Origin of the sequence: Wolbachia endosymbiont of Rhagoletis cingulata, from assembly GCF_048537655.1 — a bacterium.
Classification (GTDB): Bacteria; Pseudomonadota; Alphaproteobacteria; order Rickettsiales; family Anaplasmataceae; genus Wolbachia; species Wolbachia pipientis.
The window spans coordinates 1-115,343 of record NZ_CP175927.1 but is presented as its reverse complement, the minus strand read 5'-3'; the positions used below and the strand labels follow the sequence as shown (position 1 = coordinate 115,343).

Sequence of the window (115,343 nt, the reverse complement as noted above, 5' to 3'; positions counted from 1 at the left end):
CGGAGTATGCCATATAATGGGATTGGTGTCCGATGGTGGTGTTCATTCGCATCAAAAGCATATTTCAACTTTAGCAAATAAAATATCACAGCATGGAATAAAAGTGGTGATACATGCATTTTTAGATGGCAGAGACACATTGCCAAATTCAGGAAAAAAATGCATTCAAGAATTTACAAAGAGTATAAAGGGAAATGACACAAGAATTGCTACTGTTTCTGGGCGTTACTATGCTATGGACCGTGACAACAGGTGGAAGAGAACAATCGAAGCTTATGAGGCTATCGCATTTGCAAAGGCACCTTGTCATGATAATGCAGTATCGTTGATTGAGAATAACTATCAAAATAACATAACTGATGAGTTTATCAGGCCCGCAGTAATAGGTGATTATCAAGGTATAAAACCAGAAGATGGAGTGCTGTTGGCTAACTTTCGTGCTGATCGAATGATACAATTAGCAAGTATTTTGCTTGGCAAAACAGATTACGCTAAGGTAGCAAAATTCTCTTCAATTTTAAGTATGATGAAGTATAAAGAAGATCTCAAAATTCCTTATATTTTTCCTCCTACTTCTTTCGCTGATACTCTAGGACAAACAATAGAAGACAATAAATTACGACAATTACGTATCGCCGAAACCGAGAAATACGCTCATGTGACTTTCTTTTTCAATTGTGGAAAAGAAGAACCTTTCTCTGGTGAAGAAAGAATACTCATTCCCTCACCAAAAGTTCAAACTTACGATTTGCAGCCCGAAATGTCAGCCTTCGAGCTCACAGAAAAGCTTGTAGAAAAAATTCACTCCCAAGAATTCGCACTGATAGTTGTAAATTACGCTAATCCTGATATGGTAGGGCATACAGGTAATATAAAAGCAGCCGAGAAAGCTGTGCTAGCTGTAGATGATTGTCTTGCGAAAGTGCTGAATGCTGTTAAAAAGTCAAGCAACACCGCATTAATTGTTACTGCAGACCATGGTAACGTGGAATGTATGTTCGATGAAGAAAATAATACACCTCATACAGCACACACTCTAAATAAAGTGCCATTTATTGTGTCTTGCGATAATCTAAAACTAAGAGACGGAAGGTTATCTGACATTGCCCCTACTATTTTACAGCTACTTGGAATTAAAAAACCAAACGAAATGACAGGCAGTTCGTTGATTTCTTGCATTACCCTCTGTCATTCCAGCTAGGCAGCGTTATGCACCGGAATGACATCAAATAGATGTGTTTTAACTTAATCCAACTTTTAAATTTTTCGCTGTTAGTACTAATGATTCATTAAAGAAGCTGTCAATATCACCAATACTATCTATATTTTTTGTACTGATAGATTGGTCAATTCTTTTGACCAAATTAGATAAAACTTTATTAGGGCCAATTTCAACAAATTTGTTAATGCCACGGCTTGACATATACAAAACCATTTCTCTCCATTTCACTCTGCTTACAACTTGCTTGGCGAGTAAAGTTTTTATAACTTTGGGATCACTCTCCTCTTTAGCTGTAACATTTGATATCAAAGGAACTATAGGACGGGTTATTTTAATACCCTTCAAAAACTCCAAAACTTTTTCATCAGCAGGTTTCATAAGAGATGAATGAAAAGGCCCACTAACCTGTAATTTAATTAGTTTCCTCACACTCGAGTTTTTGAATAAATCGGGTAACATTTCAAGAGCTTCTCTAGTGCCACTTATAACCACTTGTCCGCCACCGTTATCGTTTGCAATTTCACAAATTCCGTCAATTTGAACTGATTTCAATATATCTTCCACTTCATTTATCTCTGCTCCAAGCAACGCAACCATTCCGCCTTTACATTTCAGTGAAGCTTCATGCATTGCTTCGCTGCGAACTTTCAGCAGCTTGATTGCAGACTCAAGCGTTAACGCTCCTGCAGCACACAGCGCTGTATATTCGCCAACTGAATGCCCACAAACATATTTAACATTGTGATCAGTGAAAAGAGATTTGCCAAACACATGCTCCATAACACGTAGCATTGCAATTGATACTGCCATTATAGCTGGCTGAGCGTTTTCTGTAATGGTTAATTCTTCAATAGGACCGTTGAAGATTAAATGAGACAGCTTTCCATCCAATATGCTATCTACTTCATTAAATACTTGTCTTGCAACAGAAAACTCACTATATAAGCTCTTTCCCATTCCTACAAACTGAGAGCCCTGACCGGGGAAAGCAAAAATCATGATAGTTATTATTTATTCCTTATTAAATATACTACTTTATTTATTTTTTGTCAATATTTTAGAATAATGATTGACTTAGTGAATTAAGTTCACTAGAATATTAGCTGACTAAAAGTTTATAAACAACAATGAATTATCATAAAATTATTATAGTTATGACAGACGGTCAAGAGTTTGAAACTCGTTCCACTTATGGAAAGGAGGGAGATAGGGTAAAACTTGATAGAGATCCTCTTACTCACCCTGCATGGACTGGAAGTTTGACAAGCGGGTTAGCAAGTAAAACTAGCAAATTAGCTAAGTTTAACGATAAATATGGAAGCATTTTCTAATTCTCCTCCTCTTTAAGTTTTAGAGAGTTTACTGAAGCATGCATAAATACAAAAATATAGGCTATGTTGCTTCTCCATCACCAAAATCGCAGGAAGTATCTAAACTATTAAAGAAACTTAATTTTATCAATATAACAGAAGAAAATAAGTCCGAAATCGATCTATTGATAGTTGTTGGCGGTGATGGCTTTATGCTACGCACTTTGCACAATTACGTCATAGAAAATAAAAACATGCATGTGTATGGGATAAACACTGGCAATGTTGGGTTTTTGATGAATAAATGCTTTAGCTGCAGTGAAGATTTAATTGATCATATAGAGCATGCAACTTCAACTCAGTTAACTTTGCTAAAAATGGAAGCAACAGACACAAGTGGCAAGAGATATCATTACATAGCAGTAAACGAAGTATACGTTTTTAGAAAAGCGAACCAAATAGTAGAGATGAATATTACTATTAATGATAAGCTAAAAGTAGAAAAATTTAGAGGGGACGGAGTAATATTATCTACCCCCACAGGCAGCACTGCATACAACTTCTCTGCCGGTGGCCCAATCTTGCCGCTAAATTCAAATTTACTTGCACTCACTTCTATCAATAGCTATTACCCAAGGCATTGGAATGGAGCGTTAATATCAAACGATACAATCGTACAAATTGACATTAACGACACAAAAAACCGTCCAGCACTTGTAGTATCAGATTACAAGGAGTTTCATAATATATCACAGATAAAAATACAAAAAGACCACGAAAACACAATAACTTTGCTTTTTGACAAAGATTACCCTCTGAATGAAAGAATCTTTGATAGACAATTTCTATACTAATAATTATCCGTAAATTGGTATTTACTATATCTTAATAACTATAGCGTAATCAATGCAGCATAGTAATTAATTTTGGAGTGAATATGCCTGGACCAGTAAATGAAGAACAAACAGTAACATTAATTTCTTCCACATCAATAAGTGAAGATGGCGAGATAACACCAGGAATTTTACCAATACCAGCACTTAGGGCAAGTACTCCGAAAAAAAATGATGAAAATACAGCTTTAGAAGCTTTGTTAGAGGAAGAATTTAAAGAGAAAAAAAACAGCAATGCTAATTCAAGAGATCCGTTAACTCTTGAGACTCAAGTATCACCTCCTTCCCTAGAAGAAACAAAAGGTGAAGAAACTCATGTTGACGTGCCACAAAATTCAACTCTAAGCAGATCCCCTTCTCAAGAGACAGTATTTGATGATCCTGATGATCTTGATAAAACATTAACACGGTTAAGCAGAGAATCAAGTAACAAACTTAGCAATGTACCTTCAACTTCTCCACCATCATATAAGACAGATGACTCTGAAGAGTCTTTGTCACTAAATTCTGATGTAGGTGGCACAACAAATAAAAAAACAAACAGATTCTTGCCAAGAGCAAAGTATTCCATGCAGCAGAAGGGCTTTATAATTTTTACTGCAAGTGCTATTATACTCAGTATATCTGCAGCTTTATTATATTTACAAGATAAAGCAAAATTTATTGCATTTTTTACAAACAGCCCAAAATATATCACTATACCAGTTATCGCACTTGCTGCATTGCTTGCAATTGGTCCAATATTTTTTGCAACAAGGCAATTTATAGATACTGAAGAACATTCCATTCAAAAAAAAGATGCGGATAAAATTTTAGCTGAGGTGTTGGAGCACCAGCCAAAAGATAAAGCTATAAAATCTGTAAGACTGGAATATAGCAATGGCACTCATTCAAATTTTGTACTTAATGCTTGGGAAGCTAAACAAGGCTTCACTAACATTGACGAAAAAGTAATTACTAGAACTAATAAAATAAAATCAGTAATTAACGACAGACCAATATTTACTGCATTATTTACTGGTGTAGTTGCTGCAAATATAGCGTTTCCTCTAGGGCTACTTGCAACACATGGTGTTAATGGTGTACAAAAATTTTACCAAAACCCTTTGACTAATAACATAGGATTATCATTACTTATAGGTTCTGGTATACTTGCATTATCAATTATATGTCTTGGCGTGCATTATTATAGAAAAACAAATTGCACTAACCTTATATATTCTGAAGAAGAGATTGATCCTAAAGATGTTAATGGGAAATTCATTGAGGAAATAAAACGAGAAAGAACAAATGTTCTTGGGGAAAATCACAGTAAAGACGCTAAACGCAGCAGCTTAACGCTTGAGCAAGTTGTGGTTCAATCTCATAATTGTAAGGATATTGTTTATAGTGTCGGTTAATAAAATGCATGATATAGCTAGTGCAGCCCTACGTCATACCGCTGCAGACCGTCATACCGCGATTCATTCGCGGTATCTCTAGATCCCGCTAACACGTAGCGGGATGACGATTGTCAGGGTAGCACCTCCCTCCCCTGTCATCCAAGTAGCTGACTGACCTTACCCAGAAAAAGTGGAGAGAAAGTTTGGAATGTTTTTCACAAAGAGAATGATGAATCAAAATGCTCAGGAATGCAATAGTTAATAGTGACGTTGTTTGTTATAAAAAATTTCTATATATTCAAATATAGCAGTTTTGATATGCTGTTTAGAGTGCCGAGAGGTGTCTATTGGTAACTCCCTTTTTAGAGAACTGAAGAAGCTTTCCACAACAGAATTGTCGTAACAACAACCTTTATAACTCATCTATGTTTTTTATGGATAAGAGATATTGATAACCTTGCGAAGTATATTGTGAACCTTGATCACTATGTAATAGTAGATTTTTGGCAGGTTTACGCTTGTTAACGGCCATTAATAAAGAGTCCATAACCAATTGTTTATTTATTGAACTGCTCATTAACTACCATGCGTGAATATAGATCGATTATTGTTGCCAAATATAGCCATCCTTCTTTGGTTTTTATATAAGTAATCCCATACTTTATTTGGTTGATCGACAATAAAGTTTTGGTCTAATATATTGGGAGCTACTGTCCGTTTGTTGTTTCTTAATTTTAAATTTTCTTCTCAATATAGCCTGAATACCATTTTTCTGCATAATACTTTGCACTGTTTTTAAGTTGCAACTTTTACCCAAAGCCTTCAATTCAGCATGAATTTTAGGAGCTCCATATCTACATTTAGAAACTTGATATATTTTTTGAATAGCTGCGAGTAGCTCTTTATTTGCTGATTCTCTACTGCTTATTTTTCTTGTGGTCCACTTATAGTAGCCACTAGCAGAAAATCCTACATAATTCCTGTACTTTATAGCAGTTACTATGCTCTTTTATAAAAAAATATTTTACTCTTTTTGACTGGCCAGGGCTTTTTTTTAAATGTCTCTTTCCCTTGTTACTCTTGCTTTGTAAATCAAACCTCTCTTTGTCGTAAGGAGCCATGTTACCTCTACCTGGAAATGCATCTGCTGCCGACTTTTTTTCGTTGTGTTTCTTTATCCATTTTCCTAATAAACCACCCTTTATTCCTAAATCCTTTGCTATTTTTGTAATTGTTTGACCTGCCTTTCTTTGTTCATTTGCCAGTTTAACAGCTTCCAATTTGAATTCTGCCGTATATTCTCTTGCCATTTCTAATCCTCCAAAATTTTATTTTACCCGAAAAAACTCCTTTCTTTCTCTCCACTTTTTCTGGGTAAGGTCACTTGGCAACAGTTGCTCTACTTTCTCCTTCATCCAATGCTTCCATTGCTTCCATTGCTTTTTTCCTTAAGTCGTAACTATACGCTGCTGGCATACAAACCCCTCTACCATAAATCCATTCTTACCTTATTGGGATTATTATGAGAAGAGCTATAACTCTATGGGAGGGAAGCAAAATCTGGGATTCGGCCTTAATGGCATTAGCGTTGCATCAGCTTCACCCTCCCTGTGAGGTATTTTAGCTCTAATGCCTCACATCATAAAGATACAAGTGTCAAGCTACTTGGATGACAGGGGAGGGAGGCACTGGGATGACAGGAGAAGGTAGTGGGATGACACCCTGACAACCGTCATCCCGCTGCTTGTTAGCGGGATCTAGAGATACCGCGAATGAATCGCGGCATGACGTAGGACTGCTTTCATTCCAGTGCTTGACACTGGAATCCAGCCTTTCTGCAATCTCATCGAAAACGTTGTAACCACTTTCTATGCTAGTTTGCTTGTGAGCAACCTGGATTCCAGTGTCAAGCACTGGAATGACACCGTTATAAAGGAACCAGTGTCAGCTACTTGAATGACACAGTCTTTGCTTAAACCCGTAACGTTCGTACATTTTGCTAAAAGTTCAAATATCAACATCATGCACATTAAGTGCATTGCTATTAATAAAATCACGGCGTGGTTCAACTATATCACCCATTAATATTGAAAATATGGAATCAGCTTCTTCACAATCTTTTATTTCAACCTTTAATAAAGTTCTAGCCTCAGGATTTAACGTAGTATCCCATAGCTGATCAGCATTCATTTCACCAAGACCTTTAAATCTCTGCAGAGTTAAACCTTTTTTACCATAGTCCATTATTATTTTTGCAAGCGTACTTGGAGAAGTGATTCTTATTTCAGTTTCTTGTGACTTTAAAAATGAATCACCATTAAATAAATTACTTATACCATCAAGCAAACTTAATATGTTTTGCATATCTTTGCCTTCAAGCATACTAAGTGCAAATATATATTTGTCTGCCAATCCTTGAAACAATTTAGAGATATGAATTTCTTTTTCTTCATCTTTTATTTCCACTTCCCAAGTGTATTCGCTGTACATTAACTTCAAATACTTTAATATCTCATCAGCCGATGATAGAGCATTCTTTTTACTTAAAATTAGCAATGACTCTAAGAGATTTTGTGGTATTTCTCTATCATAATTTTTGCTAATATTAGAAGTGCTAACGCATTTATTCAAAATAAGGCGCAAGTTGTTAAATTCTGTAGCTGTACCACTTAGTGTTAATCTTTTAACTGCTGAGTTTATTATATACTCTTCAAAAGTTTCGTCATCTTTAATATAAGTGTCTTTGGCATTCTTTGTAACTTTATAGAGGGGTGGCTGTGCTATGTATAAGTAACCTTTTTCAATAACTTCACGCATATGTCTAAAAAAGAAAGTTAGAATCAAAGTTCTTATATGTGAACCATCAACATCTGCATCTGTCATGATGATAATTTTATGATATCTAGCTTTTTCAATATCGAAGTGTTCACTCCCTATTCCAGCACCAATTGCAGTAATTAAAGAGCCTATTTCTGCAGATGAAAAAATACGATCTAAACTTACACGTTCTACGTTTAGAATTTTTCCTCTTAAGGCAAGCACTGCTTGTGTTTTACGATTACGCCCCTGCTTTGCAGTACCACCTGCTGAATTACCCTCTACTATAAATAATTCCGATAACTCAGGAGCTTTTTCCTGACAATCAGCAAGCTTTCCTGGCAGAGTTGCAATATCAATATTGTTTTTGCTTTTAACTAGCTCGCGCGCTTTTCTTGCAGCTTCTCTTCCTTTTGCTGACCTGATTGCTCTTTCTACTATGCTTGCTGCCAATTTGGGATCAGTTTCAAGGATTGTGCTCAATTTATCAGAAACTATACTTTCTACAACTGCACGTGCTTCAGAACTAACTAGTTTATCTTTTGTTTGTGAAGAAAACTTAGGATCAGGCATCTTAAGAGATAAAACACAAGTTAAACCTTCTCTAACGTCCTCTCCAGTTAAATTTACTTTTGCTTTCTTTAAAAACCCTTCATTAGTTGCATAGGTATTGATACATCTAGTTAGTGCAGATCTAAATCCTGCCAAATGCGTACCACCATCTCGTTGCCGTATATTATTAGTGAAACACAACATATTCTCATAGTAGGAATCATTCCATTCCATCGATATTTCCAAGCTGATGCCAAGATCTTCTGCATCTCCTTTCATACTGGCAATTTTAGTTACATGTGTCTTATTCTTATCTAAATACTGCACAAAATTTGCTGTACCAAAATTGTCTTTAGATTGATTGCTATGATTGAAATGAGATTCTGTATATGGTTCATTGCGCAGATCACGTAAAGTAATGTCGATATTTGAATTTAAAAATGCTAATTCTCTTATACGACTTTCAAGCGTTGAGTAACTGAAATTAATGCCATTAAAAGTCTCTGTTGATGGCATGAACGTGACTTTAGTTCCTCTTTTGTTTGTATTTTCGTTGACTACCTTTAAAGGTTCAATAGACTCACCATCTTCAAAACGCATAAAGTGTTCTTTCTTATTGCGCCAAATAATTAATTCCAACCAGCTTGATAATGCATTCACAACTGAGATTCCAACACCATGTAATCCCCCAGAAACTTTATAGGTATTGCTGTCAAATTTACCACCAGCATGGAGTTGAGTCATTATTACCTCTGCTGCTGATATTCCTTCTTCTTCATGAATGTCAGTTGGAATGCCACGACCATTGTCGGTTACTGATACTGAACCATCTTTATTTATGCTAACTTCAATTTTATCACAATACCCAGCTAAAGATTCATCTATTGCGTTATCAACAACCTCATATACCATGTGGTGCAAGCCAGATCCATCGTCAGTGTCACCAATGTACATACCTGGACGTTTCCTTACAGCATCAAGACCCCTTAAGATTTTTATTGCATCGGCATTATAACTATTTTCCATGGTATTGCTTCGTTTATGAATGTTAATTAATATTACATTCATATATGCTGATTAGCAACATTTTTAAACTGATAACCCATATTAAAAGCACAACTTTACGAATGTTTATTTTTGAAGACAGCAAATAGTGTCATTCCAATGTGTCTTCCATAACTGTACGAACATTCATTTTTGAAGGTAAATTGCACAACAGATGATGTCATTCCAGTGCTTGACACTGGAATGGCTTTGTTGCATCGCTAGCTATGATGGATTAAAGATAAAAAAGATGGAGAATATCAGTAGCTTATTATTCTGGTATTTATAACAAGAACGGTCAGTGAATACCTAAATTTGAGTAAAAGAAATTTCACTACCACTCACTAATCCGGCTAAAATTCAAGAATTTCAATGCTTTAGCTATTTTCAATAGAATTAAATTTATTAATGTAAATAATAAATTACTATTCTTAAATTTGATCAGATTGATTGCAAAAAAACAAGATTTTCAATAGGTTACTTATAATCCTAACTATAGTTAGCCTTTCATAAGTAGCGATGCAACAAAGCCCACTGGAATCCAGAAATTTTGCTTATAACTGAGCTGATGAGCTAAAGGTAGTTGTCTTACGCTAAAACAAACGTTTTTAATTAAGTTGCATAGAAGCTGGATCCCAGTGTCTGGGCACTGGGATGACACCCCACTGGTGGGAATTGCTCCCAAACTACAACGTTCGTACAGTTGTGTGTGTCTTCCCATGGAGATTGCTCTCAAATCATAATGCTCATGCAGTTGCATGCTCGACTAATTAACAGAAAAATCTATAATTCAGTTTACGTATTTTCTTATCTCAGCCAAAATCTTATCAGATTGACTTTCGTCTGAATTTAAATCAGCTGCAAAGTGTGTAACATATTTTCCTCCAGGGCCAATAAGGTACATTATTGAAGAATGGTTGATTTCTTCTTCTCCACCAACTTTGCTAGCATATACTTTATACTTTGCAATTACTTCGTCTATTTTTTCTCTTTCACCAGTTAACATTTGTATTCTGTGGTCAAATTGCTGCTGAAATTCTTTAAGTCTTTCCGTGCTATCGCGCTCAGGTTCGACTGTGATGAAGAATGTTTGTAGCTTGTTGTTAGTTTTCTCATCTAACTTTGCAAGTGTTTCTGAAATTATTCCAAGGTTCATAGGGCAAATTCTTTTGCATGAGGAAAACCCAAAGAAAATCATCATGTATTTATCTTTAAAATCACTACTGCGCAAGATCTGTCCGTCCTGATTAATTAAAGAAAAATCTCCGCCTATCTTAACTTCTGCGTTGTGAATCGCTGCTGGGGCAAATATGCCTTTTTTAGTGAAATAACAATAACCTAAAAAAACAACTGCTAATGCTGCTAGCACATTAGATAATAATCTTATAAACCTTACCATTAGAATGCTCTCAGTAAAATTGAATTGTATCTTTATTGGTTAACCTATTCAATATATTTATTCCAAAGTGTATTGTTAATTTTGTCTAACAGTTTCTTATGTTCATCAATTTCTTCACTATTTGGTAAATGTTCTCTGGGAGTTAGATTACGTACTTTATGCTGAACGAATGTGGAGTTACTGTCCTGATTGCATTCATTATCAAACAGAAAGGTTTGTAACCCTCCTGTAAGTTCAACATATACCTTTGCAAGCAATTGAGCATCAACTAGTGCTCCGTGCAATTCTCTATTCTCTAGCGATATATCAAAACGCTTACATAATGCATTCAAAGAAGCAGGTGATCCTGCGAATTTTTTCCTCGCAAGAGGTAATGTATCTAGCACTCTGTCTGAGGAAATTAACCTAGCATTCAGCTTGCTTAACTCCATGTTAAGGAACTTAACATCGAATTCAGCGTTGTGAATTACCAAAATATCATTAGATATAAAGTCAAGAAATTCAAGTGCAACATCTGAAAATAATGGTTTATCTTCTAAAAATTCTTCACTAATACCGTGAATCTTAAACGAGTGATAAGGTATATCTCTTTCTGGGTTAAGGTACCGATGGAATACTTTACCTGTTGGAATGCGGTTAATTAATTCCACACACCCTATTTCAATAATTCGATGACCAGATTCAGTGTCAAGACCTGTCGTTTCAGTGTCAAGTACTATTTCGCGTAGCTTGCTTTCCATTTCAAATAAAACTCATCTTACTTATCATTTGTCTTATCGTTACTTGTCTTTTTATAGTGAATAGAAACAAGCAACCAGCTTGGGTCTGATGAATTAACATTTTTTTTGAATTGCCATACATCCTCAACTTTATTAATAGTGGATGTACTACCTGATATTATATCTCCTTCATTGTTCTTAACGAAGTTAATTTGCTCTGAAAGGAAATATACTGCAATAAACACTGCGTTTTTTACTAGCTTTATTTCTAAAATCTTTTGTGAAACGATAGAAACAATTATAGACTCGTGCACCTCTTTACGATGTTTAATCTTCTCTGCAAAATTATCATATAAGTCTTTATCGAGAAGTGGTTTTAACTGAGACAAATTTCCTTGATTGAAACATTTTATTATTAATTCAAAAGCTATGCTTGAACCTTCTATAAAGTGGGAAATAGAAAAATCTTTGTTTTTTTTTAATATTTGTTTATAAGTAACTTTTATTGAATTTTCATCATTGCTATCAATGTAACCCTCAATGTTTTCTACTACATCTTCTCTACTTCGGCTTACATCCAATACATTAGTTAGCTTTTTTAGGTTGAGGTTGGCTGACCTTCCTAAAGAATTATACAAACGTGAAAAAATGAACGCCGCTAATAAAGCATATATTACAAGCTCTATCATAGTAACTCAACTCCTTGGCATATAAAGTATCCGAACATTATTAATTATTAATGAAAATATGTTTTTCATATCAACTTATAATCAGGTTTGCTATTCGTTTGTAAATGAATATATTATATAAGAAAGTATTAAATATCTCAACTTAATTAAAGGAGACGTAAGAAATGCCACAACAAAAAATGAGAATTCACGGTCAATATGTTAAAGATCTATCATTTGAGAATCCGAATTCGCCATTCCTTTCTTCTAGTAAAGCTCCAGATATTAATGTAATGGTTAATATCAATTCAGCAAAATTAGAAGGGACGAAAAACAAAGAAGAAGTGAATGAAGAAAAATCTTTTCATGAAATTACTTTGCATATAGAAGTCAAAGCAACGGTAAAAGATGAAGGCATAAAAGATGGTGTAGCTTTCATTTGTGAGACGAAATATTGTGGCATTTTTTCAATAGAAAATTTAAAAGAGTTGAGTGAGGAAGAGGTAAGACAAGCTTTGTTTATTGGCGGACCTACTTTTCTTTTCCCTTTTGCAAGAGAAATAATTGCAAGAGTTACAAGTAGTGGTGGATTTCCCCCACTGATGCTAGATCCTATAGATTTTGAAACTATGTATGAGCAGCAAGGTCAACAACAAAAAAGTAACGGTAGTAATTCCAATTTTAACTAATATAGTGTGATAGGATGAGCAATTCTTTAAATGCAAAAACGACTTTAAACATTGACGGGAAGTCATACAACTATTTTAGCCTAAGTAGTGCTAGTGAATTTTTAGGAATAGATGTGACTAAATTGCCTTGCTCACTTAAGGTTCTGCTTGAAAGTTTATTGCGCAATGAAGATGGAGTAAACGTAAAGCTAGATGACATAAGAGTACTAGCAGACTGCGTTAATAAACACACTAATCACGAAATTAGCTATAAACCAGCAAGGGTGTTGATGCAAGATTTTACAGGGGTTCCTGCTGTTGTTGATCTAGCTTCAATGCGGGACTATGTTAAGAAAAATGGAGGAAACCCAAGCAATATAAATCCGTCTGTACCGGTTGATCTTGTGATTGACCATTCTGTTCAAGTAGATAGTTATGGAAGTGTTTCCGCATTCAGTAAGAATGTTGAGTTAGAAGTAAAAAGAAATTTGGAGAGATATCAATTTTTAAAGTGGGGAGAATCGTCCTTCACAAATTTTAGAGTAGTGCCGCCTGGCACAGGGATTTGCCACCAAGTGAACCTTGAATATTTAGCGCAAGTTGTGTGTAATAATGATGGAGTCATATATCCTGATACTTTAGTTGGTACTGACAGCCATACTACAATGGTTAACGGGTTATCAGTTCTTGGTTGGGGTGTTGGAGGCATAGAAGCTGAGTCTGTGATGCTTGGTCAACCAATTAGTATGGTGATTCCAGAAGTAGTTGGATTTAAATTAATTGGCAGACTGCCGGAAGGAGTAACTGCGACTGATTTAGTGCTGACGGTTACCAATATCCTAAGAACAAAAGGCGTTGTTGGTAAGTTTGTAGAATTTTATGGTGATGGTTTAGATTATTTATCTTTGGCAGATAGAGCCACTATAGCAAACATGGCCCCAGAGTATGGTGCAACTTGTGGGTTTTTTCCAATTGATCAGAAAACACTCGATTATTTACATTTAACAGGGCGACCAGAAAAGCTGATTAAGTTAGTTGAGGCTTATGCGAAAGAGCAAGGATTGTGGCGTGGCAATAATGAGTTAGCATTTTTTGACGCACTAGAACTTGATTTATCGAGCGTGAAGCCAGTAATGGCTGGTCCTAAAAGACCACAAGATAAGGTTTTTCTTTCACAAGTGGCAGAGTCTTTTTCTAAATCATTTTCAGTTAATGAGTCAAAGGAAAGCGATAAACTCCAAGATGGAAGTGTAGTTATTGCAGCAATAACAAGCTGCACTAATACTTCAAATCCAAGTGTGATGATTGCTGCAGGTCTTGTAGCTCGTAATGCAATTAAACTTGGATTAAAATCAAAGCCTTGGGTTAAAACTTCTCTTGCTCCAGGGTCACAAGTTGTAACAGAATATTTAGAAAAGTCTGGATTGCAGGTAGATCTAAATGCTTTGGGTTTTAATCTAGTTGGATATGGTTGCACAACTTGCATTGGGAATTCTGGTCCACTTAATAAAGATATAGAAGATGGCATTAAAAACAAAAACTTAACCGTTGCTGCAGTTTTATCTGGCAATCGTAACTTTGAAGGAAGAATTCATCCGTTAGTCAAAGCTAATTACTTGGCATCTCCGCCACTTGTTGTTGCATATGCACTTGCTGGTACTGTGCAAATTGATCTGACAAAAGATTCAATATGCAAAGATAAGAATGGAAATGATGTCTATCTCAAAGATATATGGCCAACAAACAATGAAATCGAAGATTGTGTTAAAAGTGTGGTAACACGTGAGATGTTTATACAAAAGTATAAGGATGTTTTTTCTGGTGATGAACATTGGCGGAAGATAAAGTGTGAAAAAAGTGAAATCTATAATTGGGATGCAAACAGTACTTACATACAAAATCCGCCTTATTTTGATAACTTATCACCTAAAAATAATAAAATCGATATAAAGGGTGCACAAATATTAGCAATGTTTGGCGATAGCATAACTACTGATCATATTTCCCCTGCGGGAAATATTGCCTCGAGTAGTCCTGCCGGTCTATATTTAAAAGGGCTTGGAATTGAACCACGGGATTTCAATTCATACGGGTCTCGCCGTGGTAATCACAATGTAATGATGCGTGGGACTTTTGCTAACATTAGAATAAAAAATGAAATGGTTAGCACCGAAGGTGGATATACAAAATATATTCCTTCTCAAGAAACTATGCCAATTTTTGATGCGGCGATGCGCTACAAGGAAGCTCTCATCATTGTGGCAGGAAAGGAGTATGGCACAGGTTCAAGTAGGGATTGGGCAGCAAAGGGTACTTTATTGTTGGGGATTAAAGTTGTAATTGCAGAAAGCTTTGAGCGTATACATAGGTCCAACTTAGTTGGTATGGGTGTTCTTCCACTTATATTCCAAAATGGAATAACCAGAAAGATATTTGATGGTAGTAAGGTAATAAGCATAAAAGGTGAAATAGTGCCAGGTGGAAATCTAGAATGTATCATCAAAGGAAAGGATAATTCTGAACAATCAATTCAACTCAAATGCTGTGTACAAACCGCAACTGAGACTAAATACTTGATGTGTGGTGGAGTGTTGAGCTACATACTTGCACAATCTTTTTGATTTAGTGAAGTTATTGCATGGACTTCTTTTAGCCAGCCCTGATCCCTTTGTAAATAGCAATTTGCTCTGCGCAAAGTTATGATATAATTTCACCATACATATGGTGTCGGAGTATTTTTTGGAGATAATTATATATGATAAGCTCTATACAAGAACCTAATGAACTCAGAAAACGTTTACAAGGATTTTATCGTACTGATGAAAAGAGTTATATACGTTATCTTGTAGAAAAAGCAGAGCTTTCGGCTGATTCAAAAAATAGAATTTATAATATTGCAAAACAAGTTATTGAAAAAATCAAACACAATAAATTAAGTATTGTAGATTCCTTTATGCAGCAATACTCGCTTTCCAATGATGAAGGAATAGCATTGATGTGCCTTGCTGAATCACTACTTAGAATACCAGATGATTATACAATAGACGAAATAATCAAAGATAAAATTGCCAATCAGGAATGGAATAAATATTTAGGGCACTCTTCTTCGTTGTTTGTCAATGCTTCCACATGGAGCTTGATGATAGGTAGCAGTATATTGAGAGATAATGAAGGCGATTCGAAGTTCTATTACGCAATTTCTAAGTTACTTAAGAATTTAGGAGAACCGATCATTCGCAAAGCAGTAAAACAAGCAATGTCTATGCTTGGTAATCATTTTGTTGTTGGAGAAACCATAGAAGAAGCTTTAAGGTATGCAAAACTAGATGACAATAGTAAGTTTTTATACTCTTTTGATATGCTTGGCGAAACTGCTCACACAGCTGAAGATGCAGAAGAGTATTTTAATTCATACATGCACTCAATAAAAGCTATAGGTGAATCCACTGAAATAAATGATTGTTTTAAATCGCATGGAGTTTCAATCAAATTGTCTGCGTTACATCCACGTTATGAATTTGGTCAATTCGATAATATAGCTGAAGAGTTGAGAGCTAAACTGCTAGAGCTTTGTCATGAAGCAAAAAAATACAACATTTCATTATGCATAGATGCAGAAGAAACAGAAAGGCTTGAAATGTCCTTAATCTTGTTTGAACAATTACGGCTTGATGAATCACTTTCTGAGTGGGAAGGGCTTGGCTTGGCTGTGCAAGCATATCAAAAGCGCGCTTTATCTGTTCTTGACTTTGTTGAAGATGTTGCTATCCGATCAAAGCACAAAATTATGGTGAGGCTTGTAAAAGGTGCATATTGGGATTCAGAAATCAAGCGTACGCAAGAATTGGGATTAAATGATTACTCAGTATTTACAAGAAAAAGCTATACTGACGTATCTTACTTCGTGTGCGCACAGAAACTTTTGAGTAAACCAAACAGCTTTTACCCATGCTTTGGAACTCATAACGTCTATACTTTTGCTTCTATCATGGAACTTGCTGATAAAAACCACCCTGGATTTGAATTTCAACGCTTACATGGAATGGCAAAAGACTTATATGATTATGCAATGTCAGAGCTTGCAACAAATGTTAGCTGTCGTGTCTACGCACCCGTTGGGGAACATAGTGACTTGTTGCCTTATCTTATAAGACGCCTTCTTGAAAATGGAGCTAATAGTTCGTTTGTTAATCAAATAAGTGATCCTAACGTTAAAATCGATGAGTTAATTTCAGATCCACTGGAAAAAGCTATAAATTTTAATTATGAACCTCATCCAGGCATTCCATTACCACAAGATATTTTGGGACCAGAAAGAAAAAATTCCTTGGGGATGGATATTAGTGATTCTGTGATAGTCTCACAATTTGCAGATGATATAAAGGGTTTTAGTGAAAAAAAGTGGCAAATTGGACCAATAATTGATGGAAAAGCACTATTTGATAATGCTGAATTTATCGAAGTAGTGAATCCTGCACATTTGGAAAATGTAATTGGAGAAGTGTCAAGTGCAACAAGCGATCAAGCTTTAAACGCTCTTGAAATAGCACACAGTGCTTTTGCTAAGTGGCAGAATGTTTCAGCAGAAGAGCGCGCTAAATGCCTTGAAAAAGCTGCAGATTTGCTTGAGGAAAGGATGAAAGAGTTAATTTACATTCTGATTGTGGAAGCAGGAAAAATTTTATCCGATGCAATAGCAGAAGTAAGAGAGGCAATCGACTTTCTGCGTTATTATGCAATGATAGCAAAAAATGAACTGAGCGACTGGAAAAAATTGCCGGGCCCAACAGGTGAAGATAACTTCATCTTTTTTGAAGGCAGAGGAGTTTTCTTATGCATATCACCGTGGAATTTTCCGCTCGCTATCTTCATTGGGCAGGTCTCAGCTGCACTTGCAGCAGGTAATGCAGTGCTGGCAAAACCGGCAGAGCAAACGCCGATTATTGCCTACGAAGCTGTTAAGATACTACATGAAGCTGGGATACCAAAGAATGTGTTACACCTCATTCCTGGGGATGGTGGATATTTAGGCAAAATATTAGTTCCAGACAATAGAATTGCCGGAGTAGCTTTTACTGGCTCAACACAAACTGCTCAAATAATCAATAAAATGCTTGCAAATAGGGATGGTCCTATTGTGCCACTTATTGCTGAAACAGGAGGGCTCAATGCTATGATAGTTGATAGCTCTGCTCTTTTAGAGCAAGTGGCTATGGATGCTTTGCTTTCTGCGTTTCGTAGCAGTGGTCAACGCTGTTCTGCACTTAGAGTGCTGTTTATTCAAGAGGACATAGCAGAGAAGCAGATAAAAATGATATGCGGTGCAGCGCAAGAACTCAAGATTGGTGACCCAATACAACTTAGTACTGATATTGGTCCAATAATTGACAAAGCATCTATCGATATGCTAACTCAACATACGCAAAAAATGTCAGAGGACGAAGATTCAAATCTGTTATTTAAAGTACCCATGGATACAAATTCTCATAATGGTTATTTCTTTCCTCCATATATTTATGAGATACAAAAAATTTCGCAATTAAAGCAAGAAGTATTTGGTCCTATTTTACATATCATACGTTTTAACAAGTCACAATTAAATGAAGTTATAAGTGATATAAATAGTACTGGATATGGGCTTACGTTTTCTTTGCAGAGTCGTATACAAAGTCAAATTGACACTATAAGTAAAAAAATATCAGTTGGAAATGTCTACATCAACCGTAACCAGATAGGTGCAGCAGTTGGGATACAACCATTTGGTGGTAGAGGACTATCTGGCACTGGGCCAAAAGCTGGTGGTCCTCATTATTTACAGCGTTTTTCTACAGAAAAAGTTGTAAGTGTTAACACTACAGCATTTGGTGGTAACACTACACTTATGTGTTTGGATTAATTTGCGGGCCCTAATTTTTCTTACCCCTAAACTAGACGTTCGTGCAGTTATGTACACAGCGCTAAAACCCGAAAAGGACCAGCTCATGCACTGAAATAAATCGTATCCGTTCAGCCAATGGCGTCAACTTAAGAACTTTCATTAGCAAACTCTCCTAAAGACATGATGGCGTTTAGGCTTATCTACTTTATTGCGGCTGTCCCGGTCGGATTTTAACTTTAGCGCGTATACTTAAAAAGGGCTTGAAAGTTTTTTGGCGCAATAAGTACCTGATAGAGTTTCTGTCTCATTACACTAAATAAAACTGAAAAATTTAAACGATACTCAGTAATTTGATCTGGGTTCCAAGGCCCTTGTGCATCACATATATGAAGCGATAATATATTGCACATGACCAAGTTTGCCCAAAATTCTTGTAATACAGCCTCTCCAGAAAAATTCTCTAACTCTGCTCCTACTTTGAGTCGTTTATAGCACTCCTCTATGTGCCACCTTAACACATAAGCTTTGCTCCAAAGTCTCGGTCAAAAACTCTGTTTCTCAGTTGGCTAATGTCAGCACTATAACTCTTACTTTCTGTCCTTTCATTTTATTTTTTAGCTTTTCATTTTCTAATATAAAATCAAAATCTAATTCGCCAGCGTTCCCATAGCTTACTATAATTTCTTTTTTGCAAGCGAAAAATAAAATCTACTTCCAAATTATAATGCTGCTGAATGAATTTTACTGAAGACGATCATAGATAAATAATAATTTCTCTTGATTTAATAAACGCATTTGAGTGATAACTTCGGGTAATTGCTCTGCCGCCAACGTTTGTTCACCTATATTCCAAGCTGCAAGACGAGCACTGCAAATCAGCGAAGTACACAAATCAACAAACAAATTGCCAATGGTGCCTGTTGTTCCATTTGGTTCAAACTCGGATACAATTTCCCCAGAGCTGGGTAATCTCATACCAGAACCATCTGCTGCAATAAGTCTATAGCCTCTCCAACTCAGGTTCATCCTGATAGGCTGTTTGGATGCTTAAATTCTTGAAAGCCTGTATGGCAAATCTTATATCTTGCTTTAGAAAAAGCTTGCTTTGAGGGTACATGTCAATGGCTCCATAAGTTCACATTCTATTCCCAAACTTTTTTTAACTAACTTTAAAATCATAGAAAATACTGTCGAAAAAGGAAGTTTTCTTGTTCGTGTAAAACTCAACACAATGGATTTTCTGAAAAGTTTTCGAGTATATTATATTTTTAATTTGTAGAATAAGGTTTTTTCCTTTTTGCATATTTCACCTAAAAAGGACACATTTTAGACTTCTTTGTTGAAATAAAACAGAAACAAAAGTGCTGTCCCTTGCACTCTTTGGATAATTTAATGATAAAAAATTTGGAGAGAAATTTTATACACAATCTCTGACATTTTTCCTTAAGTTGACGCCATTGTGTGAACGGTTACGGTTTCCCGTCTTCACCATGCTATATAGAAAAAAGTCTGGATTCCAATTTGCATGACAATATGGAGTATCTGCTTCTTTCATCCCAGTGGGATCTTTTATTCCATTTTATCAACAGTTTGTTTTGCAGTATCAAACAATTTTAATCCTATAATCCCGAATGTAACTAAAATAAAGCATATTACTTCGAATAAATTAACTGGTTCATCAAATAGGTAAACTCCAAGTATCGAAGCTCCTATAGCGCCCACTCCAGTACAAATTGCATAGCATACTCCGATAGGTATAGAACGTGTAGCGAGCGAAAGTAAATATGTACTAAGAGCCATGGAGAGTATGCTAATTATTGATGGTACGAGATGAGTAAATCCATAACTATGCTTAAGTGTTATGACCCAGAACACTTCAATTAGTGACGATAAGAGTAAATATATCCAATTCATGCATAAATTTTTAGGTTTAAATAGAGAGCTTTAGCCCTATGCTTCCTATTACAATTAAAACGATACATAAAACTTGAGATAAATTAATATTCTCTGTGAAAGTGGTTGCACCAATTATAGTTATTCCAATTGTGCATATTCCAGAGGAAACTGCATAGCATACCCTAATAGGTAGAAAGCATACTGCAAGAGATAAAAAGTAAATGCTAATGATCATAATTACCAATGTTGCAATCGAAGGCACAACTTTAGTAAAACTGTTACTAAACTTTAGCGTTACAGCCCACAGTATCTCTAGGATACTAGACAGCAACAAATACAACCAGCACATTTTCGTAACATTTCAATCTTGTATTGTAACAGAAATTGTTAGTTAAAACTACACTAAAGTGCAATAGATCTCTCTTTCGGAATTGCTTTAATATCAAACTTAAAACAACATCCTAAAAAACTTTTCTACGAAATTCAATTCCTGCACGTCATTTGCTGCATAAAGTGGTGTAGTTTGTTGCTCAATACCTGGTATTTCTACAAAAACTTTGCCCACTTCTTGACCTTTTTTAATGGGTGCAGGTATCATATCTTTATATTCAATACGCACCTTAATTTGGTCATGCAATTTGCGGTTGTAAGTTATGGTAACATCGTTTGCAACTGTAATAGGCACTTTTCTATCTTTTCCATAGAGAACATTTACTTCCTCAACTACGCTGTCTTTAACGAATATTTTCTTAGTGTTAAAATGATTTAAGGAGTATTGTATCAATCTTTTTGCTTCTTCTATCCGCTCTTTCTCAGTGTTTAAACCATTTACGACAGCAAAAATTCTCCTATCATTTCGTTTTGCAGATGCTACAATGCCGTAACCACCAGCATTTGTATAACCGGTTTTTAAGCCATCAACCCCAATATCGTGAAAAAGTAGAAGATTTTTATTCTTTTGTACAATTTCATTATATGTCAAATATTGTTCGGAAAATAAATCATAATATTCAGGAAAATCGGTGAAAATCCTTTTTGCCAGCATTACCAAGTCTTTTGCGTTCATAAAATGATCTTCATCTGGCCACCCGCTTGAGTTGACAAAATGACTGTCATTCAGATTCAAATTTTGTGCAACTTCATTCATTTCAGCCACAAAATTCTCTTCTGATCCTGCAATGCCCTCGGCTAGTGTTATGCAGGCATCATTGCCTGAGACTATTGTAATTCCTTCAAGTAATTCCCTCACCGTAACGGATTGACCTTCTTTCAAAAACATAGAAGAGCCTCTCCTTTCCCACGCTTTTCTACTTACTCGAAATTTATCCTCCATGTGTATTATTCCAGCTTTTAGATAATCGAAGGCTATATATAAAGTCATTAGCTTGCTCATTGAAGATGGGGCCATTTTTTCATCAGAATTATGGTCAAAAATGAATGAGTCTGAAGCTAAATCTAAGACTACTGCTTGCTTTGCTTTGGTTCTAAACTGGTATGAGTATGAAGAAAAAGGAAGTATAAAAACTAATAGCAAAATTACCAATCTGCTTAACATATCTATAATTTTAAATTTATAGTGTACTAATTAATAGTATAATTTTACAGGGGCATTTCAATAGATCTCTTGCATAAAAATTCCTTGACAAACCTCGCCAGCCCCCTTATCATGAAACTGAAGCTATTTATTTATCTTCTCTGTACAGATTAAATGACAAAAAAACTCACGTATCTGGCGTCTCATGTTTAATTTTTTGCACTATGTGCACCTTATGTCTTTATAAAATTTCTAGGTTTTTACCTAATATAAGCTAAAATGCGCTTATAAAGCATTTAAAACATAAAAAAACGCCAACTTAAAAAATGGATAGTGAATAACTAGCTACCCTAGGGTTTCTTTTGCCTTTTTTTCTGTTTAGTAAATTTCTTAAACATTTATGACTAAAGGTTAGTTGCATTAAAAAGCAGCTAAATCGCGGTTATTAAGCGTTTAGAATAAAAAAACGCCATACTTGAAAGTATAATGTAAGTAATTAGCCAACCACGCGGCTTCTTTTGCCTTTTTTTTCGTTTGGTAAATTTCTTAAATATTTATAGCTAAACGACAACCGTCATCCCGCTACGTGTTAGCGGGATCTCTTGTTAGCGGCTGAGATACCGCGAATGAATCGCGGTATGACGGTTCGTGACGGTATGACGGTTCGCGGTGACATGACGATAACCTCGTCATCCCGCTACGTGTTAGCGGGATCTATGTTAAGGTATGGCGGTTAAATAAGGGATCTATGTTAAGAGATACCGTGAATGAATCGCGGTATGACGGTTCGTGACGGTATGACGGTTCGCGGTGACATGACGATAACCTCGTCATCCCGCTACGTGTTAGCGGGATCTATGTTAAGGTATGGCGGTTAAATAAGGGATCTATGTTAAGAGATACCGCGAATGAATCGCGGTATGACGGTTCGTGGCGATATGACGGTTCGCGGTGACATGACGATAACCTCGTCATCCCGCTACGTGTTAGCGGGATCTATGTTAAGGTATGGCGGTTAAATAAGGGATCTATGTTAAGAGATACCGCAAATGAATCGCGGTATGACGGTTCGCGGCGGGATTCCAGTGTCTGGGCACTGGGATGACAGGAAAAGGGGCTACTTGGATTACAGCAGATCACCTCTTCACAAAGATTTTATCAGTAATACGCATATCAATAATACTCCAATCGCTGAAAGTAAAATCAGTTGTATTGTGTAAGTGGTTTAAATAGTCCCATGCACTATAAGGGTTATCTTCAGGCAGTTTTACTGTGGAATCGTTATCAAGTATGATATTCCATCTTCTATTCCCTATATAAGCAAAAGAAGAAATGTGGTCACTTAATTGAGTTTTACTCTCTAACACATCTTTAACAAATTCTAGGTTTGATAATGAGTTTTGTCCTGTAATTACAACAAGATCATCTACTAGATAGTCATCTACGATCACTTTACCTTCAAAATCAATTATCGAGGTTTTGTTATTATCTTTCCAGAGAGCAAACGGTTTATGCTCATCTATATTAATGTGTAGAGTATTGGGCAAAATTCTGTGAACTCTTACGTGTTTTATCCATCTGCTTACGGATTGTATGTTACCGGCAAGTTTTGAAAGTGATATATACAGGATAGGTTGCGTTCTATCTGTCAAACTTAGAATATCCTTTTTGTTTGTAAATTTATTGCCGCTCACGACTACTTCGTCGATTGAAAATCCACTACTGAGTAATAAACTAGATAGGCAGTCATTGTACCAAGTAAAGTAGTAATTAAATCGATTTATTATTTTATCAAGTGAGCTGTAAAGTATTAGCGTAAGAAAAAGTGCTGTGATAACAACCAAGGCACACTTACGCAAAAAACTCCTTTGGCTTCTAGTAATACTGCTCAACATGACTTAAATCCCTAATATTTTTGTGCCGCAAACTATCTTCAATAATAATTTTAACTAATTCATTAAAATTGATTCCTTTTGCCAATTTTGCAATTTCTGGCACTAACGATAACTCAGTAAAGCCAGGATGTGTATTAATCTCAAGCATTTTTAAAGTGTTATTTTTAGGATTATAACGGAAATCTGAGCGGGAAATAGTTTTGCATCCTAAAAATTGATGTATTTTCAGTGCGTGTTCCAAGGTCATTTTATATATATTGTCAGGAATTTTAGCAGGAAATATATGTTCTGCAAATCCATCTGTATACTTTGCTTCATAATCATAGAATTTATTTTTTGGTCGTACTTCTATAGTGCCAATTGCTTCATCCAGCAATACAGCAGTATGTAACTCTATGCCCGGTATGTATTCTTCTACGATCATCTTTTCCATTATAGTAGAACTATTATTTTTCAGTTCTAAGTAATCCTCGTGCGAGAAAATTATGTACACTCCAATACTTGAACCTTCATTAATTGGTTTTAAGACGTACGGATAATCGATTTTAATATTATTTTTTAGTACATCTTCTCGGCTAATTACATAACCTTTTGGAGTGTCGATATTAAGGGATCGAAATATATGCTTTGACATCACTTTATTTATAGCAACGGCAGAAGCCATAACTCCTGAGTGTGTATATTTTATACCTAAGATTTCCAATAAACCTTGAATGCAGCCATCTTCACCATAAGGTCCATGCAGAGCGATAAAAGCAAGGCCCGGATTAATTTTTTTAAGCTTTTCAGCAATATTGCTGTCAACATCTATTTCTATTGCATTATATGAAAGGCTATCGAGCGCCTTCTTCACTGCTTTTCCGCTCATAAGCGATATTTCTCTCTCACAAGAAAATCCACCACTTAAAATTGCTATAGTTGGAATCATAAGCATTCTATGTTTTGCTATATAGCATACATAATGGTTACATTAAGCTTATTAAATACCTACTTTGGCTAACTATAAACTTTCTTCAAGCACTTTTTTTATCCACTTCAAATAGCGTGCTCTGCAACGGTAGTGGCGTGTTTGCTGCACCTTTATACTGTTCACAGATAAGCTTTTCTAAATCCTCAGCAGATTGTTCTTTTGCTTCTTCTTTTTTCACTACTCCACTAGTTACTAAATCAATTAAGGCTGTAGTGTGTATTATCATTCGATTATTTAGCTCAAATATCTTTTTTGTATCAAGTGAAGAGTTTCTAATTAAGGCAGATAGTGCATGCATATATTTGTCTATATCAGAAAGACTTTTGCTTATATCATAGTTGCTAACTAACATATATTCCTTCAAACGCTCAATTTCTTCTGGAGTAAACTTGTAAACTTCATCAAGTTTCCTTATTAAAGATATAGTAAGTATTCTACTTAGAACTCTCAATTCTCTAATAAATTGTACTCCTTCTCCTTCAGGATAAGACATTTCTTCTTTTTTATATTTCTTAAATAATTCTTGATCATAAGACTTTCTGAGATCTGACGTCATTGCCAATGCTAACTCTTTTGAACCTAGCTTAAAAACTTCGTTGAAGCTGCTTGCGTTGGCATCTTGTGCACTGCCTGCAGTAATTCCACAACTCCAAGAAATCTTTTCAAACAAGCTATGATACTCTTTTATCATCTCTTCCAGCAATATTTTAATATCATCTTCGGTTAACTCTACTGTTGATAATAGATCACATGCTTTTTCAAGATTACCGTTCGCTTGAAAAAGTAACCCTTCAATCTTTTTAATGGTTTCTCTTTTATTTATACTCATAACTTACCCCCAAGATTTAATGCTAACAGCTAGTTTTATAATCAAATATTTCAAAAGTCAATAAGCCTTTTTCCTTAATCCTTAAATTAATCGATACTAATTTATCAGCATAACAACTTAGATAACGCAACTATTTTCAGCAACCAAAAACAACAACCCTGAAATACAAAAAGTTTCTTTTCCTTCAGTAGCATTATTCTAAATTTTCATCAAAATAAGCTGTTTTATCCTTTTTTTCCTTATACTCTTCTGCAGTATAGAGGGGTTGCTTTTTAGCTGTGATATTTGGCCACTTTTGTGAGTATTCTACATTTATATCGTAAAATAACTTGAAAGTTTTTTGTTCGCTGCTCAGCAACTCTTCATCTAGTTCTAAAATATCTTTTATGGAATCATCAGTTACAATTGCATCTACTGGACACTCAGGTATGCACACTCCGCAATCAATACATTCATCTGGGTTAATCACGAGCATGTTTTTGCCTTCATAGAAGCAGTCAACGGGACATACTTCCACGCAGTCTGTATATTTACATTTTATGCATTTATCTGTAACAAAATGCGTCATAAAACACTGTATATTTGCATTATCTTGGGTACACTAAATTGATAAGAAATTCAAGCTTTTTATGAAGATAAATAAATTGAACAACAAAGAATTAGAAGTATGGTTAAGCCTGGCTAGAACCATAGGACCAATAAAGTTTTTTAGTATACTAAGAACACACGGATCGCTAGATGAGGTGCTAAAATATCTCAATAGGGTGGCTAATGATAAGGTGTATGGCATTCAAGATGCACGAGAAGAAATCAATAATGCAGAAAGAATTGGAGCTAAAATTATACCCGCATGTGACCCAGATTACCCTGATCTTTTAAGAAATATCCCTAGTTGTCCTCCTGTAATAACTGCGCTTGGTGATATATCATTATTAAGCCGTGAGATAATTGCAATAATCGGTGGGCGTAACTCTTCAATGAATGGAAGAAATTTTGCCAATAAGTTGGCACTTGATTTAAGCGAAGCTGGTTTTATTATCGTTTCTGGACTTGCAAGAGGAATTGATACTGCAGCAAACAGTGTAATATACAAAAATCATCCCACTATTGCTGTTACAGCAAGTGGAATTGATGTGGTGTATCCAAAAGAGAATTTTGATCTATACAAAAAAATCACTGGGAACGGTGGGTTAGTAATTACTGAGCTTCCATTTGCTACTAAACCAAAGCCTCAGTATTTTCCTCAAAGGAATCGAATTATATCTGGCCTATCGCTAGGTGTTGCAGTGATTGAAGCATCGAAACGTTCTGGCTCTCTAATAACAGCAGATTTTGCTTTAAATCAAGGGAGAGAGGTGTTTGCAGTTTCTGGTTTCCCTTTAGATTCACGCTGTAGTGGTAGTAATTATTTAATTAAAAACGGTGCTAAGCTTATCGAATCCGCTGATGACATAATAGAGAGTATTAGGTTTAGTTTACCTCCGCAGCAAAAAAACCTATTTGATGTTGAGCACCATTTTGTTAACCAAAAACAAGAAAAATTACAACAGGCAAAATCTGTTATAGTTGATCATATTAACTCTGTACCTGTTGATATAGATGAACTTATATTAGCAAGCGGACTTTCTACCAACATAGCTCTAATGGCTCTTTTAGAACTAGAGTTGGAAAACAAAATAGAGCGTTCACCGGGGAATAAAATATCGTTAATTTTCTAGATTACTTTAGCTATACTAGATGCTCGTACAGACATATGCTTGACACTGAAATGATGCCATTTGTTATAGGATTCTTAGTTGCTGATTTTAGAATTGATAAGAGAAAACTTTTTTTCAACTTGTTGTATAATTTTATAAAAGTGATCGAAATCTAAGCTTGCACTGCCAATTAAAACTCCTGATAAATTTGAGATACTGAGCAAATTTTCTATATTTTCTGAACTGACTGAACCACCATATATAATGTGTTTTTTACTAGTACACAATTTTATTACCTCTATCACCTTAGCAATTGCATCATTATTTGGCACATGACCTGTGCCTATTGCCCATATTGGCTCATATGCTACGGTATATTCACCGTGTGTTGGCAAACGGTTTTTGCATTGATATTCTATTACTTCTTTTGTTTTTTCATTCTTATAATCTTCTGAATTTTCACCCACACAGATAATTGGGTGTAAGCCTGATTCTATTGCTATTTCCGACTTAAGTTTTATTTCACTATCTTTTTCATTAGCCCTTTCAGAATGCCCAAGTATTACGTAAGTACACCCTAGTTCTTTTAACATTTCTGCACTAATTTCACCTGTGTAAGAACCGAACTTTTTATGATGGCAATTCTGTGCTCCTATATTAATATTATTGTTCAACTCTATACTGCTTGGAAATGACGTAAAAGGAGGGCAAATCACTAGCTTAGAGGTAATTTCGTTGCTCTTGTTGTTAAGTTTGCCTATAAAGTCAACAAATGAAGAACGCATTCCATTCATTTTCCAATTTGCTACTATTAAAAAGGACATCAACTTTACTTATATGGGCGAGAGTGCCGGCTGTCGGACTTGAACTGACAACCTACTGATTACAAGTCAGTTGCTCTACCAATTGAGCTAAGCCGGCGTTAAACACATTAATAATATACAATTATCAATGAATTTTCGTCAACTAATTTTTAAAATACTGTATAATGAAAATAATATGAAAAAATTTTTACTGAAGCCAAAAAAGAGTCTAGGGCAAAATTTTATTTTATCGAGTGAGATAACAAAAAAAATCGTCGCTTTAGCTGGTAGTCTGGAAAATTTTAATGTCATTGAAATTGGTCCTGGATATGGTGCATTAACAAGAGAAATATTGGTGCATAATCCAAAGTCTCTACTTTCTATAGAAAAAGATAGAGATTTAGTAAAACACCATGACCAACTGCTAAATGAGCATCAAGGAAAGTATAGAATTATAGAAGCGGATGCACTGCATATTATAGAAGAAGAGCTGATAGAGCGCCCAGTTAAAGTGATTGCTAACTTGCCTTACAATATCTCGGTAGCGTTATTTTTAAAGTGGTTAGATAGTATAAAATTTTTTACGAGTTTGACATTAATGTTTCAAAAAGAGGTAGCAGATCGCATTACAGCAAGACCCAATTCTAAAGATTATGGTCCTCTATCAGTGCTAAGCCAGTTACTATGCGATATAAAAAAGGAATTTGATATTGAACCTAAAGAGTTTTTTCCAAGACCAAAAATACATTCTTCAGTAATTACAGTAAATCCTTTGCCTACCCCAAAGTTTGTAGTAAACTTGGAAACCTTAATAAAATTAATACGTGCTGTTTTTGCTCAAAGAAGAAAGATGCTGAGAAATAGCTTGCAAAATATAACGAACCACGCTGAAACTGTCCTTGAAAACGCTAAATTGAGTGGAAATGAACGTCCAGAAAACTTAACTATTGAGCAGTTCTGTTTGCTGGCAAATAATGTAGAATGCTTATTGTGCAATAAAATGTATTAGCAACTATATAGCTTTTCTATCTCCTAAAAACAGTTAGAGCTATACAATTAAAGGCTCCTAGCTAATTTTGCCTATTGCAATTTAATTAATTGGCGTATAAGCTTTAAATAAAGCCTATGAAAAAAATGGAAGCTTGTTATTCGTTTGACGATATACTTCTTTTGCCAGCCTATTCTAATATATTGCCTTGCGATGCAGATACAAAAACTTATTTAACAAATAGTATAGAACTAAATATCCCTCTCATATCCTCTGCAATGGATACTGTTACTGAATCGGGCTTTGCAATAGCTATTGCCCAACATGGAGGGATAGGTTGCATACATAAGAATTTATCAATAGATGAACAAGTTTTAGAAGTGAGAAGGGTGAAAAAATATGAAAGTTGGATCGTGTATAACCCAATTACGATTTCACCGGATAAAACAGTTGCGGAAGCAATTTCATTAATGAGAGAGCACAATTATTCTGGCATTCCTGTAGTCGATCAACGCAAGTTAGTTGGAATTTTAACTAACCGAGATGTGAGATTTATTGAAGACCAGAACATGAATGTAAAAGTTTCCGAAGTGATGACAAAAGATAAGTTAGTGACAGTGCGGGAGCAGGGAGTGAATAGTGCCTCAGCAATGAAATTGTTGCATGAAAATAGAATAGAAAAGCTTTTGGTCGTAGATGAAAATTCTTGTTGTATAGGTTTAATTACGGTTAAAGACATTGAAAAATACAATAGATACCCAAATTCATGTAAAGACAGTAAAGGGCGTCTCAGAGTTGCCGCTGCAATTGGCACTGGTAAAAAAGATGGTATAGACAGATGTGAAGCTTTGATCGGAGAAGAAGTTGATGTAGTTGTTGTGGATACTGCTCATGGTCATTCCGAAAACGTTATCAATACCATTAGGGAAATAAAAAAGATGTATCCTAATACGCAATTAATTGGCGGAAACATTGCAACAAAGGAGGCTGCTGAAGCGTTGATTGATGCGGGTGTTGATGCAGTGAAGGTTGGAATAGGACCAGGATCAATCTGTACAACCAGAATAGTTACAGGTGTTGGTGTGCCACAATTCTCTGCAATCAAGAATGTTGCAGAGGCGTGTAGAGCAAGAAACGTCAGACTAATTGCTGATGGTGGGGTAAAATACTCAGGAGATGTTGCAAAAGCTATTGCAGCTGGTGCTGACTCTGTGATGATTGGTTCGATTTTTGCTGGCACTGACGAAAGCCCAGGTGAGATTATTATGTATAAGGGCAGAGCATATAAAGGCTATCGAGGAATGGGATCTATTAGTGCAATGAAACGAGGTTCAGCTAGCCGTTATTTTCAAGATAAAGATTCAAAACTCAAATTAGTTCCACAAGGAGTGGAAGGAAGAGTTCCATTCAAAGGTCCAGCTTCAGGAGTAATCCATCAATTGATTGGCGGATTGCAAGCTGCAATGGGGTATACTGGTAATAGGAATATAGAAGAGATGAAAAAAAATTGTAAATTTGTTACTATTACTGCATCAGGATTAAGAGAGAGTCACGCTCATGATATAGTCATTACACAAGAAGCTCCAAATTATGCTTATCAAACGTCCAATTTGTCAACCGATTCGGAGTAGTCCAGAAAAAGTAGAGAGAAAGTTAAAACGTTTTTGGAGTAAAATAAAACGTTTTTTCAAAATATGACAAATAGAAGAGAATATACAGCAGAATTCAAATTAGAAGCTGTTAAGCTGGTTAAAGAAACAGGTCAAGCAAGTACAAAAATAGCAAAAGATCTAGGTATAGATGGCAGTATGTTAAGTAAGAAAATATAATGGAAAAATGTCTGGAGCATACGCATTTCCAGGCAAAGGCTCCTTATGACAAAGAAAGATTTGATCTAAAAAAAGAGCTAATAAGAGAAAGAGACATCTTAAAAAAAGCCCTGGGCAAAGAAAAAGAGTAAAGTATTCTTTTATATAGAAATTGCTATAAAACACAGGAACTATGTAGGGTTTTGTACTGGTGGTATGGGTTGCTAAGGAAAAAAGCAGTAAAGAATTAGCAAAAGAAGGGCTTCTAGCAGATATTCAAAAAATAATCAAGCTTCTAAATGCAGATATGGAGCCCCTAAAATTCACGCTGAATTAAAAGCTTTAGGCAAAAATTAAAACAGTACAAAGTGTTATGCAAGAAAATGGCATTAAAGCCAAGTTTAGACGAAGGTTCAAAAATAAAAAACAGCAAATAAGCAACCGAGTTGTGGCTCCGAACACATTGGATCAAAATTTTACTACTGATCAGCCAAATAAAGTTTGGGATTACCTACATAAAAACTAAAGAAGGTTGTTGGCGGCAATAATTGACCTATATTCACGCATGGTGGTTAATGAGTAACATGATAATTAGTTATAGATTCTTTATTGATGGCCGTTGATAAACGCAAACCCGATAAAAATCTGCTGTTACATAGCGATCAAGGGTCACAGTATACCTCTCAAAATTACCAATTTCTATTGAATACAAAAAACATCATTTCCAGCATGAGCCATAAGGGCTGTTGTTACGATAACTCTGTTGCAGAAAAGTTCACTTAAAAGGGAGCTGCTTATTGATACTTCTCGCTCAACAAACCAGAACTACCATATTTGAATACATAGAAATCTTTTATAACAAATAACGTAGACATTCTACTATTAACTATTGCATTCCTGCACAATTTATTCTCATGATAAAAACGTCTTAACTTTCTCTCTACTTTTTCTGGGTAAGGTCAAATAGAGAATTTTACAAAAATCTATTTTTAACTTACAATCAATTATTACAATTTTAAACCTACAACTTATGTATAACAGACTTATAGTCAAATCTTTTTCAGTATTATGCATCTGTTTATTTGCTTTATACATAACACTGCCAAATTTCTTTGATAATAAGCTTTTTATTTCGAAAAAAAGAATAAACTTAGGCCTTGACCTGAAAGGAGGGGCATCTTTGCTTTTAAACATAGACTTAGACTTCTACTTTAAGGAAAAGCTAAGCATGCTAGCTAACGAAATAAAAGAGACATTGCTAACAAAAAATATTGAATCTAACGTACAAAATAGCGTTATAACTTTAAATAGTATTGATGATTATAAAAAAGCATCTGTGTTGATTAATGCGATAAATCCAAATTTAGAGCTAAATAGAAAAGATTCTTCGATTCTCATTTCGTATAAACCACATTATAAAAATTCTTTGATCAGTGAAGTAGCTGCAGAATCAATAAACAATGTCCAGCGCCGTTTGGACAAACTTGGCACAAAGGAAGTCAGCGTTCAAAAACAAGGGCAGAATAAAATATTAGTGCAGGTGCCTGGAGTAGAAGATACCAAGCAGATAAAATCTCTGCTTGGCAAAACTGCTAAGCTAGCTTTTCATTTGGCAAACACTAACATAGCCAAGGTGCAGGATATAGACCATGAAACCACTGTCATGCTCAAGGATTCTTTAGGTAATTCTTATCCAATATTCCGCAAAACTGAAATAGGTGGTGATTCGCTGGTTAACGCATCAGTTAGATTCGGCAATTTAGGTAAACCGACAGTGCATTTTAAATTTGACAGTATAGCGAGTAAAAGATTCGCGAAAATCACTAAAGAAAATGTAGGAAAGCCTTTTGCAATTGTTCTGGATAACACAGTTTTAACAGTACCTACAATACGTGAGCCAATTTTAAATGGAGAGGGAGAAATTAGCGGTAATTTCACTGAAAAACAAGCAAGCGAACTTGCAATACTTTTAAAATCTGGAGCACTGCCAGCACCACTTAAAATAATTGAAGAAAAAAACATTGGCCCAAGTCTTGGAGAAGAATCAATAAAGGCAGGGGAAATGGCAGCAACAATCTCTATTATAGCCGTGGCTTTATTTATAATCATCACTTACGGCAAATTAGGTGTATTGGCCTCTGTTGCACTTTTTTCTAATGTAGTTCTTATATTATCAATTCTCACTCTGCTTGAAGCAACTCTAACTTTACCTGGAATTGCCGGTATTGCACTTACTGTTGGTATGGCGGTGGATGCAAATGTTTTAATATTTGAGCGAATTCGTGAGGAAATCAAATCTGGCAAGAGAGTGGAACGTGCTATTGAAGAAGGGTTTAAAAACGCTATAAAGACAATACTGGATTCAAATATCACTACATTAATTGCTGCAGGAATAATGTTCATTATTGGCAGTGGAGCAATAAGAGGCTTTTCTGTCACTCTATCAATAGGAATTTTATGTTCGATGTTTTCTGCAATCACAGTCACAAAACTCCTGATAGAGTTGTGTATGAACCCGAAGGAACTAGCGCTTTGAATTAAGGATTTAGATCTCAGTCAACCACCTTCATTCCCACAACGTTATATCCTGAATCAACGTGCAAAATTTCTCCAGTAGTGCCACTACTTAAGTCGCTTAATAAGTATAACGCTGCCTTGCCAACATCCTCTATTGTAACATTGCGTCTGAGCGGAGAGTTATTTCTATTCCATTCTGATATGGAGTGAAAATCGCTTATTCCAGAAGATGCTAAAGTTCTGATTGGACCAGCGGAAATTGCATTTACTCTGATATTTTGTGGCCCGAGGTCACATGCTATATATTTTACACTTGCTTCAAGTGCCGCTTTACATAAACCCATAACGTTATAATTTGGCATAACTTTTTCAGCGCCATAATAAGATAAAGTAAGTAAACTACCACCATTTGACATCATTTTTTCAGCCCTTTGCGCTAAAGCAGTAAAAGAATAGCACGATATATGCATTGCATTGAGGAAGTTATCCAGTGAAGTATTGACATATTTACCATCTAACTCATTTTTATCGGAGAATGCTATTGCATGCACCAAAAAGTCAAGAGTACCCCATTTTTTCTCTATTATTTCGAAAGCGTTATCTATGATTTTTTCATTTGAAACGTCGCAGTGTAATATTAGCTCCACATTTAGTTCATCTGCTATTGGTGATAGTTTTTCTTCTATTATTTCATTCTGGTAGGTGATTGCAAGTTCTGCTCCGTGCTCTGAGAGAGTTTTTGCTATACCGTATGCTATTGATCTCTTATTTATTATTCCGGTTATTAATCCCTTTTTGCCTTGTAATAGACTTGTCGTCATAGAACTATCTGTTTTTTTATAATTTGGAATATTAACTAGGTAAAGTCAAGATATCACTATGTTTTAAAATATTTTTTGCAGTAACTTGAAGTCTATAAACAGTAATCTTGATTCTTCTACAACAAAGCCATTCCATATGACATTCTGCCTATACCCAATTAAGCATATTAATAAGTAAGTAAATCTTAATATAATCTTATTATACTTATAAATACGCTGTATAGAATGAAAGTATGGATGATTTCATAACTGCAAGAAGAAAAGATGATGCTGTGGTATCTGTTTGTCAGGATAATAAGAAAAAAAACGTGTTAATTTTAGGGCTCAATCAAGTTGCAAGGGATTTGTTAAAATATGAAGAGAAGAATTTGCTTAATAAGCCATTAATTAATATCTTAAGCACAAGAGCAGCTGACAACGTGAAGAATTATTTAGAGTATACCGAAAATGGACACGATTTACTTGATATACTACCTAAAGTGATAGATTTTTCCTTAATTGATGCTAAGGGAGAAGATATCAGGACAAAAGTAAAAGTTTTCCGCACTGCACAATTTGCCAGTAATAAAATAAATTATGAGCTATTAATACGTGATATCAGTTTGTCCCATAAACTAGGAATCTTTAGAGATAAATATCTAATGGGTAAAAAATATAAAAACCATGACTTATTCGATATACCGGGCAATGAGTCCACTATTCTAGAGTTATACGTTATATTAAATTTTGCCTTTCAACATCAAATTAATGCAGCTATAGGAGTGATTGGCTTAAATAGTAGCTGTAGTGAGACAAATAATGCACTGAAAGTTATCATAGAACATTTTTATAAAAATTGCCGTAGTGATGATTTTCTAGGGTATATTGATGAGAATAAAGTGCTTTTTGTTTTGATTAACTGCGATGTAAAAAGTATATCTAAAATAATTAATCGTATACATTCTGCCATTAATAAGCAGTTATTAAAGCGAAAATTACCAAGTGTATCAATAATTTATGGGAATATAGCTCAAAAACAGGCAGCAAAATCTACCAGCGGTGCCTTCTGAAAAGTTGTTTTTTATTTATATTGAGTTTAAACTTAAATTTTTATAAAGATTTAAGTTTATTTATGAAGTTAAAGTACTACCTGGTAGCACTGCTTTCATCATTGTTTTTGCAGAATAGTGCTAGCTCTAAAACAATTTTGGATAAGGAAATATTTTATGCAGAACTAGACGGAAAAATAGATTTGAGATTCGGCTACGCCTTCAACAGAGATTCTTTCAATGCTAAGCCTAAGGATAAAACTTCAAGTTATTCATACTTGCGCTTTCTTTATTTACAGCAAGTTTATCCAAATACTCAAATGGGGGTTAATGTTAAGGCAGGGGTTTCTGGTATTGCAAACCTAAAAGCGTTAGACATAGAAAAGTTAGACATGGAGGAATGGTATTTTATCATAAAAAACCAGGAACTTGGATCAATTGAATATGGTAAAAGAAGTTTAGTTGGTCAGAGCATGTTAATTAACACTTCAAAAATTTATGCAGCTGCTGGAGGAGTAAATGGTCATTGGACAAACTATGCAAATTTGCGCGGTGATCATAAAAAAGATGGTGACCCTGGATATAATCAAGACAAGGTGTTCTGGGTCAAGCCCAATATTTATAGCGATTATAATGAACTCGAACTAGGGTTAAAACAATCATCAATTAACTACATCTCCCCTGAAATCTATAACTTTCAACTCGGATTCAGTTATGTTCCAGGAAAAAATAACTTACAGTACAGCAATTTAATTGCTGCTGGCCTTTCCTATAAAAACAGCTTGTCAAATGATATAGGTTTTACTACTGCTTTGACTGGTGAATTTGCAAGAGAAAATTTAACTGGTTGCTCAGATGGAACTTCTAAAAATTATGAATGTCGCAATCAATTACTGCACTGGAATTTTGGTTTGAAGCTAAAATTGTTCGATCTTGATTGCATTTTTTCGTATGGTAATAGTGGTGAATCTGGTGAGAGGCGTAATCCTGAAATAAATAATACGTATTATATGAATGCAGGTATCGCTTACCATTCTGATTCTTACAAATCAAGCTTAACATATTTTAGTAGTGGTAGGGATATTGCAGGCGAAGGTACAAACGAGTTAACATCATATGCTTTAAGCCTTGAAAATTCTCTTTTTTTAGGTACTTCATACTATTTCGATATTGTAAAATTTAGTACCAAAGAACCTAAAATAGAAAATAACAACTCTGGTTATGTGCTCTTGGCTGGACTGAAATTAAGTTTTTAATATTGCCTCCTTCCAACACTCTTTTCTGTCATCCAAGGTAACCGTTCACACTTAATTTTTCAATCTCACTCATGGAGAGGCCAGTAAACTGACCTTACCCAGAAAAAGTGGAGAGAAAGAAAAGAGTTTTTTTGGGTAAAATAAAATTTTGGAGGATTAGAAATGGTAAGAGAATATACGGCAGAATTCAAATTGGAAGCTGTTAAGCTGGCAAATGAACAAAGAAAGGTAGGTCAAACAATTACAAAAATAGCAAGAGATTTAGGAATAAAGGGTGGTTTATTAGGAAAATGGATAAAGAAACACAACGAAAAAAAGTCAGCGGCAAATGCATTTCCAGATGTAGCACCTTATGACAAAGAGAGGTTTGATTTACAAAGCAAGAGTAACAAGGGAAAGAGACATTTAAAAAAAAGCCCTGGCCAGTCAAAAAGAGTAAAATATTTTTTTATATAGTAACTGCTATAAAGTACAGGAATTATGTAGGATTTTCTGCTAGTGGCTACTATAAGTGGACCACAAGAAAAATAAGCAGTAGAGAATCAGCAAATAAAGAGCTACTCGAAGCTATTCAAAAAATATATCAAGTTTCTAAATGTAGATATGGAGCTCCTAAAATTCATGCTGAATTGAAGGCTTTGGGTAAAAGTTGCAATTTGAAAACGGTGCAAAGTATTATGCAGAAAAATGACATCAGGGCTATACTGAGAAGAAAGTTTAAAATTAAAAAACAACAAACAGATAATAGAGCTGTAGCTCCCAATATACTAGATCAAAACTTTATTGTTGATCAACCAAATAAAGTATGGGATTACTTACATCAAAACCAAGGAGGGATGGCTATATTTGGCAGCAATAATTCTCACGTATGGTAGTTAATGAGTAGTGCAATAAATAAACAATTGGTTATGAACTCTTTATTAATGGCCATTAATAGGCGTAAACCTGTTAAAAATCTACTGCTGCACAGTGACCAAGGTTCACAATATACTGCGCAAGGGTATCAATATCTCTTAGCTGTAAAGAATATAGATGAGTAATAAAGGCTGTTGTTACGACAATTCTGTTGCAGAAAGCTTCTTTAGCTCATTGAAAAGAGAAATACTTATTGATACTTCACAACACTCTGCTCAACAAACTAGAACTGCAATATTTGAATACATAGAAATTTTTTATAACAAACAACGTCACTATTAACTATTGCATTCCAGAACAATTTGATGCATCATTCTTTTTGTAAAAAACATTCCACACTTTCTCTCCACTTTTTCTGGGTAAGGTCAATTTTCATTGCACCTTATATTGTCCATTCCATTAGCTTTACTACGCTCGTTACCTCACGCAGCATAATGGTCTGTTCTAGGCTGTTGGCTAGACTTTGCCTAAGTTGGATTTTCACCAACTGTATTCTAAACGCTTACTTGGCGCACCCATAACAAAAATGCCTGAAAAACGTTAATAATTATATACTATTATTAATAATTATTCAACCATATTTTAAGCTTACAATTTTGAGCTTAACTGACGCTTATGGATAGGGGCAACTCTATCACCCTGTGTTATGTTTATTTTCTAACGGACGCTGATTTTTGTATCGTAATTTCTTGCTATAAATTGGTTATATAAGAGCTGGCTTCTAAAATTTTATAACCCTAATTTGAATTAACAGACAGTAGAATCGAAAGATTATTACAAGGAGAAATCTACACAGATCGACCCTTTTGTGAATCTGCGTTTCTGCTTTCTTCAACTTGTTTTGCAAAAGATGTTTCCGGTTTCTGAAGTGGCTTAGCAATTTCACGCACAACGGCAATAACTGCTGTTAAAAACGTTTTTAACAATGCACCTAAAGCTCCACCAACTGCTTCCCTGCCATATATATGAGCTTGCTTTTCGTTACCGTCAGCAGTTTCCCCTGCCCTCCTTCTTGGATCCATCCTATGAGCAATCACCGAAAACAACACTCCCCTGATTGAAGACTTCACTTTTTCCTTTGCTTCGTGGACATCCCCATCTTTTGCTGTTTCATGTCCATGACTTAAGTGTTTAGCGTTCATTAGCTCCTTTTGTTGCTGGGCAAACATGCTACTTAATACTTCTTCTATCACTTGCTTTCTTCTCTTCTCTCTAACTCTTTTCATAGATTCTGATTTATCGCGAGTGTGTTTGGTAGTTTCAAATTCTGCATCAATATCTTCGGACGCAGCCTGACTATATAAAGCCTCTATGAGCCTGTCTATGCTTCGCTTTATTTGCATAGTCCTTTCGTAACTATCCGAATTATCAATTCCTTCGTCGATCTGATTTAGAATATCCTCAAAAACTTTCAAATAGTCTTGAATATACTGTATTATGTATTGCTTATCTTCCTCTTTGTGTTGTTCTTCTTGATTTTGCTGATTTTCATTTTCTAAACTTCTCTCTCTTTTATCATCGTTATTTTCTTCAATATTATCACCGTCTTCCTCGAAAAGGTTTTCGTCATTCATGATTTTTTTTAATTTAGTTAAAATTCTCACCAGTTATTATTGTATATGAAAAAATTAAATTAACATTAATGAAAAGCGTTTACAACTTCAGCACTATTTAAAACTACAGTAAAGCTGTCAAAAGTAACAGGATCATAATACCTCTCATACAATTCAACTGAACACCTAAGCCTTATCTTTTCCTTAGCATTAAAACTAATTTCATAATCATTATTAGAGTTTAGCATAGCAGAATTACGTAATAATTCATCAGCTAATACAGAGTCTAAAATTCCATTAATTTTTATCGTAATGTGTCTGCTTCCAGCACAATCGAGCACTTTCCTCCAGCCAAAAGAAGAAATATCTTTCACCTCTTCTCTGTTATTACGCAAAGTAAACCTTAGGTTTCTTATATTATTTAACACAATAAAATTATTGTCATGATCTTTAATTTTTAGCTGTAATTTGCTCATTATCACCTCCTTTTATTAAAATATCAAAATTAATTGTTGAATGTAAAATTTCATCGTGCTGATCCATAGCACAATTACTTTCTAAAATGGCCTCATTATTAAAACCTTCAATGCTCTTAAGTATCAAGTTAATATGCCTTATAATGGCAAACATACTGTCTATATGATAAGTATATATGTCGCATGAAAATCTTGCCTTTGTAGCAAAATTGGACAGCATATGCAGGTTATTATAATTCACTACACACAATCTCAGGTAAGGAATGGTGACCTGTTTAGGTAAGTAGTCATAAATGTTAGTAACATATTTCCTTAAATCAGAGTTTGCTTTTAGTGCTTCATAAATGCTACTGTACAACTCGTTTATAGCTTGAATTTTTTTCATAATTAACCCTCGAAAGATATATAGAAACTCGTCATCCCGCTGCTTGTTAGCGGGATCTATGTTAAGAGATACCGCGAATGAATCGCGGTATGACGATAAGGTTTATACCTCGTCATCCCGCTACTTGTTAGCGGGATCTATCCGTGACGGTATGACGTAGGACTGCTGTCATTCCGCTACGTGTTAGCGGCTGAGATACCGCGGCGGTATGACGATAAGGTTTATACCTCGTCATCCCGCTGCTTGTTAGCGAGATCTATCCGTAACGGTATGACGTAGTAGCCCAGTTTGAATGACCAGAAAGAGCTACAAAACAACCTTTGGTTCGCGAAATGGAGAATATACCTTCTTCACTTCAGATAAATGGCTACTTACCTCCGATTCACGATTTTTGTAAAGAGCAGAAACATGCCGCATAATACCTAGTTTTATCTGCTCAGGAACATTGTCATAACCAGCTTCGTATACAACATCAACTCTTATTGCATTCAAACAATTGAAAAACTCAACATAGCCCCCTACATCACTAAAATAATACTTAAGTGTACTCTTCTCTTGATTTTTAGACATCATTGCAGTAGCCAATACTATCTTACTCACAGGGCCATAGCTTAAATAGATCCTACGAGGTACATAATCTTCATATGAAACTTGCCATGTTTGTTTCACCAGTGACTTTTCCATATGCCATTCAGCGTAATCAGTTGCCATAAAAATTAGATCTGAAATCAACTTATCATCCTGGTCGTTCTCAATGCGTAAAAAAGATTTAACCTCTTCTAAAGTAACTGGAAAAGATTCAGGCTTAGATTTACGTTGCACAGATATTCTTGGTGAAGTAGATCTTATTGACATAATAACCCTCCTTTTTGATATAGCTAGAATAAGTAAGGTTTACCTCGTGACAGCGTGGGGCAAATCTTACTTACTTTAGCTATGCAGCTTGCATGCAACATTAAGTTAAATTGGCGCAGCAACAACTCTGAGTGCTTTATCGTATGAATATATTAAGAAGAGAACGTATTAAAGCTGTTTCTCCTTTTTTGTTGATAAAATTTGAACTTATAGCATATTCAACTAGGCTGGATTTTAGTAGATTGACATTTTGAGAATGAATATTATTGAAGGTGGAGTTTAACTCTTTAGCAAGCAGACTGCGAAATTTTTGCACACTGTCATATGCGATATTTTCAAGTTCATGTGCAAATTTATCTTGAGCTATAGTTGTTATATCTTCAATTTCCTTATTAAACTCCTCTAGCTTTTTTTCGTTATTTTTAAAATTTTTCGTAAAAGTTTTCATATCAATTAAACTCAACTATTATTATGATTATAATGACAATGAAAAACTACCGAAGTAAAAAATTCACACTACTGTGTAACTTACAAATACTTTTTACTACATTCCAGCGTCACGCGCTGGAATCTATAGCAAGTGTACAAATTAAATTTTACAAACACCGTTGTGCTGAATCTTGAATATTCACTTCTTTCAATTCAGTGGTAGGTTTTGGTTCAGCGATGGGTTTTGATATTGTGTATGTAATGCCACCAGCTATCAGTGCAGATACCACAGAAGCTGCAACTATTAATAGAGCAGACAATCCGGAAGCAATACTAAGAGCAGCACCTACTGCTAACATAGCTGCAAGGCTCGCATAGGCAACTTTTGGGGAAAATTGTCTTTTTCCTACTTTTTCTAGTGACACTTCATTTGTTTTAGTTTTGCCCAGTTCACCATCAAGTGGTGTGTTTTCATTCTCCAGACTTCTTATTTTTTGTGTTAGTGATTCATTCTCTTTATTGAATTCTTTCAACTTAGTCTCATGTCCAACTATGCAACTTTTTGATTCTGCTAGTTCCTTTTGCGCTTTTTCTAACAACACTTTTGTTTTAGAATGCTTATTTTCGTTTTCTTCTAATTCGCTATTAAGTGTTGTATTTTTACTTTCTAGATCTTGTATTTTTTGTTCTAGTGATTCATTCTCTTCATTGAGTTTCTCCAGTACTTCCAATTTAGTCTCATGTTCAGTGACACAATTTCTCAATTCTGTTAGTTCCTTTTGCGCTTTTTCTAATGGTTCTTCGTTTTTTTTAGTTTTTGTTTTTTCTAATTCACCCTTAAGTGTTGTGTTTTCATTTTTTAGATTTTTTATTTCTTGTCTTAGTGATTCATTCTCTTCATTGAGTTTCTCCAGTGTGTCCAGCCTAGCTCCATGTCCAGTGATATAACTTTTCAATTCTGTTAGTTCCTTTTGCGCTTTTTCTAATGGTACTTCGTCTGTTTTAGTTTTTGTTTTTTCTAATTCACTATTAAGCGTTGTGTTTTTACTTTCTAGATCTTGTATTTTTTGTTTTAGCAATTCATTCTTTTTCTGCTCATCCTTTAGCTGAGTACGTAATTCTTTTAACTTAGCTTTACGTTTTTCAACCTTTTCTGCTTTTTCTGGAGTTTCCGTTGCGTTGTGTGTTTTGGAATGAGAAAAGGTACTAGGTACAACCTCAGATGGCTGATCACACATACTGTTTAGTCTATCTATTAGGTCTTCATCCTTTATCAATGAGCGATCTGCTCCATGCTTTATCAAAAGCTTTGCTAATTTTTTATTGTCATTTGCAAGAGCATAATATAAGGGAGTATGCTCAACTTTATCTTGTGCATTAACATTTGCTCCACCTTCTACTAGATATTCTGCAATCTCTACACAACCATATGCAGCAGCATAATGTAAAGGGGTCAGTCCATCTTTATCCTGTACATCAACTTTTGCTCCACATTTTACCAAAAGTTCCACTGATTCTTTATTGTTATCTGCAATAGCCCAATGTAAATGGGTCACGCCATCTTTATCTTGTGCATTAATATCTTCTCCATTTTCTAATATAGATTGGCCTAAAGCTTCAGATTCATCTGCATCAAAATATATTCCACTATCGCCACTATTACTTTTATTTAAAAAGGTCTGTTCCCCATTATATGTAGTATACTGCTCTGGATGTTGACTGTGCAAGTCATTATGTTCTATGCGCTTCTGATTATTGGCAAGTCTTTGTTCTGCCTCTTGCAACTTTTGCGCCATAGCATCTCTTTCTCTTATAGCCTGTTCTTTTTCTAATGTATCATCTACTTTGTCTGTATTGTTTTCATTAACGATTGAGTTTGAAGAAGTCTGTTCATCCTCATCTTGTACATAGACTTTTTTGTTGTTTGGTGTAATTCTACTATTCTCTTCCTGATGTTTTGCACCCCATGCTTGTACTGCAGCAGTTACGTTATTTCCGTTCAAAGCTAAATTTCCTGGAGTTTTATTATTAGGCTGCAGTAAAGTGCCTTGTCTATAAGGTTGTCTTCTCGTAGCTCTTGTCTCAGCATAACGTTGTTCTCCTTCCTCTAACATTTTTATTATAGCCTTTTTACCTTCTACATCGCCGACAATATCCCTTGGAGTTCGGCCTTGACTATCTTTTAGTAAAGGATTTGCGTCATTATTCAATAAAAGCTGAACTATCTCTTGATGACCATGCAAAGCAGCAATGTGCAAAGCAGTTAGCTTAGACTTAGCTTCATCAAGTTCATATATTGGTTCATTAACTTTTGCTTCCTTTGCTAGTAGGAGTTTTACTATTGGTACACTGTTACATTCCACAGCAAGATGTACCAACATATAATTTACAATTTTGTCTGAATCTAATATACTGAACATCTTATCTATCTTCAAATTGTTATAAGTGCTATATACTATTGAGTCTGCATCTTTTAGCTTATTCCCTATTCTTTCAAGTAAATTATTCTCATTTAAACCTTCACTCTTGCTTACCTCATTTATTATTTCAAAAAACTTTTTCTTTTCCATTGCCGTAACCTTTCCTCTCAATTTATTTATTATTGCTGAACCATCTCACAAAAAAGTTAAGTTTGTCGAAATTCCATGTTTGATCTAAAAATTAGTCATAAACATTTTCTATGCAAGTAGCTGACACTGGTTCATTCTATAATGGTGTCACAGCAGTCCTACATCATGCCACCGCGAACCGTCATACCACGATTCATTCGCGGTATCTCATCCGCTAACTGTTCTCCCTCATCATACCGTCACGGTATCTCCAGATCCCGCTAACAAGTAGCGGGATGACGATTGTCAGGGTGTCATCCCAGCGCCCCTATGATGTCATCCGAGTAGCCTACACTGGTTCCTTTATGATGGCAGTGCCCCTATGGTGTCATTCCAGTGCTTGACACTGGAATCCAGCCTTTCCATAATCATCAAAACATTGTATTTTAACGTAAAACAGCTATTTTTATGCTCACCAACTTAATAAAATTCCTGGATCCCAGTGTCAAGCACTGGGATGACAAGATATAAACCTTATCGTCATGCCGTCGCGAACCGTCATACCGCCGCGGTATCTCCAGATCCCGCTGGGATGACGATTGTCGTTTAGCTATAAATATTTAAGAAATTTACCAAATGAAAAAAAAGGCAAAAGAAGCCCTGGGGTTATTATCTGCTTTAAAATATTGGCGTTTTTTATGTTTTAAACGCTTGACAAGCAAGATTTAGCTGCTTTTAATTGCAACTCACCTATGCTGCAAATGTTTAAGAAATTTACCAAGCAGAAAAAAAGACAAAGAATCCCCGAGTTAGCTAGTCTTTTACTATCTCTGTCGAGTATTGGCATTTTTTGATGTCTTGTAACGCTTTATAAGCGCGTTCAGCTTATTTAGATAAAAATCTAGATGTAGATGAAGTTTTGTAAAGACATACAGTATCTATATACTGCAAAAAATTGAACATAAGACGCCGATACATTAAGTAATCCTTACCTTTTAATCTGCAGATTGGCGAAAGCAAATACAATAGCTTCAGTTTCATGATAAGGGGGCTGGCGAGGTTTGTCAAGCAAGTTTTTTGTTTCTGCGGACTACCTAGATTAATATTATATAGAAGGTTTGCTGCCAATAAAGCCTAAACTTACCAAATACATTTCTGTAGATTCAGATCTACTTGACTTTGGTTTAAAGTATTTTACTGTTTTAAACATTTTTTTTAGCTCGTTACAAAAATCTTTGTCAGATTCTCCTTGGAAAATTTTTACTACAAACGTGCCACCATGACTCAAGAAATGCTTTGCAAAATTGAGCGCTGCTTCGCATAAAAGCATAATTCTGATATGATCCAACGATTTTAAACCACAAGATTCGGGCGCCATGTCAGATAAAATTACATCAAATTTTTGATCCTTGAATTTTTCTCTTAAAATTTCAAACTCATTGATAATATCACATTGTATAAACTCTACTCCATTAATTGCGTTCATTGGTTTTATGTCAAGAGCAACCACATTTGCACCTTTCTGAGATGCAACTTGTGACCATCCACCAGGAGAAGCACCAAGATCAATAATTTTTTGCCCTTCTTGGAATAATTTAAATTTGTTATCCATTTCTACCAGCTTATATGCTGAGCGTGACCTATAACCATCCTTGCTAGTTTTTTGCACATACTGATCATTCAAATGACGATGTAGCCACCTTGTTGAAGATAGTTTTCTGCCTCTAGCCGTCTTTACTCTAGTTTTTATTGCTAATACCCTACTTATTATTGATTATATCTTTAAGCTCTTTTTCAACTACTTCTTTTACCAGTGCATGTAGATATTTATTCAGCCATTCTGAGAGCTGAGGTTTTAAAAGAGATGTAACTAATTCTTCAACAGTAAGGTTCGCTTTTTTTTGTTGTTTATGCTGTAATTCGTTTTGCATTTTTCCAAGCAACGCTTTGATCTCTTCCATATTCTCTTTTAAAATTAGATGATCGTTATTTTGCGCTTGTAAGCCGCTATTACTCGCTTTGTTATTACTCATTTGGATATTATCGTACAAATAAATATCTTTTTTTTCTTCTGAATTGTAGCTATGGCCATTAAATTGGTTATTGTTGCAAGCCATTTCCTCACTTTGGTCATCATTATCAATGTCCTCTTTTTCATTATTTTCTTTTTTGCCATCTTCTTCTATTTCTTCTGGATACTCTTCCTCAAGGTATAGCACATCATCATTTTCATCCTTTATTTCTGCTTTATCGTTACTCGCGTTTTTACCCGATATAGCTTTTTTTATATCTTCTAGGATATCTTTTACAGATTGATTACCTTGTTCATCATGCATAGTGCTAATACCATTAAATTTAGAGGTTTATACTATTTATCATAAAAAGCAAGTTGTAAACACTAATCACATAATTGCTTTTTGCTTCAACTAAGTCTGAACGTGCTTTAAATAATGCATCTTCAGTGTCCAAAAGGTCAGATGTACTCTTTAAATTTAAGTTTACTTCTTGCTCAACTCCTTCCAATGCTAGAGCTGCTGCTTTTTCCGCTTCTTGACTTGCTTTGATAATGGCCTTTGCTGTCAACACATTATTCCAAGCATTTACAACTGCTTGTTCTATATTTTTTACCGTTTCATAATAATCGTAGGTAGATTTTTTTGCATCCATTTTAGCTTTACTGACACCAAAAGCATTAACTCCTCTCTTAAAGATTGGAACATCAAGAGTAAAAACTACATGAACATTTTCTAATAGTTTGTCTACCTTCATACCATCCTCCCCAAAATTTTTGCTTGCACTTAGATTTAAAGAAGGAAGCCACTTGGAGCTTTCAGCAATCACTTCCATTCCGGCTGCTCTTTTTTGATAAACTGCTGCTTTTAGAGATAAATTATTGGTTTTTGCTAACTGTAAACATTCATTTAGCTCTGGAACAGAAGGTAGTTTATCATTAGCTTCAGAAAGGTCATCAGCATCTTCGCCAATCAAATGATAATAAGCAATATTTACCAACTTTAATTTACCTTCAGCATCAACTCTTTCGGATATAGAAGACGAAAATTTTGCTTTTGCTAACAAAACTTCAGCATTGGTTACCTCTCCAAGGGAAAAGCGTTTTTTCATAGCTGACAAATGTTCCAAAGAAACGCGTTCTTTATGTTCTCTGAGCTTTAATATTTCTGTCTTTTGTAAAACATTAACATATGCTTTCACAGCATTAAGTGCAAGCTCTTGTTTTAATTGCTGAAATCGCATCTTTTCTGCTTTGAGAAGATGGCTTGATCGACTGAATGTGGCAAAGGTACCACCGCCATCGATTAATTTCTGGCGCAATGTAAGTTTTTTTTCAGATGTATCAAGATTAAAGTTACTATCGAAATTGTATTGCAAATTAATGTCAGGTAAAAATCCAGCTAACCCAGAAGATTTATAGTGTTTTTCTGCGCTTTTATATTGGTAAAATTGAGACTTTATTTTTGAGCTATTTTTGATGGCTTTGCTTATCACTTCTCCCACATCGGTTGCATAGCAACTTATAGTATTAAAAATGATCGCAAGTGTGATAATCAATCGAAACATTCTAATTCCTATGCATATTGGTTGCGCAGCTCAATTACTAACATAAATTACTTTAATAATCAATAACTAATATTGTTGACACTATTGAGAAATTAAGTATATCATAGCTTACTATTGTTGGATCAAATAATGAAGACTTTTTTCTTAAAGGAGAAACAAATCAATAAAAAGTGGTTTGTCATAGATGCAGAAGGATTAGTGGTAGGGAGGCTTGCAGCATTTGTAGCGACACTATTACGTGGAAAGCATAAACCTGAGTATACACCTCATATGGATTGTGGCGATAATGTAATTATTATCAACGCAGAAAAGGTGCATTTCACCGGAAAGAAGCTTAAAGATAAAATTTACTATAAGCATACAGGTTATTCTGGTGGTTTGAAGAAAACTACTCCAGATAATATTTTAAATGGCAAATTTCCTGAGCGTGTAATAGAAATGGCAGTGAAAAGGATGCTTGATGATGGGCCTATGGCACGTAGACGCTTTGAAAATTTGTATGTTTATTCTGGTTCAGAGCATAAGCATCAAGGACAGCAACCTGAAAAGATAGATTTTGCCTCTTTGAATCGTAAAAATAAAAAGTAATGGAGTAAAAATGAAGAGTTCTACAATAAATAACAATGATTGGTCAGAAAAGACAATTAAATCAGCAGTTGATTCGCTTGGTCGTTTATATGCTACAGGCCGAAGAAAAGAATCTGTAGCAAGAGTATGGATAAAGCCGGGGAGTGGAAAATTTAGTGTTAACAAAAAAGGCGATCTAATTTCTTATTTTAAAAGAGAGTCAGTGTGCCAAATAGTAAAAATGCCATTTGTTGCAACTTCCACATTGGATAAATACGATGTATTTGCAACTGTAAAAGGTGGAGGGCTATCTGGTCAAGCAGGTGCTCTAGCTCATGGAATAAGCAGAGCTTTAAGTAGTGTAAGCCAAGATTTGCATTCTATACTACGTAATGGTGAGTTCTTAACTAGAGATTCACGTGTTGTTGAACGTAAGAAATATGGTCAACATAAAGCTCGGAAAAAGTGTCAATTTTCTAAGAGATAGTTATTTTATAGGGGTGTTTTTTTGTAAGTATTATACAAATATTTGCAAAAATGTATGATATCCTCTATTTTTGTGATGAATTTAGTTGACTATCGGTGTCAACATAATATGCTATTTATGTGATTTTTTCAATATTAAGGTAATTTATGAGTAAAGAAGATATAATAAAACAATTAAAGGAAGATTGTTCTAGTCAGAATATAGATATAACAAAATCTGATTTGAGCAAGATTCATGATGCGTTTATTAAAATAATAAAGAATGAGCTGCATGGGAAAGGTGAAATACGTTTGCATGGAATAGGAACATTTTCTACTGCTATCAGTCAGGAAAAACAATGTCGTAACCCCCAAAGTGGTCAGATCATGACTGTTCCTAAAAAGACAAGGGTAAAATTTAAAGCAAGCCAAACTCTTTTAAGTATTTTAAATGAGAAGGAAAAAGCAGCAGTTAGTTAGACATTGTCATTTTCATTGTTTTTACTACGCTGTGTAAGCCGTAAAATACAGCTTCGCTAATTAAATAGTGGCCTATGTTAAGAGCTGAGATGTGAGGTATTCTTGTCATCTTCTTAGCGTGTTTATAAGTTATGCCATGTCCTGCGTGGCATTCTATTCCTAATTTATTGACGTACTCTGCAGCATTAGTAATTAACTGTAACTTTTTTTCTGATGGATTATCACAGTAATCCCCTGTGTGAATTTCTATTATGTCAGGTTTTGTCCCTAGCTTTTCAAGATATTTTAGTTGATCAATATTTGGATCGATAAACAGTGAGACTTTTATGCTAGAGCTATGCATTTCCTCTATTATACTAGAAAGTTTACTGTGCATATTCACGATATCCAGGCCACCTTCGGTTGTTAATTCTTCTCTTTTTTCTGGTACTATACTAATCGAATAGGGTTTTACCTTTTTTGCTATTTCAAGCATTTCTTCCGTGGCTGCAATTTCAAGATTTAGCTCAGTGCTAATGCTTTTTTTTAGGTTAAATACGTCTTCATCTCTAATATGCCTTCTATCTTCTCGTAAGTGTACAGTAATAAAGTCTGCTCCAGCGTCAATGGCTATTTCTGCTGCTTTCAATGGATCTGGATAAGAAGTTCCACGTGCGTTGCGGAGGGTTGCAACGTGATCGATATTAACACCTAGTTTCACAATCTACCTCAGAAATTATTTATAGATTATACATGTTATTAGGTTTTTTGCATAGTCATTGTTTGACCTTATCCAGAAAAAGTGGAGAGAAAGAAAAGAGTTTTTTTGGGTAAAATAAAATTTTGGAGGATTAGAAATGGCAAGAGAATATACGGCAGAGTTCAAATTGGAAGCTGTTAAGCTGGCAAATGAACAAAGAAAGGTAGGTCAAACAATTACAAAAACAGCAAAGGATTTAGGAATAAAGGGTGGTTTATTAGGAAAATGGATAAAGAAACACAACGAAAAAAAGTCGGCAGCAGATGCATTTCCAGGTAGAGGTAACATGGCTCCTTACGACAAAGAGAGATTTGATTTACAGAAAGAGTTAGCAAAAGTAACAAGGGAAAGAGACATTTAAAAAAAAGCCCTGGCCAGTCAAAAAGAGTAAAATATTTTTTTATAAAAGAGTATAGTAACTGCTATAAAGTACAGGAATTATGTAGGATTTTCTGCTAGTGGCTACTATAAGTGGACCACAAGAAAAATAAGCAGTAGAGAATCAGCAAATAAAGAGCTACTCGCAGCTATTCAAAAAATATATCAAGTTTCTAAATGTAGATATGGAGCTCCTAAAATTCATGCTGAATTAAAGGCTTTGGGTAAAAGTTGCAACTTAAAAACGGTGCAAAGTATTATGCAGAAAAATGACATCAGGGCTATACTGAGAAGAAAGTTTAAAATTAAAAAACAACAAACAGATAATAGAGCTGTAGCTCCCAATATACTAGATCAAAACTTTATTGTTGATCAACCAAATAAAGTATGGGATTACTTACATCAAAACCAAGGAGGGATGGCTATATTTGGCAGCAATAATTCTCACGTATGGTAGTTAATGAGTAGTGCAATAAATAAACAATTGGTTATGAACTCTTTATTAATGGCCATTAATAGGCGTAAACCTGTTAAAAATCTACTGCTGCACAGTGACCAAGGTTCACAATATACTGCGCAAGGGTATCAATATCTCTTAGCTGTAAAGAATATAGATGAGTAATAAAGGCTGTTGTTACGACAATTCTGTTGCAGAAAGCTTCTTTAGCTCATTGAAAAGAGAAATACTTATTGATACTTCACAACACTCTGCTCAACAAACTAGAACTGCAATATTTGAATACATAGAAATTTTTTATAACAAACAACGTCACTATTAACTATTGCATTCCAGAACAATTTGATGCATCATTCTTTTTGTAAAAAACATTCCACACTTTCTCTCCACTTTTTCTGGGTAAGGTCATTTTTGCCTTGACCAAGAAAAAATTCAGCTATTGCCTTACTTTCTCTTGCAACAACTTCTTCCTTAACAATTTTTCCTTTCTCATCAACGATACTTATAAAAGTTTCTTTTAGTGAGATCGCTATAATATTCCATGAGACTGCTCCTACTAATAAAAGTTTAAATTATTTTTGAAGAACTTATTCTACTGAATTCGTTACTTCGTGCTAAAATAATGGACTCCATCATTCAACAGCAATTACAGTATGTTTACCCTTTTTCTTGTTATTTTTCTAATCTATAGCTAGCGTTCAAAACCATATTCGAAAATACGTTTTCGGATTTTTTTTAATGCTGTTTATTTCATCCTCAACATCGTCTCTACCTTTATGAACTAAGTAGCAGCATTAAAAATTATAACGTACCCCTATCTCTAGAGTTGCATCTGGTATTTGTTTTGCTTTTATACCACTTAGTTGCCCACCCATGGTCATACCAACTGCACCAATTATCTGCGGAGTAATTTCATAATCAACACCTAACTTTAGTTTATAGGAAATAGAACTCAGTATTTTATCTACTACAGATGAACCAGCAGCTTCACCACCTGATTCTGGAGCACCTTGTGTTTCTTCTTCCTTTTCTTTTTCTTCTTGTGAACTATTGCCATCACCATCAACTGTATCACTAACACCAAAGCCAAAAGGTGTTATTTGGAGATATCCTCCTAAACCTCCGCTGACATATAGTTTAACGGGATCAATATCAAGGTCAGGATAGAAGCGGTAGTTTGCCAATAAGCTAGCTCCTATGCTCTTTAATGACTTAATATTACTGAGAACCTCAAGTTCAAATTTAGAGTTTTGGTCATAATGGTAACCAAGAACAACACCAGGTTTCATTTTAAAGCCACCACCCCAACCAGCACCAAAGTTTAAACCTGCATAGTACTTATCTTCTGACTTACTTGCACTATTACTAGCTGCACCTGCTAGAGATGAAGTAAGCAACACAGCCAAAACGCACAATCTCTTTATTTTCATATAACTCCTCATACAAAAAAATATATAATGCATAAGTATATATCCTTTGTATTAAAAAAGATATAACTACATGTCAAAAAAAGTATAGCCATAAAATCAGATTATATAAAACGTACTACTCAGGTCTTTTATATAACTATATTTACTATCTTATTTGGTACAGCATATACAGTGCGAACTTTGCTTTGATCGATCTTACTGGACACAGAGTCTATCGCTATTTTCTTCAATTCTTCTTGAGGTAAGTTAATTGCCACCTTGATTGTTGTACGTAATTTTCCATTGATTTGCACTGCTATAGTTACCGTATCGTCAACTAATAATGATTCATCAGCTTTTGGCCAAGGTTGACCTCCTATTTCTTGCCATAGGCTTTCAGCTAGATGTGGTATGAATGGTTCGATTACTCTGATTAATATACATATACCTTCATCAATAAGAGATTTTCCAGTTTTTACGTCTATTTCAGCTATTAAATTCGTCATCTCACGAAATTTTGCCACTACACAGTTTAATCTGCAGTTTTCCAAGTCATCTGTAAGTCCGTGTAAGAGTTTATGAATTTTTTTTCTGTACTCTAGAAGTCCACCCGTAACATTTTCATTATCATAGTGTATATTTACAGGTCTTAGCTGCATGACCATACGCCACAATTTATTTACATAACGAGAACAACCTTCCACGCCATCATCGGACCATTCCATATCTTTCTCCGGAGGAGTGTCGGACAACACAAACAAGCGAGCAGTATCAGCACCATACTTTTCTATGATAAAGTTTGGGTCAACTGTATTCTTTTTCGATTTGCTCATTTTTTCAACTTTGCCCACTTGAACTTTTGCACCTCGCGCTATTAATTCTTTTGCTTCTGCGGGAAATAGCCACTTACCATTTTCGTCTTTATAAGTTGCATGGCAGACCATTCCTTGAGTGATTAAAGTAGAGAAAGGCTCTTTAATATCAAAATAGCCACATTTGGTTAAAGCACGGCAGAAAAATCTTGAATAAAGCAAATGCAGAATTGCATGTTCTATCCCACCTATATAATAATCAACAGGCATAAAACGATTACATGCATCTTTGTCTATTGATTTATCTTCACTACAGAATGCAGCAAAATACCAGGAAGATTCAAAAAAGGTGTCGAATGTATCAGTTTCACGCTCTGCTTGCTTTCCGCACTTTGGACAATCAACAAATTTCCAAGTTGGGTGCTTATCCAGCGGATTGCCACCACTTGTAAATTCTACATCTATTGGTAGAACTACAGGAAGGTCTTTTTCTGGCACTGGAACAGTTCCGCAATCTTTGCAATATATGATAGGTATAGGGCATCCCCAATAACGCTGCCTTGAAACTCCCCAATCGTGCAAACGATAGTTTATTGTTTTTTTGCCTATTTTTTTTTCTTCAAATTTTTTAACTATGGCTTCCTTTGCTTCACTAACCATTAATCCGTTTAAGAATTCGGAGTTAAACATTGTCCCGTCTCCAGTATACGCCTCCTTTGTCATCTGAGTAGCTTGACACTGGGATCCATTGTAAGAATTCTGGTCACGCGCTGGAATGACACCTAAGTGGGCTGAAGAAATAACGGGAATTATCGGCAAATTATATTTCTGTGCAAATTCAAAGTCACGCTGATCATGTGCAGGGCAACCAAAAATCGCGCCTTCCCCATATTCCATCAACACAAAATTCGCTATGTAAAGCGGCAATTCCTTATCAAGAAATGGATGTTTGACGTTTAATCCGGTGTAAACTCCTATTTTTTCATCGTTCTCTCTTTTTGATTTTATTTCCTGGATCCCAGTGTCAAGCACTGGGATGACAACAGAAGAACCATTCTTTAAATCCTGCACAATAGGATGCTCTGCTGCCACTGCACAAAAAGAAGCCCCAAACAAAGTATGAGGATAAGTTGTAAAAACTTTTAATTTCTTATTCAGGCCAACTACTTCAAACTCTATAGTTGCTCCTTCAGATTTTCCTATCCAACGCTCCTGCATTGTTTTGACTTTTTCTGGCCAATTTTTCAAACTTTGCAGGCACTTGAGTAAATCTTCAGCGAAATCAGTAATCTTTAAAAACCATTGGGACAACTTACGTTTTTCAACAACTGCACCTGATCGCCATCCTTTTCCATCAACCACCTGTTCATTTGCAAGCACTGTTTGGTCCACTGGATCCCAGTTAACCCATGACTCTTTTCGATAGGCAAGCCCATGCTTTAAAAAATCCAGGAAAAATTTTTGTTCGTGTTTATAATAGTCAGGTTCACATGTGGAGAGTTCACGCTCCCAATTATAAGAAAGACCTATAGATTTCAACTGTGTACGCATATTATCTATATTCTCTTTTGTCCATGTTTCGGGGCTAATATTGTTATCCCTTGCTGCATTCTCAGCTGGTAATCCAAACGCATCCCAGCCAATTGGATGCAAAACCTCAAATCCATTAGCTCTCTTGTAACGCGCTATCACATCCCCTATTGCATAGTTACGTAAGTGTCCCATATGAATTTTACCAGATGGATATGGAAACATTTCCAACACGTAACACTTTTCTTGTTTACCACTCTTGCTTACAGAAAAATCCCATTTATCTTGATAAAATTTTTCAACACTTTTAAAATCATATTTCATATAAATCCAAATTCAATTACAGTTCATATGCATCAAAGGATCAACCGCTTGGCCATTATGTCGTATTGTGAAACACATCTGTGGATCTTTATCTTGTGTGCTTGATTTACCTGCAGATCCAATTACTTGACCTTGCTTTACTTTATCGCCAATTTCAACATGTATGTTTTTTAAATAGGAGTACACAGTCATGTAATTATCTTTGTGTTCCACTATAATTAAATTCCCATACCATCTCAGCCCTTTGCCTACATATATCACTTTGCCTGGTGCAGAGGAAACTACGTTCGTTCCATTTTGAGCAGCAATTTTTATGCCATCCTTACACATTTCATCAGAAGAGGTAGCTGAACCTTTAACTGGCATTACAAATTTACAATTTACCCCCACATTTTGTGTATTATTGTTATCTTTGTATATCCTATTTATGATGGCTTTTCTACTTTCTTTTTGCACTGAAGGCTCCCTAATTAAATGGTACTCTCTTGTATATTCCAGATCTCTTTTTCCGTAAAATTCTTCGCCTTTAAGCAGCACAGGTGCAGGTTTTTGCAGGCCACAGCCTATTAATATTGCTAATAACATAAGAAATGAGGCTATATGCCACATTTTAAACTCTCACAAAACTCCAAAATTTTAGCGAGACGTAGTGTTTCACGCCTGCTTGTTACTTTCCTCGTTATTTATTTTACTAGTTAAATAGTCCCTCAAATCGGTGAGTTCTTGCAACAAATTCTTTGTGACTTTTATATCATTACCAAATTCTTTTTGCACTCCTTTTATTGTATATCCTTTATCATATAGCATGTATTTTACTTTCTTTATGGCCTCTATACACTTGCGATCATATAGCCTTCTTCCTTTACGCTTTGTAGGCTTAATTTGATGAAATTGACCTTCCCAAAATCTCAAAACATGCTGTTCCAAATGTAGCTCTTCAGCTACTTCCCCAATCGTATAAAATAATTTTTCCTTGTTCATTAATTATTGATTGATTTTTTTATAATTTTTGAAGGCCTAAAAGAAACTGAATTTCTTGCCTGAATCATCACTTTCTCCGATGTATTTGGTATATTTCCTGGTCTTTCCTTCTTTTTCTTAACCAAGAATGTTCCAAATGACGATATTTTTACTATTCCATCCTTTACCAAGCTTGTCTTTATTTCGTCCAATATATCATCTATTATCGAAACAGAGTCTTCCTTTGATAATCCTATTTCTTGGTTTATATCTCCAGCTATCGTTGCCTTAGTTACTGTTGTGTCTTTTGTTGTAACGTGATCCATTATTGATAAATATTACAATACGTAAATATAATATAGCAATCGACTCGAGATTCAGCTACTTTATTTTTTAGAGTATGTCTCTTTTGTTGCATAATTTAAAATACCGGCAACTATCAATATCGCAAATATTGCAAAAAGTTCCATTTTATGATCTGTAAAAAGTGCTAACATTGACACTATAACTCCACTGCCAATAAACATAAATCCATTGATAATGGATGATGATGTGCTGATGTATTTTCGTTTCACAATCTCGCTGCCGACAGTAAAATTAAGCATATGTCCTCCCGCAAAAAACCCGAACATTAACATACAAAAGTACACAACGTGGACTGTTAAATGGCTGTATAGTAAAATAATAATTGAGACGCCTTGCAATAAAGCAAAAGCAGAAATTACATGTTTCCTATTTTTAAATAAGTTTGAGATTCGATCTGCAATTGGAGCACCAACTGCAAGACCAAGCCATAGTATTGCAGTTGCTATACCTGACTCCATTGCATTGAGTTCTGAGTTGCCCAGTAACCTTGGAGCCCACAAGGTATTAAGTGCTAAAAATGTTCCAAAAGTAATAGCACCCACCACTGAAGTTATCCAGATATCTCTTAATTTTAGCACTGTTAATATAGAGCACATTACTGTCTTCATAGAGCTTTTTATTGTGCGCTTTTCTGAGCTGCTTTCTGGAAGTGTGTTTGGACAAAAAAGCGTAAGTACAAATATCAACACACCAAATAGTATTATGCATACAATCAGATTTTTCCAATATGCATCTTCGGCAAGCAAGTTAGAGAACAGTATTTGAATTACCAAAGCAGAAAGGCTTGAAATTGTCTGCACTAGTGAAAACATTAGTCCAAATTGGGCAGCGGAAAAACATATGCTACTTGTGTGAGCAGCACCAATAAAACCAAATGATGCTCCAGTTGCAATCAACACTTGAGACAAAATCAAATGGGAGAAATTGTCACTATTAATAAGGACAAAAAACCCCAAGATCATAGTTGATAACGAGAAAAAATAAATTTTTTTACTGGAAAAAACATTAAACGTTGCTCCACTAAAAAATTGTAAGATGGCGAAAGTCCAAGTATATGCTGAATTAGCCAGTGCAACTTGCGCGATTGTAAGTCCAAGTTCCTTTTCGAGATTTACACTTATAAAGGTATAAATTATCTGCATGTTGCTGAATATAACAACCAAGTTACTAATCAGCCAAATGAACCAAGCCTTAGCTCTGCTTTCCATAAGATTTATTTTTATAAGTAATCTATTAGAAATTTAACACTAAGTCTCTTTTTAAGCTATTGTTTCCTGACTACTGTTATAGCTAACCCAAAAAACGGTTTCCCTACGTCATGCCGCCGCGGTATCTCTTAGCCGCTAACAAGCAGCGGGATGACGATTGTCAGGGTGTCATCCCAGCGCCCCTATGATGTCATCCGAGTAGCCAACACTGGTTTCCATCCAAGACGGTGTCATTCCAGTGCTTGACACTGGAATCCAGACTTTAATTGTTATACTTGTAAATAATCTGGTGAAAATAAACGTTCATCTCAAAATGCAGTATTTTTGTTGAAATAGCTCAACTGGATCCCAGTGTCTGGGCACTGGGATGACACCATAGGAGGCTACTTGGATGACAAAAAAAGGAGCACTGGGATGACAGCAGTCCTACGTCATACCGCCGCGGTATCTCTAGATCCCGCTAACAAGCAGCGGGATGACGAGCTTATCGTCACGCCGCCACGAACCGTCATACCGCGATTCATTCGCGGTATCTCAGCCGCTAACAAGTAGCGGGATGACGGTTGTCAGGGTGTCATGAAAGTAGCTGACACTGGAATCCAGAAAAAAAGAAATATGTATCAGCTACTTTCATTTGCTGCGCCTCGAAAATAAACGTTCATGTAGCTAAGCCATAAATCCAGTATAAAGACCTTTAATCATTGGCTTCGTAGTACTTCTCAACCAACTTATTAAGTAACCTTACACCAAAACCTACTGCTCCTCTTGGACAAATGTCAGTACCTTTCTCGTGCCAAGCAGTGCCTGCGATATCTAAATGTGCCCAGCAAGTTTCATTCACAAAACGCTGTAAAAACTGTGCAGCCATTATGCTATCTCCACCAGAGCCTGCAGGAGCGATGTTTTGAACATCAGCAATCGGTGAATCAATAATTTTGTCATAAGTTTCATTCATAGGAAAACGCCATAACTTCTCATTTACTTCATTTCCTGCATCAATCAGACGGTTTGCTAATTCATCATTATTTGAAAAAAGACCAGCATATTCGTTATTTCCAAGTGCAACCACTATAGCACCAGTTAAAGTTGCAAGATCAATCATAAATTTTGGTGAGAATCTATCTTGCGTATACCATAAAGCATCTGCAAGTATGAGCCTTCCTTCTGCATCGGTGTTCAACACTTCTATTGTTTGTCCAGACATTGAAGTTACTAGATCACTTGGTCTTTGAGCATTACCACCCACTGCATTTTCTGCAAGTGCGACCACACCGATCGCATTTACTTTTGCTTTTCGTCCTGCTAAAGCATGCATCACCCCAACCACAGTAGCAGAGCCTGCCATGTCATATTTCATTGACTCCATACCACGTGAAGGTTTGAGTGATACTCCACCAGTGTCAAACGTTATACCTTTACCAACAAAAGCTATAGGCTTTTGTTCTTTAGAAGCTCCATTCCATTTTATCACTACTAATTTTGGTTCTTTACTACTTCCTTGTGCAACTCCAAGCAAGGCTCCCATTTTTTTCTCTTCCATCTGCTTTTTATCAAGCACCTCGATTTCAAGGCCAAGCTTAGTAAGTTCTTTTTTTATATGATCAGCATAGGATTCTGGATATAGAATGTTAGGAGGCTCTGTTATAAAAGAGCGCGCAAGGAATATACTCTCACCTTCTTGCCTTAAGTGCTCAAATGATCTTTCAGCATTACTTAATTGTTCATCTTTTACTAATACGGTAATCTCCTCTACCTCTGTAATTTTCTCATCCTTTTTAGTTTTATACTTATCAAACTTAAAACTACGCAGAAACGCACCATATGCAACATTTGCTGCACTACCTTCGATTAAAACCGCTGCTTTTTTAATTTTTAATCTGCTTAGCTCACAATATATTTTACCACCAATATTTAATTCTTTATTTTCATTCCATTCATCCTTCTTACCCAGTCCAACAACTATAACATTTTTTTCTTCTGGCAAAGCAGTAGAGAAAAATTCACCAAAACTTCCATTGAAATCGCTAAATTGCTTTATATTATCTATGACCTGTTTTCCTTGCAAAACTCCGCCATCATTTACGGTTTCGTTGTCTTCAAATAAACCCATTACTATTGTTTTAAAATCGGGCGAAATTTTAGAAATTGTTATTTTCATTGCTGGTATCTCCGTTGCAAATAATTGTAAACTGTACATAAAACATAGCAAAAACATCAGTAAGATATTTTTCATATACATCCTAAGTACAATAACACTTAAGTTTACTATGGACTCCCTTACATGCAAGGTTTTTTATCTTTTATTAGAGAACTTATTATATCCGCCCAAGGTAATGTTAAACGTATAGGTTTTTATGACCTGATCACTGTAAGTAAATGGTGTTATGAGAAGGCTTGCAAGCCCATTACTAACAAAATCTTCAAGAACAGGATCAGCGCAATTATCGCAATTATGGTCAGCAAAAAACATTTGCGTTGTGAATTCTGGAAAATCCGGATGTTGAACTAGAAAGTTGATATGTGGAGCTCTATCACCAATTTTACCAGGTGCTATCGTAATAAAATTATAATAGCCAAGATTATTCACTACAAACCTTCCTGATCCAGCAAAATTCAGATCATCCTCTATATTCTTATCGTAATGGTTCACGCCGCGTGAATTCGCGTGCCATATAGAAACTACAGCATTTTGTATTGGTAAGCAGTTTATATCAGTAATTCTACCCACTATGTGTATTAATTCCCCTATTGCACTATTTGGAGAACCAGGTTTCCTTCTTAAATTGTTTGAAGAGCTAAAATTTTTTGGCCTTGCATCAAGGTCATATATTTCCGGAGTTTTAATGCAGTTGAGCAAAACAGGATCAGCTGCAAATAGCGGCAAACTGAATATCATTTGTACTAAAAGTGCTAACAAGATATTTTTCACATTCATTTCATTTATAATAGACTTCTTGCATAACCATATAACAAACTTTTATTGGAAATAGAAACGAAAAAACTTGCTTGACACCCTTCGCCAGCCCCCTTATCATGAAACTGAAGGTATTCAGTTATCTTCATCTGTGCAGATTAAACAGCAAGAAAACAACGTAGTTGGCGTCTTATTTTTAATTTTTTGCACTATGTGCACCTTATGTCTTCACAATATTTCTAGGTTTTTACCTACACAAGCTGAAACGCGCTATTTAAAACATTAAAAAACGCCAACTTAAAAAATGGATAGTGAATAACTAGCTACCCTAGGGTTTCTTTTGCCTTTTTTTCTGTTTAGTAAATTGTATCCGTTCAGCGGAGTGGTAGAATAAGGTAGACAAAGCAAGATAATAAAGATAATCATAGAGCAAAAGTGAGGTAATGTGGTAAACCTTTTAGAACTTTGCAAAAATTTACAGCAAAAAATAGAAAAACTGAAAGCAGAGATAGAAAACTTAAAAGCAGAAAATAAAGCTTTAAAGATAGAGAACGCTGAATTAAAGGAAAGGCTTGGTTTAAACTCGAAAAATTCATCTCTACCGAGCTCTAAAGAATTGTACAAAACAAAAAAGGACAAGCCAAAAAGCGAAAGGAATGTTGGCGATCAGGTTGGGCATAAAGGAAATTTTCATGCCACAATGGAAGCGGATAAAGTAGTAAAAATAGAGTTGCCTAATATTTGCGAATGCGGAGGAGAGCTTGTAATATGCGAAAAACCTTATGTTCACCAAAAAGTTGATCTTCCGGAAATTAGGCCTTATGTAGTAATTGGAACATGGTCGTTGTTGGAGATGCAGAAAAAGAAAAAGTAGCAAGTTACCAGAAGGTGTTACGCCAGATACATTTGGTCCAAGGGTTAAGTCTATAATTGCAGCACTCAGCGGATTTTACAAAAACTCAAAGCGTGAAGTGGCTAGTATCATAAATGACATTTTTAATTTGAACATAAGTGTTGGCAGCATATCAAATCTTACTATTACCCACAAATATAAATGTACTTATAAATAAAGTATTACAATATTAAAGTTTGCAAATATTGAGGGTATAAAAATGGCAAACGAGAGTAATGAATGGGCTAAAAATGAATTTGGAGATGCTGTACTTGGAGATAAAAGATTAACTGACCGATTAGTAAAGATTGCTGATAGTTTGATAAGTTTACCTGAAAGCTCAATTAATGAGGCATGCGGAAGTTGGTCAGAAGCAAAAGCAGCATAACGTTTTTTTCAAAATGAGAACGTAAAAGAAGTCGATATTCTAGCTTCACACATTGATAAAACAGTTGAAAGAACAAAAGCTCATAAAAGAATTCTTGTGATTCAAGATACAACTTATATTTCATACTCAAGCCATAAGCGGATTGGGAACTATTGCTGGAAAAGGAGCAGTAATGCATACAGCCCTTGCTGTTAGTACGGAAGCTGGGAATACTGGATCAAAAGATTTACTCGAGGCAACTCATTTCTGAAGAAGAAAAAAGACTAAAGAGCCATCGTAACAACGTTCATATTGAGGATAAAGAAAGTATGAAATGGCTAGAAAGTTTAAAGAAAACAAATAATATTATAGATCTGGCCCAAACCGAAGCTATAACTGTATGTGACAGAGAAGCAGATATGCATGATTTTTTTGAACTTGCACATAATCTTAACTCAGCAATTTTAGTAAGAGCTCGCCACAACAGAAATGTAAATAAAAAATTCATGCATACCAGGAACAAGCAAAAATTATGGTCATTTATCCAAGGCCTCCCTTGCGCTGGAAAAGTAGAAGTTGAAATCCCTGCTAGAGATAACAAGCAAAAAAGGACAGCGTTTTTAGAAATTAGATTCGGAAAATTTATCACATGAAGGCCATATAAAATGTAAAGAAGGTCACATAAAATATAAACCGACAGAGTCTACAACTTCACGCAATTCATGTTGTTGAAAAAAACTCTCCTCCCGAAGCAAGTCCTCTAGAGTGGATGCTTTTTTCCGGTCAGTACTTTTGAAGAAGCTGTTGAAAAAGTTAGTTGGTATTGTTTGAGATGGAAAATAGAGATATTGCATAAGATTTTAAAATCTGGTCTCAAAGTTGAGGAATGTAGACTTGGAACAGCAGAAAGATTAATGAGGTATTTAACAGTCATGAGCATTATTGCTTGGAGAATTTTCTTTATTACATCAATTGCAAGAACTAACCCAACATTACTATGTACTGCCTTATTAGCTGAGGAAGAATGGAAAGTTTTATATGTTAAAATACACAGGAAACCATGTCCAAATATAGCTCCTACTATAAAAGAAGCCGTTTCGTGAACTTGGAGGTCATTTAGCAAGAAAAAGCGACCCAAAACCAGGACCAATTACTCTTTGGAAAGGGTGGAGACGTCTCTTTGATCTAGCAGAAGGATGGAGACTTGCTCATGAACCTCATATTTGTGGGTAATAGTAAGGTTTCTAAGGGAGGGAGTAGTAGTAATACTGCTTCCTTACCTGACCAGTTTGCTCGTGATAAAGGTTTTGAGAAACGAGCTCAACTATATGCTGCTAAGGCTTACTCAAGGCAAGCTGATAAATCTGGTAAGTACATTGATTTAAAGAAGGTTTTCTTTATTGCTATCTCTAATTGTAATTTATTTCCTGATAAGCTTGATTATATATCCAGCCACACTATAAGAGATGAGAAAACCTATGAGCATGACTTAAAAGATTTTCAATTTGTATTTATTGAACTACCTAAATTTCCTAAGAATAAGGAAGAACAGCTAGAAAGCATAGTGGATCGTTGGTTATTTTTCTTCAGTGCGACCCGGAAAGCCGTGGTTTTGTGATGGTTAAATTCCATCTTCCCTAGACATCGGGGATAATGTATGTCTCACATTTCAAAGGATGGCAACCTTTGGGATGCAAGCATGAGATAAAAGCAGGTAACACTAAACCTCATGGTGAATCCCTGCAAACAGAGTTAGATATGATTACGAGAGGAACCTATGTTTGAATTGTCGTCAAAGCATAGTATGCGAAAAGAGGTTGAACTACGCATAGACCAAAATGGTACGAAGCAAAAGGGGAACTAAAGATTGAAGACTTTAGTTATTGATGTTCCCAGCTTCCGGCAAATAGTAGGAATCTAAGTTTAACGTGAAACGAAGCTATGGAACGGAGTAACCACATAAAAGCTCTTATATTCATTAAATATAAGTAGGTAGCCAACCACAAGCCGCTATGTGGAAGGATTGTTTAAGAAGCTAATGCCCAAAGTAATATCTGGGATATGCAGACGTAAACACTTTAATTTGGAAGGTAAAGTGGTGAATAGTAGTGAATATGTTATGGACCAGCAAAAAGCTAGGTATGAATGGAATGGAATTCCTTGGCGAAAGCTGAAGAAATCTTCATTTAAGCTACAAAAACGAATTTACCAAGCCTCTAAATGTAATGATATCAAAAAGATGCACAACCTTCAGAGATTATTACTCAAATCAACAAGTGCAAGAACGATCGCAGTTAGAAGGGTAACTCAGGACAACAGAGGGAAAAAAACTGCAGGTATTGATGGAAAAGCTAACCTTAGTCAAAAAGAAAGATTGCAATTGGCAAACTCCTTAGATATAAGAGAGAAAGCAAAGCCATCAAGACGTGTCTGGATCCCAAAACCTGGTAAGCCATCGGAATATCGCCCGCTTGGTATACCAACTATATCGTGTCGAGCAAAACAAACACTTGTAAAAATGGTGTTGGAACCAGAATGGGAGGCAAAACTTGAGCCAAACACTTATGGTTTTAGACCTGGTAGATCATGTCATGATGCAATTGAAGCCATATTTAATGTGCTAAAACAGAAAACAGCATATGTATTAGATGCTGATATTTCTGGATGCTTTGACAATATTAACCATAATAAACTGCTTGAAAACCACACCAGCGTTAAAGAAAATCATAAGAGGATGGTTAGAAGCGGGTGTTATGGAAGATGGAAAGCTTCAATCCACAAAACGTGGTACAATTCAAGGAGGCACCGTTGCTAGCTTGTGTTGCATTACACGGATTAGAGCAACATGTCAAAAAAGCATTAACAAACGAACTCTTTCAATGCATGAAAAGAAAATATGGTAGGATATCGCATAAAAACGCGCAAAAGTCTATTAGTGTAATTTTCTACTGTGATGATTTTGTCATCATACATGAAAACGAAGAGATTATTCTTAAAGCAAAAATTTTAGTTGAAGAATGGTTAGAAACCATTGGACTAAAATTAAAGCCCTCTAAAACAAGAATTTCTCATACATTAAGAACCATTGACGAAACAAAACCAGGATTTGATTTTCTTGGATTTTCAATAAGACAATATCCAACAAAAGAAAGTAAAAAAGGTTACACATTATTAATAAAACCAAGTCGTAATTCTATAAAGCAGCATACATTTGCTATTAAACATAAACTTAGAGAAATGCGTGGGGCGCCACAGGAAGTAATAATAAGGAATCTCAATCCAATAAACAGAGGATGGAGTCAATATTACTCTTCGGTAGTTTCATGTAAAATCTTTAGCTCATTGGATAATACTATACATAGAAAGCTCTGGAAGTGGGCAGTCTTTAGGCACCCAAACAAAGGGAAATGCTGGATAAAAAGAAAATACTTTAAAAAGTATAATAACGATAACTGGCGTTTTATGACAAGTAACAAGATACATCTTATTATACACAGCGATCATGTTATTAAACGACATATCAAAGTGCAAAAAACCAGATCTCCATATGATGGTGATTGGGTATATTGGGGTAATCGTCTTAGAGAAATACCAGATAAGCCATCGAGAGTAATAAAACTATTGAAGTTACAACAAAGTAAATGCGGTAATTGTAGACTATGGTTTGAAAGTGATGATATAATAGAAATACATCATAAAGACCGGAATAGACGAAACAATATGATCAAAAATTTATCTTTGTTACATGGGCATTGTCACGATGAATTACACAGGAGGTGTGCATGACAAGCACCAAATTAGAGAGAAGCCGTATGAGGCGCAAAGTGTGCGCCGTGGTACGCATTAAGAAATACTTAGCAGAGCTAAGCGGGGTTCAGAATAAATGGCCTCGAGGTGAACAACTAACTTTAACCCGAAAGGGAAGGAGGACAAGAGCATGTATGTAAAGCGAGAGTTATCTGAAGATGTGTAAGATAACGGCTTGCAACACCTGATCAATATGGTTAAAGCTAAACTGCTTGAATTCTAATCTTCAGGGGTGGGACTTCACATCCATGGGTATCGCATTTAAAACCCCATGTCTACGGTAAGCACAGATTAAACTTTCGTTTGTGTGACATTCTGGCTGTAGAACGATAAGTAGTGAACTTATTTAAGAGGATGAATGGAAAACCTAAGTTGATCTAGAACAGTTCTTAGTGACGGAACATGGGATGACCTAAGGAACGCGAGTTCTATGGTTACGGAGTCATCGTAGTAGTCGTGAAAGTAACGAATCACCGGGGAGCGTGGGAAAGCCACATACAGGGCAAAGGGTGACAGATAATTGAATGTTGAAATTGGGAGGTACGCAAGATGCGGAAAGCTGAAACAATACTTAACATTATACGTGAACGTGGACAAAGAAATTTGCCGGTTAAAAACGTATATCGCCTACTTTATCAGCGTGATCTTTACCTTCGAGCGTATGGCAAACTTTGTCGTAATAAAGGTGCTATGACAGAAGGTGTGACAACTGAAACAGTTGATGGTATGTCTTTGGAGAAAATCGATAAAATCATAGAGGATTTACGCTATGAGCGATATCGGTGGACACCAGTAAAACGTATCTATATTTTAAAGAAGAGTGGTAAACGCAGGCCGTTAGGATTGCCAACATGGTCAAATAAGTTACTTCAAGAAGTAATCCGATTAATATTGGAAGCCTACTATGAGCCTAAATTTAGTGAATGTTCACATGGATTTCGACCAAAGCGTGGATGCCACACTGCATTAAGAGCAGTAATGCAAAAAGGCAGAGGTACAAAATGGTTTATAGAGGGAGATCTCAGTGCATGTTATGACTCAATTGATCATACTATGTTGTTGAAAATACTGAGTGAAAGCTTCCAAGATAACCGTTTTATTCAGCTAATCAATCGACTGCTAAAAGCAGGATATATGGAAAATTGGAAGTACAATAAGAGTCATAGTGGGGTACCACAAGGTTCTATTATTGGTCCAATTTTGAGTAACATATTACTCGATCGGTTAGATAAACATGTGGAACATATACTAATACCAGCAAATAACCGAGGTAAGCGAAGAAAGACAAATCCAAAATATTTAAGGTTAACCATGCAAGTATCGATGATGAGAAAACAAGGGAACTGGGATCAAGCAAAACAACTGCGTCAATTAGTGCAGGGTATGCCATCTAAGGATTCTTGTGATCTAAATTATCGACGTCTTTGGTATGTTAGGTATGCTGATGATATTCTGGTAGGGTTTGCAGGACCAAAAAATGAAGCTGAACAAATTAAAAATGAGATTGCTAAATTCCTCAATGAGGAGCTCAAACTTATGCTTAATGAAGATAAAACGCTTATTACACACGCGTGTGATAGCAAAGCCAATTTTTTAGGTTATAAAATACACGTCTTGCATGCAGATGATAAACATGATCATCGGACACAACGATGTATTAACGGTAGTATTGGGTTACGTGTACCACATCATATAAAGCAGAAAAAGTGTTCTGAATATATGCGTTGTGGAAAGCCTATACATTTACCTCAACGTACACTTGATACAGCTTACAGTATTGTTGCTCAGTATCAAACTGAATATCGAGGAATTGTACAATATTACAAAATGGCCTACAACCTTCACACACTAAGTTATTTGAAGTATGTGATGGAAGTATCATTAGTAAAGACTTTAGCATCTAAATACAAAACAACTTGCAGGAAAATTTATAGAAAATTTGGTGCAATGATTGAAAACGACGAAGGTGAAAAACGAAAAGTCATCCAAGTCAGAGTAGATCGTTTACCATCAAAGATACCATTAATTACACACTTTGGTGCTGTGTCACTAAAATGGAATAAATGGGTAAGTATAAGTGATAACCTTATACCAATATGGAATAAGCGTAGTGAAATAGAGCAAAGACTATTGGCACAAACTTGTGAATTATGTAAATCACAAGAGCAGATTGAAGTACATCACGTACGTAAACTTGCTGATTTGCTAGGTAAACGTAATACTGAGCTACCGAAATGGAAAAAGAGAATGATTGAACGACAGAGGAAGACTCTTGTTGTTTGTCATGAATGCCATAAGAAAATCCAATATGGAAAATATGATGGTGACTCCTTAAAACGTTAGATTATTGGAGAGCCACGTGATACGGAAACGATCATGCGTGGTTCGGAGAGGGGTTGTTGGAAAAGTACTTAACAAGTAACTCGCTGGCTGCCCACTCTACCTCACGTACGGTTTTGAAGTCGAGTGAGGAGGGGCGACCTTCTTCACTTAGACAACAGTATGCAGATGAAACTACAGATGAAGACCTAAGGAATATAGCAGAAAAATCACCAATAATAAAGTTAGCCTACGATGAATTAGACAGGTTTAGCTGGAATGAAAAAGATTTAGTAGCATATGAAGAAAGAATAATGGATCTGCGGAAAGAAGAAGCCATTCTTGAATACAAACTTGAGGAAGGTATAGAGAAAGGAAAAATCGAAGTTGCAAAAAATTTACTTAAAGCTGGTGTATCTGTTAATTTAATAGCTGAATCCACTGGCCTTTCTCAAGCTGAAATTGTACAGCTTAAGCAAGAAGTGGCCTAAGTATCACGTTTTTCAGGGCTTTTTTAGCTCGGCAGTGGTCTGAAAAGTCCATTTTTCACTTTATAAAATGTTTATATTTTACCACCTACTTTATTTGAATAAGTTCTTCTGCCACACTCTGAACGGATACTTGAATCAGGCTCAAGTTGACAAGTAGATGTTATCTTGTTATAATAAATATTTATTAATTTAATCTTAACTTAAGAGGGTATTTATGGTAGCAAGTGATAGTGTTTTAAAAAGGTATGCGTTAGCCTATATAAAGAAATTAGGTAATAATAATAATATTGAAGGGTTTCTACAGTATTGTAATAATACACCGAATTTAACTTGGAGCAAGGAGAATTTTAAAAATGTGTATGAAGAATTTACACATCCAAATTCAAGCAATAGGCACGATACAGGAAGCAGAAATGATCAATATAACGCAGGGAATAACGCACAACCTACAGGCTCTCAGATTACACATATACATGTACACAATAGAGGTTTAGACTTTTGGGATTATTTGCTATTACAATGCTGGATGGATTCTTTATTCGGTGGACGTGGTCACACTACGGTTAATAATATAACGAATATTAACAATGGTAATACCACTCATCAAGGGAGAAAAGAGAATAAAAAAGAATCAGAAGACAGTAGAAAGCTATTAGCTTTGGGTATAGTAGCTGCAGTTGTGTGTGTTGCTTTCCATGCTGGTATGTGTTTTTGGTATAACAGCAGCAGAAAAGTGGCTAGAAAAGAAGAAAAAATAGATTACCTGGATAGTAAATTTAAAACGTTCAGAAATATAGAATTTGCGGTTGGCGTTGTTTCTTTGGCAGCTTTGGTAGCTTGTGCTGTTTACCCAGTCTTACCAGTGTGGGGTTTAGCTATCCTTGGCGTTAATTCTCTCGTATGTTTTGCTGGTGGTTTAGCTTTTCATATGAAGCATGAGGAAGAATTAGAAAATATCGAGAAAGCTAAAGGAGCGGTAGATAGCTGTCTTAGACAAGGGCATGGTTATGGAGATTCTTCTCGTTATGATGCACCACCTCCTTACTTTTCTCAAGATCCTAATACTACTCCAACTGCTCCTCCTTGTAGTGAATTTGATAATTCTAATGCGAAACGGCAGTTTGAGAATTGTGAGGGGTTCACGTATGATAGAAATCAATAGTTTTATTTTTAGCCAAATTAATTGAATCAAGCTACAAAACCTGCTAAAGTTAACTTTGTGAAAGCACCCTTAGCTCAGTTGGATTAGAGCATTTGACTACGGATCAAAAGGTCGGGCGTTCAAGTCGCTCAGGGTGCACCACATTTTATAGGAAACAGAAGTCACACTTGAAATTAATATATGTAATACCTATCTTTAAAGGTTAAGCACTAAACTATTATATATGAGCAAAAAAGACTACTATGATCTGCTGGAAGTAGGCAGAAATGCCAGTATTGATGAGATAAAAAAAGCGTATAAAAAATTAGCATTAAAATATCATCCTGATAGAAATCCTGGCAATCAAGAAGCAGAGGAAAAATTTAAAGAAGTAACAGCTGCATATGAAGTTCTGTCTGACTCTGAGAAAAGGGCAGGCTATGACCGTTATGGCCACGAAGGTGCTTCTGGTGGATTTCAAGGCTTTAGCTCTGCAGGAGATTTTAGCGACATATTCAATGACTTCTTTGGTGGAGGATTCGGTGGTGGTGCAAGTAGATCGAGAGCAAAAAGAAGTACAACAGGAGTATCTGGAGCAGACCTACGTTATGATCTTGAAATTACCTTAGAAGATGCATTTAAAGGAATACAAGCGCCTATACATTATGTGACAAATGTAAAATGTGATACATGCCAAGGCACAGGTGGCGAAGGAGCAATTAAACCAGTTCAGTGCCACACATGCCAGGGAAGCGGTAGGATTAGAACTCAACAAGGCTTTTTTACCATCGAAAGAACATGTACTACATGCTATGGGGAAGGAGAAATAATACAAAACAAATGTAAGAAATGTGGTGGAAGTGGACGTAGAAGAGATGAAGTAAATATATCCGTTTCAATTCCAAAAGGCATAGAAGAAGGAGCTAAGGTAAGGATAAGTGGTAAAGGAGAAGCTGGAACAAAAGGTGGAAAAAGTGGAGATTTATACGTATACGTGAAAATAATTTTCCATAAAATCTTTGCTAGAAATAAAGCAGATTTACACTGTAAAGTGCCTATAAGAATGACACTAGCAGTGCTTGGTGGTGAAATCGATATTCAATCAATTGATGGAGCTAAAATAAAAGTAAAGGTCCCTGAAGGCACTCAAACTGGTACCAAACTACGTTGTAGGGAAAAGGGTATGCCATATATGAACTCACATGCTCGTGGTGATTTATACGTACAGGTAATAGTTGAGACTTTAAATCCAAAAAATTTAACTAAAAAGCAAATTGAACTATTAAAAGCGCTTGAAGAAGAGGAAAATGCAAGTGTACAACAGCAATCTGAAGGGTTTTTTAGTAAAGTAAAAAAAAAATAAGAAATCTGCTAAATGACATTAAAGGGGTAACTGTTTACGGGTTTTCATTTAATCCTGCAATTCTTTGACCTTATTAATGGAAAACTTAACAATAGTGTTATTATTAGCCAACAGAAACTTCTTAGTTCCTTAAAACTATGTAAAAGCAATAAATTTCTTTATTTAAGGTCGAAGTTTTGCTATTCTCAGGTTTGAATAATTTAAATTTAATGAATATAAACAAAAATGAGTTTTTATTTCTTCCGCTTGGGGGAGTAGGAAGAATCGGGATGAATGTTAGCCTATATCATTACCAAGGTAAGTGGATTATGATCGACCTTGGTGTTGGTTTTGCAGATGAAACTATGCCAGGTGTTGAGCTGCTCATTGCTGATATAGATTTTATTGCTCAAAGAAAAAAAGATTTACTTGGAATAATAATTACACATGCACATGAGGACCACTGCGGTGCAGTGCCCCACTTGTGGGAAGAGTTGCAGTGCTCCATATATACAACAAAGTTTACGGTTAATTTTCTTAAAGAGAAACTAAAAGAATTTCGATTGGAAGGTATAGTGCCTGTGAAAGAGGTAGACATAAATGGCAGCATAAATTTGGGTCCTTTTACCGTCGAGTTTATAAATGTAACTCATTCAATTCCTGAGGCAAATTCAATATTAATTAGCACTGAAATGGGTAGTGCACTCCATACCGGAGACTGGAAATTTGATCCAAAACCTGTTGTTGGATTAACTTCTAATATGGAGCGTCTAAAAGAAATTGGCGATAAAGGTGACCTGCTTGCAGCAATTTGCGATTCAACCAATATATTAAGCAAGCATCACCCTGAGTCAGAAGGTGAAATTTATAATAATATTTATAACATAATAAAGCGGTCTAAAAAATTAGTTGCTGTTTCGCTATTCGCTTCAAATGTGGCACGAATTGAAACGATAAGCCAAGCTGCAAAAGCACTAAATAGAAAAGTAGTTTTACTTGGTAGATCTTTATGGAGAATAGTGAAAGTTGCGCAAGATAGTGGTTATTTAACTGATTCTCCTCAGTTTCTTGAAGCAAAGGAAGCAGTAAATTTTCCAAGGGAAGAACTGGTGCTACTTTGCACAGGTTGTCAAGGTGAGCCACTGGCAGCTACCGCAAGACTTGCTGCTAAGAGTCATCAAGCATTTAAAATGCAGCAAGGTGATACCATGATCTTTTCGTCAAAAATCATTCCTGGAAATGAAACTCGTGCGCACAACATGCTCAATGCCTTTATTGAGATGGGGGTAGAAGTTATTACTGAAAAAACAGAGCATGTTCATGCTTCTGGGCATCCAACAAGAGAAGAGCTAAAGGAAATGTATTCTTTAATAAAACCGAAGATGTCTATTCCAGTTCACGGCGAATATATTCACACGCATGCACATGTAAAATTTGCTAAAGAGTGCGGTGTGGCAAAAGCAATAATGATTGCACCAGGTGATATTGTTAATTTGGAGAACGGAGGAAAGGTTGATTCAATTGATGTTGACTACTTTGGTATTGATGGTATGTTGCTACGTCATCCGGAGAGCAGTGTTATAAAAATGCGTAAAAGAATGAGAGATGCCGGAGTTATTGTGGTAACAGCAGTTGTAAACAAGAAAAATAAATTGCTTGCTAAACCAAAAGTATTTGTACCTGGTGTTTTTGAAGTGCTAGAAGATGCAGCTACCATACAGAAAATTGTCAAGAAAGTTGAGTCGTTGTTTAGTTTGCAGCCAACAAAAAAAATTAAAAATAAGATTGAAAGTTCAATATTGAGTATCTTAAAGGAATATTTACTAAAAAGGCCTATAATTGAGGTTCAGATAGAACAGGTATGAAATGAATGAAGCTATTCGTTCATCTGGTGTTATTTATTTCGTTATTTATTCCTTATTTTACAAAAGCTGCTTTATATGTTGATATAAAAAAAAGCAGTGTTGGTAACATTGGTCTTGTTGTATCTAAATGTACATGTAAAACAGCGTTGGAAAGCGAATTAAGCGAAAATATTGCAAAGGTAATAGGAACAAATTTATCTAATTGTGGCTTATTTAATGTAAAACGTGGCGCGGAAGCTGAATCTAAATCTTGGAAAAGCGATACTGTAGTCACAGTAAGTTTAAGCGAAATATCTGGTAGTGCATTAGAGCTATCATTTCGTTTATTTGACGCTTTTACAAAAAGAGAATTACTTACTCAGTCAGTTGTTTTTCCAGCAAAAGACTGGAGAAAAATTGGTCACCTCGTTTCGGATGTGATACATGATAGATTAATTGGTGAGAAAGGGCACTTCAACACAAAAATCACGTATATCGCTGAAGAAAAAGATAGCAACTACAAATCTGTGCGTAAAATTGCTGTGATGAATCAAGATGGAAGTAATATAAAATACTTAACAAATGGCGATAGATTTGTGTCAACACCGAGATTCTCACCAAATGGAAAGGGTATTGTTTATATCTCGTACGCAAATGGTAAAAGTTATATAATATTAAAAAATTTAAAAGATAACACTGAATCAATAATCAGCGCATTTGAAGGAGTTGTTTCTGCACCAAGATTTTCTCCCGATGGTAAATCTCTTTTAATTTCCCACTCATTGGGTGGTGAAACGAATATATTATCTTTGGATTTAAGTAGTAAACGAACAAAAAAAATTACTAAAGGTTCAGCTATAAGCACTTCTCCCTCTTTTTCTCCAGATCAAAAGTATATGGCTTTTAGTTCTGATATAAGTGGGAGTCAGCAACTGTACGTTATCGATTTTACTAACAAAAGTAAAAAACCTAAAAGAATTAGTTTTGGAAGTGGAAGATATGCTACGCCTGTTTGGTCGCCAAAAGGAGATCTGATAGCTTTTACAAAGATTCAGTCAGGAAAATTTTACATAGGAGTTATGAAGCCAGATGGCAAAGAAGAACGTCTGCTTTCAGAGGGGCATAAAATTGAATCCCCGGCATGGTTACCAAATGGTAGAGAAATCATTTTTACAAGAACAGAATCACCAAGCAACTCTAAACTATATTTAGTAGACTTAGTAAAGAAAAATCAAAAAATGGTTTCCACTCCCACAAATGCTTCTTTACCGGATTGGTCTTATTTTTGAAAGTAGATCTATTATAGATTTGATATGAGCCTTATTTTACTTTAATTGCTTATAACCTTTGGCACTACGAAATACCCATGCTCAGGTTTTGTATTGGACAATATCTCTTTTTTAATGTTTTGAGAATTTATAACATCATCGCGTACATGAATGTCCTTGTCTATGCTGCCATAACGCATAGGAGAAACACCTTCAGTATTAACTTGCAATAAAGTATCATGTATCCAATCCAGCATTGTCAGTTCTTTGGAGTAGTGATCAATCTCGTCATTTGATAACTTAATCCTTACAAGCTGTGCAATTTTAAGCATTTCTTCTTTGGTAATTGTTATTTTTCTCTTATTTGCAAATTCTATTAGTGAAGTAATAACGTCTTCTGTTGACTTAGCTGGCATCTTTACCTCCTTGGATAAAGTGAGTTAAAATATCTACGACCGAAACAACTTCTATTTTACCAGTTTTTTCAAATTTGTGAAGTATGGTATCCGTAATCACTAATTTATCTAAAGAAGAGGAAGAAATTTTCTCAACTGCACTTCCTGAAAGCACGCCATGTGTGATGCATGAAATTACGGACTTTGCTCCGTGGCCTTTTAAAGCAAGAGCTGCATTACACAATGTTCCACCAGAGTCAACTATATCATCAACAATGACACAATTTTTATTTGCAACTTCTCCTATTATGTTCATTACTTGAGATGTGCCTGCTTTCTCCCTATATTTATCTACTACAATAATCTTATCATTTAACCCTATCTTGTACTTTTCCTCTAAAGTCTTTGCAAAAGCACGTGCTCTGCCAATTGCTCCAACATCAGGTGCAACAATTGCCAAATTTTCTGTGTGTATAGAGTCAACAAATGCTTCAAAGCAGTTCAAATTAGTTATCGGTACATCAAAGAATCCTTCAATTTGACTTGAGTGCAAATCAATAACTGCAACGCTACTTGCACCTGCAGTTTGAATAAGATTTGCAACTAATTTGGCACTTAAAGCAGACTGCACATTATTGTTCTTGATAATTCTATCTTGCCTGCTATATCCATAATAAGGGATAATTACTACTATCCTTTTGGCTCCTAATCTATTTACTGCATCAATTATAAGCAGAAGCTCCATAAGATTATCATTCACAGGGGGAGAAAGAGATTGTATTATATATACTTCTTGATTATATAGATCATTTGCTACTTCTACATTTACCTCACCATCGGTAAACTTTGATATCCAAGCAGAGGATGGTTGAACATCTAGCCGGTTAACTACTGATTCCCCTAATTCCTTACTAGCATTACCTATTATTATCTTCATAACGCACTAATTGAGTTTTTAAGATTATACAGAAATTGTGAAATAATTGAAATGTAAGTGTCTTTATCTAGCATTCTTGTCGGTGAATTAGATACCTCTTGTACAATGACCTGTCATTTTCACGCGTTGTTTCAATATATAGACCCAAATTGAAACAACTATACAAAATCCTGCTTATGTTTCAAGATAAATGACTTTAATGAAATATAATTTATCTAGTCATTTGTATCTGCTAACATACTACACTTCCCATTGTAGAGCCTCTGCAACTTACTGAAATTTATAATCGCTTTATAAAAAGCTTTATACTCTTTGCTTAATTGGAGGCGCTACCTCTGCACTTTCTGCTCTGTCTAGGGTACTACTTGGTTTTTCTGCAGTAATTTTTTGAATGCTACCATCTACCTTATTCTTGATATCTGCTCCATATGATCTTAATACTTCAATAGCTTTCTCGTTTCCACTATTCAGCGCAATATCCAAAGCATCCATTCCATCATTATTTTTGTGGTTGATAAAATTCTCTAACTCAAAGATTTTTATATATTGCTCAATGATGAATTCTACCACTTTTCCAGGGCAATTATTAGCGGCAGGAAAGAGTACTGCATTGTTATTATTGTCTTTCTTTGTTACATCTGCTTTGAGCTTGTCTATCAAATACTTGATAATTTCTATTCTGCTATCATCTTCTGCTTCAGTGCACTGCCTAGCAGCTAAAAACAGAGCTGTTCGCCCATTATTGTCCACATCTTCAATATCTTGTCCCTTATCAATTAAGGCTTGTATTATATTTTTGTTCCCATATAAAGCAGCAAAGTGAAGAGGAGTATACCCTTCGGTACTTTCTCTTTCATTAATCAATGCACCATGGCTAGCTAGTAATTCTATAAATTCTGGCGTATTTGCAAAAACTGCAAAGTGCATTGGTGTTAGATCATCTTTACCATGATTTTGAGTTTTTGCATTAAGGAGAGTAGACCAGTGGAACTTCCCCACCAGTCTCTCGCAAAACTGTACGTAAACCTCTTGATTTATACAGCTTCCATTATTCAGCCTTTTGGCCTAACCCTAGTGTCCAGTGATAGAAAATATCCGGAGACCTCTTTCTCACCTTTCCTAGAAATTGTCTTGCTAGTCTTCCGTGACTCCTGAGTCTCTTATATTTCCTTTTCACCCACTTTTCTAGATGCCGCTCTATATTCTTTAGAGATTTGTATACTTCAGTTCTGTAAAATTTGCCATAGTACTGATACCAGCCTCTGACTATTGGATTTACTTTTCCTGACATCTCCTCTAATGTTATATGCGTATTTCGTAGCATTTTCCATGACCTTATGGTTGTAGTAATCTTTTTCTTGGCCTTGTTGCTAATTGCTGGGAGAAATGAGACAAAATATTTCCCTATTTTATTTCTTGCTAACCTGGGTCTGAATGTGTAACCCAGAAAATCAAAACTTTGTTTAGGAAATCCACCACTCCTATTGTCATCCTTACAGTACACTATCTGTGTCTTTTCAGGATGTAATTTCAACTTATACTCAGCCAATCTTTCTTCGATCATTACTTTCACAAACTCTGCCTGTTTCTCTGTTCTGCAGTGCACTATCGCATCATCCACATACCTCTCAAATGGTACCGTCGGGTAGTTCTTTTTCATCCATATATCAAACACATGATGCATGAATATATTAGAGATGATTGGGCTAACTGAACCTCCTTGCGGAACTCCTTTATCCCTAACTACCTTACTGCCATCTGCTTGCTGAATGGGGGCTTTCATCCACCTCTCAACATACAGTATGACCCATTTGCAGTCTGTGTGCTTTTTGATAGCTTGCAATGCCAAGCCGTGGTCCAAATTGTCGAAAAATCCAGATATATCAAGATCTATCGTCCAATCGTACCTCCAGCATCTTTTACGAGCTGTATCTACCGCATCCAGTGCAGACTTATTTGGTCTATAACCATATGAATCCTCATGAAATTTTGGTTCTACCAGCGGCTCTAGATACATAGCAGCAGCCGTTTGCCCTATCCTGTCGAATACTGAAGGAACACATAAAATTCTTTGCCCTCCTGTATCTTTTGGTATCGCAACAGCTTTTACCGGCTCTGGAAAATAACTTCCGGATGACATCCTATTCCATAGTTTGTACAGATTATCTTTTAGATTTTCTTCAACCTTTGTTATCGAAACCTCATCCACACCAGCAGCACCTTTATTTTTCGATACTTGTTTATAAGCTCTCCAAATAAGTTGCTTTGATATATCAAAAGACTTTGTTTTACTCATTAACTCCTCCCTTTCGGTTGATAAATCATTAAAACTAAATAACTCAGCCCCTTCTCTCGATTTCCATTACAGAAACTTCTTCACTACTACGAGCTGATCCGCCCCTGTTTTTCGCATCGGTACTCTCATCCTTAGAGTTTAGCTCCTTGGATTTCTCCCTTATCATCGAAACGACAGGTTCCCGTAGTTCCACACAATAGCCTGAAATGGATTCATGCCACCTTTATGCCGGACGCCATCTATCCAGTAAACAAGCTCCCGATAGATTTATCCCAGGTTACAAACGACCCCCTGGTTTTGACGTCATTTAAAAGGTTTCGACACTTCATCAGTGGTTCACTTTCGTTCATCTCTCTATTCCTTACATGACATATAATTATGCCTTTTCCATAACGCTCACTACCTTGGCTCTTTACCAAAGCAGCTTATGGTTGTTTGAAGCCTGCTCTTGTAAACCGGCTCCGAGGGACCTACCCTCATCTACTGTGCAGCTTTTGCACTTAGTTTGCTCTTACTTGAACATTCTTTGTATCTCTACGGCACACCGTTTGCTCCATTTTTTATCAGCAATTTTGCTATTTCTAATTGTTTGCGTCCGATGGCAATATGCAGTGGCGTACGATTGCGTTCATAATGATCATTGACGTTTGTGCCACATTTTATTAGTAGTTCTGCAGCTTCAATATTACCTTCCTGAATTGCAACGTATAAGGAAGCATATCCATCTTTTGTTTCCTCTGTCATACGAAATTGCAAACATGTTAGTTCATATATTATTAAGGATTATTATTAAGTTTTTATTAATACAATATTAATGTAGCGGGATGACGAGCTTATCGTCATCCCGCCGCGAACCGTCATACCACTGCGAACCGTCATACCGCCGCGGTATCTCTAGATCCCGCTAACAAGCAGCGGGATGACGGTTTTTCAAATTATCGTAAGTCAGTTTAGCTATAGCTACAAGTTTCATTCTTCCCTTACAAATAACTTTACTGCGTCCTTTTTTCGGATTCAGAATTAGCAAGAAACGTTCTTGTAAGGTGGTCTACTAAAATTTTGCTTTATAAAACAATGTCTGAACTATGCAATTAATACATTATCAACACAACTGATTCATAAAAGCAAATATTATAACCACGAAGAGAGAAAATGTTATGCTTAGTTTAATAAGAAAGACCTTGAGAAAAAAAATGACTCATCAGGTAAACGATTCGAAATTGAAAGAGAAAGATGAAAAAAGTATTTTAAAATTAGCATCAAAAATAGAAGGCAAAAAAAGTAGCATTGCTGAAGAACTAGAAAAAATATCTGAAAAGGAAAAACAAAGGATTCTTACTACGGAAGTAAGTAAACATCGGGGTAAAGAATCAACTATTATATCACTTGCTTATGCTATACTACGTAAAGATAGTATAGCTGTTGAGAAAATGTTAAGAGTAGCTAAAGAAAACGGTATTCTGAAAGACATTCTTGACGCAACAACAACTATAAAATATCCAGGTGGTCAGGAAGAAACTTGCACACCACTTACTTATGCCATATTATGTAAAAATAGCAAAACTATTGAAGAAACTTTAAAAGTCTCTAAAGAAAACGGTATTCTGAAAGATATTCTTAACGCAACAACAACTATAAAATATCCAGATGGTCGGAGAGCAACTGTTACACCACTTGCTTATGCTATACTATATGAAGATAGTATAGCTATTGAAGAAATTTTAAAAGTCTCTAAGGAGAACGGTATTCTGAAAGATATTCTTAACACAACAGCAACTATAAGATATCCAGATAACAAGGAAGTGACTTACGCGCCACTTGCTTATGCTATGTTCTGGAAGGATAGCAAAGCTATTAAAGAAATTCTAGTAGCAGCTGAAGAGAACAGTATTCTGAAAGATATTCTTAACACAACAACAACCATGAAATATCTAGACCGGGAAGTGACTTACACACCACTTGCTTATGTTATACTACGTAGAGATAGTATAGCTGTTGAGAAAGTGTTAAGAGTAGCTAAAGAAAACGGTATTCTGAGAGATATTCTTGACACAACAATAACTATAAAACATTTAGATAGCCGGGAAGTGACTTACACACCACTTGCTCATGCTATGTTCTGGGAGGATGGCAAAATTATTAAAGAAATTCTAGTAGCAGCTGAAGAGAACAGTATTCTGAAAGATATTCTTGACGCAACAACAACTATAAAATATCTAGATGGTCAAGAAGAAATTTACACACCGCTTACTTACGCCATATCATGTAAAAATAGCAAAACTATTGAAGAAATTTTAAAAGTCTCTAAAGAAAACGATATTCTGAAAGACATTCTTGACGCAACAACAACTATAAAATATCTAGATGGTCAGAAAGAAATTTACACACCGCTTACTTACGCTATATCATGTAAAAATAGCAAAACTATTGAAGAAATTTTAAAAATCTCTAAAGAAAACGGTATTCTGAAAGATATTCTTGATGCAACAACAACTATAAAATGTCCAGATGGTCATGAAGAAACTTGCGCACCGCTTACTTATGCTATACTACGTAAAGATAGTATAGCTGTTGAGAAAATGTTAAGAGTAGCTAAAGAAAACGATATTCTGAAAGACATTCTTGACGCAACAACAACTATAAAACATTCAGATAGCCGGGAAGTAACTTACACACTACTTGCTTATGCTATACTGCGTGAAAATAGTATAGCTATTGAAGAAATTTTAAAAATCTCTAAGGAGAACAGTATTCTGAAAGATATTCTTAACGCAACAATAACTATAAAATGTCTAGATGGTCGGAGAGTAACTGTTACACCACTTGCTTATGCTATACTACGTAAAGATAGTATGGCTGTTGAGAAAATGTTAAGAGTAGCTAAAGAAAACGGTATTCTGAAAGACATTCTTGACGCAACAACAACTATAAAATATCCAGATGGTCAGGAAGAAACTTGCACACCACTTGCTTATGCTATACTACGTAAAGATAGTATAGCTGTTGAGAAAATGTTAAGAGTAGCTAAAGAAAACGGTATTCTGAAAGACATTCTTAACACAACAATAACCATAAAACATAAAAATAATCAAAAAGTAACTGATAAGTTACTTGCCGCATTACATGATCGCAAAGTTATTCAAAAAATTTTAGACATAGCTAGAGAAAATGATATTCTGAAAGACATTCTTAATGCAACAATAACTATAAAATATCCAGATAGTGAAGAAAAAATCTACACACCACTTACTTATACAATATCATGTAAAAGCAACGAAGCTTTTAATACAACAAGAGCTATAAATCAAGATGGTCAGGAAAAAACTCACATCCCATTTCCTACCCTTGATAAAAGAGAAACTGAATTAAAATTAAAAGAAAAAAGACAAAGTAGAAGAGATGAGGGATTAAATTTTAACAATGGTAGTAGTGACAAAAATGTTGAAATAAAAGTTAATGGGGATATCTTGTTGCAGCATAGTAGTGGAATTGAAAATGAAATAAATCATACTGCTGTACGTAATGATGTAAGGGGGGTAAAGCCTCTAATAGAAAGTAGAGTAAATGTTAAAGTACAGAATATAAATGCAGTGATTGCAACTTCTGTGACACTTGAGTTGGTAGCTAGTAAAATAACATGTGTACTGTCAAAACCCACCACTAAATTGGAAGAAGTAGCTATAACATATTTTCAAGGTTTAGCACTATATTTGTGAAACTTAATTTATATGTGCTAAACAAGATGCTGATTAGTTTTATAGCTAACCCAAGAAAGGTTTCCCTACGTCATACCGCCGCGGTATCTCTAGATCCCGCTGCGGTATGACGATTGTCGTTTAGCCATAAATATTTAAGAAATTTACCAAATGAAAAAAAAGGCAAAAGAAGCCCTGGGGTTATTATCTGCTTTAAAATATTGGCGTTTTTTATGTTTTAAACGCTTGACAAGCAAGATTTAGCTGCTTTTAATTGCAACTAACCTATGCTGCAAATGTTTAAGAAATTTACCAAGCAGAAAAAAAGACAAAGAATCCCCGAATTAGCTAGTCTTTTACTATCTCTGTCGAGTATTGGCATTTTTTGATGTCTTGTAACGCTTTATAAGCGCGTTCAGCTTATTTAGATAAAAATCTAGATGTAGATGAAGTTTTGTAAAGACATACAGTATCTATATACTGCAAAAAATTGAACATAAGACGCCGATACATTAAGTAATCCTTACCTTTTAATCTGCAGATTGGCGAAAGCAAATACAATAGCTTCAGTTTCATGATAAGGGGGCTGGCGGAGTTTGTCAAGGAAGTTTTTCGTTTCTGTGAACCACCTGCTAACCGACAGCTAACATTAACTACCGATATCGTATCTGAAGAAGCCCCCTGGCCATTCTAAAAAATTTAATGCTGAGTACACCTTACTTTTGGCTTCCTCTATAGTGCTCCCTTCTGCTACTATATTTAGCACTCTTCCGCCATCGGAAACTAAGTTACCACTTTCATCGAATTTAGTACCAGCATGAAACACCAACACACCAGGAATGCTTTCAATCTTATCTAATCCTTTAATTACTTCTCCCTTTTGATAATCACCCGGATAGCCTTTACTTGCAACAACTACACAAACTGTAGATTTGTTGTTAAGTTCCACCATTTTGACATTTAACTTTCCTTCTGCAACTGACAACATCAATTTTAACAAATCGCAATTTGAATCAAATCTAGGTAATATAGATTGCGTTTCTGGATCACCGAATCTAACGTTATACTCGAGAAGTTTTGGGCTATCTTTGCAAATCATTAAACCAGCAAAGAGTACTCCTTTATAAGACGTACCCATGTTAACCAATGCTTGAGCTGTAGGGTATATTATTTTTTGGATAATTTTTTGCTCCATGTCCTTACTTATAATTGAAGGTGATGAGTACGACCCCATACCTCCAGTATTTTGGCTTTCATTACTTTCATCAACTCTCTTATAATCTTTTGCACACCCAAGAGTTACTACTTTCAACCCATCAATAAGAGCAAAAAAACTTACTTCTTCTCCAACTAAAAACTCTTCTATGATTATTTCTTCACCTGATTCACCAAATTTTTTCTCCACTAGCATTGAATTTATTGCTGAAAAAGCTTCGCTTTCTGTATTACATATAACCACCCCTTTTCCTGCTGCAATTCCATTTGCTTTCACTACAAGTGGAAACTTTATTTTATTGCTACGTACAAAATCTTTAGCTAACCCTTCATCAACAAAACACTCGTACTTGGCAGTTGGTATACCATATCGCTTACATAGTCCCTTGGTGAAAGACTTCGATCCCTCAAGTTTTGCAGTTGCTTGACTTGGAGCAAAAACATTTATTCCCTCTGCAACTAAATCATCAGCAAGCCCATCAATTATTGGTTGTTCTGGACCAATAACAACCAACTCTATATTTTCTCTCTTGCAAAATTGTGTAACATCCACTGAATTTTGAATATTTACATCCACAAGAGCCCCAAGATCTTTCATAGCTTGGCGACCAGGAGTTACATATAACTCAGTCAAGATAGGAGATTTTTTTAGAGCCCAAAGTAGAGCGTGCTCACGCCCACCAGAACCTATAACCAGAACCTTCATCTTTATTTCCTCGCTTTTCTATATGTCAAAATTATTATTTGCTTATAACAGTATCATTACTCATGTATTTTTGCAACACGTTTGGTATTGCAATCGACCCGTCAGAATTTTGATAATTCTCCATTATGGCAATAATCGTTCTTCCTATAGCTAAAGCTGAGCCGTTTAAAGTGTGAATATATTTTTTCATCTTTTTATCAGTTTCTGAAGAGTATTTAGCGTTCATCCTTCTTGCTTGAAATGCACCACAATTTGAGCAGCTTGATATTTCTCTATATTTATTTTGCCCAGGTAACCATACCTCTATGTCATAAGTCCTTTGTGCAGCAAAACCCATATCGCCACTGCAAAGCAGCATTACTCTGTATGGCAATTCTAATTTTTTTAATATCTCTTCAGCAACACTCGTCATACGCTCAAGCTCATCATTTGATTGGTCTTCAGTTGTGATGCTTACCAACTCCACTTTACCAAATTGGTGTTGCCTTATCATGCCCCTGGTATCGCGACCTGCACTACCTGCTTCTTTACGAAAGCACTCCGAATATGCAGTAAAGCGAATAGGCAGTTCTTTTTCTTCCATTATTTTGTCAGCAACTAAATTTGTTAAAAACACTTCACTTGTGGGAATCAACCTCAATTCGTCGGTAGTTAAATACGAATCGTCAGAAAATTTCGGTAGCTGACCAACATTATACATAGCTTCGTTTTTCACCAAAGCCGGGTGGTACACCTCAGTATAGCCAAATTCATTAACATGCATTTCAAGCATACAATTTATTAGCGCTCGTCCAAGCTTAGCTAACTGTCCTTTTAATATCGTAAATCTTGATCCGGAAATTCTCGCCGCTTGTTCGAAGTCCATTAAACCTAATTTTTCTCCGAGTTCATAATGAGATTCTGGTACAAAATCAAACTGTCTTTTTCCTCCATATCTTCTCACCTCTAAATTAGAGTTCTCATCTGCGCCTATTGGCACATCTTGCGCAGGAATATTCGGCAAGTTAGATAAAACATTCACTAACTTATCCTTTTCTGCTTGTTCTTTTAAGCTGATTGCCTCTATCTCATTTGTGATGCTTTTTGACAACTCTATTTGCTCTTCACAGGGGCTCTTGCTCATTTTAAGCTTTTTTATTTCCTCTGTGATTTCATTGCGCTGCCTATTCAAATCCTGCAGTTTAGTGGTTAATGATCTTTTCTCGTGATCGATTTCTAATATCTCTTCCGCAGTAGATTCTCTAATTCCCCTGCTTTTCATTGCCTTTTCAAATCCTTCAGGGTTTTTGCGTATATATTCTATATCGTGCATATATTGTGCTATTACTAACATTGTTACTGTACTCCAAAAGCTCTTAATATTCAATATATTCTCATACTACTAAAATTATTATGGTTGATTTTTTTGTTAGAATTTGTTTAAATTTAATTAACTTAGCGTTCATAGGGTGTAGTATGTTGGGCATTACAAAAAATAATCAGAAAGAGAGCACTTACTTTGCTGGTGAGGAATTCGTTATCTACGCTACTTGTGTATGCCTAGCAGCCACATTCGCTGCTGGCTGTTTAGGGGCGGTAATAGGATCCCCTCTATTGACCTTTCCACTTGCTATGCTCATCTCTAACCCCGTAGTTTGGGTTTTAATGGGAACAATTCTTACAGTAGCATACAAAATGGTTGTTGAACCTTTATTTTACTTAGCGAAGGGTTATATTAATGGAAAAAGAGCAAGTCAAGGTGAGCAAAAAACTCCAGATGAGGATAGTGGTATTTTTCCTGGACCAGATAATGAAGATGGGTCAACTGTTTCAGAGAACAGTAGTCGCAGAAGTTCTATTGCTTCAAAAGATAGTGGTTTGGGTGGTAAAGAGTTTCATGAAAATTTGGACACTCTTGTGCATCAGACAAACAGAGGAAATTATGCTTACTGGTTATGTGATGATGACATTACACATATTGCAAGAGTTGTGTATGGGTACTCACAAAGTGAACATAGTAATAATAATGTCTATTTTCTTGCTCCTAGCTATTCTAATGGTTGGGACGAACTCACAAAAGAATTTCTTCAGAATTATAGAGGTGAATTAAAACAAAATTCTAAATTGATATTTACTTCGGTTCTTCATATTAACAACAATCATTGGGTAACTTTGGTTATTAAACCTGATGCAGGTGATAAAAAATTTAGAGCTTATTACTGTGACTCATTTGGTAATCAATTGCCAGATAATGTGCTAAATATTGTTAAAAGAGAACTGCAAAAAGAGGAATGGGTATTAGACATAAGAATTTCCCCAACTAAGCAGCAAAGTGACGGGTATAACTGTGGAATATTTGCGTTAGAAAATGCTCATAAAATTACACAAATGCTTAACGAAGACAAATCATTTGACGAAATTGACAAAAAGTTATCAGAATATAAATTTGATTTGAATGAGAAAAGAGAAGAATTTACAAGAGCGCTTATGGAAGATGAGAAATGTAAGGAAGATCTAAGAAATCGTAAGCGTCCGCCAAGGACGAAAACATCTCAGTCTTCTATTTCAAGGGAGAATGCAAGTTTGTGTTGCATTATGTAATCAATGAAAAATTACCATTGACCTTATGCCCCTCCAAATAGGAAATTTGACAATTGATTCTCCAGTTATTTTAGCTCCAATGTCTGGAGTGACTGATTATCCGTTTAGAAGTATTGTGAAGAAACTTGGTGCAAGTTTGTTAGTTTCAGAGATGATCGCAAGCAGAGCTATGATTATGCAAACTCGCCAGAGTTTGCAAAAAGCAAAAGTCGATGCATTAACTGCTGTGCAGCTTGCTGGGTGTGAGCCAGATGTTATGGCGGAGGCTGCAAAATTAAACGAGGACATGGGAGCAAAAATTATAGACATAAACTTTGGTTGCCCTGTTAAAAAAGTTGTAAACGGTTATGCAGGATCAGCGCTAATGCGTGATGAGAAAAAAGCCACTGAGATAATTGAAGCTGTGGTCAAAGCAGTGAATATGCCAGTTACGGTGAAAATGCGCACTGGATGGAACGATGAAAATCGCAATGCCCCGAGACTTGCGAAAATTGCCGAAGACTTAGGAGCAAAAATGATCACTGTGCATGGAAGAACAAGAGCGCAGCTTTATAATGGTCAAGCAGATTGGAAATTCGTTAGAAATGTTAAAGAGCAAGTGAAAATTCCAGTTATAGTAAATGGCGATATTAAAAATTTAAATGATATTCAGAATGCTCTCAAAGAATCTGGAGCAGACGGAGTGATGATAGGTCGTGGTGCCTACGGTAAACCTTGGCTGATTAATCAAGCAATGAACTTTCTCAGTGGAAGTGAAACTTCTGAGCCAACAGCTTCAGAGAGATTAAGCATCATACTCGAGCATTACGACAATATTCTTGAGTACTATGGAAATGACACAGGAATAAAGATGGCCCGCAAACACATAGGTTGGTACAGTAGCGGGCTTCAAGGCTCATCTGAATTTCGTGTGAGAGTAAATAACATGACAGATAGCACAGAAGTGAAAGAAAATATTATTGGCTTTTTTGGTCAAGAGACACACTAGCTGTACTCAATTCGACTGATCGTATGCCACTACGCTCTCTTCCTCACCAGAGTGTAAATGACAACCATTATCCATCAACCATTCCTCGTCATAAGTTTCAATATCAAAATATTTTTCATATTTATCCACATTATCACAAAGTGAAAGTGCTCTGATCTTATTCATAATCAAACCTGTACCAGCAGGAATTAATCTTCCTACTATAACATTTTCTTTTAATCCACTTAAAGGATCACTCTTCCCGCAGAATGCTGCTTCTGTAAGTACTTTTGTTGTCTCTTGGAAAGAGGCAGCAGAAATAAAGGAGCTAGTTTCAAGACTTGCCCTAGTAATCCCCTGCAGAATAGGAAGATAATGAGTAGGCCGTTTGCCAGAGTTACTCATAGCATCATTTTCCCTATCAACTTCCAGCTTGTCAATGCTTTCGCCAACCAAGTACATAGTATCACCAGGATCAGTAATTTCCACTTTTTGTAGCATTTGTTTTAAGATCACCTCTAAATGCTTATTGTCTATACGAACACCCTGCAATCTATAAACTTGCTGTATTTCAGAAATCATATAGTGCGCTAAAGCTTCTAACCCAAGCACACGTAAAATATCATGGAGATCAGGGTCACCATCCATCAATAGATCACCTTTACGTACAAAATCACCTTCATTGACTATTACATGCTTACTTCTTGATACCAAATATTCAACTGGAGAAATTTGTTCATCTACAGGTTTAATTAATATACTGCGTTTTCCTCTACGGTCTTTTTCAGAAAACGCTACATAGCCATCTATCTCACTAACAATAGCATGCTCTTTAGGACGACGTGCTTCAAATAACTCTATAACCCTCGGTAAACCACCAGTAATATCACGAGTTTTAACTGACTCTCTTGGTGTTCTTGTAATAACATCACCTGCATGAACCTTCTGGCCATCTTGTACATTGAGCACTGCACCGATTGGTATAAAATAACATGCTTCAACGCCACTTGCGAGTGTCATTACTTTACCATTATCGTCAAGCAGCACAATACGAGGACGTAAATTAGCTCCACCAGAATGCAATTTCCAGTCTTTTACTACTTTGCTTGATATTCCTGTAGATTCATCCATCACTTCAGTGATCGAAATTCCATCTTTTAAGTCCTGATAAGACACTGTACCAGTCTTCTCCGTGATAATAGGCAATGTATAAGGATCCCATTCCGCAACTTTATCGCCAATTTTTACTGACCCACTCTCATCTACATAAAGCTTAGCGCCGTAAGGTACACTGTGCTTCAACTTCTCACTACCAAGGCTATCAATCAACACGACTTCACAGGAACGGCTTATCACAATTTTATTTCCGTTTCTATCTATAATTATATTACTATTGTTTAACTTTATTTTAGCATTAATAGAAGCTATAATATTCGAGGATTCAACGCCTCTAGTCATTACTCCACCTATATGAAAAGTACGCATCGTTAACTGAGTACCTGGCTCTCCAACAGATTGAGCAGCTATAACACCAACTGCTTCACCTATTGAAACAATTTTACCAGTTGCAAGGTCTCTTCCATAACATAAAGAACATACACCAGGACTTATTTCACAAGTTAAAGGCGATCTAATTTTTACAACATCAAGACCTGCAATGCTGATTTGCTTTACTTTATCCTCATCAATTAATTCCCCTGCTTTTACTAATAATTCTTTTGTCACTGGGTTATATATATCATTTGCAGCTGTTCTACCCAGCACAACACTCTCTAGAGATGCAACTATAGTACTTCCTTCAACTGTAGCTCTCACAACAAGACCATTTTTTGTTTTACAGTCATGCTTTGTAACTATGCAATTTTGAGATACATCAACTAAACGACGAGTTAAGTATCCAGAGTTTGCAGTTTTAAGTGCAGTGTCAGCTAAACCTTTACGCGCACCGTGAGTAGAATTAAAGTATTCAAATACGTTCAATCCTTCACGGAAATTAGAAATTATAGGTGTTTCTATAATCTCACCAGAAGATTTGGTCATGAGCCCTCGCATTCCTGCTAGCTGTTTCATCTGTGAAGTAGAACCCCTTGCACCAGAGTTAACCATCATATACACTGAGTTGTACTTACTATTTCCATCATATATAGATATTGCTTTTAACATATCATTAGCTATCATATCCGTACACTTAGACCATTCATCTATAACCTTGTTATACCTCTCACTTCTAGTTATTAGCCCATCTTGATATTGCATAGAGAATTTCTTAATTTCACCCCTCGCGTGATCAACATGTGTAGCTTTAGTTTCAGGTATAACCATATCACAACGACCAAAAGAGACACCAGAAAATGTGGCATACTCAAAGCCAAGTACCATTAATTTATCAGAAAATGCCACTGTAGCACTTTGACCACAGTTACGATATACCAAATCAACTATACCAGTTATTTCCTTGACTGTTAATATCTGATTTATTAGATCGAAGCCTAGATTCTCATGCTTAGGAAAAATTTGCCATAATATTAAACGGCCAGGAGTTGTACAAACAGTTTTATAGTGAGTTTCACCGCTGCTATTAATATACTCCATCCTATACTTTATACTAGAATGCATATGTAAAGTACCATCACTCAAGGAATGCTCAACTTCACAAAAAGCACCAAAAGATGGTAAATTATCTTCCTTAGGTTCTTGTAAAGTCAGATAATATATACCAAGTACTATATCTTTACTAGGAACTATAATCGGTCTGCCATTAGAAGGACTTAAAACGTTATTAGTGGACATCATCAACACCCTAGCTTCAAGCTGAGCTTCCAATGAAATTGGCACATGCACTGCCATTTGATCACCATCAAAATCAGCATTAAACGCCGTACAGACAAGCGGATGAAGCTGTATTGCTTTGCCTTCAATAAGGATTGGCTCAAAAGCCTGAATACCAAGTCTATGTAGCGTAGGCGCTCTATTCAACAAAACAGGATGCTCTTTTATTACCTCTTCAAGCATATCCCAAACTTCTGGTTTTTCTGCTCTTATCAACTTACTAGCAAACTTAATAGTTGGAGCCATACCATACATCTTAAGCTTTGAGTAAACAAAAGGTTTGAATAGTTCAAGAGCCATTCTTTTTGGTAATCCACACTGATTTAGTTTCAAAGTTGGACCAACAACTATTACAGAACGTCCAGAGTAGTCTACCCTTTTTCCTAAGAGGTTCTGGCGAAAACGACCCTGTTTTCCTTTTAACATATCACTAATGGACTTTTTATATCCAACAGCACCAGCTTTATTTACCAAAGTATTACGACGACTATTATCAAAAAGAGAATCAACTGCTTCTTGTAACATCCTTTTTTCATTACGAATCATAATCTCAGGAGGATTTAAGCTCAACAATTTTCTCAACCTGTTATTTCTATTAATAATAGTCCTATAATGATGATTCAGATCAGAAACTGCAGGACGACCACTCTCAAGCGATACCAAAGGACGCAAATCAGGTGGTAAAATAGGTATAGTTGTAAGTATCATCCACTCAGGCCTATTTCCAGATTTAATGAAGTTTTCAACAATACGCAATCTCTTTATAATTTTCTTTCTTCTTATCTCAGAAGCAACAGATTCTAATTCTAGTCTTAAATCCTTCCTAATTTCATGTAAATCAAGGCGCGTTAGCAACTCTCTTATAGCTTCAACACCTTGCATAGCTACAAAACTATCGATCCCATAGCTATCTTTAGCTTCATTATAAGCTTTTTCACTAATAATCTCACCTTTTTCAAAAGGCGAAACAAGAGGATCTATTACGATATAATTATCGCTATATAAAATATTCTCAATATCTCTGAGAGACATATCCAATAATGCTCCAATTCTTGAAGGAAGCGATTTCAAAAACCATATATGAGCAACAGGAGATGCAAGCTCTATATGACCCATCCTTTCTCTTCTTACTTTAGAAGATGTAACTTCTACTCCGCATTTTTCGCATATGCGACCTCTGTGTCTTCTTTTTTTGTATTTTCCACATAAACATTCATCGTCATTGACAGGGCCAAAAACCTTAGGGCAAAATAATCCACCTTTCTCAACTTTGAACGTACGATAATTTGCAGTTGAAACATCTTCTATCTCACCACAAGATATACGCTTAATACTTTCAGGGCTAGCAATCGATATGCTAACCTCATTAAAAGGTTGTGCAATGTTAGTGTGAGATATATCTTCAATCACTACATCATTTTGCTTTAAATCTACATTTAAACATAAAGAACGTAGTTCTTTTATCATCACATTAAAGGATTCAGGAATTCCACATTCAAAATTACTGTCACCTTTTATTATCGATTCATAAATCTTAACTCTACCATTAATATCATCAGACTTCACAGTTAACATTTCCTGCAAAGTATAAGCAGCACCATAGGCTTGTAATGCCCAACATTCCATTTCACCAAAACGCTGACCACCAAAATGAGATTTTCCTCCAAGAGGTTGTTGAGTAACCAAACTATAAGGCCCTACTGAACGCGCATGAATTTTACCATCAACCAAGTGGTGCAACTTAAGCATGTACATGTAACCAACTGTAACCTTGCGGTCGAATTTTTCACCACTGCAACCGTCATATAATACAGCTTGTCCAGAGTTATCTAAACCAGCAAGTTCAAATAATTTTGCTATTTGTTCATCTTTTGGACCCTCAAATACAGGTGCAGCAACAGGAACGCCATCACGTAATTTGCGTGCAAATTCAATGAGATTATTATCACTAATATTACGAATATCATTACAGATAGATACGTTACTGCCATAGCTATAAACCTCAATCAGGAAGTTACGTAAATTGCTGTATGAACTTTTACAAGAGTTCAAATAGTTCTCTACTAACTCATTCAACTCGTCATTTAGTGCATTCTTATTAGGTGTATTTAAAACAGAAGCCGTTATTTCATCATCATCAATATTTTCAATTTTTTTATTATCAAGGTATGCTACTGCAAATTGTGTAAAATTATCATCGTTAAGGGACCTAATTCCCTTGCAAAAAGCACTTTTGATCTTATTGATCTCATCGAGAATATTACTTACCTTTTCCCCTAATTTTCTACAAGCCCAACCTACATGCGTTTCCAGTATTTGCCCTACATTCATTCGTGAAGGAACACCAAGAGGGTTAAGAATAATATCAACAGGAGTACCATCTTCCAAATAAGGCATATCTTCCACTGGCACAACTCGAGAAATCACACCTTTATTTCCATGTCTACCAGCCATTTTATCCCCTGGTTGCAGACTATGTTTCACAGCAATGAAAACTTTTACTGACATCGACACACCTTGAGGCAGGTCATAACCTTCATGTAATTTTTCTACTTTTCGCTTAAACTGTGCTATTGCATGTGATACTTTTTCATCAAAATCTTTTTTTAAGCTCTTAACTTGCTCAGAAATGGATTGGTTTTTTAATCCTATACCCCACCATTGCTCACGTTCAATAGAGTCAAATTTTTCTCGATCTTGAGAACCAGAATTAATAAGAAGTTTCTTCAGTTCATCATAGAAATATTCACTAGTAACATTGATTATATAATCTCGCTCTTCCTCAAAGTCATTTATCTCTTTTTGTTTGATGAGTAATGCCCTTTCATTTTCTTCAACCCCCCTGCGTGTAAAGACTTGTACATCAATTACTGTCCCTTCAACATCTGGAGATGTATATAAAGAGGAATCCGCACAATCGAATGACTTTTCACCAAAAATTGTCATTAATAACTTCGTTTCAGGAGGCAATGAAAGAGAAGGTTTAGGTGTAACTTTACCTACCAGAATATAGCCTGGACCAACTCTTGTACCAATTTTCACTATACCACTATCATCCAAGTGATATAGATTTTCTTCATTAACACCAGGTATAGCACGAGTTATTTTTTCTGATCCTAAAGGGGTATCATGTACAACACAGTCAAATTCTTCTATATGAATAGAAGTAAAGAGATCTTTTTTAACAACTTCACTAGAAATAATAATAGAGTCTTCAAAATTATAACCTTGCCAAGACATAAAAGCGACTAGCAAATTTTTACCAAGCGCCAACTCACCACTGTTAATTGCAGGACCATCAGCTATTACATCACCCTTTTTAACATAATCACCTACGCACACTAGCGGTCTTTGATTAATACAAGTATTATGGTTAGAACGCTGAAATTTCCTTAGATGATAAATATCTACGTCCAAGTAGTTAACCCTTTCTTTATCAAAAGCACGTATAACTATAGAGTTACTATCAGAACTATCAACTATGCCATCGCGTTTTGCTAAAACTACAGCACCAGAGCCAGAAGCTACAAAAGACTCCATACCAGTAGCAACCAGAGGAGCGGTAGGCTTCAATAAAGGTACGGCCTGACGTTGCATATTTGAGCCCATTAATGCTCTATTAGCATCATCATTTTCTAAAAATGGAATCAAGGAAGCTGCAACTGATATTACCTGCTTAGGAGATACGTCAATGTAACTAACTTGGTCGCTACTTACCATGACGAAGCTACCAGCATATCTACAGTATAGCATGTCATCAACAAAGCAATTATTTTCATCAAGCTTTACGCTAGTGTCAGCTATATGATGTGAGCCTTCGTCTATAGCAGAAAGATACTCAATTTGATCAGTAACAACCCTATTGACTACTTTTCTATAAGGGCTTTCAATGAAACCATATTTATTAATACGCGCGTATATAGCTAAGCTGTTGATTAACCCTATATTTTGCCCTTCAGGAGTCTCAATAGGGCAAATTCTTCCATAATGAGTTGGATGAACATCACGCACCTCAAATCCTGCCCGTTCTCTTGTTAAACCGCCAGGACCTAACGCGGATAACCTTCTTTTATGTGTTATTTCAGATAACGGATTAGTCTGATCCATAAATTGAGATAATTGAGAAGAATTGAAGAAATCTCTTAAGACATTAGTTAACACTTTTGGATTAATAAAATCAGATGAAGAAACTTTATCTAAACTAGAAGTGGACATAGAATCAACTATTGCGCGTTCCAATTTCAACAACCCAGTTCTAAATTGATTTTCTATAAACTCTCCAACTGATCTTACTCTTCTGTTTCCTAAATGATCAATATCATCTACAGATCCTTGACCGTCACGTAACAATACTATTTTTTTCACAATTTCAATAATATCTTCATGCGTTAAAACAGTTAAATCCTCATCATAATTTAATCCAAGGTAAGAGTTAAGCTTCAACCTACCAATGTTAGACAAATCATAATTTTCCGGACTGAAGAAAAGACTACGGAAAAACTCTTCTACTATCTCTAAAACAGGAACTTCACCAGGACGCAAAACTCTATATATTTCATATAGTGCATCCTGATAAGACATGTTTTCATCTAAGAAAAGCGTATTTAATATATAAGGTCCAACAAACAAATTATCTATGTTCAACACTGATATTTCATCTACAGATAATAACTCAAGCTTCTTTATGTCTTCCAGCTTTATAGATTCACCAGCAGATAAAATTTTCGTAGAGCTAGCACTATCCATTAAATCTTCTGCGAGGAATAAACCACATATAGAATTAAACGGAACCAGATACTCTTTCAATTCATTATCATATAGCTTTTTAGCTAGTCTTGAGGTAATACGAACGTTAGCTTTAAGCAGCACATTACCTTCAATATCCATTAAGTCGAAAGGCAGCCTCACTCCTTTAAATTTATCAGGAACAAAAGGCACTTTCCAACCATCTTTATGTTTTACATACTTTATTTTCTCATAAAATCTATCGAGTATATCATTATTTGATAGACCCAACGCCTTTAATAAAACTGAAATTGGCAATTTTCTTTTTCTATCAACACGAAAATACAAATGGTCTTTAACATCAAATTCAATATCAAGCCAAGAACCCCTATAAGGAATAATTCTAGCAGAATAGATCAATTTACCAGAATTGTAAGTTTTTCCCTTATCGCTATCAAAAAATACACCAGGAGACCTATGCATTTGTGAGACGATAACTTTTTCCACACCATTAATGATGAAAGTGCCCTTATCAGTCATCATAGGCAACCCACAAAAGTGGACTTTCTGCTCTTCTATAGATTTTACAACGGTTGCAAGTTTAGAATGATCTCCACTCTCTTTAATCGATTTATATTCATCAAGAGAAATACCATCCTGCATAACAACAAGACGTATAGAAGCAATAACCTGAGCAGAAAAAGTTACACCACGCTTTATACACTCAGATTCATCATACTTAGGATCATCTACCCTACAACTTATAAACTCAATAGTAGCCCTACGCAAAGGATCATTTATTGGAAAGATTGTATGAAAGATAACTTCAAGTCTTTCATTACCCTTCTTCTTAGGAGTAAAAGAATCATATGATTCTTTTTGAACCTTAACCAAATCCAATAAAGAATCTTTTAAATCAATCGACCTAGAATAAGAAACTCTAGGAACAAAAGCACCAGAAGCGTACATATAAGAAGAATCAACCATTAAAATACCCCAAACTAATTAAAAGAGCTATATCAATATAAAATTAATACATTAAATATTATTCAAGCTCCACTTTAGTTGCTCCTGCTTCAATAAGTTTTTGCTTGATTTTTTCTGCTTCGTCTTTAGGAACATTAGCAGTCAAATCTTTAGGTAAAGATTCAACCAACTCTTTTGCTTCTTTTAAACCCAATGTAGAATTAACCTCTCTCACAGCTTTAATAACTCCTATTTTTTTACTCGCATCAATTTCTTTAATCACAACTTTATACTCAGCTTTTTCTTGAGCAGCAGGAGCAGCAGCATTATCACCAATAGGCGCCCCAGCACCAACAGCTCCACCAAGAAAAGAACCAGCAGGCAACCCTATTTTCTCTTCTAAAACTTTTACAAGTTCAGAAGCCTCTAATAGGTTTAAAGATAATATTTTATCAACCAAATCACTTGTTACATTACTCATAATTACCACCTTACTTAACAACAAATTTATTTTTTAGAACTATAATAATCCAAAACTCTCATAAGCCTCATAGAAGATGAATTAATAGACAACGCTAACCGAGCAGGAATATCATAAGATATTAAACGCATAATTTTAACACGCAATTCACCCAGAGAAGGCAACTTAGCCAGTTTATTAACATCTTCCACTGTTAACAATTCATTTAAATGAGCTGCGCAAATCACAGACATTTTTTCTTTGTTAGCATTAGTAAAATCAACTATTAATTTTGCAGCTTCTACTATGCCACTAGAGTATATAATAGCAACAGGACCGGAAAATTTGCCTGATAAATAAGAGAATTTACCAGTCCTTTCCAAAGCCAAGCGCGCTAGAGTGTTTTTAACTACTAATACCCCACCTGCTATAGACTTCAGACTATTCCTCAGAGTTAATGAATCATTAGCATTTATAGATTTAAAATTTACTAATATCAAGAAATCATTATTTACAAATACGTTTATTGTGCTCTGTATAAATTCATCCTTATCTTTACGCTTCACGGTATCACTCCCTTAAATTATATCTTCCACTTTGCCTATCTTATAAGCTTTACCCATAGTTGAATTTAAAAAAACACCCTTAAAGTAAATTCCTTTCGCAGAAATAGGTTTATTATCTTTAATTACTTTAAGAAAGGCTTTTAAATTTTCTAGCAAGTCATCAATATCAAATTTAATATTTCCTAATTTACCATGAATAACACCATTTTTATCTGTTCTAAATTTTACCTGACCAGACTTAATGGTTTTAATAGCTTCTGCAATGTTAGAAGTCACAGTACCAAATTTAGGGTTAGGCATCAGCCCTTTAGCACCCAATACTTTTGCAATAGGAGTGATTTTTGCCATAAAATCAGGAGTAGTAATGCACCAATCAACATCTAACTTTCTACCTTTTTTTATTTCTTCAACTAAATCCTCTCCTCCTGCAATATCAGCACCAGCTTTTTCAGCTTCTAATAAATGTTTATCTTGAGCGAAAACAGCTACTTTAATATTCTTCCCGATACCTTTAGGCAAAACTACTGTACCACGCACCTGCTCTTCAGATTTACGTGAATCTACGCCTAAATTGACCGCAATATCAACTGATTCATTAAATTTTGCTGAAGCAGACTCAACAATCTTCTTCAAACACTGCTTAGGATTATCATTATATGTATTCATTTACTTAACCTTCCACAACTTCTATACCCATAGATTTTGCAGTGCCTACAACCATTTTCACTGCTGAATCTTCATTATCCACTTTCATATCAACCATCTTGCACTTTGCTACTTTAATTATAGCAGACATAGGTAATTTAGCCACTAATTCTTTACCAGGATTACCAGAACTTTTACTTAATTTAGCCTCCTGCTTAAGTAAATAAGCCACAGGCGGACCGCTGACAGTAAAATCATGAGAGCGATCATCCTTTATGGAAATTCGCACTGTTACTAAATCGCCTACTTTATAATTAGCGTTAGCAGCACTAGTAACTTTATTAAAAGCTTCACAAAACTTAGGAACAGGTATACCACGTGGACCAAGTACTGAAGCAATTTTCGGTCCTGGAACTGCTTTCCCAGCTTCCATAAGTAAGTTAATCTTAGCAACTATAACACTCATAATTAATCCTCTATTTTCTCTACTTGAGCCAGATCAAGCTCTATTATTGTCGGCTTACCTAAAATCGATACTTCCACATTAATAATTTTTTTCTCATCGTTTACCATATTTACCTTACCAGTAAAATTTTGAAAAAGACCATCATTAATTTTCACTTTTTCACCTTTTTCATAACCATAACCTAACTTCTTTGTCTCTTGAGCATTATAAAGCGCATTACACATTGAGTGAATCTCATCATCCAAAATCACCTTTGGAATATTACCGTTTTTCAAAAATCCATAAACCTTAAGAGATTTTGGTATATTATTGATAAAATTCAATACTTCATCGCATAAATTCACGTATAAAAAGACATAACCAGGAAAGCATTTCCTTCGTGTAGCAATTTTCTTAGATTTCAACTCTACTTCACTTAGCTCTTCATATGGAATAAAAACTTCCTTAAAGTAATCATTAACACCCAATCTCATAGAATTTTCCAATATATGTTGGCGCACTTTCTCTTCACAATTGGAAGCAACTCTCAAGATATACCATTTATATCTATTAAATTCTTTACACTTTAAACTTATCTCATCATCTGAAATCATCTCAAAATCACCAGATTCGCCACTGCAGAATCCAGGCGTTTGATTCAAAATATTTTTGCTTTCATCACACAGATGCATATATACATACACTTCACATAATTCTTTTATATCAGACTTTGAATTACATACCGTTTGATAAGGAATAAACACTTCCTTAAAATAAACAGCATTACTTACCAATTCGCGTATGTTTTGCTCATATCCATAATCAACTTTAATGATATACCATTTATATTCACATTCCATAAATAATTCCAAATAAAGCCTTAATTACGTAAAGAGACATAAAATCCACAAAACAGAAGAAAATCGAAAAGCATAATATAACAATCATTACAACAAATAGAGATGACAACACCTCCTGTTTCTTTACCCAAGCAATTCTTCGTATTTCTTGCTTTATATCACAGAAAAAACCACACAAACTTTTTAACATTTCCACCACAACATTAATGCAGGAGCGATAGGAATTGAACCTACAACCTCTGGTTTTGGAGACCAGCGCTCTACCAATTGAGCTACACTCCTATAACTCAAACTCTCACTCCAAAATTTCAGAAACAACACCAGAACCAACAGTTCTACCGCCTTCTCTTATCGCAAAACGCAATCCCTTATCCATTGCTATCGGTACTTGCAATTCTACTTCTACACTCACATTATCTCCTGGCATTACCATCTCCTTCCCATCTAGCAATTTTATGCTCCCAGTTACATCCGTTGTCCTTAAATAAAACTGTGGCTGGTAATTCGCAAAAAATGGTGTATGCCTTCCTCCTTCCTCTTTCTTTAATATATAAACCTCCGCCTTAAACTTTCTATGCGGTGTTATCGTCCCCGGTTTCGCTAATACTTGCCCTCTCTCCACTTCTTCTCTTTTTGTTCCTCTTAACAATATTCCTACATTGAGTCCTGCACTTCCCTTATCCAGCAACTTCTTAAACATCTCAACACCTGTGCATATCGTCTTTTGCGTCGCTTTCAGACCTATTATCTCTATCTCTTCTCCCGTCTTTATCTCTCCCTTCTCTATTCTTCCTGTTACCACTGTTCCTCGCCCCGATATCGAAAATACATCTTCGATTGGCAATAAAAATGGTAAATCCACAGGCCTTGGTGGAACCGCTACATATTCATCTAACTTTTCCATCAATTTATCTATTGATTTCTTTCCATATTCGCTGCTGTCATCCTCCAGCGCCTTGAGCGCTGAACCAACCACCACAGGCACTTCATCCCCTGGAAATCCGTATTTACTCAGTAATTCCCTCACTTCCATTTCTACTAAATCTATCATATCAGCATCAGCAACATCAGCTTTATTTATATACACCACGATATATCCAACACCTACCTGCTTCGCCAGCAATATATGCTCTCTCGTTTGTGGCATTGGCCCATCAACCCCCGACACTACCAATATCGCCGCATCCATCTGTGCTGCACCTACTATCATGTTCTTTACATAGTCAGCGTGTCCAGGACAATCAACGTGTGCATAATGCCTTTTCTCTGTCTGATACTCAACATGCGCTGTTGCTATCGTTATCCCCCTCTTCCTTTCTTCTGGCGCTTTATCTATCTGATCGTACGCTACAAAATTTCCATAATGCTTCGTTATCGCCGCTGTTAACGTCGTCTTCCCATGATCCACGTGTCCTATTGTTCCCACATTTACATGGGGCTTTCCAAATGCTTCCACTACTGCTGTCATAATTATTACCCTTAATTATACTCTAACTTTAACTCATCAACCACATATTGTGGCACTTGCTCATAACAAGAAAAATGCATACTATACTGCGCCCTTCCCTGAGACATAGAACGCAAAACGTTGATATAACCAAACATATTTGCAAGAGGTACCGAAGCAGTAATTATTTTACTATTATTACCTAAATCGAGCATATCAGCAACATTTCCTCTTCTACTATTTATATCACCCATAACATCACCCATATATTCTTCAGGAGTAATGATTTCAACTTTCATTATAGGCTCCAGCATTTTTGGACCAGCTTTATTTGCCATCTCTTTAAAAGCACCTTTAGCAGCAAGTTCAAAAGCTAAAGGACTAGAATCAACCTCATGAAAAGCACCATCAAGAAGGGTAGCCTTAAAATCAATCAACGGAAATCCCGAAATTATACCACCTTCTTTTATCAACTCCAAGCCATTTTCTACCCCAGGAATATACTCTTTTGGAATAGCACCACCTACAATTTTACTTTCAAATTGAAACCCAGAACCAGGCTCAAGAGGTTCAAATTTTATTTTAACCTTAGCAAACTGACCAGCTCCACCAGATTGTTTTTTATGACTGTAATCAATTTCAACAGATTTAGTGATAGTTTCACGATATGCAACCTGAGGAGCACCGACGTTAGCCTCAACGTTAAATTCGCGCTTCATTCTATCAACAATAATCTCAAGATGGAGCTCACCCATGCCTTTCAATATAGTCTGGCCACTTTCCGCATTTACTGACATTCTCAAAGAAGGATCTTCTGCAACCAACCTATTTAGAGCAATACCTAATTTTTCCTGATCTGAAGTGGTTTTAGGTTCTACAGCAATTTCAATAACAGGCTCAGGAAATTCCATACGCTCCAATAATATAGGAAAATCAACAGAACATAAAGTATCTCCGGTGGTTGTTTTCTTTAGCCCAACTAAAGCAACTATATCTCCAGCCCTAGCCTCAGTTATATCTTCTCGGTTATTTGCATGCATAAGTAACATTCTGCCAATCCCTTCAGTTTCGTTTTTTAACGCATTTGAAACGGTAGATTTAGACTTTAATTTACCAGAATAAATACGGATAAACGTCAAGCTGCCTACAAATTTATCCGTCATCACTTTAAATGCAAGAGCAACAAATTTCTCTTTTTCTGAAGGTTTGACCTCAATTTTCTTTTCTGAATCTTTAGGATCAATTCCAACAATTACATCAACATCAATAGGAGAAGGTAAAAAGTCAACCACACCATCTAAAAGTGGTTGTACGCCTTTATTTTTAAAAGCTGATCCACATAACACAGGAACAAATTTTCCTTTAATGGTCCCATTTCTCACGCATTTTTTCAGTAAATCCACTGGCAGATCATTAGACTCAAAGTAAGTATTCATCGCTTCATCATCCATCTCAGCTGCAGCATCTAATAAAAGATTTCGATATTCTTGAGCCTTATCAAGCAAATCAGAAGGAATATCTTCATAAGAAAATTTAGCGCCCAACGTTTCTTCTTGCCATATAATGGCTTTCATAGAAATAAGGTCAATTATACCTTTGAAATCTTTCTCACTCCCTATTGGTAAATGAATAACTAAAGGTGCTGCACCAAGCTTCGTCTTTATCATATCAACACATCGATAAAAATTTGCCCCTATTCTATCCATCTTATTAACAAAGCAGATACGAGGAACGCTATATTTATCAGCTTGACGCCACACTGTCTCAGATTGAGGTTCAACTCCAGCAACTCCATCAAATACAGCAACTGCACCATCCAAAACCCTTAAAGATCTCTCAACTTCAATAGTGAAATCAACGTGACCAGGAGTGTCTATTATATTGACCCTATGATCATTCCAAAAACATGTTGTTGCAGCAGATGTGATTGTAATACCACGCTCTTTTTCCTGCTCCATCCAATCCATAGAAGCTGCACCATCGTGCACTTCACCAATTCTATTTTGCTTACCAGTATAAAATAAAATACGCTCTGTTGTGGTAGTCTTACCAGCATCTATGTGAGCCATTATCCCTATATTTCTGTATTTAGATATTCCAATTTCCATATCACAATTAATTAGCTAACATTAAAAACGAAGATGAGAAAATGCCTTATTAGCTTCAGCCATTTTATATTTTTCTTCGCACATCTTAAACGCACCACCGCGTTTATTATAAGCATCCAGTATTTCAGATTGCAAACAATCAACAGTGGTTTTTCCACTCTTTTTTCGAGCAGCAGAAGTTGCTTTAGCAATCCACCTTAACGCTAAAGAAACCGCTCTATCTTGTCGAACTTCAACAGGTACTTGATAAGTTGCACCACCAATGCGTCGAGAACGCACTTCTATAGAAGGAGTAACATTTCCTACTGCTGTCTCAAAAATTGATAACCCACCTTCGCCTATTTTCTTTTCAGCTAAAGACAAAGCGTCATAGATAATCTTTTCTGCAGTAGATTTTTTACCACATTTCATGATTGTATTAATGAAACGCATCAGCAAAACACTGCCGTAACGCGAATCAGGACTTATTTCTCTTTTTTTTGCTTTATTCCGACGAGCCATAAACTTTAACCAGATTTCTTTACACCATATTTTGAACGAGCTTTCTTTCGATTTTGCACACCACGCAGATCAAGGGCACCTCTTATTATGTGATAACGCACACCTGGCAAATCTTTAACCCGCCCACCACGTATCAAAACAACAGAGTGTTCTTGTAAATTATGACCTTCACCAGGTATATAAGCCGTCACTTCACCATACCCACTAATTTTTACTCTGGCTACTTTACGGAGTGCTGAGTTAGGCTTTCTAGGAGTTGTAGTATACACCTTAGTGCAAACACCTCTCCTTTGAGGGTTGCTTTCTCCCAAAGCTGGTACCTTTTTCTTATGGGTCAATCCTAATCTACCCTTACGTATTAATTGATTTATCGTAGGCATATGTTATAAACTCAAGCTCATTAAAATAACTAAGTTTTTAGTTATAAAATAATAAACCTCAATAGTCAATATAAAAATAAACATTACTACTCTAATAATTAAGCTCAACTGCCTTGAAAGCCATCAGTAGACTTCTTGCACTACCTCCCAAGCCACAACTGTCATTCAGTAGAAACGAAAAAACTTACTTGACACCCTTCGCCAGCCCCATTATCATGGTACTGAAGGTATTCATTTATCTTCAATCTGTGCAGATTAAATGACAACAGTATTACGTAATTGGCGTCTTATTTTTAATTTTTTGCACTATGCACACTTTACTTCTTCACAACATTTCTGGGTTTTTACCTATATAAGCTGAAACGCGCTTATAAAGCGTTTAAGACAGTATAGTACGCCAATTTGCAGGATTAGAGAGTGACAACTAGCTAATACGGGATATCTTTTGCCTTTTTTTTGCTTAGTAAATTTCTTAAACATTTAAACTAAGGTGAGTTGCATTTAAAAGCAGCTAAATTGCAGTGTTTAAGACTTAAAAAACGCCAATACTGAAAATAGACAATGACTAGGGCTTCTTTTGCCTTTTTTTTGCTTGGTAAATTTCTTAATATTTATGGCAACATGAACTGGGCAGGAAGGTGTCATTCCAGTGCTTGACACTGGAATCCAGTTTTCCATATAATCTCATCGAAAATGTTGTAACCACTTTCTGTGCTAGTTTGCTTGCTTACAAGCAAACTTTTCTGGATCTCAGTGTCTGGGCACTGGGATGACAGGGGAGGGAGGCTACTTGGATGACACCATTCTTTTTCCTGGATCCAAGTAGTCAGGGCACTGGGATGACAGGAGAAGGTACTAGGATGACACCCTGACCTCGTCGTCCCGCTACGTGTTAGCGGAATCTAGAGATACCGTGACGGTATGACGTAAAGCTCGCATTAGCTATACTTTTATGCTCACCAACTTAGCTGGATCCAAGTAGTCAAGCTACTTGGATCTGCAAATTGCAATGTTCGTACAGCTGCGTGCTTGACACTGGGATTTAGTGCAGCTACCCTAAACTGGAAGCTCATCTTGCTATTTTTGGCTGAAAGAAACATATTTTTAGAATAATGAAAACAATCAGCACTTTAATTCAAGAAGGATCGGAGTTATTATCGTCACATAAAGTTGAATCACCACATTTAGATTGTGAAATCATCATGCAGCACGTACTTGGAGTGGAAAGATCATTTATAATTGTGAACCATGCTGATCAAGTGCCGATGGAGAAAGAACTTTTATTTTGGAAATTAACAAAAAAAAGAGCGGAAAGATATCCAATATCGCAAATAATAGGTAATCGTGAATTCTGGAGTAAAAATTTTATAGTTAACCAGCATGTTTTAGATCCAAGGCCAGATAGTGAAACAATAATCCTAGCAGTGTTAAAATATTACCCAAACAAAAAACAGAAACTAAAAATTGCAGATTTTGGTACAGGCACAGGTTGTTTATTGATATCCGTACTTAGTGAGTATGAATATGCTGTTGGCGTCGGTTTTGAAAAAAGCTTGGAAGCATATAAAGTTGCCTATCAAAACACAAAAAAACATGATCTTCTCAGCAGAGCCAAAATATTTCCAAGTTCGTGGACAGAGTGCAGAGGTTCATTCGATCTTATAATCAGTAATCCTCCATATATTAAAAGAAGCAAATTGAAAGACTTGCAAGCTGAAGTGCAAAAGGAACCAAGAATTGCCCTTGATGGTGGTATTGATGGTTTGAGCTGTTACTTGAGCATTTTTCCAATATTGAGAAAGTGCCTTAAAAAAAATGGGTTTGCGATATTGGAGATAGGTGAAGATCAAAGCAATATTGACAAAATAATCCCCTCATACGAATTAGCTTTTCAGGAATATGTATATGACTTAGCGGGAATGAAGAGATGCATTGTTGTGAAAAGAACATAGCTAATGTTTTTTTGCCTTCATCCCATATTATCCTATATCATCCCAGTACCCTCTACCTAGTCATCCAAGTAGCGTGACTACTTGGATCTATATTTAACTAGATCCTATGGTCAAGCCATAGGACGACAGGAACGGTTTTATGCATTTTTTAAAGGGCAACATGTTTAAGCTTTGCTGGCAAAATGGAAAGTAAGACCAGCCTCTATACCGTGTGTGTGAAATAGTTGATTACCTATATTTATTTCCTCAGTTACTTTGCTACCTGAGCTAGGATTAAGCTTCTTTTTTTTATCATTATTAGGGTCGTCTACCACTTGTCCTAACCTTTTTGCTGTAAGCTTAATATCGCTACCAATAGCACCAAAACCTCTATATCCGATATGCATATTTACATCTTCGTTTATGCGATAGTCAAAGCCAGCTTTTAATTGACCTGCGGGTCTTATTGAAGGTTTTTCAAACATCGTCATTCTTGTTGCACCGATCCCAATACCAACGTAAGGAGAAAAAGAGAAACGGTCACTTTTCCAATGATGATAAACATTTGCCATTACAGATATGTTCTCAATTTGGTCATGACTAACTGCAGCACTATAGAGATAAGTTTCTTTATCAGGATCCTCACCAGTCTCCTTTAGGTATGAAACAGTTATTTGGCTACTTGTTAAACCAATATTATCCACTTTTACAGAAGAATACATCCCTTCCAATTCAGCCCTATAGCTGTTGTTACCCAATTCCCCTGTGTAACCAAATGCCACATTTGCAGCAAAAGGTGGATTATAATCTCCTTTATACTCACTTAGTGACTGACCTTCTGTGTTCTGAGCACCCCTGTCATTTATAGACAAATTTTTGATACCTGTAGTGCTTGTTTTTAGTACGCTTGTGTTATTTAAATATTGACCGTATACCCACTACCAAAGTAAAACCCTTCTGTTTCACTTGCAAAAGATTGTTGTGACAACAATAAAGCAAATGCTGTAACCGCTAATGTTTTTTTACTAATCATTACTACTCCCCTAGTTAAAATAGCTAATCTAATACTAATTAATTAAAAATGGCTTAATATGAAAAACCTAATTATTTGCATAACTTGCACTTTTCTGAGCTAAAAATAGGCAAAGTTAACCTTACTTCTCGTCATTTTTTAATTTATCCTCATCTTCAAATTCATCCTCCTCTTCTTTGTCATCAAACCCATCATCGCTCCTATCCTCATCTTCCTCGTCATCATCTTCAAACTTATCGTCGATATCTTCATCATCAATATCTTCGTCTGCAAATTCATCTGATTCATCATATACTGCATCTTCGGTTTTAGTTTCAGCAGGATAATCAACTGAATTAGGTCCCTCAAGAACATTATTCCCCTCGTTATTAACCTTATCTTTGCTCGCAGCGGCAGAAAGAACTTTGTTTGGGTCATATGGTTCTTGTGTAGGCACACGAGTTTGTTTGAGCAGCCTTCTTGTGAAGGTGGTATCACTGTAGTACAAAATTTTCTTTGATTTAATTGGGTAAGTCGACTCTATTAAAATTATCTGATCGTCACGTGGCAACATAATAACTTCTTGAGGCAATAGCAATGCTCTCTGTATTTCAGAGATATGTAATGACCTTGAAGCAGGATTTAAATCTAAAAATTTAGGCTTATTCAACGATTCTTGTTGTACAGTTTTGTTTCCTATAAGTTGCGATATTAAATTAGCTGTTTCAATATTATTGGCTGCAAAAGTTATTCTGTAAGTCGAGTTTGACAAAAAGGAGTTCATCCCTGCTTCTTCGTATATTCCTTTGAGCTGCTCAGTATCTTGAACAATTAAGAATAACCTAACTCGATAACCACGAAAATATGCAATACCTGTTTGAAATTGCTCCATTTTTCCAAGTGTAGGAAACTCATCCATTAAAAACAATACGCCATAAGGCTCGTCATCCGATGGCAATTTTCTACATAAAAACTCAGTTGCCTGTTGGTAAAAAACCTGCATTAAAGGCCTGAGCCTAGTCAAGTTGTCAGGAGTTAAACCAACATAAACTGTAATTTTCTTCTTTTTAAAATCTAGAATATTAAAATCACTTGACGCAGTTGCAGTATCAATCAATGGGTTTACCCACAATTCAAGTGATGAGTTCATGGTTGATACAACACCTGACCTTTCTTTATCAGCTTTTTGTAAAAAAGCTGCAATATTCATATATGCTACAGGGTGTAGTATTTTACCCATTGTATCAAGAGCAACAGCAAGATTATAAACCACGTCATCACTACGCATCGTACGCACAACTTCACCAAAAGATTTAACTTTCTCTGGTGCAGCAAGTAAGTATAATACCACTCCAACAAATAAGCTTCTTGCTTCATTCTGCCAAAAGTCTTGTTCAGGCATGATTAGGTTAGCTATTTTCTGCACATCGTCAACCATCTGCCCAGGTTTTTCACTAATCCATTGTAATGGATTGTAACAGTGACTTATTCCATCTGGCTGCGCTGGATTCCATACGTATACTTTTTGTCCTTGTCGTTCTCGCCAACCACTTGTTATTTCATAGTTTTCTAATTTTATGTCGTGTACAATTACCGAGTCAGTCCAAAATAATAAATTAGGAATTACAAAGCCAACACCCTTACCAGAACCTGTAGGTGCAAATAACAATGCATGCTGAAACCTATCAGAAATGAAGTATCCTCTTTTATCTTTACCAAGCAATAATCCCTTTTTGCTTCTTAATCCTGCTTTTCGTATGTCTTTCTCTGATGCCCACTGCGAATCTCCATGAAGTGATTCCTTCTTTTTAAATGGTCGCCACTCAATTATCCTTTCTCTTAAATTCCATAAGATAATCATTAAAACAATGATAGGCAGTGCAGAAGATATAATTAATGTGATTTTGAGCTCAAGGCTATATAACTCTGGATGATGCCAACAATATTGTATATGATCAAAAATCGTTGGCCAAAGAGCTTGAGGGAAAGGCGCCAAACTAGGATTAATTGCCTTAAAATCCACAGCATCCGGACCATCAGCAAACAGAACAAACAATATACCAGATAGATAGAAGCAAAACTCAAGTACGCTAAAAGCTACTACACCTCCTATGAGAATATTACGTAGGTGATTTCTATTACTCATAAACTACTCTTCCTTAACTTATGTATAAATTTAAGCATTTTCGCTCGCAGATCTAGTAAATAATATCTCAGAAATGCTTCTTTTGCCCCCACCGGTTCTTTTTAGCTGAATAACAATATCAATCACATTTCTAATGTATGGTATAATTTGGTCTGGAGGAATGCCAAGGTTTGCTTGCATAACCATCAGTTTTATTTGCTCAAGGGCCATTGTTGGACTATCCGCATGAAGGGTTGATATTGATCCAGGGTGACCAGTATTTATCGCCCTAAGAAAACTAAAAGCTTCCGCTCCACGGAGCTCACCAACTATTATTCTGTCTGGCCTTAAACGTAAGCACGCTTCTATCAAATCTTGAGTGGTTACTTTTGCTCTGCCCTGCCCTCCTTTAGAGGCAATTAGATGGACTTTATTGGGATGATCGTTCAAAACGATTTCCCTTGCATCCTCAACAGTAATAATTCTTTCCTCATCTGGAATAGCACGCAAAGTAGCATTAGTAAAAGTAGTCTTACCAGTGGAAGTTCCACCACTAATTATAATATTTTTCTTACTTATTACAGCGTATTCTAAAAACTCTTTTATTTTTTTTTGCCTTAACAATAAATCCAAATGACGGTCAACTGGATTATCAGTTGCTTCTGTAACAGTTTCAGAAAAAGCCCCCATTTTTTCGTAATCATCGAGTGCTAACTGCATGCTAGAAGGCTTACGAATCGACATGACTACTTTATCAGGTTCACATGCTGGCGGAAATACTATCTGTATACGATAACCATTTGGTAATGTTGCCGAAAGTAACGGCGCTTCTTCGCTAAGTTTTTGTTCTGTAGCTTGAGCAATCAGTCTGCCAAGAGATTTCAAATGGTTAAGATCGAATACTTCTAATTTTTCACACCTTATTTCACCGCGATTTTCAATCCATACTTCCTTTGGCTTATTTATTGATATTTCATTTACGCCTTCTTCTTGAAATATGCCTTGTAATGGCTCCAAATATGTATCAAGTGCAGCATAGTTCATTTCATTGATTTAATATTGCCTGTGGAGGAAATACTATATCTTGGTTAACAAATACTTTCAATGCAGTGCCTTGATCAACATAAATAGTTGGTTTTTTATCTGTATATCTGCCCACTACATCCCGCATATCTTTAGAAAAATCCTCGATTGATTTCCCGATTGCTTCATCATAAACAGACTTGCTTTTTCTTTGAATTTGTTCTAACAGTTGATTTACAATTTCCAGGCTTATATTTACCTCGTCTTCTTCAATTCCTAGTGCTTTTGCTATTTCCTCTTTCATTATTTTTAGTAAATCTTGTCTGCTTTTGGCACTCCGAATTCTTCCGATAGCCCCAAGGCCTAATTTCCATTTGTCACTAGATATCTTCTTTTCTGGGTCAATAATGAGTTGGAGAGAAGAAAAATCTATTTCGGTTGCAGTGATAGACTTTACTGCATCTCTGACAGTTAGCGTATCAACAAGATTAGAAGCCTTTTGCCCTATAACAGCAGAACCAATCGAAACACCAGCAAGTGTCACCGAAGAGAATAACGCACTTACTATTTTGTTATCAACTATTCCTGCTATTCCTGCTCTACCAAGCTCGTCAGTACTAAGTGATGAGATTGCAATATCTATTCCATGTGGCAGAATCACTCTATTCCAGTTTATATTTACACGAGATTTAGCAACATTCGAGTCAAATGAATAACTGCCTATCAATCTTGAGCCTTTAGGTATTAAAACTGTATCACCAGTTTCTGCATAAACATCTCTACTCACCATAGCACGCAGCATTCCTTGCAGATCAGAGTTTATTGCAGTTTCAAGAACAGCATCAATAATTTTACCTTGAGTAATCATTAAACCAAGCTTTCCTACTCTGGTAGCTTTGCTCGATTGTGCTGAAGTGTCGGATAAAATAGCATCAGCAGCCTTGTTCTCTCCACTACCACCTGAAATTGTCAACATCTGTGCACTACGTCTGTCTCTAGGATAACCGCCACCCCCTATTGTAGGAAACGAGGTAGGTAAATTGCCCATAACATTACTAGAAGGAAAATTTTGCTTTGGCAAAATAGGTATATTTGACACAGGAGTTTCTTTTGGTTTCTCTTCTTCTTTTTTCATCACTTCTTCTTTTCTAATTTGTTTTATTTCTGGTATGATTAGTGGTGTAGGAAGAGGAGGTAAGGGTGGTAAGGGATCAGTTATTATTCTTTCAGGAACCATTACATTATCTGGAACTTGTTCCAACTTTCCTTTCAATTCTTGAACGTTTTGCTTTGTTTCCTCTTTTTTAATAACTTCTGAACCCTCTTTAGGAGAAGGACTAAAATAGAGATAATACACTCCACCAGCCAGAAGCACTAAAATAATGACCATCAATGCCCTATGACCTTGATTAGAGCCAACTGTTACTACCTTATTCTCTATTTCTGATTCATCTTCTGAATTGTTACGCCTTTCTTTATTCATATTGCATGTACCACAGCTAAAGTGACCTATTTATAATTTCAACTTCACCATCTTCATAACGCATAAATAGCTTTTTATGTACTCCTTTTATTATAACATAATCATCAAATAACAGCCTTTTACAAGGTTTATCCTCCCCTTCTACAAAAACCTGAGGTATTTTATTATTATTTCTAAATTTTAAATAGGTTAAATAACCATCATCAAATAACTCGATCGGAACTATATCCGCATTACCACCTTCATCAATATATGTATAATTGTACTTCGTATCATTTTCTTGTATTATTTTTTCTAGCTTGTCTGTAGTATATTGCATTTGAGTAGGTAAAGAAACCTCATCTAAATCAACATCAAATTCACCTTCTTCTTGAGGATAATAAAAACGTACTACGTAAGATATATCCTTTTCAGCAGAATAATCGTGATCTACTTTCTTAGCATCAGTATCCGGGTATTTATCGTAGTTTGGCCTTGAGATTAAATCAAAAATGTAATTTCTTTTTTTAGTTGTCGTAATAATCATGTTAGTGCGACTACTAACTTCAAATGGCATGATAAGCAATTTATTGTCATAAGGATTAATTTTCCAACTTGATGCATCACCAACAGCGATATTTTTAACTTTTTCTCCTTCCGCAAATTCAATATAAGAATAGTAACCCTGACTAAAAACCACCGTAAATACTTCATTAGGGCTATACACAAAAGTCTTTATTCTACTATCTATAGAAATAGGCTCATTATAATTAATGGATGCGTTTAAATTGCCACTTACAAGTAAAGCTAAAACTAATAATATCCTATACATATTCATCATCTACTCTATATGAAATAACTTGAAATCCTAATGGGTTAATATATCTTTGCTGATCATCCATTTCAAGCGATGCATATCTATATGACATAATAACTATCTTATTTTTTCTCGTAGAACTTCCATCTTTCCGTGTAAATTCCACAAAAAATCTCACCTGAAGAGCATCGTTACCCAACTTTTGAATTGAGCGAATTTTAAATTCACTTTTGGTATCTGAATATAAATTAAAAAGATCATCCATATTCTGCGATCCTACATAATTTCTAAATTCATTATACACATCAGGTGAGGAAAACAACCTCACCTTTGTATAATAGTTATAATTATAATGATATGGATCAAAAACCTCCCTTGCTTTTATATACTCTGAAATAAAATAATCGTTTAGCGCTTCATCTGCAGAATACTGTTTTACTGTGACAGGATCAACCAATTGCACTATTCCTGATTTCTTGTCAATTTCTATAACAAATGGCTCAATAGTGCTACTTGTGCTAATTTTAAATATGACTAATATGCTGATAGAGATCGTTGCTAATAATATTAATGCAAATAAAAGTAGAATATTCCTTTGAGCAATAACTGTGCTGTAGCGGTTTGAATTCCAATTTATATCCTTATCTAAGGATTCAGTATTTTTTTCTCGCTTAAAAAATCTTAGCATTTTAGTATTCCTAAAAATCTTAACTTATGTTAATAAACATAGCAAATTAACAAAGTAGTTACAGCAAAAAAGCTAAAAAACTCTTAATCTATGGCCTAATTTACCAAACTTTGTCTCCATATATGAATCGTTATATTTATTACGTTCCACAATAAGTGGTAGACACTTTGTAACTCCTATACCACTACTTTCCAATTCTGACAATTTCCTATCATTGTTTGTAAGTAATTGGATTTTGTTAATGTTCAATTTCTTAAGCATTTTAGCTGCAACAGCAAAACTCCTTTCATCATCTTCAAAACCCAATATTCTATTTGCATCAACAGTATCAAGATTATGTCCTCTTTGCATACTGTACGCTCTTAACTTATTAGTTAAACCAATGCCTCTTCCATCTTGCATCAAATACAATATAATACCACTTCCAGAGTCAGCTATCATTTGAATTGCTTGACGTAACTGACTTCTGCAATCGCATGACAAGCTATCTAACAAGTCACCCGTATAGCACGAAGAATGAATTCTCACTAATGGTTCGTCATCTTTATCTGGATTGCCAATGATAATTGCATGATGTTCTCTTCCACCACTTTCGGTTCTATAAGATATGATATTTACTTCTTGAGTCTGTTTTAAAAATAATGATGTTTTGCACACTTCATATATATCCTGATTTTCTTGAAAATTATTTATGAATGACGTGTCCAGTGCAATAACGTCATTTTTCTCGCACCAATTTCGCATTTCATGGTTATTCTCAAAAGTCATATCAGCCACTAACGCGTATGGCAATAATTCTGAGAACTTAAGCAAGGCAATAGCACATTCATCTATTGTCTTTGAGCATTGCAACTCTTTTATGCAATCTTCCTTTGAACAGTTTATTAAATAGAGCAGTTCATCAAAATTATTCACCAACAGACGTTTGCTGTTATGTTCTTTATTCTGAGATATGTATTTTACCTTACTTGAAGTTAAAGTAACATATACATTACTTGATGTAAGCTTGTATTGATTAAATAAATCTCTTTCTAAAGCCTCAGCAGCAGCAAACAATAGGTAATTACTTTCATCATATATTACAATTGGCCGACCGCGCCTGATTTCGCTGATAGCTCTTTCTACCTTATTGCTACTCTGATTTCCTATAAACATTTTTACCCATATTAAACAGCGATAAAAACTGGTGCGGCCGAGAAGACTTGAACTTCCAAGGCCTTATGAGCCACAGCGACCTCAACGCTGCGTGTCTACCAATTCCACCACGGCCGCACTATATTCTAGTTTTTATATAATTATTTTAAATTACTTAATCATTTTAGAATTTTTCATCTAGAGTGTCAATCTGATACTAGAATAATTTAGAAATTGTTTGTATAATTTGATTATGAATTTTGTGATTATAAATTTTAATCATTTAAGATAACCTTACTACTAATTTTTAACTTAGGTTTTTATACAAATGAATATAGCTAATATCTTTATTTTTTTAGCTCTCTCTCTTATAACTAGCTTTCATTTCGTCCATGCACAAATATTATACACATGGTCTCAAGTTATCCCAGAAAATAAACTAAGCATACGCGCAATTACGGACAATGACATGTGTCCCATTGTTTATGTTGATGGCGAGGAAACAGAAATGCTGAATCGCAGCTCAATTAACAATGGTGGTCATAACGAAACAGTTTGTGAACTGACAGTACAAACAAGTGCCAAAAACATTAGTATTGAGGATCTACGGGTTCCTATATTACCAAAAAAGGTTAATAAAATTGCTTTCATTGGTGACACGGGCTGTAGAATAAATATGTTATTTCAGCAGGAATGTAATTCGGTAGATAGCTGGCCTTTAAAAAAAAATTTAGATTCAATCGCCCTTCATAAACCAGATTTAATTATCCATGTTGGTGATTATCATTATAGACAAACAAAATGTAGAAATACAAAAAAGTGTGGCGATATTTATGGATATAATAAAGAAGTTTGGTACGCTGATTGGTTTGAGCCTGCAAAGGATATTTTATCACAATCCCCTTTCCTTTTTGTTCGTGGAAACCATGAGAGTTGTGATAGAGCTTATGAAGGATGGTTCAGGTATCTAGATTCATACCCCTTTTCGTCTGAAAAATGTGGAAACTTCGTTTCTAGTTGGTCCTTAGATGCTGGACCGATGAAATTTTTTATCTTCGACTCTTCATCCGGTGAGGATATTTTTACAACCCAAAGCACAATTGATGCTTTTGAGAGGCAATCTGATAAATTGATACAAAATAGTTCTGACAAGCCCATGTGGTTTTTAACTCATAAACCGCTTTGGAGATCTCCAAAAAAAGAATTTTTGACATTAAAAAGCCATGGTAATCTTACACAAATCGAAGCTTTTGGAGATAAATTTCCAAGCAATGTTACTACCATAGTTTCTGGCCACATTCATATAGCCCAGATTTTATTAATGGATAATGTTCCAGACCAAATTATAGTTGGAAACGGTGGTGCATCATTACACACTCAAGATCAAGAATCTGTTTATCAAAATGTAGAATTTGACTATTCAAATGGTAAAAACTACTTAGCACACGAGGTTAGAAACTTTTTTGGCTTTGGCTTTGCAATACTAAATTTAGATGATCACGAATTTACCTTCTATAATCAACACAATAAGGAAATGTATTCTGCGAAGCTAACAGAAGATTTTAAACTTAAACGGATTAAAACTATAGTCGATTCATTTTAGGATTTGTTATTAGCTATTTTAAAAACGCTACTTAAACATTTTTTTTAATCGATTGATTTCATCAGCAAATTTTGAGTCGGTCTTTATAAAATTTTCTACTTGTTTTACTGCATGTATAACAGTAGCATGGTCTCTGCCACCAAAGTTTCTCCCAATATCTGGTAGGCTTTTTTGCGTAAATTTTTTGGCAAAATACATAGCTATTTGTCTTGGCCTTGCAAGACTGCGAAGCCTTCTATTGGATTGCATATCTGCAACCTTTATATTGAAAAATTCAGCTACTTTCTTTTGTATTTCTTCTATTGTGACTGACCTATGATTTGACCTAAGAAGATCGATTAGGGTTTCACTAGCTGATTCTACCGTCATACTTCTTCCAATTAATGAGGTATGGGTAACCTTATTTAATGCTCCTTCTAATTCTCTTATATTAGATTTTATGTTCCTTGCTAAAAACTCTAGGACATCTTTCGGAACATACATATTCATCTGCTCCACTTTTGCCTGCAATATACCAAGCCTTAATTCAAAAGTTGTTTCATTAATATCTGCCACCAACCCCCAACCGAGTCGTGATTTTATTCTTTCTTCCACTCCATCAAGATCACTAGGAGACCTATCAGCTGATATAACCAATTGTTTATTTTGGTCTATCAATGCATTGAAAGTGTGAAAAAATTCTTCTTGTGTACTATCTTTACCACTGATAAATTGCACATCATCTACCATCAATACATCTACTGATCTAAATTGCTCTTTAAATAACATAATATCTTTGCTTCGCAGCGCTGTAATATATTGGTACATGAATTTCTCTGCTGATAAATACACCACTTTTCTTTTTGCTGATGGGGAATTGACTATGTGCCAAGCTATAGCATGCATTAGATGTGTTTTACCAAGTCCCACTCCACCATATAGAAACAAAGGATTGCTGCCTAATATTGGATCTATAGATTCTGCCACACGCTTTGCCGCCGTAAATGCTAATTCATTTGGCTTTCCCACTACAAAATTATCAAAGGTGAACCTTGGATCCAGCGGCGAACCAAGATTATGATTACTTTCCTCTCTGTTTTTTAGTATAACATTAAAATTTGAATTCCTCTCCTCAATTACTTGAATATCAATAGAACGTATACTTTTATCTTCGCTTTGCCATAATGATAATATTTTTTTCATGTAATGAACTGTAATCCACTCTTTTATAAACCTTGTTGACACGGATAAAAGAACTTCCCCATTTCTGCTACTGACAAATTTTAGTGAACTCAGCCAGCTATTATATGTTGCTTCTCCATAAAGATTATAAAGACAATTTTGGATTTTTTCCCAAGTAACATTATGATCCGTTACTGTAATAATCTGATCAAAAAACATAGTAGAAACCTTAGGGCTAGTTAAGTTCAT

At 35.5% G+C, this 115,343-nt stretch carries 87 protein-coding genes, 4 tRNA genes and 11 pseudogenes (1 of these 102 running past the window's edge); 36 read left to right on the top strand and 66 right to left on the bottom strand.

Annotation, left to right across the window (positions count from 1 at the left end; translation table 11 throughout):
- Nucleotides 1-1,201: the 3' portion of a 2,3-bisphosphoglycerate-independent phosphoglycerate mutase gene (gpmI, locus tag ACJZL3_RS00510; RefSeq protein ID WP_010082408.1), read on the top strand. Its footprint begins 320 nt before the window's first position; only the last 1,201 of its 1,521 coding nucleotides appear in the window; the start codon falls outside the window, past its left edge; it ends in the stop codon at nt 1,199-1,201.
- 39 nt (nt 1,202-1,240) lie between these two features.
- Here gpmI and fabD read toward each other — a convergent pair whose 3' ends face one another.
- Nucleotides 1,241-2,221: an ACP S-malonyltransferase gene (fabD, locus tag ACJZL3_RS00505; RefSeq protein WP_038199165.1), complete on the bottom strand. Its 981-nt coding sequence runs from the start codon at nt 2,219-2,221 to the stop codon at nt 1,241-1,243.
- 128 nt (nt 2,222-2,349) lie between these two features.
- On the opposite strand from fabD, the gene rpmE reads away from it, so the two are divergent.
- The 3 genes from rpmE (at nt 2,350) to ACJZL3_RS00490 (ending at nt 4,825) form a co-directional block, all read left to right on the top strand.
- Nucleotides 2,350-2,553, top strand: coding sequence for a 50S ribosomal protein L31 (rpmE, locus tag ACJZL3_RS00500; protein ID WP_007548602.1), 204 nt, complete (start codon nt 2,350-2,352; stop codon nt 2,551-2,553).
- A gap of 38 nt (nt 2,554-2,591) precedes the next feature.
- Nucleotides 2,592-3,386, top strand: a complete 795-nt coding sequence (locus ACJZL3_RS00495; protein ID WP_070356930.1) for an NAD kinase — start codon at nt 2,592-2,594, stop codon at nt 3,384-3,386.
- A gap of 83 nt (nt 3,387-3,469) precedes the next feature.
- Entirely contained in the window at nt 3,470-4,825 is a 1,356-nt protein-coding gene (locus tag ACJZL3_RS00490; protein WP_419198802.1) for a hypothetical protein, read from the top strand.
- A gap of 197 nt (nt 4,826-5,022) precedes the next feature.
- Here the strand turns inward: ACJZL3_RS00490 and ACJZL3_RS00485 are convergent.
- The 7 genes and pseudogenes from ACJZL3_RS00485 to ACJZL3_RS00455 form a co-directional block, all read right to left on the bottom strand.
- A pseudogene (locus ACJZL3_RS00485) lies at nt 5,023-6,117 on the bottom strand (IS3 family transposase).
- A 346-nt stretch (nt 6,118-6,463) separates the two neighbouring features.
- Nucleotides 6,464-6,721 (bottom strand): hypothetical protein, encoded by a 258-nt coding sequence (locus tag ACJZL3_RS00480; RefSeq protein WP_010962372.1) that lies wholly within the window; start codon nt 6,719-6,721, stop codon nt 6,464-6,466.
- 93 nt (nt 6,722-6,814) lie between these two features.
- Complete coding sequence (gene gyrB / locus ACJZL3_RS00475; protein WP_419198801.1) at nt 6,815-9,202, bottom strand: DNA topoisomerase (ATP-hydrolyzing) subunit B; 2,388 nt, start codon at nt 9,200-9,202, stop codon at nt 6,815-6,817.
- A gap of 517 nt (nt 9,203-9,719) precedes the next feature.
- Nucleotides 9,720-9,980, bottom strand: coding sequence for a hypothetical protein (locus tag ACJZL3_RS00470; protein ID WP_010962369.1), 261 nt, complete (start codon nt 9,978-9,980; stop codon nt 9,720-9,722).
- Nucleotides 9,981-10,010: 30 nt separating this feature from the next.
- Entirely contained in the window at nt 10,011-10,619 is a 609-nt protein-coding gene (locus ACJZL3_RS00465) for an SCO family protein (protein ID WP_419198800.1), read from the bottom strand.
- Between the two features lie 44 nt (nt 10,620-10,663).
- Nucleotides 10,664-11,359 (bottom strand): DNA polymerase III subunit epsilon, encoded by a 696-nt coding sequence (dnaQ, locus tag ACJZL3_RS00460; RefSeq protein WP_010082574.1) that lies wholly within the window; start codon nt 11,357-11,359, stop codon nt 10,664-10,666.
- Between the two features lie 17 nt (nt 11,360-11,376).
- A complete protein-coding gene (locus ACJZL3_RS00455; protein ID WP_010962367.1) occupies nt 11,377-12,027 on the bottom strand; it encodes a Tim44/TimA family putative adaptor protein in 651 nt (216 codons plus the stop codon).
- A gap of 164 nt (nt 12,028-12,191) precedes the next feature.
- On the opposite strand from ACJZL3_RS00455, the gene secB reads away from it, so the two are divergent.
- The 3 genes from secB (at nt 12,192) to putA (ending at nt 18,570) form a co-directional block, all read left to right on the top strand.
- Nucleotides 12,192-12,695 (top strand): protein-export chaperone SecB, encoded by a 504-nt coding sequence (gene secB / locus ACJZL3_RS00450; protein WP_006279761.1) that lies wholly within the window; start codon nt 12,192-12,194, stop codon nt 12,693-12,695.
- Between the two features lie 14 nt (nt 12,696-12,709).
- Complete coding sequence (acnA, locus tag ACJZL3_RS00445; RefSeq protein ID WP_419198799.1) at nt 12,710-15,295, top strand: aconitate hydratase AcnA; 2,586 nt, start codon at nt 12,710-12,712, stop codon at nt 15,293-15,295.
- A 134-nt stretch (nt 15,296-15,429) separates the two neighbouring features.
- A complete protein-coding gene (gene putA / locus ACJZL3_RS00440) occupies nt 15,430-18,570 on the top strand; it encodes a bifunctional proline dehydrogenase/L-glutamate gamma-semialdehyde dehydrogenase PutA (protein ID WP_190321123.1) in 3,141 nt (1,046 codons plus the stop codon).
- Between the two features lie 141 nt (nt 18,571-18,711).
- Here putA and ACJZL3_RS00435 read toward each other — a convergent pair.
- The 8 genes and pseudogenes from ACJZL3_RS00435 to ACJZL3_RS00400 all read right to left on the bottom strand — a co-directional run bounded on the left by ACJZL3_RS00435 (nt 18,712) and on the right by ACJZL3_RS00400 (nt 26,244).
- Nucleotides 18,712-19,855: pseudogene (locus ACJZL3_RS00435) on the bottom strand (transposase).
- 266 nt (nt 19,856-20,121) lie between these two features.
- The gene (locus tag ACJZL3_RS00430; protein ID WP_419198798.1) at nt 20,122-20,466 is read right to left on the bottom strand and encodes a DMT family transporter; all 345 of its coding nucleotides are present in this window, start codon (nt 20,464-20,466) and stop codon (nt 20,122-20,124) included.
- A 16-nt stretch (nt 20,467-20,482) separates the two neighbouring features.
- Complete coding sequence (locus ACJZL3_RS00425; protein WP_419198797.1) at nt 20,483-20,782, bottom strand: DMT family transporter; 300 nt, start codon at nt 20,780-20,782, stop codon at nt 20,483-20,485.
- Between the two features lie 114 nt (nt 20,783-20,896).
- Nucleotides 20,897-22,003 (bottom strand): D-alanyl-D-alanine carboxypeptidase family protein, encoded by a 1,107-nt coding sequence (locus ACJZL3_RS00420; RefSeq protein WP_010082605.1) that lies wholly within the window; start codon nt 22,001-22,003, stop codon nt 20,897-20,899.
- A 1,115-nt stretch (nt 22,004-23,118) separates the two neighbouring features.
- A complete protein-coding gene (locus tag ACJZL3_RS00415; RefSeq protein WP_419198796.1) occupies nt 23,119-23,877 on the bottom strand; it encodes a cell division protein FtsQ/DivIB in 759 nt (252 codons plus the stop codon).
- Nucleotides 23,858-24,811: a D-alanine--D-alanine ligase gene (locus ACJZL3_RS00410; RefSeq protein ID WP_419198795.1), complete on the bottom strand. Its 954-nt coding sequence runs from the start codon at nt 24,809-24,811 to the stop codon at nt 23,858-23,860. The genes ACJZL3_RS00415 and ACJZL3_RS00410 overlap by 20 nt, the downstream gene beginning before the upstream one ends.
- A gap of 79 nt (nt 24,812-24,890) precedes the next feature.
- Complete coding sequence (locus ACJZL3_RS00405; protein WP_010082602.1) at nt 24,891-25,676, bottom strand: hypothetical protein; 786 nt, start codon at nt 25,674-25,676, stop codon at nt 24,891-24,893.
- A gap of 193 nt (nt 25,677-25,869) precedes the next feature.
- Nucleotides 25,870-26,244, bottom strand: coding sequence for a ferredoxin family protein (locus ACJZL3_RS00400; protein ID WP_010082601.1), 375 nt, complete (start codon nt 26,242-26,244; stop codon nt 25,870-25,872).
- 61 nt (nt 26,245-26,305) lie between these two features.
- Between ACJZL3_RS00400 and dprA the strand changes: the two genes are divergently transcribed.
- Nucleotides 26,306-27,394 carry a DNA-processing protein DprA gene (gene dprA, locus ACJZL3_RS00395; RefSeq protein ID WP_038199450.1) on the top strand — a complete coding sequence of 363 codons (1,089 nt, stop codon included), beginning with the start codon at nt 26,306-26,308 and terminating at the stop codon, nt 27,392-27,394.
- 74 nt (nt 27,395-27,468) lie between these two features.
- Here the strand turns inward: dprA and ACJZL3_RS00390 are convergent, their stop codons facing one another.
- A complete protein-coding gene (locus ACJZL3_RS00390) occupies nt 27,469-28,197 on the bottom strand; it encodes a triosephosphate isomerase (RefSeq protein WP_015588848.1) in 729 nt (242 codons plus the stop codon).
- Between the two features lie 24 nt (nt 28,198-28,221).
- A tRNA-Thr gene (locus ACJZL3_RS00385) sits at nt 28,222-28,294 on the bottom strand.
- Between the two features lie 78 nt (nt 28,295-28,372).
- Between ACJZL3_RS00385 and rsmA the strand changes: the two genes are divergently transcribed.
- From rsmA to secD, 4 genes and pseudogenes are all read left to right on the top strand, one after another.
- Nucleotides 28,373-29,185, top strand: coding sequence for a 16S rRNA (adenine(1518)-N(6)/adenine(1519)-N(6))-dimethyltransferase RsmA (gene rsmA, locus ACJZL3_RS00380; protein ID WP_038228092.1), 813 nt, complete (start codon nt 28,373-28,375; stop codon nt 29,183-29,185).
- Between the two features lie 116 nt (nt 29,186-29,301).
- Complete coding sequence (gene guaB, locus ACJZL3_RS00375; RefSeq protein WP_065095043.1) at nt 29,302-30,795, top strand: IMP dehydrogenase; 1,494 nt, start codon at nt 29,302-29,304, stop codon at nt 30,793-30,795.
- A 63-nt stretch (nt 30,796-30,858) separates the two neighbouring features.
- A pseudogene (locus ACJZL3_RS00370) lies at nt 30,859-31,838 on the top strand (IS3 family transposase).
- A 164-nt stretch (nt 31,839-32,002) separates the two neighbouring features.
- On the top strand, nt 32,003-33,508 hold the full coding sequence (secD, locus tag ACJZL3_RS00365) for a protein translocase subunit SecD (protein ID WP_038199447.1): 1,506 nt from the start codon (nt 32,003-32,005) through the stop codon (nt 33,506-33,508).
- 16 nt (nt 33,509-33,524) lie between these two features.
- Here the strand turns inward: secD and ACJZL3_RS00360 are convergent, their stop codons facing one another.
- Entirely contained in the window at nt 33,525-34,310 is a 786-nt protein-coding gene (locus ACJZL3_RS00360; RefSeq protein ID WP_419198793.1) for an enoyl-ACP reductase FabI, read from the bottom strand.
- A 233-nt stretch (nt 34,311-34,543) separates the two neighbouring features.
- Here ACJZL3_RS00360 and ACJZL3_RS00355 point away from each other — a divergent pair, with 233 nt between their 5' ends.
- The 3 genes and pseudogenes from ACJZL3_RS00355 (at nt 34,544) to ACJZL3_RS00345 (ending at nt 37,834) form a co-directional block, all read left to right on the top strand.
- On the top strand, nt 34,544-35,359 hold the full coding sequence (locus ACJZL3_RS00355) for a PAS domain-containing protein (protein WP_010962355.1): 816 nt from the start codon (nt 34,544-34,546) through the stop codon (nt 35,357-35,359).
- A 62-nt stretch (nt 35,360-35,421) separates the two neighbouring features.
- A complete protein-coding gene (locus ACJZL3_RS00350; protein WP_419198791.1) occupies nt 35,422-36,594 on the top strand; it encodes a porin in 1,173 nt (390 codons plus the stop codon).
- A 162-nt stretch (nt 36,595-36,756) separates the two neighbouring features.
- Nucleotides 36,757-37,834: pseudogene (locus ACJZL3_RS00345) on the top strand (IS3 family transposase).
- 463 nt (nt 37,835-38,297) lie between these two features.
- Here the strand turns inward: ACJZL3_RS00345 and ACJZL3_RS00340 are convergent.
- The 9 genes from ACJZL3_RS00340 to ACJZL3_RS00300 all read right to left on the bottom strand — a co-directional run bounded on the left by ACJZL3_RS00340 (nt 38,298) and on the right by ACJZL3_RS00300 (nt 47,335).
- Nucleotides 38,298-39,083: a hypothetical protein gene (locus ACJZL3_RS00340; RefSeq protein WP_419198790.1), complete on the bottom strand. Its 786-nt coding sequence runs from the start codon at nt 39,081-39,083 to the stop codon at nt 38,298-38,300.
- A gap of 65 nt (nt 39,084-39,148) precedes the next feature.
- Nucleotides 39,149-39,538: a phage tail tube protein gene (locus tag ACJZL3_RS00335; protein ID WP_010962351.1), complete on the bottom strand. Its 390-nt coding sequence runs from the start codon at nt 39,536-39,538 to the stop codon at nt 39,149-39,151.
- Nucleotides 39,513-39,923 (bottom strand): hypothetical protein, encoded by a 411-nt coding sequence (locus ACJZL3_RS00330; protein ID WP_010962350.1) that lies wholly within the window; start codon nt 39,921-39,923, stop codon nt 39,513-39,515. The genes ACJZL3_RS00335 and ACJZL3_RS00330 overlap by 26 nt, the downstream gene beginning before the upstream one ends.
- A gap of 306 nt (nt 39,924-40,229) precedes the next feature.
- The gene (locus ACJZL3_RS00325; protein ID WP_095742630.1) at nt 40,230-40,778 is read right to left on the bottom strand and encodes a head-tail connector protein; all 549 of its coding nucleotides are present in this window, start codon (nt 40,776-40,778) and stop codon (nt 40,230-40,232) included.
- Between the two features lie 136 nt (nt 40,779-40,914).
- Nucleotides 40,915-41,226 carry a hypothetical protein gene (locus ACJZL3_RS00320; RefSeq protein WP_015588824.1) on the bottom strand — a complete coding sequence of 104 codons (312 nt, stop codon included), beginning with the start codon at nt 41,224-41,226 and terminating at the stop codon, nt 40,915-40,917.
- 148 nt (nt 41,227-41,374) lie between these two features.
- On the bottom strand, nt 41,375-43,777 hold the full coding sequence (locus tag ACJZL3_RS00315; RefSeq protein WP_419198789.1) for an ankyrin repeat domain-containing protein: 2,403 nt from the start codon (nt 43,775-43,777) through the stop codon (nt 41,375-41,377).
- A gap of 1,084 nt (nt 43,778-44,861) precedes the next feature.
- On the bottom strand, nt 44,862-45,440 hold the full coding sequence (locus ACJZL3_RS00310; protein WP_010962344.1) for an RlmE family RNA methyltransferase: 579 nt from the start codon (nt 45,438-45,440) through the stop codon (nt 44,862-44,864).
- Nucleotides 45,441-45,516: 76 nt separating this feature from the next.
- Complete coding sequence (locus tag ACJZL3_RS00305; RefSeq protein ID WP_010082598.1) at nt 45,517-46,092, bottom strand: PopZ family protein; 576 nt, start codon at nt 46,090-46,092, stop codon at nt 45,517-45,519.
- Nucleotides 46,093-46,111: 19 nt separating this feature from the next.
- Entirely contained in the window at nt 46,112-47,335 is a 1,224-nt protein-coding gene (locus tag ACJZL3_RS00300) for a TolC family protein (protein WP_010082597.1), read from the bottom strand.
- Between the two features lie 129 nt (nt 47,336-47,464).
- Between ACJZL3_RS00300 and rplM the strand changes: the two genes are divergently transcribed.
- The 3 genes from rplM (at nt 47,465) to ACJZL3_RS00285 (ending at nt 48,847) form a co-directional block, all read left to right on the top strand.
- Complete coding sequence (rplM, locus tag ACJZL3_RS00295; protein ID WP_010082596.1) at nt 47,465-47,923, top strand: 50S ribosomal protein L13; 459 nt, start codon at nt 47,465-47,467, stop codon at nt 47,921-47,923.
- Nucleotides 47,924-47,933: 10 nt separating this feature from the next.
- Complete coding sequence (rpsI, locus tag ACJZL3_RS00290) at nt 47,934-48,389, top strand: 30S ribosomal protein S9 (protein WP_006279875.1); 456 nt, start codon at nt 47,934-47,936, stop codon at nt 48,387-48,389.
- A 146-nt stretch (nt 48,390-48,535) separates the two neighbouring features.
- A complete protein-coding gene (locus ACJZL3_RS00285) occupies nt 48,536-48,847 on the top strand; it encodes an HU family DNA-binding protein (protein ID WP_010082594.1) in 312 nt (103 codons plus the stop codon).
- On the opposite strand, the gene ACJZL3_RS00280 is transcribed toward ACJZL3_RS00285, so the two are convergent.
- Nucleotides 48,840-49,547 carry a pyridoxine 5'-phosphate synthase gene (locus ACJZL3_RS00280; RefSeq protein ID WP_006279877.1) on the bottom strand — a complete coding sequence of 236 codons (708 nt, stop codon included), beginning with the start codon at nt 49,545-49,547 and terminating at the stop codon, nt 48,840-48,842. The genes ACJZL3_RS00285 and ACJZL3_RS00280 overlap by 8 nt on opposite strands.
- 136 nt (nt 49,548-49,683) lie before the next feature.
- Here ACJZL3_RS00280 and ACJZL3_RS00275 point away from each other — a divergent pair.
- Nucleotides 49,684-50,786: pseudogene (locus ACJZL3_RS00275) on the top strand (IS3 family transposase).
- 429 nt (nt 50,787-51,215) lie between these two features.
- Here the strand turns inward: ACJZL3_RS00275 and ACJZL3_RS00270 are convergent.
- From ACJZL3_RS00270 to ACJZL3_RS00235, 8 genes are all read right to left on the bottom strand, one after another.
- The gene (locus ACJZL3_RS00270) at nt 51,216-51,851 is read right to left on the bottom strand and encodes a membrane protein (protein WP_010962341.1); all 636 of its coding nucleotides are present in this window, start codon (nt 51,849-51,851) and stop codon (nt 51,216-51,218) included.
- A gap of 128 nt (nt 51,852-51,979) precedes the next feature.
- A complete protein-coding gene (gene leuS / locus ACJZL3_RS00265; RefSeq protein ID WP_010962340.1) occupies nt 51,980-54,496 on the bottom strand; it encodes a leucine--tRNA ligase in 2,517 nt (838 codons plus the stop codon).
- A 12-nt stretch (nt 54,497-54,508) separates the two neighbouring features.
- Complete coding sequence (locus tag ACJZL3_RS00260) at nt 54,509-55,105, bottom strand: murein hydrolase activator EnvC family protein (protein ID WP_006279879.1); 597 nt, start codon at nt 55,103-55,105, stop codon at nt 54,509-54,511.
- A 45-nt stretch (nt 55,106-55,150) separates the two neighbouring features.
- Nucleotides 55,151-55,477 (bottom strand): MerR family transcriptional regulator, encoded by a 327-nt coding sequence (locus ACJZL3_RS00255; protein WP_006279880.1) that lies wholly within the window; start codon nt 55,475-55,477, stop codon nt 55,151-55,153.
- On the bottom strand, nt 55,477-55,782 hold the full coding sequence (locus tag ACJZL3_RS00250; protein WP_006279881.1) for an integration host factor subunit alpha: 306 nt from the start codon (nt 55,780-55,782) through the stop codon (nt 55,477-55,479). The genes ACJZL3_RS00255 and ACJZL3_RS00250 overlap by 1 nt, the downstream gene beginning before the upstream one ends.
- Nucleotides 55,783-55,842: 60 nt before the next feature.
- Nucleotides 55,843-57,030, bottom strand: a complete 1,188-nt coding sequence (locus ACJZL3_RS00245; protein WP_138264764.1) for an MFS transporter — start codon at nt 57,028-57,030, stop codon at nt 55,843-55,845.
- 694 nt (nt 57,031-57,724) lie between these two features.
- Complete coding sequence (locus ACJZL3_RS00240) at nt 57,725-59,188, bottom strand: leucyl aminopeptidase (RefSeq protein ID WP_419198788.1); 1,464 nt, start codon at nt 59,186-59,188, stop codon at nt 57,725-57,727.
- A 135-nt stretch (nt 59,189-59,323) separates the two neighbouring features.
- Nucleotides 59,324-59,965, bottom strand: coding sequence for a protocatechuate 3,4-dioxygenase (locus ACJZL3_RS00235; RefSeq protein ID WP_010962336.1), 642 nt, complete (start codon nt 59,963-59,965; stop codon nt 59,324-59,326).
- Nucleotides 59,966-60,389: 424 nt separating this feature from the next.
- On the opposite strand from ACJZL3_RS00235, the pseudogene ACJZL3_RS00230 reads away from it, so the two are divergent.
- From ACJZL3_RS00230 to ACJZL3_RS00175, 12 genes and pseudogenes are all read left to right on the top strand, one after another.
- Nucleotides 60,390-61,002: pseudogene (locus ACJZL3_RS00230) on the top strand (DUF6444 domain-containing protein); the annotation flags it as partial.
- Nucleotides 61,003-61,056: 54 nt separating this feature from the next.
- Nucleotides 61,057-62,436, top strand: a pseudogene (locus tag ACJZL3_RS00225) (IS4 family transposase).
- Between the two features lie 52 nt (nt 62,437-62,488).
- Nucleotides 62,489-62,791, top strand: a pseudogene (locus ACJZL3_RS00220) (PD-(D/E)XK nuclease family transposase); the annotation flags it as partial.
- Nucleotides 62,792-63,241: 450 nt separating this feature from the next.
- A complete protein-coding gene (locus ACJZL3_RS00215; RefSeq protein WP_213863355.1) occupies nt 63,242-64,018 on the top strand; it encodes a reverse transcriptase N-terminal domain-containing protein in 777 nt (258 codons plus the stop codon).
- Complete coding sequence (locus ACJZL3_RS00210; RefSeq protein WP_197907114.1) at nt 63,964-64,989, top strand: group II intron maturase-specific domain-containing protein; 1,026 nt, start codon at nt 63,964-63,966, stop codon at nt 64,987-64,989. Before ACJZL3_RS00215 ends, ACJZL3_RS00210 begins: the two co-directional genes overlap by 55 nt.
- A gap of 570 nt (nt 64,990-65,559) precedes the next feature.
- Nucleotides 65,560-67,353, top strand: a complete 1,794-nt coding sequence (locus ACJZL3_RS00205; RefSeq protein ID WP_253309139.1) for a reverse transcriptase/maturase family protein — start codon at nt 65,560-65,562, stop codon at nt 67,351-67,353.
- Nucleotides 67,354-67,508: 155 nt separating this feature from the next.
- Nucleotides 67,509-67,820: pseudogene (locus tag ACJZL3_RS00200) on the top strand (Rpn family recombination-promoting nuclease/putative transposase); the annotation flags it as partial.
- Nucleotides 67,821-68,034: 214 nt separating this feature from the next.
- Complete coding sequence (locus tag ACJZL3_RS00195) at nt 68,035-68,982, top strand: hypothetical protein (protein WP_070356716.1); 948 nt, start codon at nt 68,035-68,037, stop codon at nt 68,980-68,982.
- Nucleotides 68,983-69,045: 63 nt separating this feature from the next.
- Nucleotides 69,046-69,123, top strand: a tRNA-Arg gene (locus ACJZL3_RS00190).
- 82 nt (nt 69,124-69,205) lie between these two features.
- A complete protein-coding gene (gene dnaJ, locus ACJZL3_RS00185) occupies nt 69,206-70,324 on the top strand; it encodes a molecular chaperone DnaJ (protein ID WP_012673045.1) in 1,119 nt (372 codons plus the stop codon).
- A 209-nt stretch (nt 70,325-70,533) separates the two neighbouring features.
- Nucleotides 70,534-72,168, top strand: coding sequence for a ribonuclease J (locus tag ACJZL3_RS00180; protein WP_038198529.1), 1,635 nt, complete (start codon nt 70,534-70,536; stop codon nt 72,166-72,168).
- Nucleotides 72,169-72,173: 5 nt separating this feature from the next.
- Entirely contained in the window at nt 72,174-73,436 is a 1,263-nt protein-coding gene (locus ACJZL3_RS00175; RefSeq protein WP_006279726.1) for a Tol-Pal system protein TolB, read from the top strand.
- A 41-nt stretch (nt 73,437-73,477) separates the two neighbouring features.
- Here the strand turns inward: ACJZL3_RS00175 and gatC are convergent, their stop codons facing one another.
- From gatC to ACJZL3_RS00145, 6 genes and pseudogenes are all read right to left on the bottom strand, one after another.
- Nucleotides 73,478-73,831, bottom strand: a complete 354-nt coding sequence (gene gatC, locus ACJZL3_RS00170) for an Asp-tRNA(Asn)/Glu-tRNA(Gln) amidotransferase subunit GatC (protein ID WP_010962323.1) — start codon at nt 73,829-73,831, stop codon at nt 73,478-73,480.
- The gene (locus ACJZL3_RS00165; RefSeq protein ID WP_010962322.1) at nt 73,821-74,747 is read right to left on the bottom strand and encodes a ribose-phosphate diphosphokinase; all 927 of its coding nucleotides are present in this window, start codon (nt 74,745-74,747) and stop codon (nt 73,821-73,823) included. The genes gatC and ACJZL3_RS00165 overlap by 11 nt, the downstream gene beginning before the upstream one ends.
- 303 nt (nt 74,748-75,050) lie before the next feature.
- Nucleotides 75,051-75,746 (bottom strand): ankyrin repeat domain-containing protein, encoded by a 696-nt coding sequence (locus tag ACJZL3_RS00160; RefSeq protein ID WP_419198787.1) that lies wholly within the window; start codon nt 75,744-75,746, stop codon nt 75,051-75,053.
- A 49-nt stretch (nt 75,747-75,795) separates the two neighbouring features.
- On the bottom strand, nt 75,796-77,043 hold the full coding sequence (gene ltrA / locus ACJZL3_RS00155; protein ID WP_419198601.1) for a group II intron reverse transcriptase/maturase: 1,248 nt from the start codon (nt 77,041-77,043) through the stop codon (nt 75,796-75,798).
- 43 nt (nt 77,044-77,086) lie between these two features.
- Nucleotides 77,087-77,209, bottom strand: coding sequence for a hypothetical protein (locus ACJZL3_RS00150; RefSeq protein WP_419198602.1), 123 nt, complete (start codon nt 77,207-77,209; stop codon nt 77,087-77,089).
- Between the two features lie 380 nt (nt 77,210-77,589).
- Nucleotides 77,590-77,787, bottom strand: a pseudogene (locus tag ACJZL3_RS00145) (ankyrin repeat domain-containing protein); the annotation flags it as partial.
- Nucleotides 77,788-78,224: 437 nt separating this feature from the next.
- On the opposite strand from ACJZL3_RS00145, the gene ACJZL3_RS00140 reads away from it, so the two are divergent.
- Nucleotides 78,225-80,759: a WD_0033/WD_0034 family tandem repeat-containing protein gene (locus ACJZL3_RS00140; RefSeq protein WP_419198785.1), complete on the top strand. Its 2,535-nt coding sequence runs from the start codon at nt 78,225-78,227 to the stop codon at nt 80,757-80,759.
- A 628-nt stretch (nt 80,760-81,387) separates the two neighbouring features.
- Here the strand turns inward: ACJZL3_RS00140 and purD are convergent.
- Both purD and serS read right to left on the bottom strand, forming a co-directional pair.
- Nucleotides 81,388-82,659 carry a phosphoribosylamine--glycine ligase gene (gene purD, locus ACJZL3_RS00135; protein ID WP_138264878.1) on the bottom strand — a complete coding sequence of 424 codons (1,272 nt, stop codon included), beginning with the start codon at nt 82,657-82,659 and terminating at the stop codon, nt 81,388-81,390.
- 34 nt (nt 82,660-82,693) lie between these two features.
- Nucleotides 82,694-83,971, bottom strand: a complete 1,278-nt coding sequence (gene serS / locus ACJZL3_RS00130; protein ID WP_038198549.1) for a serine--tRNA ligase — start codon at nt 83,969-83,971, stop codon at nt 82,694-82,696.
- A 143-nt stretch (nt 83,972-84,114) separates the two neighbouring features.
- Here serS and ACJZL3_RS00125 point away from each other — a divergent pair, with 143 nt between their 5' ends.
- Entirely contained in the window at nt 84,115-85,239 is a 1,125-nt protein-coding gene (locus ACJZL3_RS00125; RefSeq protein ID WP_182282775.1) for a Ulp1 family isopeptidase, read from the top strand.
- A gap of 25 nt (nt 85,240-85,264) precedes the next feature.
- Nucleotides 85,265-86,227: a tRNA dihydrouridine synthase DusB gene (dusB, locus tag ACJZL3_RS00120; protein WP_419198784.1), complete on the top strand. Its 963-nt coding sequence runs from the start codon at nt 85,265-85,267 to the stop codon at nt 86,225-86,227.
- A gap of 6 nt (nt 86,228-86,233) precedes the next feature.
- Here the strand turns inward: dusB and ACJZL3_RS00115 are convergent, their stop codons facing one another.
- The 12 genes from ACJZL3_RS00115 to rpsL form a co-directional block, all read right to left on the bottom strand.
- Nucleotides 86,234-94,747 carry a DNA-directed RNA polymerase subunit beta/beta' gene (locus tag ACJZL3_RS00115; protein WP_419198783.1) on the bottom strand — a complete coding sequence of 2,838 codons (8,514 nt, stop codon included), beginning with the start codon at nt 94,745-94,747 and terminating at the stop codon, nt 86,234-86,236.
- A gap of 58 nt (nt 94,748-94,805) precedes the next feature.
- Nucleotides 94,806-95,207: a 50S ribosomal protein L7/L12 gene (gene rplL / locus ACJZL3_RS00110; protein ID WP_007551887.1), complete on the bottom strand. Its 402-nt coding sequence runs from the start codon at nt 95,205-95,207 to the stop codon at nt 94,806-94,808.
- 26 nt (nt 95,208-95,233) lie between these two features.
- On the bottom strand, nt 95,234-95,752 hold the full coding sequence (rplJ, locus tag ACJZL3_RS00105; protein ID WP_338482014.1) for a 50S ribosomal protein L10: 519 nt from the start codon (nt 95,750-95,752) through the stop codon (nt 95,234-95,236).
- 12 nt (nt 95,753-95,764) lie between these two features.
- Nucleotides 95,765-96,418 (bottom strand): 50S ribosomal protein L1, encoded by a 654-nt coding sequence (gene rplA, locus ACJZL3_RS00100; RefSeq protein WP_065094732.1) that lies wholly within the window; start codon nt 96,416-96,418, stop codon nt 95,765-95,767.
- A 4-nt stretch (nt 96,419-96,422) separates the two neighbouring features.
- Complete coding sequence (locus ACJZL3_RS00095; protein ID WP_006279541.1) at nt 96,423-96,863, bottom strand: 50S ribosomal protein L11; 441 nt, start codon at nt 96,861-96,863, stop codon at nt 96,423-96,425.
- Nucleotides 96,864-96,865: 2 nt separating this feature from the next.
- Nucleotides 96,866-97,702, bottom strand: a complete 837-nt coding sequence (gene nusG / locus ACJZL3_RS00090) for a transcription termination/antitermination protein NusG (protein WP_070356705.1) — start codon at nt 97,700-97,702, stop codon at nt 96,866-96,868.
- Nucleotides 97,692-97,892 (bottom strand): preprotein translocase subunit SecE, encoded by a 201-nt coding sequence (secE, locus tag ACJZL3_RS00085; RefSeq protein ID WP_022626186.1) that lies wholly within the window; start codon nt 97,890-97,892, stop codon nt 97,692-97,694. The genes nusG and secE overlap by 11 nt, the downstream gene beginning before the upstream one ends.
- 19 nt (nt 97,893-97,911) lie before the next feature.
- Nucleotides 97,912-97,984, bottom strand: a tRNA-Trp gene (locus ACJZL3_RS00080).
- A 13-nt stretch (nt 97,985-97,997) separates the two neighbouring features.
- Nucleotides 97,998-99,170, bottom strand: coding sequence for an elongation factor Tu (gene tuf / locus ACJZL3_RS00075; RefSeq protein WP_010962309.1), 1,173 nt, complete (start codon nt 99,168-99,170; stop codon nt 97,998-98,000).
- An 11-nt stretch (nt 99,171-99,181) separates the two neighbouring features.
- Nucleotides 99,182-101,257 carry an elongation factor G gene (gene fusA, locus ACJZL3_RS00070; RefSeq protein WP_419198782.1) on the bottom strand — a complete coding sequence of 692 codons (2,076 nt, stop codon included), beginning with the start codon at nt 101,255-101,257 and terminating at the stop codon, nt 99,182-99,184.
- A gap of 21 nt (nt 101,258-101,278) precedes the next feature.
- Nucleotides 101,279-101,758 carry a 30S ribosomal protein S7 gene (gene rpsG / locus ACJZL3_RS00065; protein WP_007549313.1) on the bottom strand — a complete coding sequence of 160 codons (480 nt, stop codon included), beginning with the start codon at nt 101,756-101,758 and terminating at the stop codon, nt 101,279-101,281.
- A 5-nt stretch (nt 101,759-101,763) separates the two neighbouring features.
- On the bottom strand, nt 101,764-102,138 hold the full coding sequence (gene rpsL / locus ACJZL3_RS00060) for a 30S ribosomal protein S12 (RefSeq protein WP_006279787.1): 375 nt from the start codon (nt 102,136-102,138) through the stop codon (nt 101,764-101,766).
- Nucleotides 102,139-103,250: 1,112 nt separating this feature from the next.
- Between rpsL and prmC the strand changes: the two genes are divergently transcribed.
- Nucleotides 103,251-104,090 (top strand): peptide chain release factor N(5)-glutamine methyltransferase, encoded by an 840-nt coding sequence (gene prmC, locus ACJZL3_RS00055; protein ID WP_010962305.1) that lies wholly within the window; start codon nt 103,251-103,253, stop codon nt 104,088-104,090.
- Between the two features lie 164 nt (nt 104,091-104,254).
- On the opposite strand, the pseudogene ACJZL3_RS00050 reads toward prmC, so the two are convergent.
- The 8 genes and pseudogenes from ACJZL3_RS00050 to ACJZL3_RS00015 form a co-directional block, all read right to left on the bottom strand.
- Nucleotides 104,255-105,102 (bottom strand): annotated as a pseudogene (locus ACJZL3_RS00050) (P44/Msp2 family outer membrane protein).
- Nucleotides 105,103-105,223: 121 nt separating this feature from the next.
- Complete coding sequence (locus tag ACJZL3_RS00045; protein ID WP_419198781.1) at nt 105,224-107,227, bottom strand: type IV secretory system conjugative DNA transfer family protein; 2,004 nt, start codon at nt 107,225-107,227, stop codon at nt 105,224-105,226.
- Nucleotides 107,228-107,257: 30 nt separating this feature from the next.
- Entirely contained in the window at nt 107,258-108,250 is a 993-nt protein-coding gene (gene virB11 / locus ACJZL3_RS00040; protein ID WP_010962302.1) for a P-type DNA transfer ATPase VirB11, read from the bottom strand.
- Between the two features lies 1 nt (nt 108,251).
- Nucleotides 108,252-109,712 (bottom strand): TrbI/VirB10 family protein, encoded by a 1,461-nt coding sequence (locus ACJZL3_RS00035; protein WP_010962301.1) that lies wholly within the window; start codon nt 109,710-109,712, stop codon nt 108,252-108,254.
- 16 nt (nt 109,713-109,728) lie between these two features.
- Nucleotides 109,729-110,529, bottom strand: coding sequence for a P-type conjugative transfer protein VirB9 (virB9, locus tag ACJZL3_RS00030; protein ID WP_174515708.1), 801 nt, complete (start codon nt 110,527-110,529; stop codon nt 109,729-109,731).
- Nucleotides 110,516-111,196 carry a virB8 family protein gene (locus tag ACJZL3_RS00025; RefSeq protein ID WP_010082650.1) on the bottom strand — a complete coding sequence of 227 codons (681 nt, stop codon included), beginning with the start codon at nt 111,194-111,196 and terminating at the stop codon, nt 110,516-110,518. The genes virB9 and ACJZL3_RS00025 overlap by 14 nt, the downstream gene beginning before the upstream one ends.
- A 72-nt stretch (nt 111,197-111,268) precedes the next feature.
- On the bottom strand, nt 111,269-112,351 hold the full coding sequence (locus ACJZL3_RS00020) for a GTP cyclohydrolase II (RefSeq protein WP_419198780.1): 1,083 nt from the start codon (nt 112,349-112,351) through the stop codon (nt 111,269-111,271).
- A 29-nt stretch (nt 112,352-112,380) separates the two neighbouring features.
- A tRNA-Leu gene (locus ACJZL3_RS00015) sits at nt 112,381-112,468 on the bottom strand.
- Nucleotides 112,469-112,658: 190 nt separating this feature from the next.
- Between ACJZL3_RS00015 and ACJZL3_RS00010 the strand changes: the two genes are divergently transcribed.
- On the top strand, nt 112,659-113,933 hold the full coding sequence (locus ACJZL3_RS00010; RefSeq protein ID WP_419198779.1) for a metallophosphoesterase family protein: 1,275 nt from the start codon (nt 112,659-112,661) through the stop codon (nt 113,931-113,933).
- A 27-nt stretch (nt 113,934-113,960) separates the two neighbouring features.
- Here the strand turns inward: ACJZL3_RS00010 and dnaA are convergent, their stop codons facing one another.
- The gene (dnaA, locus tag ACJZL3_RS00005) at nt 113,961-115,313 is read right to left on the bottom strand and encodes a chromosomal replication initiator protein DnaA (RefSeq protein ID WP_022626183.1); all 1,353 of its coding nucleotides are present in this window, start codon (nt 115,311-115,313) and stop codon (nt 113,961-113,963) included.
- Between the last annotated feature and the right edge of the window lie 30 nt (nt 115,314-115,343).

What these genes read in the sequence shown, in the direction of transcription:
- ACJZL3_RS00115 (WP_419198783.1), bottom strand. Translation starts at nt 94,747, where the DNA reads ATGGTTGATTCTTCTTATATGTACGCTTCTGGTGCTTTTGTTCCTAGA.
- ACJZL3_RS00035 (WP_010962301.1), bottom strand. Translation starts at nt 109,712, where the DNA reads ATGAATAAAGAAAGGCGTAACAATTCAGAAGATGAATCAGAAATAGAG.
- ACJZL3_RS00125 (WP_182282775.1), top strand. Translation starts at nt 84,115, where the DNA reads ATGTTGGGCATTACAAAAAATAATCAGAAAGAGAGCACTTACTTTGCT.
- rpsG (WP_007549313.1), bottom strand. Translation starts at nt 101,758, where the DNA reads ATGGCTCGTCGGAATAAAGCAAAAAAAAGAGAAATAAGTCCTGATTCG.
- ACJZL3_RS00150 (WP_419198602.1), bottom strand. Translation starts at nt 77,209, where the DNA reads ATGATAAGGGAGAAATCCAAGGAGCTAAACTCTAAGGATGAGAGTACC.
- rplL (WP_007551887.1), bottom strand. Translation starts at nt 95,207, where the DNA reads ATGAGTAATGTAACAAGTGATTTGGTTGATAAAATATTATCTTTAAAC.
- ACJZL3_RS00255 (WP_006279880.1), bottom strand. Translation starts at nt 55,477, where the DNA reads ATGAACAAGGAAAAATTATTTTATACGATTGGGGAAGTAGCTGAAGAG.
- rplM (WP_010082596.1), top strand. Translation starts at nt 47,465, where the DNA reads ATGAAGACTTTTTTCTTAAAGGAGAAACAAATCAATAAAAAGTGGTTT.
- ACJZL3_RS00095 (WP_006279541.1), bottom strand. Translation starts at nt 96,863, where the DNA reads ATGAGTGTTATAGTTGCTAAGATTAACTTACTTATGGAAGCTGGGAAA.
- ACJZL3_RS00390 (WP_015588848.1), bottom strand. Translation starts at nt 28,197, where the DNA reads ATGTCCTTTTTAATAGTAGCAAATTGGAAAATGAATGGAATGCGTTCT.
- ACJZL3_RS00490 (WP_419198802.1), top strand. Translation starts at nt 3,470, where the DNA reads ATGCCTGGACCAGTAAATGAAGAACAAACAGTAACATTAATTTCTTCC.
- ACJZL3_RS00180 (WP_038198529.1), top strand. Translation starts at nt 70,534, where the DNA reads ATGAATATAAACAAAAATGAGTTTTTATTTCTTCCGCTTGGGGGAGTA.
- ACJZL3_RS00340 (WP_419198790.1), bottom strand. Translation starts at nt 39,083, where the DNA reads ATGAATGACGAAAACCTTTTCGAGGAAGACGGTGATAATATTGAAGAA.
- rsmA (WP_038228092.1), top strand. Translation starts at nt 28,373, where the DNA reads ATGAAAAAATTTTTACTGAAGCCAAAAAAGAGTCTAGGGCAAAATTTT.
- ACJZL3_RS00495 (WP_070356930.1), top strand. Translation starts at nt 2,592, where the DNA reads ATGCATAAATACAAAAATATAGGCTATGTTGCTTCTCCATCACCAAAA.
- purD (WP_138264878.1), bottom strand. Translation starts at nt 82,659, where the DNA reads ATGAAGGTTCTGGTTATAGGTTCTGGTGGGCGTGAGCACGCTCTACTT.
- rpsL (WP_006279787.1), bottom strand. Translation starts at nt 102,138, where the DNA reads ATGCCTACGATAAATCAATTAATACGTAAGGGTAGATTAGGATTGACC.
- rpmE (WP_007548602.1), top strand. Translation starts at nt 2,350, where the DNA reads ATGAATTATCATAAAATTATTATAGTTATGACAGACGGTCAAGAGTTT.
- ACJZL3_RS00455 (WP_010962367.1), bottom strand. Translation starts at nt 12,027, where the DNA reads ATGATAGAGCTTGTAATATATGCTTTATTAGCGGCGTTCATTTTTTCA.
- dnaJ (WP_012673045.1), top strand. Translation starts at nt 69,206, where the DNA reads ATGAGCAAAAAAGACTACTATGATCTGCTGGAAGTAGGCAGAAATGCC.
- ltrA (WP_419198601.1), bottom strand. Translation starts at nt 77,043, where the DNA reads ATGAGTAAAACAAAGTCTTTTGATATATCAAAGCAACTTATTTGGAGA.
- ACJZL3_RS00270 (WP_010962341.1), bottom strand. Translation starts at nt 51,851, where the DNA reads ATGAAAATAAAGAGATTGTGCGTTTTGGCTGTGTTGCTTACTTCATCT.
- rplA (WP_065094732.1), bottom strand. Translation starts at nt 96,418, where the DNA reads ATGAATACATATAATGATAATCCTAAGCAGTGTTTGAAGAAGATTGTT.
- ACJZL3_RS00470 (WP_010962369.1), bottom strand. Translation starts at nt 9,980, where the DNA reads ATGCAACTGCATGAGCATTATGATTTGAGAGCAATCTCCATGGGAAGA.
- dnaA (WP_022626183.1), bottom strand. Translation starts at nt 115,313, where the DNA reads ATGTTTTTTGATCAGATTATTACAGTAACGGATCATAATGTTACTTGG.
- ACJZL3_RS00245 (WP_138264764.1), bottom strand. Translation starts at nt 57,030, where the DNA reads ATGGAAAGCAGAGCTAAGGCTTGGTTCATTTGGCTGATTAGTAACTTG.
- ACJZL3_RS00330 (WP_010962350.1), bottom strand. Translation starts at nt 39,923, where the DNA reads ATGAAAAAAATTCAAGCTATAAACGAGTTGTACAGTAGCATTTATGAA.
- ACJZL3_RS00045 (WP_419198781.1), bottom strand. Translation starts at nt 107,227, where the DNA reads ATGAGTAATAGAAATCACCTACGTAATATTCTCATAGGAGGTGTAGTA.
- ACJZL3_RS00260 (WP_006279879.1), bottom strand. Translation starts at nt 55,105, where the DNA reads ATGTGGCATATAGCCTCATTTCTTATGTTATTAGCAATATTAATAGGC.
- ACJZL3_RS00205 (WP_253309139.1), top strand. Translation starts at nt 65,560, where the DNA reads ATGCGGAAAGCTGAAACAATACTTAACATTATACGTGAACGTGGACAA.
- ACJZL3_RS00175 (WP_006279726.1), top strand. Translation starts at nt 72,174, where the DNA reads ATGAAGCTATTCGTTCATCTGGTGTTATTTATTTCGTTATTTATTCCT.
- secB (WP_006279761.1), top strand. Translation starts at nt 12,192, where the DNA reads ATGCCACAACAAAAAATGAGAATTCACGGTCAATATGTTAAAGATCTA.
- prmC (WP_010962305.1), top strand. Translation starts at nt 103,251, where the DNA reads ATGAAAACAATCAGCACTTTAATTCAAGAAGGATCGGAGTTATTATCG.
- ACJZL3_RS00195 (WP_070356716.1), top strand. Translation starts at nt 68,035, where the DNA reads ATGGTAGCAAGTGATAGTGTTTTAAAAAGGTATGCGTTAGCCTATATA.
- ACJZL3_RS00210 (WP_197907114.1), top strand. Translation starts at nt 63,964, where the DNA reads ATGGAAAGCTTCAATCCACAAAACGTGGTACAATTCAAGGAGGCACCG.
- ACJZL3_RS00010 (WP_419198779.1), top strand. Translation starts at nt 112,659, where the DNA reads ATGAATATAGCTAATATCTTTATTTTTTTAGCTCTCTCTCTTATAACT.
- gatC (WP_010962323.1), bottom strand. Translation starts at nt 73,831, where the DNA reads ATGCCAGCTAAGTCAACAGAAGACGTTATTACTTCACTAATAGAATTT.
- ACJZL3_RS00350 (WP_419198791.1), top strand. Translation starts at nt 35,422, where the DNA reads ATGAAGTTAAAGTACTACCTGGTAGCACTGCTTTCATCATTGTTTTTG.
- gyrB (WP_419198801.1), bottom strand. Translation starts at nt 9,202, where the DNA reads ATGGAAAATAGTTATAATGCCGATGCAATAAAAATCTTAAGGGGTCTT.
- ACJZL3_RS00250 (WP_006279881.1), bottom strand. Translation starts at nt 55,782, where the DNA reads ATGGATCACGTTACAACAAAAGACACAACAGTAACTAAGGCAACGATA.
- ACJZL3_RS00025 (WP_010082650.1), bottom strand. Translation starts at nt 111,196, where the DNA reads ATGCTAAGATTTTTTAAGCGAGAAAAAAATACTGAATCCTTAGATAAG.
- ACJZL3_RS00315 (WP_419198789.1), bottom strand. Translation starts at nt 43,777, where the DNA reads ATGGAAAAGAAAAAGTTTTTTGAAATAATAAATGAGGTAAGCAAGAGT.
- dprA (WP_038199450.1), top strand. Translation starts at nt 26,306, where the DNA reads ATGAAGATAAATAAATTGAACAACAAAGAATTAGAAGTATGGTTAAGC.
- ACJZL3_RS00285 (WP_010082594.1), top strand. Translation starts at nt 48,536, where the DNA reads ATGAGTAAAGAAGATATAATAAAACAATTAAAGGAAGATTGTTCTAGT.
- putA (WP_190321123.1), top strand. Translation starts at nt 15,430, where the DNA reads ATGATAAGCTCTATACAAGAACCTAATGAACTCAGAAAACGTTTACAA.
- tuf (WP_010962309.1), bottom strand. Translation starts at nt 99,170, where the DNA reads ATGACAGCAGTAGTGGAAGCATTTGGAAAGCCCCATGTAAATGTGGGA.
- nusG (WP_070356705.1), bottom strand. Translation starts at nt 97,702, where the DNA reads ATGGAATGTGAATATAAATGGTATATCATTAAAGTTGATTATGGATAT.
- ACJZL3_RS00325 (WP_095742630.1), bottom strand. Translation starts at nt 40,778, where the DNA reads ATGTCAATAAGATCTACTTCACCAAGAATATCTGTGCAACGTAAATCT.
- dnaQ (WP_010082574.1), bottom strand. Translation starts at nt 11,359, where the DNA reads ATGGAAAGCAAGCTACGCGAAATAGTACTTGACACTGAAACGACAGGT.
- secD (WP_038199447.1), top strand. Translation starts at nt 32,003, where the DNA reads ATGTATAACAGACTTATAGTCAAATCTTTTTCAGTATTATGCATCTGT.
- ACJZL3_RS00235 (WP_010962336.1), bottom strand. Translation starts at nt 59,965, where the DNA reads ATGAATGTGAAAAATATCTTGTTAGCACTTTTAGTACAAATGATATTC.
- rpsI (WP_006279875.1), top strand. Translation starts at nt 47,934, where the DNA reads ATGAAGAGTTCTACAATAAATAACAATGATTGGTCAGAAAAGACAATT.
- ACJZL3_RS00300 (WP_010082597.1), bottom strand. Translation starts at nt 47,335, where the DNA reads ATGTTTCGATTGATTATCACACTTGCGATCATTTTTAATACTATAAGT.
- leuS (WP_010962340.1), bottom strand. Translation starts at nt 54,496, where the DNA reads ATGAAATATGATTTTAAAAGTGTTGAAAAATTTTATCAAGATAAATGG.
- ACJZL3_RS00020 (WP_419198780.1), bottom strand. Translation starts at nt 112,351, where the DNA reads ATGTTTATAGGAAATCAGAGTAGCAATAAGGTAGAAAGAGCTATCAGC.
- ACJZL3_RS00355 (WP_010962355.1), top strand. Translation starts at nt 34,544, where the DNA reads ATGGATGATTTCATAACTGCAAGAAGAAAAGATGATGCTGTGGTATCT.
- ACJZL3_RS00405 (WP_010082602.1), bottom strand. Translation starts at nt 25,676, where the DNA reads ATGAGTATAAATAAAAGAGAAACCATTAAAAAGATTGAAGGGTTACTT.
- guaB (WP_065095043.1), top strand. Translation starts at nt 29,302, where the DNA reads ATGAAAAAAATGGAAGCTTGTTATTCGTTTGACGATATACTTCTTTTG.
- ACJZL3_RS00465 (WP_419198800.1), bottom strand. Translation starts at nt 10,619, where the DNA reads ATGGTAAGGTTTATAAGATTATTATCTAATGTGCTAGCAGCATTAGCA.
- dusB (WP_419198784.1), top strand. Translation starts at nt 85,265, where the DNA reads ATGCCCCTCCAAATAGGAAATTTGACAATTGATTCTCCAGTTATTTTA.
- ACJZL3_RS00320 (WP_015588824.1), bottom strand. Translation starts at nt 41,226, where the DNA reads ATGAAAACTTTTACGAAAAATTTTAAAAATAACGAAAAAAAGCTAGAG.
- secE (WP_022626186.1), bottom strand. Translation starts at nt 97,892, where the DNA reads ATGTTAAAAAGTTTGTGTGGTTTTTTCTGTGATATAAAGCAAGAAATA.
- ACJZL3_RS00360 (WP_419198793.1), bottom strand. Translation starts at nt 34,310, where the DNA reads ATGACGACAAGTCTATTACAAGGCAAAAAGGGATTAATAACCGGAATA.
- fusA (WP_419198782.1), bottom strand. Translation starts at nt 101,257, where the DNA reads ATGGAAATTGGAATATCTAAATACAGAAATATAGGGATAATGGCTCAC.
- acnA (WP_419198799.1), top strand. Translation starts at nt 12,710, where the DNA reads ATGAGCAATTCTTTAAATGCAAAAACGACTTTAAACATTGACGGGAAG.
- ACJZL3_RS00240 (WP_419198788.1), bottom strand. Translation starts at nt 59,188, where the DNA reads ATGAAAATAACAATTTCTAAAATTTCGCCCGATTTTAAAACAATAGTA.
- ACJZL3_RS00305 (WP_010082598.1), bottom strand. Translation starts at nt 46,092, where the DNA reads ATGCATGATGAACAAGGTAATCAATCTGTAAAAGATATCCTAGAAGAT.
- ACJZL3_RS00415 (WP_419198796.1), bottom strand. Translation starts at nt 23,877, where the DNA reads ATGTTGAGCAGTATTACTAGAAGCCAAAGGAGTTTTTTGCGTAAGTGT.
- ACJZL3_RS00420 (WP_010082605.1), bottom strand. Translation starts at nt 22,003, where the DNA reads ATGTTAAGCAGATTGGTAATTTTGCTATTAGTTTTTATACTTCCTTTT.
- ACJZL3_RS00215 (WP_213863355.1), top strand. Translation starts at nt 63,242, where the DNA reads ATGCCCAAAGTAATATCTGGGATATGCAGACGTAAACACTTTAATTTG.
- ACJZL3_RS00165 (WP_010962322.1), bottom strand. Translation starts at nt 74,747, where the DNA reads ATGAAGATAATAATAGGTAATGCTAGTAAGGAATTAGGGGAATCAGTA.
- virB9 (WP_174515708.1), bottom strand. Translation starts at nt 110,529, where the DNA reads ATGAATATGTATAGGATATTATTAGTTTTAGCTTTACTTGTAAGTGGC.
- ACJZL3_RS00335 (WP_010962351.1), bottom strand. Translation starts at nt 39,538, where the DNA reads ATGAGCAAATTACAGCTAAAAATTAAAGATCATGACAATAATTTTATT.
- ACJZL3_RS00410 (WP_419198795.1), bottom strand. Translation starts at nt 24,811, where the DNA reads ATGCTTATGATTCCAACTATAGCAATTTTAAGTGGTGGATTTTCTTGT.
- serS (WP_038198549.1), bottom strand. Translation starts at nt 83,971, where the DNA reads ATGCACGATATAGAATATATACGCAAAAACCCTGAAGGATTTGAAAAG.
- fabD (WP_038199165.1), bottom strand. Translation starts at nt 2,221, where the DNA reads ATGATTTTTGCTTTCCCCGGTCAGGGCTCTCAGTTTGTAGGAATGGGA.
- ACJZL3_RS00400 (WP_010082601.1), bottom strand. Translation starts at nt 26,244, where the DNA reads ATGACGCATTTTGTTACAGATAAATGCATAAAATGTAAATATACAGAC.
- virB11 (WP_010962302.1), bottom strand. Translation starts at nt 108,250, where the DNA reads ATGAACTATGCTGCACTTGATACATATTTGGAGCCATTACAAGGCATA.
- ACJZL3_RS00430 (WP_419198798.1), bottom strand. Translation starts at nt 20,466, where the DNA reads ATGAATTGGATATATTTACTCTTATCGTCACTAATTGAAGTGTTCTGG.